Consider the following 97821-nt stretch of genomic DNA (forward strand, 5'->3'; position numbering starts at 1 on the left):
TAGTCGTTACATTATGCGGGGATGCCGCTGATAAATGTCCGGTAACACCTCCGCATGTAAAGCGTGAGCACTGGGGATTTGATGATCCGGCAGGAAAAGAGTGGTCTGAATTTCAGCGTGTTCGAGATGAAATTGGCGAAAGAATTAAACGTTTTGCAGAGACTGGAGAGTAAGAAATTTCTCGAGAAAAATGATACACGGGGGCTAACTCAAATGAGAATTACAAATGAAGCAAAGGACCTTTTAGAAAACATTTTCAAACAAAGAGGCAATGAAGGAATCCGCCTGACTGTCACGGCGGGTGCTAGCGGACCTCAAATTGCCTTATCTTTAGAGCCACCACAGGAGTTTGATCGAATTCAAACGATTAATGGCATTAAAGTCGCCTTTGATCCTGCTGTGACAGGAACGGAAGAATTAACTTTAGATAAAGAAGAAAGTCAGGATGGTGTAGGATTGGTGCTATTAGGTGACGGCAGCTGATGCTGCATCCTGCAGAGGAATATCATGTTAAGCGCAATGAAGAGGGTCATTTTGGCCCTCTTTTTTTATTAAAAGCACCCGGAAGGCGCACAATGAACCTTTCTTCGAATAAACATTTATTACTTCCAATATAAAAACACTCCCTCCTTCCTAGTTTGGATTAATCATCATTCTTAAAATTCTAATCAATTAATTAACTATTTTATATTTTCGGTAAATTAGTTGACATTTATAGCTGTCAGAATTATATAATCATAAATAGGAATAGCGTTCCGCTAAAATGAATTTAAATATGAGGAGGTACTATTGTGGGAGAAAATTATGTGCTTTTTGAACGTGACGGACAGGTGGAGTGGATTACCTTTAACCGGCCGGAAAAGCTCAATTGCTTAACACGAGAAAATTTAAAGCAGATTAGCCAGCGTTTGAAGAAAATTGCCGCAGATGAATCAGTCAGGGTTGTCATTTTTACAGGGGCCGGTGAAAAGGCGTTTTCCGCGGGGATGCATGTCAATGAATTTAATGGGCTGACGCCCCAGGATGCCTATGAATTAATCTCTGAGCTTAAGGAAGTCTGTGAGCTCATCCGCAAGATTCCGCAGCCGGTTGTGATGGCGATTAACGGCTACTGCATTGGCGGAGCCCTTGAAATGTCTATGGCCGCCGACATCCGTGTGGCTGCAGCTAATGCAGTTTTTTCCATGCCTGAGATTAACTTAGGAATTCCTTCGGTGCTCGATTCCGTCCTCCTTCAGCAGCATGTTGGACTGAGCCTGGCAAAAGAAATGCTTCTAACCGGCAATTCTGTTTCGGTTAAACGGATGAACCAGCTTGGCTTTTTGAATGCAGTAGTCGAGCAGGATCAAGTGCGGGCAACCGCAAAAGAATACGCGGAGGAATTAATCGATAAGCCATACTTTACGATCAAGCAGCAAAAAGAACTATTCGAAACATGGCAGAACTCAAGTCTGGAAGTAGCCATTCAGGACAGCGTAAACAAATTTGCCCTTGCCTTCACCACAGATATTCCTCAGAAGCGATTAGATGAATTCCTTGCCAAAAAAACAAAAGTAGAAAAATAAGGGAGTGAAATCAATGAGCCTTCCCTTAGAAGGGATCAAAGTACTTGAACTAGCCCGGACGCTTGCCGGCCCTATCGCCGGGCAAATGCTGGGTGACCTGGGCGCTGACGTAATTAAGGTCGAACAGCCGGGGATTGGCGATGAATCGCGACGCTTTAAGCCACCCGAGTGGGACGGCGAAAGTGTTTATTATCTGAGCTCGAACCGGAACAAGAAAAGCCTCACACTGAATTTAAAGAGCGAACAGGGAAAACAGATTATCTATGATCTGATCAAAGATACCGATGTCTTCATCGAAAGCTTCCGAACCGGAGTCACAGAAAAGCTCGGGATTGACTATGAAACGCTTAAAGAGATCAACCCCCGGTTAATCTATTTATCAGTTTCAGGATTTGGCCGCACGGGACCGGAAAAATACAGGGCAGGCTATGATCTTTTGCTTCAAGGGTATTCCGGCCTGATGAGCACAACAGGGGAACCCGGTATTCCTTATAAAGCCGGGCCCTCAATCGCCGATATGACCGCTGGCTTCCTTGGTGCTCTAGGGGTGCTTGCGGCCGTCATTGCACGCGGACAGACAGGAAAAGGGCAATTTGTAGACTGCAGCCTATTGGACGGACAGATTATGGCTTTAAACCATCTGGCCACCGCCTTTTATGCGACAGGAACCTCGCCAAAGCCGATGGGTCAGGCACATAACTCGCTTGCGCCTTATCAGGTATTTCAGGCAAAGGATAAACATTTTATTCTCGCTGCCGGCAATGACAAGCTGTGGGTAAAAACCTGTGAAGCCATGGGCTGGGATGATTTATTAGAAGTCGAGGAATATGAGACCAATCAATCCCGCGTCGCCCACCGGGACACACTCATCCCGATCATCAGCGCACGGCTAAGCGAGCTGACAACTGATGAAATCAGCCAGAAACTTGATGCGGCTGGCGTTCCATGCGGGCCGATCAACTCTGTCGGTGATGTCCTCACCTCACCACAGGCCCTAGCCAGAGGAATGATGACAGACATCGATCACCCGACAGTAAAAGACTTAAAAACACCGGCGTTTCCTGTGAAACTATCCGAAACCCCGGCCACCGTCCGTCTTCATCCTCCATTACTTGGGGAGCATACGGATGAAATTCTGGCCTCTCTAGGATTTAAAAAAGAAGAGCTGGATCAGATGCGGCAGGGCGGCGTTGTCTAACTAGACTGTCAGGAATATCCTGATAGTCTAGTTTTTTGCTAGAATAAGAGTATATTTCTATCAAGAAAGGGGCAGAATGATGGAAACAGACCAAAAAGATCCGGATCTGCTTCTCACATTAGCACGCGCACTGCGCATCCTCTCGATTTTTAATGAGGAAAAAAGCGAATATACGCTACACGAAATTTCAAACGCGCTTAATATCCCAAAAAGCATGGCTTTTCGGACGCTGTACACGCTGGAAGCTATGGGGTATTTAAACAAAAATCATCAAACAAAAACCTATACACTCGGCTTTGAAATCCTGCGCCTCGGCAAAGTTATGCGGCAGAACTCATCGCTCTCAAAGCTTGCCATGCCTGTCCTGCAGGAGCTTAACGATCTTACAAAGGAAACCGTATGCCTGGTGATTCCTGATCAAAAAATGATGCGCGGCGTACAGGTGCTAAGCATGGACGCCAAACACCCGATCAAGCATGATTCCGATATGGTCACCGTTGGCTATCTGCACTGCGGGGCAGCACGAAAGACGCTGCTGGCTTATATGGAAGATGAATTCGTGGATCAAGTAATAGAGGAAGCAGGCCTTCCCGCCATTACTGAAAACACCATTACCGACCCGGAGATCTTAAAGCTAGAACTAAGAAGAATCCGAGAACAGGGATATGCCACCAGCAAGGCAGAGGCAACGCCAGATCTTTTCTCCATTGCTGCCCCTGTGTTTTCATATGAGGGAGACATCACCGGGAGCATTGCCATCAATCTGCCGATGTATCGCCTGAATGATAATGAAGAAAAACTGGCAGAATGGACTAAGGCTTATAGTGCAAAGATTTCCGGAAAGCTGTCGAATATTTAAAAGGAGAACCCGTACATGGGGATCTCCTTTTTTTCAAGGTATAAACAAACCTTTCTTCGGATAAAGGTTTATTCTTTTCTATAAAAAAGGCAAATTTTAAATCTACCTTTCTATCAATCCTCCTCAAGCCCTCATCCGGTATCAAACACGAACTATAACATTTTCGGTCCCTCACCTAAAGAAAAGTAGTCGCTTCACTCAGTAAAGAGAATCGACAATACAAAAAATGGCTGCAAAGCATGCAAGAAACTTGCCGCCCTTATCGTACCCCCAAAAGGGTTCTGAACCGTTCGGAAGAAGAGTTCCGAAGCACTCGGAAGCAATCGTTTAGTTTGATATTTTAAAAAGTTAGCGAGATAATTTAATTGTTAACACATGTGCTAGAACATTTTTAATAGATAAGTTTTTTAATAGACTATACAGAGTGGGGGGCATTAAAGATGAAAGCAGCAGTATGGTATGGAGCAAAAGATATTCGTGTGGAAGAACGTGAAATTTCAGCAGTTTCTAGCAATCAAGTGAAGATTAAAGTCGCTTGGGCAGGTATTTGCGGAAGTGATTTACACGAATATTCCGTTGGACCAATTACGATCCCAGCAAACGAACCAGATCGTATAACAGGGGTACAAGCACCATTGACAATGGGACATGAATTCTCAGGTGTGGTTGAAGAAGTTGGCTCTGATGTCAGCGGTTTCAAACCTGGCGACAAGGTTGCCGTCAACCCTCTAATTATTAGCGGTACTCATAAAGATCCATTAGTTGATATGTATAAAGGCTTTGCTTTTGTTGGCTTAAATTCTGATGGGGGATTTGCGGATTTTGTTGTAGTTGATCAAAAGAATGTGGTTAAACTTCCAGAAGACATGTCCTTAGAATATGCAGCACTTATTGAACCGACAGCGGTTGCTGTTCAAGGGATTAAAGAGTCCGGATTAAAACTCGGTGAAAGCGTTGCTGTCTTCGGTGCAGGGCCTATCGGTTTGCTTACCATTATTGCCGCAAAAGCAGCAGGCGCTAAAGAAATATTTGCTTTTGACCTATCAGACACTCGTTTACAAAAAGCAAAAGAAGTTGGCGCAACACATGCGATCAACTCTGGCCAGCAAAATCCAGTGGAATACATTCGATCCATCTATCCTGACGGAGTAGACCGTGCATTCGAGGTTGCAGGGGTAGCACCAACCTTTAACCAGGCCATTTCGGTCACTCGCGCGCGCGGCGTAGTCACCATCGTGTCTATTTTTGAGAAACCAATTGAATTCTCACCAATGCAATTAACGGCAAGCGGTGTGCATTTGGCCTCAACTCTAGCCTATGAGCCAGACGTATTTGAAACAACGGTCAAATTAATTGCAAGCGGCCAAATTGATCCATCACCTGTCATTACCGATCATATTGAATTAGAAGAGATTGTGGAAAAAGGATTCGAAGCCTTGATTAAGGATAAATCTCAAGCGAAGATTTTAGTTAAATTAAGTGGGGAGAAATAATTTCCCTTTTTATAAAAATAGTAAAATGCAAGGCCTCCATACATTGTGGGAGACCTTGCATTTTTTAACTATGTTAAGCAGTTGCTTTTGCCATCTTGCCGGTATGCTTTTTGTTATTTTTATGATTGGTAAAGAATCCTTTTACATAAGGGATTGCGAATCGGTCGACTCCGTAATAGTAGCCAGCTGCACCTGTGAATAAGAGAATGATAGCTGCAGTATAGAGAATTGGGTTGGTGCTTACTGTACCGGCTAATAAAAAGTTAAGGTTCATGAATGCGCCTGCTAGTAATGCTGGGATGGTTGCGGCCCCTAAAATTAACCCTAGACCTACAAGACATTCGCCCCATGGAATCAGTACATTAAACAATTCTACGTTTGGTACCGCAAAGCCTTGAAGGAATGCTGCGTACCAGCCTTGTACGGCTGGATGATCCCCGCCAGCCTGGGCTAGCGCTCCTTGCAGGAATCCTCCTGCATCAAATCCGCCTGTCATTTTATGAAAACCAGCTTCAATCCACTGAATACCTAACCAAATCCGTAATACAGTCCAAACGACAGCCATTTTTGGTCCTTTTAAGAAGGTTGCCATGATCAATCGCTCCTATATTGTGAATTTATTCACAAATGATTTGAAAAAAATTTAATCTGCTAGCTGCCAGCTTTTTAAGGTGAAAGTTTGTGAATTTATTCACTAACTTTCTACACTCTTAATATACACCGGCTGAGCAAGGAAAACAATAGACTTCACAGATGTGTCATAAATCATTTTTCCCTATTCACTGACGGTTGACATGTCCCTTATAATATAGAAAATACACTATTTATTATAAAAAAACAAAAAGCATTCCTATCTTTTTTATACGTTCATCTCGGACTCTTTAGTTAAGAGGGGAAGTCTAAAAACATATCAAGATCTTAGCTTTTTCGAAATAAATTATAAAAAAAGGGCCCTTGCACAATTGTACAAGGGCTAAAAAGGGGGAATACACTAGTTATTATTGTCAGTTATAAAAAAATATATACACATATTTTAATAGTTTTTTCCTTTTCCTTTTGTTGAATTCATGATCAGAACGAAATGCATGGGAAGGATTTTACACTTGAAAGACAGTGTTATTCGTAGTAAAATCGTCAAAGTAATTAATGTGAAACTAAATACTTACTGTATAACCTCTGGAATATGGCTGGAGGGTCTCTACCAGGAACCTTAAAAATCCTGATTACAGAAAATGAATTTATTTCGTTTACTGTAATCAGGATTTTTTGTTATTTCTAAAGAAATTTGCCTTCCAAGCCAATTCTGTTTATATCAACTAAGAAAGGACATGAAACAGACTATGAATCTGAAAGTTTTTATACTTGCGTTATCAACGGTTGCAGTTGGATTGGTTGAGTTAATCGTAGGCGGGATCTTGCCGACGATCGCTGATGATTTTGGAATTTCATTAAGCTCTGCCGGACAGCTGATTACCGTATTCGCGCTTATCTATGCCATTGCCGGGCCTGTTTTGCTTGTGTTAACGAGCAAAATCGAGCGCAAGAAATTATATCTTGCTTCCCTATTCGTGTTTTTCCTTGGTAACCTAATGACTTATTTCAGCCCGAATTTTGCCTTTATGATGATTGCAAGGGTATTGACTGCGGCGAGTACAGCGCTTATTGTCGTACTTTCCCTAATTATTGCCGCTAAAGTTGTAGCTCCAGCTCATCGGGCCAAGGCTTTGGGACTCATTTATATGGGCATCAGTTCATCACTTGTATTAGGTGTGCCTTTAGGCATCCTGATTTCCAATATATTTGGCTGGCGCATTCTATTCCTTGGAATTGCCGTGCTGTCAATCGGTTCAATGACGCTTATTTCACTATTCCTGGAGCGTATTCCTGGTGAAAGAACAATTCCTCTTTCACAGCAGCTGAAAGCAGCAGCCAGCGCAAAAATTGGCAGTGCCCATCTGGCTACGATGTTTATGCTGGCAGGGCATTACACGCTCTATGCTTATTTCACACCATTCTTAGAAACGAACCTTCATCTGAATTCAACATGGATCAGTATTTGCTATTTTGCATTTGGTCTTGCGGCCGTAGGCGGCGGGGCGTTCGGCGGAACCCTTTCCGATTGGATTGGGGCTCAAAAAAGCATCATCATCGTCATCAGTGCGTTTGCAGTTGTCCTGAGCTTATTGCCCTTAACAACCTTTTCCCTTGTGTTATTTATCCCAATGATGATGGTCTGGGGAGCATTGAGCTGGAGCCTGGCACCGCCGCAGCAAAGCTATTTGATTCAAACCGACCCGGCTACGTCCGACATCCAGCAAAGCTTTAACAACTCCGCCTTGCAAATCGGCATTTCACTTGGATCAGCCATTGGCGGCCTTGTACTAAATCAGACTGGTTCAATTTCAAGCACCGCTTGGTTTGGAAGTGGCATCGTTATTATCGCATTGCTATGCGCTGTCTTTTCTTTGACACGGCCAATGATCTCCAGACAACAAAAGACTGCGGCCTAGCCTTCCAAGGTTTAAAATACAGTGGAAGCATCGGCCTCATTTAAACCCTTTCGGACCTAATTCGGAACCCTCCGAATCAGGTTCCGAGCCATCTTTTGAGCAGTTCAGAACCTCCGAAAATTAGGCCTCAGTATACTTTTCTCTTAGAGCTTTTTTACATTCCTCGCAGTCTATCCATTTGAGATTTCTAAAATAGATTTGCTTATACAATTCCTTTTGTTGACAAGGAACTTCACATCTATACACCCTATCGCATACACATTTGGTTTCATCCCTAACAGCATGTATCGTTCCATCTTCACATATAACAATCGGATAATGCATGGATATCTCCTCTTTTTTTTCTCGTGGATTTTAATAAATAGACGGAACAAATGCCGGAAGGGTTTCTTTAGACCTATAAAAATCCTATAAGTTTAAGACTATTATACGATACGGCCAATGTTATTAACTTTACAATCATTTTGCGCGATCGACCAAGTGGAGATCGGGGATTATTGCCACTTTATATCTTTTAAGATTTTATTAAACCCGATTAAGCTAAAGTGATATAATTTTATAATTATTATCAGAGTCAATTAATGTATGAATTATAAAATAAAAAGAGAGGAGAAAAGTTAACAAATGAAAGCATCGGATTTTTATTATAAACTAACCGAAGAATATGACACTATATTAAATAAGTCTGGGGTCAGCGGTGAACGATTAGCACAGCGTCTGAGTATGATTTCAGAAATTGGAAGAACGCCCGAAGGAGGGTCTAATCGAATTGGTTTTTCAAAAGAAGAAGAACAGGCCAAACAGCTTGCTATAAAATGGATGACTGAAGCAGGTCTAATAATTAGAAGGGACGCTGCGGGTAATGTATTTGGACGGTTAGAGGGGAAAAATAAGGCATTACCAACCTTGTTATCTGGATCTCACCTTGATACTGTTCCGAATGGCGGACACTTTGATGGTGTATTAGGCGTACTAACCGCACTTGAAGTAGTTGAGGCTTGGAAAGAGACAGGTTACATACCAAATTACCCTTTTGAAGTAGTAGTTTTTTCCGATGAAGAAGGATCGCGGTTTAATGATGGATTCACAGGCAGTCGGGCCTTTATTGGTTTAGTAGATATGGAGGAACAAAGAAGATTAGTTGATGATGAAGGTAAAGGATTTGATGAAGTATTAAGACAAGTTGGACTAGATAGCAACCAATTTTTATCTGCAAAAAGAGATATTAAAGAAATAGAAGCGTTTATTGAAGTACATATTGAACAGGGCCTTTATTTAGAAAAATCAAATATCCCTATTGGAATTGTTAATGGAATTGCCGGTGCAAGTTGGCTAGAAATTACATTTACCGGAAATGCCGGTCACGCAGGGACAACTCCAATGCTCTTAAGGAACGATCCTTTAGTAGCAGCAGGGGAATTTATTAATAGGGTTTCGTATTTACCCCAGGAGGTCAGTCCCACAGCCGTGGCTACCATTGGAAAGGTAGACGTTAAACCAAATGGTATTAATGTGATCCCAGGGGAAGTAACTCTTTTTGTTGATATACGTGATATTAATAAAGATTCACGTGATAAGCTAATTAGTTTAATATGTGATACTGCAGTTCACATATCTAAGAAGTATAGAATGGACCTGCAATATAAAGTGTTATTAGAAGAAGACCCTGTACCAATCAATGATGAAATTAAAAGTAAGTTTAAAAAGTCAGCTAAGGAAAATGGTTTAGAACCAGATTTTCTGCCAAGTGGTGCTGGCCACGATGCTATGATACTTGGACAAATAATTCCAATTGGAATGTTATTTATCCGAAGTAAGGATGGCATAAGCCATAATCCCAAAGAATGGTCATCACTAAATGACTGTGTACTTGGTGTTCATACATTAAAGTGCTTTTTAGAGAATTATTAACGGTTTAAAGAAATACAGTGTTTTTTTCTTAATCCATTCTTTTAGAATGGATTTTTTTCTTTTTGATCTTGGTATACATCTCTCAGTAAGCCTAGTAAAAAAGCAACCTATTTTCTTTAATGAAATTGATTATTAAGAAATGTCATACACATAATTCAGAAGATTCGACAAAAAAATTCTTGCTAAACAATATTTACTTGAGTTAATATTTTGATAAATGATAATTATTTATCATTTATTGATAATAGGAAATTAAAAGGGGTGTCGTTGAATGAAGAGGTTTTTGAAAAGCTCATTGATTATCGGAACTGCATTATTATTTATTGCAGGATGCTCTAGTAATGGTGCAACAAAAGAAAGCCAAGGATCGGAAAAAATCACACTAGAGTTAGGACATGGTGGAAGTCTAGATTCGCATTTAAATGCAGGAGCAAAAAAGTTTATAGAGCTAGTTGAGGAAAAATCAGATGGGAAAATTACAATAAATAATCATCCAAACTCTGAATTAGGAGCAGAAAGAGAAATGACTGAATCTGTTCAGGGGCAATTATTAGATATAGCAATCGTGTCAACAGGACCAGTTGGAAACTTTGCAAATAAAGTCAATGTATTAGACTTCCCATTCCTTTTTGATGATCATACCCAAGCCGAAAAAGTACTAGATGGAAAAGTTGGTGAAGAAATTTCTAAACAGTTAGAGGAAGTAAATTTAAAGAATTTATATTGGGTAGATAATGGTTCGTATCATATTGCTTCAAACAATAAACCTATTAGAACTCCAAAGGATATGGAAGGTTTAAAGTTTAGAACTCAAGAAAACCAAGTACAAATTGATACAATAAATGCTTTAGGAGCAACTGCCACACCAATCCCATTTAGTGAACTTTTTCTTTCTGCCCAACAAGGTGTAGTTGATGGGCAAGGGAATTCATTAGCTGTTTTGATTCCAAATAGTTACCACGAAGTTCATAAGTATTTGACTATTACTAATCACATGTATTCAGCTGGAATGATTCTGATGAATAATGAAAAATTCAATTCACTTCCAGATGACGCTCAAAAGATTTTATTAGAAGCTGCAAAAGAAGCTGGTACGTATGAAAGGGAATTCGTTCAAAAATTGAATGAAGAATATTTACAAACTGCTAAGGATAATGGGATGACAATAATTGAAGATGCAGACTTAGCACCGTTTAAGGAAGCGGTTAAACCTGTTTATGAAAAATATCAAGATCAGTATGGGGATCTCTTCAAAATTATAGAAGAAGCAAAATAATGAAAAATGCAACTCAACTTTTTATGGCCGTTTTACCATAGAAAGTTGAGTTATTTAAAAGGTTGTGAGTGAAATCGATAATGTAATCAAAGTATTAACCGTAGATAACTTTAAAAATTATGGATACGTTCTTCAAACAGGAGCAATCTTCAAAACCATTAATCAAGGCACAAGCCAAAAGTGGAATAATATTATTCCAAAAGACACCTTTGTTTCAGCGAATGGCCAAAATATCGGGATATTAAGAACAGACAAGTTTACCCCTATTATAACGAAATTAGAACGACACAGGTTTACCTCACAATTATTCTATCCGATAACCAAAGGAAAAAGCTTAGTCATTGTAGCGGAAGGAAACGATATGGAAATCGATAAGGCAAAAATAGAGGTATTTCTTATGAATGAGGGACAGGGAATTTGCTTCCATCCATTAACTTGGCATTATCAGTTAATTCCAATTGGCGGCCCATCGGATTATTTAACAATTATGTTAAATAGCGAGAAACCTGACATTGAATATTCAAATGAATTTTCTCCGCTAGTACTAGAAACCGATATCTATATTAATAATGAGGTGCAAGATGGAAAAAATTAAGGAATTAGATATACCTGGACCAAAAAGGGATTATATAGGTTATGGAAAAAATGGCTTTCAAGCAAAGTGGCCTAATGGGGCTCGCGTAGTTCTTAATATTGTTGTGAATTACGAGGAAGGCTCCGAGCAAATGAAGGCTTTAGGTGACATTGAAAATGAAGGATTCGTTGAGTTCCCAAATTCAATTCCAAATAATATGAGAGATTTGGCAGTAGAATCTGTTTATGAATATGGAAGCAGGGTTGGAATATGGAGATTACAAAGATTATTCGATGAGCTTAATATTCCTATTACCGTGTTTGGCTGTGCATTAGCTTTAGAAAGAAATCCGGAAGTAGGTGCCTGGATCAAGGAGGCAGGGCATGATGTTTGCTCCCACGGATGGAGATGGGAAAAGGTTTGGAACTTAACAAGAGAAAAAGAGAAATCACATATTGCATGGGCTGTAGAATCTATTGAAAAAACTTGCGGGGTTAAACCTCAAGGCTGGTATTGCAGATATGGTCCATCTGTTCACACTAGGGAACTACTTGTTGAGCATGGGGGATTTCTATATGATTCTGATGCTTATAACGATGAGCTGCCATATTATACAGAAGCTAATGGAAAGAGACATCTAGTGGTTCCTTATTCCCAAACATTAAATGACGGTAAGTTTATTCGTCCTCAAGGGTATGGGGGTCCTGCCGATTTTGTAGATTCATTAAAAAGGACCTTAGATTACATGTGGGAAGAGGGAGAGACTCACCCAAAGATTATGTCCATAGGTCTGCATCCAAGAATTATTGGTCAACCTTCAAGAGTATCCGCCTTACGTGAGTTTCTAGAATATGCATTGCAGAAAGATAAGGTATGGATAGCTAGAAGACTAGATATAGCAAATCATTGGTTAGCAAATTATTAAACTCTCTAAATAAGGAGCAAAGCGTATGACCAACATGGTACGAATAATTGACGGCATTAATAAGGGGATAAGAGTATTTATTGCCATTAGTTTAGGCGTTATGTCCATTGTAATTGTCACCCAAGTGATATCAAGATATTTTTTGGGTCATGCATTTACATGGGCTGAAGAGGTATCACGTTATTTAATGGTTTGGTCAGTTTTTCTAGGTGCAGCATTAGCGCTTAGAACGCAATCATTAATAGCCCTTGAAATAATTGCCGAAAAACTTTCTATTGGAGCTAAAAGAGGGTTAAAAATCATTGTTTATTTTATTGGGTTAATCTTTTTTATTATTTTATTTGTTAAGGGCTTAGAAATAATAGGAAATGTAAAATTTCAACGATCCCCTGCTTTACAAATTTCAATGTCATTTCCATACCTTGGAATACCCGTTGGGGCGGCAGCACTTATTTTAAATTCTATAGCAGTCCTTATAGAATTAATTCAAGGTAAAACCCCTCCAAAAAGTGAGGAGGTATAATTTATGGTTTATGTTTTATTAGCAAGTCTATTAATATGTCTAGTGTTATCAGTTCCAATTGCAATTGCACTCGGTCTTTCTTCGTTAATCTCAATAATTGTTGCCGGTAATATTCCTTTAAATGCTATTGCACAAAAAGCATTTACCTCTATCGATTCATTCCCGTTAATGGCAATACCGTTCTTTATCTTAGCTGGGACTCTTATGGAAAAGGGTGGAATTGCAAAACGATTAGTCCGATTTGCTAATTCCTTAGTGGGGTCTTTAACGGGTGGATTAGGTATGGTAGTTGTTGTTACTTCAATGTTCTTTGCGGCAATTTCTGGATCGGGTATTGCTGCAACTGCTGCTTTAGGTTCTATCCTTATCCCAGCAATGGTGAAAAAAGGATATGACAGAAGCTATGCAGGCGCACTTCAAGCAATTTCCGGTGAATTGGGTGTTATTATACCACCAAGTGTTTCTATGATTCTATTCGGTGTTGCAACTGGTGTGTCTATTGGGGACCTATTTCTCGCTGGAATAATTCCAGGGTTAATAATCGGTCTATCATTAATGATTGGTGTTTACTTTATATCTAAAAAAAGAGGATATAAAGGCGATACTGATGTTCCTAAAGGCGAAGTATTAGTTGCATTTAAAGAAGCCCTATTGGCTTTATTAATGCCTGTTATTATTTTAGGCGGAATATATGGTGGTATATTTACCCCCACGGAGGCAGCGGCAGTCGCAGTCGCCTATGCATTTCTTGTAGGTTTCTTTATTTATAAAGAAATAAAGGTCAAAGATCTAGTTGCCATATTATCTAAATCAATGATAACAACTTCCATCGTAATGTTTATTATTGCGTGTGCCGGAATCTTTAGTTTTATCTTAACAAGAGAAGGAGTACCTCAAAAGGTAGCAGCATTCTTTGCAGATGTAACTGCATCACCAATTGTTTTTCTATTAATAATCAATATCCTATTGCTAATAGTTGGGATGTTCTTTGATGGTAGTATAGCCATCATTATCTTATCACCATTATTAACACCTGCCGCGATGGCATTAGGAATTGACCCTATCCACTTCGGTATGGTTATGATTATTAACTTAGCAATTGGAATGTGTACTCCACCACTTGGAGTGAATCTATTTGTAGCTTGTCAGATTGCAAATATCAGATTAGAACAGATTACCAAGGCAATTTTGCCTTTCCTAGCAATAATGATTGTTGACCTAATATTAATCAGTTATATACCACAAATTAGCCTGTTTTTAGTTGAGTTATTTAAATAAAGTCACAACTATTCCTCTATTACATTAAAAATGAGTATAGTCAGAAGGAGAGGTAATTATGAGTACAAATTTTACTATTAAAGGAAACATAGTATTGCCAACTGAGGTCCTATTTGATTCATATTTAACGATTAATGATGGAAAGATTGCATCTATTTCAAATGAAAGAAATGATAATAATTTCATAGATGCCTCAGGGCAATATATTCTGCCAGGGGCAATTGACGCTCATGTTCATTGTTACAGTTCATTAGCCGAAGGGTTTACTAAAGCAACAAGGTCTGCAGCTGCTGGTGGAGTTACAACAATCATTGAAATGCCTTACGATAAAGATAAATTAATTTGTACTAAAGAGCTTTTTGATAACAAAATTGAGCTTTTGAACCAGGAGTCCGTCGTTGATGTAGCACTATTAGCTACCATAGCGCCAAAAGATGGCATTAATCAAATTCCTTTATTAGCAGAATCAGGTGCTTGCGGATTTAAAGTCTCTTTATTCAATACGGATTCAACACGCTTCCCTAAAATTGATGAAGGTGAACTTTTTGAAGCATTTAAGGAAATAGAAAAGACTGGCAGACCAGTTGGTGTCCACGCTGAAACTGATTCTATTGTAAGAAAATATATAGAAAAATATGCTGAGGAAGGTAATCATAACCCTCTTGCTCACTGTTTAAGCAGACCAAAGGTAGCCGAATCTACTGCAGCATTAACAGTATTAGAATTAGCTCATTATTCAAATGTTAAACTGCATTTATACCATTGTACTTTTCCTAGAGTTTTTAAATTAGTTGACAATTTTAAAAAAGAAGGAACAAATGTAACGGCTGAAACGTGTACTCATTACCTAACTTTGTGCGATGAAGACATGAATACATTAAAAGCAAAAGCTAAAATTAACCCTCCTCTACGTTCAAGGGAAGATATGAAATCACTGTGGGAAATGTTAGCTAGGGATGAAATCGATATGGTGACATCAGACCATGCCCCTTGGACAATTGATCAAAAACAAGCCAACAATATTTTTGAAAATTCATCAGGCGCGCCTGGTGTAGAGGTTCTATTACCGATTTTATATAGTGAAGGTGTAGCAAAAGGCAAGATATCGTTATCGCAATTAATTAAAGTGTTAAGTGAAAATCCAGCAAACCGCTTTGGATTAGGGCACAGAAAAGGGAAAATTGAGGTTGGCTATGATGCAGACCTTGTTATCCTTGATCCAAATGAAAATTGGATATTAGATGAAACATTAATGCACTCAAGTGCAGGATGGAGCCCTTACAATGGCATGGAAATGCATGGTAAAATAAAGAAAACTTTTGTCAGAGGAAAAGAAGTATTTAACAATGCAGTAACAGGAAAACCAGGAGACGGTACGTTTATTAGTGCTGTGCATACACGTGAGGTATAAAATATGAATTATTTTTATCAAAACGACGAAAGAATTAAAAGTGACATATTGACGTTAGCCGAAATGATTAATAAAGAGGCAGAAGGTTTTACAAGACGCCCGTTTACAAAATGGTATGCACAAAGCCGTGAATGGTTAGCCGAAGAGATGGGGAAATCCGGATTGGATGTTCAAATTGATGCGGCATCAAATCTAATTGGTAGACTAGAGGGAAGTAACAAGGAATTGCCACCGATTATGATTGGATCTCATACTGATACAGTAACTGGCGGGGGAAGGTTCGACGGTATTATTGGTGTATTAGCCGGGATTGAAATTGCAAGGCAATTAAAGGAAAAAGGTATTACATTAGAACATACGCTATTAATTGTGGATTTTACAGCTGAGGAGCCAAGTGAATTTGGAATCTCAACCATAGGCAGTAGAGGAATGGTAGATAATTTAACAGATGAGATGTTAAATAGAACTGATCCAAATGGATTAAAACTAAGTGAAGGAATCAAAATAGCAGGCGGAAGACCTGAGGATATTTCCAAAGAGGCTTTGAAATCCGGGGATATTTCTTTGTATTTGGAATTGCATATTGAGCAAGGTCCCGTATTGGAACAAACAAACAATGACCTAGGAATAGTTACAGGAATAGTAGGGATTCAACGTTATAGAATCACAGTTAATGGACAGCCAAATCATGCCGGGACAACACCAATGAATATGAGATTTGATGCATTAACTGGTGCTGCAGAATTGATATTAGAAGTTGAAAAGGTTGCAAAAAAATCATACAAAGAGCAAGTGGTTGGCACAGTTGGAAGATTATTTGTAGAACCAAATGGATCTAATGTTGTTCCAGGCAAAGTTGTGTTTGATGTTGAATTACGGTCATTAAGTACAAGTACTATAGATCAAATGGTTGAACAGATTATTTCTAAAATAAAAGATACTGAAATTAATAGAAATTTATCCGTTTCTATTGATAAGTTATCTCAATCAGAACCAATCTTTGTTAATGAGGATATACTAAAAGGCATTGAAGAAGGTTGTGAAGATGTAGGTAAAGCTATCCTTTTACCAAGCGGTGCAGGTCATGATGCTAATCAAATAGCGAGAATTGCCCCTATTGGTATGATTTTTGTACCAAGTAAAGATGGAAAAAGTCATTGTCCTGAGGAATGGACAGAATACTCGCAAGTGACAAAAGGTGTCTGTGCACTTGGAAATGCACTTTTATATTTTGATAAAAAACAATCCAACTAAGAATATATAACACTAGTATTTTTTATCCCCTTTCCCAGATTGGAGGATATCCTTTTAAAGGAAAATTATTTAGGAGAGAGTTAAATGAGTACAATGAAAACTTTAGAAATTCTGGACTTATATGACCGTGATACAAGATCCTTAACTGTTGCTAGAATGGCGGAGATGTTGAATCAACCACAAAGTTCAGTATATAGACATGTAAGGATATTAAAAGAAAAAGGTTACTTAATGGATGACCATGAAGGGAATTATAGGCTTGGTTATAAATTTCTAAAGTTTTCGAAAATAGTGTCTATGGATACTAATATTACAACTGTATCTTACCCTATAATGCAGCAGTTAACTAAGGATACTGGAGAAACCACAATACTGATGGTTTACTCACATTTGCAATCAATTTGTCTCTTATCAGTAAATTCAGGGGAACCAGTTAAAGTTTCTTCCGAAGTTGGGCAAATATTTCCGCTATACGGGGGAGCGTCATCTAAGGCTTTATTAGCGTATTTAAGCGAGGACATAGTAAATGAATTATTTGAAAAGGATATAGTTAAGAAACATACTGATAATACCATAGTTAATATAGAAGAATTAAAAAATGATTTGAAAAAAATAAGAGAAAAAGGTTATGCTTTTTCAGATAGTGAAATTGATGATGGCGTTATTGGCTATGGTGTTCCCATTTTTAATTATAGCAATAAGCCGATAGCTTCTTTGAGTATTCTTGGTCCAAGAGAAAGACTATTGGAAAAAAACTCTGAAGAATTAATTGATAAGTTACAAAAAGCAAGAGAAGAAATACAGACTTATTTATAATAATACACAAAAAGAAGTCAAACCATCTGAAAAGGGATGAATTATGGAAATTACTGATGTCCCATTTAGTACTGTTAATTGGAAAGATATAGATAAAACTACACATCCCGGAACCGTGGGATGTGCCTATTGGTGAACATTGAGATGGGGAATATCAGGGTAAGAATAGTAGAGTATTCTCCAGGGTATACAGCTGATCATTGGTGTAATAAAGGACACGTACTTTTAGTCCTTGAAGGCGAGCTTTATACTGAGCTTTCAGATGGAAGTAAAGTTAGATTGACATTGAATGGGCAAATTCTCTTAAGAATTTGTCTTTTTTTTTGCTTTGATTCCTAAAAAAACAAATTCACTTTTTTCTGATTGAAGGTTATTTAAACATACAATTTTGCGAGTAAATATTAATAAGATTTAAAGAAATCCAGGTTCATATTTTTCCAATCCTATAGGTCTTTAGGCATAATCTTATTGTCATATAAAGATAAAGGGAGAGAAATACATAAGCTGCTAAATATCGGAACCAAGGCACCTGATTTTCAATTAGATACGGTTTCTTCTTTTTCAAGCTTGCCCATTCCTGCGTCGCTTGAACAATATAAGGGAAAGTGGCTGATTCTATTCTTTTATCCATTTGATTTTTCCATCGTCTGTCCGACGGAAATTAAAGTAATGAACAGCTATCTGCCAAAATTTGAAGAACTGAATACAGAGGTGCTAGCGATCAGCACGGACAGTATCTATTCTCACCGTGCATGGTTAAAGGCGGACCACCCAAATGCGATTGGACAGATTGATTTAACCCTTGCCTCTGATTACAAAAAAGAAGCAGCACAAGCATATGATGTCTTGGACTCAAAAACAGGAGCAGCCTATCGGGCGCTGTACATTATTGACCCAGATGGATGTATTCAATATGCAACTATGACCAATCAAAATGTCGGGCGAAGTGCAGCTGAAACCGTTCGTGTCCTTCAGGCATTACAGACTGGGGGATTATGTCCAATGGATTGGGCGTTGGGGGATCAGACTTTAGAGGTGTAGATTGTCCTTAATTTCTGCAAAAGGGATCCGAATGGCTTCATTCGGATCCCTCTAATCTGAAATCTGAACAGCCCTAGGTTAAGGGCTGTTATTTTATTAATTATTGAAATCATTACGTATTTTACTTATTTTTATCCGTATTTTTCCTTCTTCTGTCTAGCTTCTCAGCGGCTCTTCTTTGTTTTTCTCTTGTTGTATTAATGTAGAGCAATGAAACATCCGAATTGGTATGGCCAAGCTGATTCATGATTAGCGAAATATCCCCATCTGTCTGCTCAGCTAAGTTGGTTGCATAGGTGTGACGCAGCTTATGAGGGGACATGCGCTTATCAAATGATTTCGTATATTTATAGACTATATCCTGTATGGCTCGATTGGTCAGAGGTTCACAACGCCCCTTGTAGCGTTTAATAAATATGTACTCATGATCTCCAACTCCTGCACCATACCTTTCTTTACGGACCTTCAAATAGCTTTGCAGGTCTTCTAAAGAAGAGGGGGTAACAGAAACTGTATCTTTTTTGCCGCCTTTACGAATCACACTAATCTCTTTGCTGCTAAAATCAACATCTTTCACCCTTAAGTTAGATAGTTCATTAACCCTTATGCCTGTTCCTAAAAAAAGAGAGAGTATAGCAAAATCTCTTTCTTTATCTCTTTTATAATACTTTTTTTGACCAGGTGTGAGAGAGGCCTCATATTCATTTTGAACATAGCTTAAAAAATGAATATCCATATCTTCCACAAAGATTTTATCCGTGATTTTTTTAGCACGTTCATTCAAGGTTTCAGATACCTTTTTGATTGGGATCTTCTCCATCACATTCCGCTCAAAATAAGGTTTTCCACTGCTAACTTCCGCTTCCATTGTAAGATATTTAAAAAGGGAGCGCAGGGAGGACTTATGCCGGTTAACGGTTTTGCTATCCATTTTCTTCGTTTCATCATCTTTTTTAGAAACGATGTATTTCTTTCTAGATATAAATTTAAAGTAATTGCTCATATCGTCTAAAGGCAGCGTGCTCAAAGCTTCAACGGGAAAATCCTTTATGGATGTGCTCGAAACAATTCCCTCAGACATCAGCCATTGAAGAAACTCTTTATAATCCCGTACATAATGATAAAGGGTGAGGGGAGACCGAATATCTAACTTATCATCAACAAATTTAACTACAAAAGAGGGCATTTCCTTTAATAGGGCTTCTAACCGCTTTTCGTAATATTCATGCTGTTTTGTGATGGCCAAAAGAAGACACCTCACTTTTTTATTTTAAAAAGAAAACAAGTATTCGTATAATACAATTTTTACGAATAGTATTATAGTAAATTCATTATATGTATGATTAATCTTGCTCTAAATGAGAACGGGTTGGCACTAAAGAATGAATAGGTTAACAAATTATGAAGTTAATTTAAGGTTTTATTGCTGTTCATCTGGATAATAAAGGGTTTTGCGCAGTGTCACATCACGATGCTTTAAGGTTTCACCCTTAAAACGCAGCCAGATTTCATCATCTGCCATAACCCCATGTGTTTTACGGACAATGGCCCAACGATTGTAGCTTTTTAACCCCAGTGAAGCAAGTAATTCATCCGCATTGACTCTTGTTTCAGGAAAAACACGCCACTTTAGCCATCTTTCCAGCTCATCTTTTGTAATATAGCCCCCTGGATCAGGAGAAAATTGCTTATTAAAGCCACTAATATAGTTGATAACATATGGATTGTTGCTTCCATCTGGTTTTAAGTCTACACTGGCGATCACATCATCAAACAGCATCACATCAAATTTAAAATAATTGATCATCAATGTTCACCTCAAATAAGCAATTTTTCATAATCCGCATCGTTCAATTGTACTTCCATCACATCCAATGCTCGGCCAAGTTGGTATGGAGAAGAAGCTAATCGTTGTTGTAGCGCCGTTATATTAATAAAAGGCGGTCCATCGTATAGCGAAAGCTGTTTCTTAAAACTATTATTAAATGGTTTTGCCTTTACTTTACGTTTTAAGATTCGCACATCTACACCAAGCGGATAATCCTTAACGTCCGATAATAAGCTTAAGCCATGGTCAAAAATTGGAGCCAGCTGCCAGGCTTCTGTTTTGGGGTTGTAAAGAAACAGAATGTTATTTGTGTGGCGATCCTCATTAAGTATGAACGCATCAAAGGCTAGCATCTGTGCTACCTGTTGAGATACATCTAATCCTGTGAACGCGTGTATCTTTTCCATAACCAAATGAAATCTGTCTTCTGTCGAGTAACGAGTATTGCTTAGAATCTCGTCTGTTGTTTCAAAGTTTGCTTCAAATAACCGTTCAAGTGTGACTTCTTGTAAAGAACCGCGAAAATCTATAGAATAGCAGCCTTCTGCAACAGCTCCATCGTTCTTTTCAATTAAACAAGGTGTATAAGGGATAAAGGAGTTTTTCGGTAAAGCAGAACTATCTAAAATAAGGGAAGCAGCATATTCAGCCATGTTTTCATACCCGCGAGTATTTTCCTTTATCCACCTATTTCCTACTAACCACTTCGATTGATCACCTTTACTCGATGTACTAACAATGATTTCAGCATCTTTCGGGATTCGTATTCTTTCCATTTTGCACCTCCATTCATTGATTAATCAGAAATTCGCTAATTTAAATAATTAATCCTTTAAAATAAAGTGGAATTAATTTCTAGTTCCTATATTATAGCAAACATTCAATCTTCACACTTAGTACTTTTCGTAAAATATGGATTATACGAACTATTGTTTTTAAAAAAAATCTCCCTGACTCTTCTCACCTCCAGCATTACTCAAAGGGGGATTTTTTCTTTAATAATTAATCGTAAAGGAAGTTCAGGAAGTAAGGCTGGAATAAAGAAGAGTAAACAAAAGAGAAGCTATCTAAATTGCCAGCCCTGCTGACTTTTTAGACAAGCCCCTCCTTATTAGCTTTTACCGATGTTTACTTAGAGTAATCATGTAAATTTACTTAACAGGATTCTCAACAACTACATTTGCGGAAACAAGATTAACTGGATTTTCAATTGTATCTCCTACAGGACAGTGTGCTTCAATAAATTCTTTATATGCTTCAATTTTTTCTTCAGGGGCTGTTGTTTCAATATGAAATGTATATCTTATTGTTTGAAACCCAGGTCGTACATCAGATTTTCCAAGAAATCCGTCAATGTCAATATCCCCTTCTATTTCAACCCAAAAGTTTTGCAGATCTATATCAAATTTTTTCGCATAGGTTCTTGCTACGATTGACTGGCAAGCACCTAAGGCTGAAAGAAGGAGTTCAACCGGACTCATTCCCTTGTCTGAGCCTCCTAGGCTTTCAGGTTCATCGATAATTACTTTATGACTTCTTGCCTCAGCTTCAACTAACACGTTCTCTTTTAAGAAGGTTTTTGCCTTATATGTTGATAAAGCCATTGTAAATCTCTCCTTTTTTGTCAGATTTTAATTCCGAGTAATTACATGTGACTTATTGTAATTATATTATCATAAAATTTTTTATATTCAACAATTTGGTTTATCTTTTCAAAGCTTATTTTGATTCGTTTTGACGACACCTCTATTCTAGTAAAAGAAAATGATACAAATGTACTATTCTGAAAATTCTGATTGATATGAATAATATAAAATGGTAAATTTTAAATTGTAATTAATGGCGAGCCCGCGATATGCATTCATTCTGAGTGGAATGGATATCGCCCAAGTTCATGGTAAGTACATATAACTGGATTTGCCGTAATTTAGTAAAATGACGAAAGGAGTAAGTGCCTTGAAAAAAAGGAAATATCTATCTATTGCCTTAGCTTTACTATTGGGTCTTTCGGTGTCTATGGCTTATGTTTCTACTCCCATATCCGCCCAAGCGGAACAGAAGCAGCAGACAAATGATTCAATGGGAGACGGTACTCAAAACCGCAATTGGGTCAAGAAATCCAAAAAGCCGCCGATCTCAACAAAAACTTATTCTGTTAATGTTCAAGAAAATGTGGAGATCACCATGCGTGATGGTGTGGTGCTAAGGGGGCGCCTGTTTCTTCCGCAGGGAGTGGACCTTCCCCAGCCGAGCTTGATATTGGAAAATGGCTACGGGCATGTGAATCAGAAAAAGGCGGATGATTTATCCCGTTACTTAGCCGAGCACGGGTATCCGACTTTGCATGTAGGTTTAAGAGGTTCTGGAACTTCTGATGGGGAGGCCAATCTATTTAATAAATTCTCTGAAGATGGGTATGATCTTGTCGAATGGATGGCCAAACAGCCTTGGAGTGATGGAAATGTAGGATTGGTAGGACAGTCTTTGCGAGGGATCAGTCAGTGGCTAACGGCCAAAGAACTGCCGCCGAGCCTTAAGGCCATCAGCCCGGAAATTGCCTGTACTGATTGTTATGACTACCTTTGGTATCCCGGAGGAATGCTGCCTGGGCCGGGACGGGTTGGCCGGGGAGATCCAGAATATACTTCTGTTTTGCCGCACCGGGATTTTGATGCCTGGTGGCGTGAGCGAACCCTGAACACGCAGGATTTGCAATCTATTAGCAAGCAAGGCATTGCTGCCCTGATATCCGGTGGCTGGCAGGATTATATTACTCCTGGAAATATACAAGCTTTTAAGGAGTTCAGTGCCTTGGGAGGAAAGAGCAAGATGATCATTGGGCCAGGGGCACATGATACAATCTACGATTTGCTGCCCTATGATTTCAAAGACTACCAGGTAGCCTGGTTCGACCGCTACCTTCGTGGGTTGGATAACGGTATAGATAAAGAGGACAGCGTGCTGATCTATGTCCAGGGACCAAATCAATGGCGATTTGAGAAAGCCTGGCCGATACCGGATGCCCGCATTGCAACAATGTATCTTTCTGATCAGCATAGTGGATCAATTTCAAGCATCAATGATGGAACACTTAGCGCCGTACAGCCTAAGGAGCAAAATTCCAGTGAAGACTACGAGTATTCACCGACCACCGGTCCTTTCCTTCATACGTTACGGAGCAATAAGAACGGCATCTTAAAGGTCGATCAAAGTCCGTATCAGGAAAAGACTCTTACCTGGACTACCGGATCCCTATCAGATCCTACCGAATTGACGGGTTCAGTGAAGTTCAGTTTCTGGGCAGAGTCTTCGGCGGAGGATACCGATTTCGTTATTGAAATCTCCGACGTTGCCCCTGACGGCACAGCCACTCAAGTGACGGCAGGCTATCTCAACGGTCCTCGGGCCAAATCGCGGACACATCCGACACCGCTTACACCTGGGAAAATAGAACAATTCAACATTGAAGCCCTGCCTACATCTTACGTATTCCAAGAAGGGCATCGCATTAGAATAAGTATGGCTGGCGGTACAACGGCTCTGCCGGATCAAGTTGGACCGCAGGGGCCGGGGCTCAATCCGAATGAGGCGACCGTGAAGATTTATCAGGATGCACGTTACCCGTCCCATTTGGAAATCCCTATTATCGGTAAGGCTTTGCTGCCAACCGAGTCGAAAAAGCGGAATAAGTGAAAAGGTAAATCCTCCTGAGCTTCGGCTTTGGAGGATTTTTTTCAATCGCTGTAAAGTGGCTAATATACCCAACAAATCAGTATAATTCCTCACCCGCATCATTTTCAACTTTTTCTTGTATTTGTAATAGGTGTGGCTTCTTCTAATTTGGCAAGACCTACATCTGTGTGGTTATCAATCGCTTTTAACTACTTTCATCCCCATCCTATCCGATGATAACTCTTCGGTAAAATTTATTCCGAAATAACAATATTATAGTTTTGTTAATATATAAATGCTATGAGAAACTCAGTAAAACAAGGTATGTTCCAAAATCAAAAATAATAATTAATATTGACTCTATTCAAAAATAACTATATTATTATATCAATTTAAAAAAAGACGGAAAATTTATTATAGTTAAGGGAGAATAGGCAATGAAAAAGTCAACAAAGGAATATTTGACAGATAGAATGTATAAAGCTTCACAAGGACTTGCTAACGCGGTTTTAGTAACACTTGGAATCGGTCTCTTAATTGAATCTTTAGGAACATTTACAGGATGGGAAGGATTTTTTACAATCGGCAAAACAGCACAGCTGATGCTGGCTCCGGCTCTTGGAGCAGGAATTGCTTACCAGCTGGGAGGGAATACACTTGTTATTTTCAGTGCGATGGCCTGTAGCACCATCGGGGCCAGCGCCGTCCAACTAACAGGAGATGGCGGTGTTACATTAGTAACTGGGCAGCCACTAAGTGCTGTTTTAGCGGCTGTTATCGCTACTTGGATTGGTAAACGTGTTACTGGAAAAACGAAATTGGATATGATGGCGATCCCTTTTGCTGCTATTTTTATCGGTGGTATTGCTGGTGTGTTTTTATCGATGGTTACGACGCCATTGCTTAATTGGCTAAGTGCTCAAATTACTGCGTCTGTTGAAGGTTCTCCAATCATTGGACCAATGGTCATTTCCCTTGTCTGGAGTATTTTCCTTATGTCGCCGGCATCGTCTGCAGCGATTGCGATTGCCTTACAGCTTGATCCTGTTTCAAGTGCGGCTGCCTTAATCGGTTGTACCGTCCAATTTGCCGCCTTTACTGCCATGTCATTTAAACAAAATGATGTTGGAGCCAATATTGCCCAATCATTAATCACACCTAAGGTTCAATTTCCGAACATTATCAAAAATCCACGTCTTGTCATTCCGTCATTTATTTCGGCAATCATATGTGCACCTATGGCGACGATGATTTTTGATTTTCAAGTTCCATATAAACTAGCAGGTCTGGGTCTCAATTCATTAATCGCTCCAATCAATATTTTGGCAAACCAAGGAGTCATGGTCTTTTTAATTTACATTGCATTCGGCGTAATTCTGCCTATTGTTATTTCACTTTCAATCTATCAAGGCATGAAAGTATTGGGATGGGTTAAAAAGGGCGATTTAAAAATGGTCGTGCAATAATTGAATACTTTATAAAACCCCTCCTGAAATGTTCAGGAGGGGTTTTGAAATACTAAGACTCTTTTCATAATTGTGCCCATAGATGCATAATGCAGCCATGCCCCTTAAAAGTTGTATATATCCACTTCATTGTTATTTTCGATATTAGCTAACCCCATCTCCTTGCAGGACAGGCAAAAAAGAAGCCACTCTCGTTTTCCCCTTTTTCTGTATTTTAATATCCTAAAAAACTGAATCACTCCATTAATGAGAAATAGGAAGATGAAAGAGTACAACAGCCACGCATAACTGTTGTTTTGCTTATAAATATAGGCAACAGGAATCAATAGCCATATCGTAAAAACAAAATGATTAAAACACATTCGATGTCTTTTTATTCTAATTACATTTGTGTCTCCGCAAGAATTGCAGCAAACATCATCTAAAAAGTATTTAGACTTTACACCAAACATGTACCTATTCCCCCTTTTGAAATAGCTTCCAGATCTCCTCATGATCTACCTGATTAAACTCAATGCTTGAGACTTTATTTTCAAATAAGGTTGGTACCGCATCAAAAACCCTTTGCATACCTGGTAAGGTAACAAACCATACCTTATCTGATTTTCTTATTTCTCCTTTATTAAACTTCCCTTTCTCAATCGCCTTTCTAAGCGTACTGCCATCGGCTAATTTCCAGAGTTTTGCTGCCTCTGACAGACTGTAAATTTCATTCACTGATAATCTATCTATTGGTATATACGGTAAAGGGCCTTGAATCGAAAGCAGCTCTGACTTGTCAATTTGTTTTTTATCATTTAAGGTCCCAATCGTTTGAAAATAGACATGACTGTGCTCATTGATGTAATCTTCAACCTGTGTGATCTCCTGGAATTCAATCCAATTCTGCTCCCTTACTCCGTATAGCCTGACTGGCCATAATCTTGCCCTTTTTGTGTGCACCTGAAATCCGTATTCCACTAACCTCTACCCCTTTCACTATATCGTGAATATTCCCTATTGCGGTTGTTTATATTTTCCATTATACTTAAAATTAGAAAAAGTACAAGTGGAGGGATTCGATTTGAAAGTACTAGGTCTTTTATTATTTTTAGCCGCATTAATAGTCTACTTCACAAGACTTGGGCTTCTAGGGGGATACAGAGAATTCCTAAAATCAGAAAGAGAGTCCTTCTTTATCCAGAAAGAAGACACTGAAAAGGAAATGAATCTCCTTAGAAGGGAACTAGAGGATCTGGAAAGGGAAGAAAAGCTTCTGCAGCAAAAACTGGATGAACAAAGCGACATAGAGAACGAAATTGATAGAAAAAAAGCTGTTATATCCAAGGCAGAAGAATTAAAAGAACATGTAGAAGCCATAATTCCAAATCTGCAGGATACATATAAAACATTGCTAAAGGAGAGTCTTTCATGGGCAGAGCGATAGAGATATTAATGGAGGATGGAATATCCCTAGCCCTTGCAGCAGTTTTTTTGGCCATCCCTTATGTTTTTATAGGCATGCTGATCATCGTAGGGGTCAGCAGGAAAGGCTGGCATAAAAATAACATTTTCAATTTCATGTTGACTCTTCTTTTTCCATATATGTCTTATTCCTTATTTCTCAACAATGAATCAGAAACCAGGATAGAAGGCCAGATAAAGTGGAATCTTATTCTTCATATAATCATCTTCATGCCACTGTTATTTACACGGGACTTAGAAGGGTATTCGTTTTTGAAGCTTTCCATATCTAGTGTTCTTTTAACTAGTATTTTATTAATCCACTTTCGGAATCAAGCCATGATTACCTTAGCCTTGCAGTATGATCGTATGGTGGATGAAACAGAAAAACTTATACGTTCTAAGGAGAACCTGCAGCACTTGATCAAAACCAAGAAAAAAGCACTTGAGGCAGAAAGCAAAGATTTTCGCTGGAAATCACAAGCATTAAAAACGGATCTTTACATATTGGATAAGGAATTACATCGTCTGAATAGGTTCCTAAGGCCACAACAGCAGCTTGCTGAAGACTTACAGCGAAACATCCAAATCATCAGTGAACTGGACCGGTGCAGAAAACAGGGATTAGAGATTGCAATTGATACCAATGTCTTAATGAAGTTAAATAATGACCTGCTTGAACTCATTAAACGCAACAAAATTGTCATTAGCCGAATGGTTCGCAGAGAGTGGGACTTTTTGAAGAAAAATGAGCATCGGGAAACAAGAGGAGCTGCCGCCAGAGCAAGTGATGTATTCGATGCTATGGTCTTAAATGGGGCTGGACGAGAAATTGAAGATGGCTGGACGGAACCCTTTGTCATTGAACATAAGCTTCGAATGGAGAATAACGACGATCATATCGTCGCTGATTTCCTTTTTGAAAAAGTAAAAGGTGGAGCCAATCTAATTGCCGCATCAGATGATACAGATTTTGTCACGAGTGCAAGATTAGCTGGATTGCCTGTTTTAGAAATAAAAATACCGAATTATAAAGAAAACTGGAGTGAGCTCATTGTTTAGCAGAAAAATGGAAGAAGCTTTAGCGTTATCTACGTATCTAGCAAATTTTGGCTTAATAGCTTTAAGTGCCTTAAACCTATATGCCTTTGTCAAAACCGGAAAAGTAGCCATTGAAATGGAATTTGTTATCAGCTATGCAGGCCTAGCCTTAGCAACCACCTTCATGTTTTTTAGTGAAATTTTATTAAAATTAATGAAAGAAAAAAGAAAAGCAGCATAAATTCTTTCGTTGCACTGGCAGGAAGCAGGACACTAATGCATTGATATGTCGTTCTTCGCCACAGTGATTTTGCAGCCTGTCCTCCTTGAATACAAAGCTAGAAAAAGAGAATCACGCTAAGTATGGTGATTCTCTTTTATCATTTCCTTTATTCAAAACGACCACCAAAGCTCCAAAAGAGCTCGTTCCTAATGAGGAAGCAATATCTGCCCATTCTTTTCATTGTTTATGAGCGTTTCTATAACGAGTTTGGATAATTGACTAGGTTTATATGGCTTAACAAGGTAATCCTGTGCACCAAGCGAGAAGCCCAGTTCCTTGTCATCGATAGCGGTTGAAACAAATATAGGAATATCCTTTAGTTTTTCGCTTTTCTTCATTTCCTTCATGATGGCCCAGCCATCACATTCATCTTCAAGCATAATATCCAGAACAATGGCATCTGGCGGAGATGCATTCAACTGGTTTAACGCATCTTTTCCGCTATTAACAGAACTTACATAAAAGCCCTTGTCATGCAGTTCCTGATTTAGAAGCTCTGCTAGGCTTAAATCATCCTCAACAATCATAATCGTATAATTCAGCATAGAATGAGATTCGTCTTCATTATGAATAGTAGCTTTCATGCTGACATGCGGGAACTGAGTGGTGAAGGTGCTTCCCTTCCCGTATTCAGAACTTACGTTGATCACACCATCGTGTGCTTTGACAATTTCTTGAACAATGGCAAGGCCAAGGCCTGTACCTCCAATCCTTCTTCGATCAGAGTTATCCACCCGATAAAATTGTTGGAACAATTGTGGAATGGCATCCTCCGGAATACCAAGACCTTCATCTTGAATATCGACGGAAATCATGTCGTTCCTATTGTATACCCGAATGAAAATATCTCCGCCTTTAGGCGAATATTTAATGGCGTTACTTAACAGATTAGTAAACACCTGTTCAATTTTCATTCGATCCCCTAGTATCATCGTTTCCTCTGATTCAACTGAAAGGTTAATGTTGTGTAGGGCTGCAGAACCTTCTTGAAGCTCAATCACATTTTTCAATATAGAAATAATATCAATAAATTTCTTTTCATAGGTCTGTTTTCCCGATTCCATTCTTTGAATATCAAGGAAGTCATTAATTAAGGCCGTTAATCTTTTCGCTTCGTTATATATCGTCTGCAAATACTTTGTTTTTCTTTCAGGCTTTAATTCTTTATGCAGCATCAGCTCTGTAAAGCCAAGAACGCTGGCTAAAGGTGTTCTTAATTCATGACTGACTGTACTTACTAACTCGGATTTCATTTTTGCAATCTCATATTCTTTTGTAATATCACGATGGACAAGAAGTGTGCCAATGTCTTCATCGCTTTCTTTTTTAAAGGTTGTACAATAGACTCTGATCACCTGATGGCCATTTTTCTTCCTGTATATAAATGAATGCTCCTCTTCAGGGTTCTGAAGGGCTGAACTTATAAGATTCTCTAGTGTATCAATAAAATCATTTTCTTGAATTTGCTCGGCCATCAAAAGGGTCCACTGTTTCCAAGAAAGTCCTAATAAATCTTTAAAGGAATTATCCTTTTTAAATATCTCTCCCAATTGCTGATTCACCTGAATAATCGTTCTATTCTTATCAATCAATTGGATGCCTTCCTGGACATTATTTAAGATATCTTGATTTAACCGGCGATCTTCCTCAGATTGTTCAAACAGATTGATTTTTTCAAGATAAATCGCTAATTGTCTTGAGAGCGTTTCATATTCGGCTATTTCTTCGTTTGTAAAAAGGAATCCGTAGCGTGTTAAAACCAAAACAGCTTTTACTTCATCGGAAGACATAACGGGTAAATAAAGGTCATAGCAATATTGAAGAGTTTCATGATACCCTTTTTCAGCTTCATGCTGTTCACGGCGGACTAAATACCCTTGCTTTTCGGAGGTTAAGCGCAGCATTAATCCGCTATTCAAATTTCTTTTAAATTGTTTTACACCTGAGTCGGACACACCGTATGCAGCGGATGCTTCCTCATAAAGAAGAGTAATAACCCCTTTATCTGCTCCAGTAACCTTACACATATTCTCGATAATACTTTGCATTACTTCTCTCTTATCTAAAGAAGAAGAAATGCCTTTGATTAATTCATTCCTTCGCCGCAGCTTATTTTGATTATCTGTTAACACTTCAAGTGTAGATTGAAGTTCCTGTTGTTGCGCCTGAAGCTCATCTTGCTGCGCAATTAATTCCTCGTTATGTGCCACTAAATCCTGTTCCTTATCCTGTATACTTTGCACCATCTTTTCAAAAGCCACAGATAAAATGCCAAGTTCATCTTTTCTTGTTGGATCGGCTTTTATAACTGCCTCTCGCCCAACAGCTATTTCATTTGCAGAAATAGTAAATTCCGCAAGAGGTTTCCCTATATTTTTAAGAATCTTATAGATGGCAAACAATAATATGAGCAAAAATAATAGTAAAAAAACAAGGAGGTTATATTGCTGCATGATCTCCTTTTCTTCCAGCTTATTGGCATTGGTTGTAAGCTGCTCTTGAAGGTTTGTTGCAAACGAAGTTATTTGAGTGAGAAACTCTCCTACTTCTAAAATGACCTCTTGATCTGAAATATCCGCACTTGGGTCCCTAGTATTTTCGTAGTCTTGTATAACGGCCGGAACGACTGTTGTGAAATAATAGCTGATGAAACGGTCTATTCTCTGATAAATTAGTTTTTCATCGTTTGTCTTTGCTAACTGTCCGAATTCATGAAGTTCGTTTCTAAGCTCCCGTTCCTGCTGATCTGCATCTTCTTTATTTGCAGGTACTTTAACACTTATTGAATCCGGCAATAGTAATACTGAAGAATTAAATGGCTGATAGATATTGTTTATACTATGGAGCTTTCCTTCAAGATCTGAGCGATTTAAGACATATTCATTTTGAGCTTGGTGCTGAAAATAAAACAATGCACCCGTTCCTGCAATAAAAAATAAAAAGCTTAAGACAAACAAGGATAATACCTTATTTGATATAGAATGATTTATGGAATCAATTATTTTCATTCAAAATTTCCTCAACTAATTCCAAAAGTTTTAATGGGCTAAATGGCTTGGCCATAAAATAATCAGCACCTGCTTGCAGAACCCGTTCTTGTTCATCCGCCTGGCTTTTGGCAGAAAGCATTAATATTTTCGTATGACCATTTGTCTCAGCAGTTCGAATCGTCGAAATAACCTCTAGCCCAGTAAAAACAGGCATCATATAATCTAAAATGACCAGATCATATGGATGGCTTTGATATAAATCTACAGCCTCTCCGCCATCAGCGGCTTCATCAACGATATATCCTTCGTCTTCAAGCGTATCAACGACAAGCATACGAAGGGCCTCTTCATCCTCGGCTAATAATATTCGGTTCAATCTGTTATCCTCCTACCTTATTGCATCTGATTTAAGATTCTCTGTATCCTTGCCCGGAGCTCTTGTGTATAAAACGGCTTCGTAACATAATCATCCACACCCAGCTTTAAAGCCTGTTCGATTTCCTTTTTGCTGTTTCTTCCTGTTAGCATTAATACTTTATATTTATAGGCATTGTCACTTTGTTTGATTGCTTGGAGGACCTCCAAACCATCCATGATGGGCATAACACCATCTAGAACAATAAAATGGTTGACATCTTCTTTTGCATGTTCCGATTGTAAAAAGGAAGGTCCATCCTCAAACGTCTTAATATTTAATTCAATCTGTTTAATTTTTAAGGATTCTAGCAATTGGGCTAGTAAAGCTCGTATAATGACATCATCATCAATGACAGAGATATTAACAATTGTCCTTTTATGCTGACTCGGCAATGATTGTAAACATTCAACCCTTGCTCTTCCTAGCCGTTTTGCTTCATATAGTGAATGATCAGCCCTTTTCAAGGCTTCTTCCACAGTAACGGACTCATCATCAACCTCACAGACCCCCGCTGAAAATGTAACTGAAAATCTTTTTTCTTCATAAATGTATTCCATATTGGAGAAACCCTTAATTAGTTCATTTAAGCGCTCTTTCGTTTCCTCTTTAGAGGTTTTCGGGAATACAAGAATAAACTCCTCTCCCCCGTATCGGTAAACCATGTCCAAACTGCGGACATGCTGTTTTAAATATTGAGCGAAGTCTCTCAGTATTTGGTCTCCCATTAGATGACCATATGAATCATTAATTTTCTTAAAAAAGTCAATATCCACTATACAAACCGAAAAAGCTTGTCTAGTTCGTTTGAAATCATGAAAATATCGGGGAAGGCTATCAGCAAGGTATTTTCTATTATAGATTTGGGTAAGTTCGTCAATTAAAACTGATTGATCAAAGTTTTTCTTTCTCTGTAAATGCCGGTTAATTTTTACGATAAATTCATCCATATCAAGAGGTTTTTTAAAAAAGTCATCTGCACCATTTTGATAGGCCTCAATTCTCACCTGCCTATTATCATTGATACTAATCATAATGGTGGGAACAAAATATTTTTCACTATGTTCTTGGATTTCTTTCAATACTTGAAAACCATCCTTGTTTGGCAACGTAACATCTAAAATAAGGCAATCCGGCTTCATTTCGAAATACTTGTTCACGGCTATTTCTGGGTTGGTATGAGTCATAACCATCCAATTTTTTTCTTCTAGCGCATCTTTTAGGAACATCAGCAGAGAAACATCATCATCTATGATTTGTATAAGAGGAGCATCCGCATTGCTGCAGGGTGTATCATGATCCACGAATTCATTGAAATTCTCATATTGATAGATGAGCTGGATTAAAGGAAACAAGAAAGTTTTTAATTCTATTTGATCCCACGCCTTTTGGTCATCCTCTTTTAATTGATCTAAAAGGCCTTTCGCTAGGTTCATGAGGCCTGCAAGCTGCAGAGTCCCTGATGTTCCTTTAATAGAGTGAAGAAATCGATAAACTTCCTCACCTTGAATTTTTCCAGCTTCATCTGTATGTAACCATGCTTCCAGCTTGCTTTTCATGGTTTGAAATAAATGATTTCTGTATTTTTGAAGATCCATTAACTTCCTCCTCTTCCTATATTTCAGTACCACCCTAGGTACAAAGAAATGCAGTTAACATTTATAGTATAATAAATAACTAGTATATAGGAATTATATAAAAAAGGTACTTTAACCGCAGTTTAATTTTTCACTTATTATATAAAAAACCCCTAAGACGGATTTCCTATCCAACTTAGGGGCAACTAAGAATTTTTAAAAGTGAAAAGCAAAGGATTCCACGCTTTACAAACCCCTCAAGCATGAACCCTTTGCCTAAAAATCAAACAACTCCCAATGCCTTTAATATATTCATGACTCCGATATATATAGCGAATCCTACAGCAACAGCACCTAATATATTTGTTGTTGCTTTATTGCGGAACTCACCAGCAATATCCTTTTTATTGATTAAGTAATAAATAAAAATAGCTGTAATCGGAAGAAGCATGCCATTCACGGACTGTGCCATAATGATCGTCCAGATTGGATTAGATACTCCCGTTGCAAAGATAAACGGAATCCAAGCTACCAATGTAAAGACGATTCTAAAAGGCGTGCTCTTAATATCAGTTGAAAGGTTAAAGCTTTGCGTTACCACATATGAGGCAGATAGCGCTGCCATTGGCATTGAAGATACTGCCGCCGCAAAAAGGCCGATGCTGAATAAGAAATATGCAGCTTTGCCAAGCAATGGCTGAAGCGCCAAGGCCATCTGCTGGGACCCGGTAATTTCAAGCCCTTCAGATATATGCAGCGGATTTAATATTGAAGCAGCCACTACACCAACAGACATGGTTACAAGTCCGCCAATAAAAATTGGAACAATCGTATCAACGCGCATTAATTTTAAATTTTCCTTTGGCTTTTTGAACCAGCCTCTTTCCACGATTCCCGCAGAATGAAGATATAAGTTATAAGGTACAACAGTTGTACCGATTAACCCTAGAACTAGCATGGTATCTGATATTTCAAATTTAGGAATTACTAATCCCGCAAGCATTTGCGGATAATCTGGCTTAACAAAGATCATGTCGATTAAGAAAGTCACACTCATTAATCCGACTAAAACGGTTATCGTTTTTTCTAATACAGAGTACTTTCCGATCATAAGCAAAGTCCAGTAAAGCAGGGTTACGATAAACATCCATCCCCACCCAGGAAAGCCTTCGATCATCCCCCCTAACGCAAGGCCTACACCTACTTCATTACCAACGGAATAAATAGCATTTCCCCCAGCAATAGCAACTACCGCAATAATACTTGCCCATAATCCTAACCTTTGCCGGATTAGCGTAGCAAGCGGAAGACCTGTCGATAAAGCAAGGCGAGCTGACATTTCCTGCAAAACGATTGTTAAAATAACGGCCATTGTCACCGAAGCCCATAATAAGGTATAGCCATGATTGGTTCCTGCCACAATACTAGTCGTAATCGTTCCTGTTCCAATGAATGCCCCTGTAACAAGCATTCCAGGACCCATTTGTTTGAGCAGGTGGAATATCCCTTTTTTCTTAACCTCTACCCCTTGTTCGGGTCTGATTGGTGTTTCTCCCATAAGGCACCTTCCTTCCATTAATTGATTCTAGCAATCAGGTACAGATATCGTTAGTTTGTTGGTACCGTTACCGCAGCAAAGACCTTCTGCCAGGATAATTGTTTCCTCTGCCTCTGCAGTGGCCACCCATTTTCCATTCTCTTTGATTAATGGAACATCATGGCCGGGATAGATCACTTCAGCGATGTCGGCGATTTTTTGAATGGACCTTTTTGCAATTTCGACATCCCATGTATTGCCGAGAGGTCCATGAATAAGCTCCAGTCTATTTTTAATAGAGTCACTCGCCAGTATCTTTTTATCTATGTCAAGTGCGATCATTCCAGCTGTATGGCCTGGAACCTCAATCACTCGCATTCCATCTATTTCATCATTTTCAGCAATAAATTGCAGGTTTGGGCATTGAAGTAATTTCTGCTGGTGGAAGTCTGGTACAGCGAAGTCATATTCTTGAGGTGCAGACAGTTCCTTTTTGTGAATGTAAATTTTAGAGTTAGGAAAGAGCGTCCAGTTTACTGCATGATCAAAATGCAAATGGCTTAGGATCAGGCCATCAATATCATTCTTATTAAGATTCAATTCTTCTAATCTATTAAATAGTTCTATTCTTTCGTTATAGCCTGCGGTATCGAATAAGTAGTTTTTCACTTTTCCTTCATTATGTATTTGAATTAAATATGTGCTGCTCCAGCCTAAAAACCCTCTGGCTGATCTTCCGGGAAAACCTATAAACAAAGGGATTATCTCTTTTTTTGACGTCTGATTATTCATTTACTCACCTCCTTTAAATCATCTGGTCATCATGTTGTATGACAATTTGACTGCGCTTTCACAATTATAATGTTAAATTTTTCCTATGTCAAAATAATTTATATTTTTTAAAAAGTCCATATTATCCATATTTAGTGCTTTTCATTTGTGTATACTTGAGTTACAAGTCTGAAATTGTCTAATTGATATCCATATAAAGGAAGTGATGATTTGCTAATTCCCCAAATAGAAAGAAAAAAGGTATCAAGCCAGCTCATTGAACAGCTTAAAGAATTAATTAAAAAAGGAACATTCCCTCCCAAAAGCAAGCTTCCATCAGAAAAGGATCTCGCCAAAATGTTTGGTGTAAGCCGGTCTCCCATTCGAGAAGCGCTGAGTGTACTTGAAGCCAGTGGGCTTGTTGAATCACGGCAGGGAGAAGGAACGTTTGTTAAAGAGATTCATCTAGCGAATATGTTAGATTCTGTAACCTTTGATATGATAGAAATCGAACAGGTATATAACTTGCTTGAAATGAGAACGGTTCTAGAAACAGAGGCAGCCGCATTTGCTGCACTTCGGGCCACAGAGGATGACTTGGTGAAAATTAAATCGGCTTTAGATGAAATAGCTGAGAATATGGTAGATGATTATTCTATAGGGTCAGAGGCAGATTTTCAGTTCCATCATGAAATTGTAAGCGCCTCCCATAACCCATTTATCTTACAATCAATCGAAAACTTAAAAGATCTGTATAAACGTTCTTTAAATTATTCATTAAAAAGAAACGTAGGGCTGAGAGAAAAAAGGGAACAAATTTATCAGGAACATTTAAAAATCTATGAGTCTATTTATAATAAAGATGCTGCAGCTGCAGCCTATCATATGAAAAGACATTTAAATAATGCGCGGATTAAGCTTGGGGACAAACGCGTTGGCCAAATAGAGAAAAACTAAAAGCCCTGTTGTGCACCCATTAAAAATGGGAACACAGATTCAGGGATTCACCAGAATGGCAATATTTTAACTGTAATTTTAAAAAAGAACTTGCCCGATAGCAAGTTCTTCCTTCAAGAGACCGGCAATTCCTAAGCCAATCCCCGTAACCTTATTTCATTACAAGGCTCCCCGGCACAGCATTTTTCAAAAAGAAACTAGGCTCCCCAATACTATAAAGCTCCAAATGATGCATAGCCCGGGTACAGGCAGTATAAAACAATCTCCGCAGGCTTTCATCGCCATAAACCTGATCCGATGCATCATAAATAATAACGGCATCAAATTCAATGCCTTTAGCCAAATAAGCCGGAATGACGACAATGCCCTGCTCGTATTCCATTGCTCCGCTTTTCACCAGTTTGAGTTCTTCGATGCTGCTTTTTAAAGCGGCGTAGGCTGCTTTGCTTTCGGCTGCGGATTTGCAAATAATAGCAACCGTTTGATACTGCTTCCGCAAGTCCTCCACTTTAGAGATAATATGAAGGTGCAATTCGGCATGATTGGGCACTTGCATCAGCACCGGAACCTCGCCGCTGCGGTCAAACGTGGCAATCTTTTCACCGTCAGGCACAAGGCCGCGGGTAAATTCGGTAATAGGTCTTGTTGATCTGTAGCTGCGGGTCAGGTTAATGGTTGCAGTTTGATCCGGTCCATATAAGCCGGTGAGTGTCTCGAAATCAGCTGTCTCGCTGGCATGGGCAAAGATCGCCTGGTTGAAGTCGCCAAGCACAGTCATCTTCGCAGACGGAAACAGCCGTTTCAGAAATTCAAATTGAAACGGTGAATAGTCCTGTGCCTCATCGACTAGCACATGTTTAATCGAGCCATTGATCTGAAATCCTTCGATTAGCTCTTTTAGCAGCAAAAATGGCGTCGCATCTTCATAAAATAGCTTGCCTTCATCCAGCATGATCATCGTCCAACGGCAAATTTCCTTCCACTCTTCAGGAAGCTCTCCGTCAATCCACTGTTTAATCCGATCCGAATCAGCAAAAAGCTGCTTATAGATTTCCGTAAAATCAATAAACCGAAGCCCACGGATCCATTTGCGCAGCGGCTTTAGCTTTTTGCGCACGATCATGCGTCCTAGCAGCCTGCGCTCTCTTTCATCATCCTGAAACGAGTCTTCAGTAAATCCGTGTTTTTTCTGCAGGAGAGTATAGGCTCTTTGATATTCCTCTTTGCTTAAAAGCTCGATTTTTTCCTCCACCCACGGCTTGGTCAGCTCACGCTTTTCCGTGTCATTGATCCGTTCATTGAGCCATTCGGTCAGCTTCTCCAGCCGGTTGTGAAACCGAAGCGACGTGTCCTTGCTATAAAACCTTTCCGATATTTGCTCAGCTGTAACAATTGGTTTTCCTCTGAACATCAGTCCCTTGAACTTCAGGCCGGAGGATTCCAGCGACTGCCTGTATCTCAGCATGGCCTCAAAGAAATGGGCCGATGCCTTGAAGCGGATGCTGGCTGTTCTGGTTTGGTACGCCGGATCATCACTTTTTGTTAATACGTACTCCAGCTGCTCATAAGGATCCTCGAGTTGAAATTCGCCGCTTAGCCGATGGATCAAGTATTCCTGGAAGGTGGCCTGCTGCATATTCTCTTCGCCCAGCTCAGGCAGCACATTGGAAACATAGCTATTAAACATCGTATTAGGCGAAAATAGAATGATTTGATCAGCTTTTATCCGATCTCGGTATTTATAGAGCAAATAAGCAATCCTCTGCAGGGCGGCCGATGTTTTTCCGCTGCCCGCAGCACCGTGAACAATAAGCAGACGCCCGCGGTCATGACGAATGATCTGGTTCTGTTCCCGTTGAATGGTGGATACAATGCTTTGCATATGCTTATCTGTGCTTTTTCCAAGAACCTGCTGTAGGATTTCGTCACCAATGGTAATGCTCGTATCGAACATCGATTCAATGACACCGCCGCGGATGATGTATTGCCATTTGTTCTCCATGCAGCCGCGGACGATGCCTCCAGGAGTTGTGTATTCAGCCGGGCCTGGCGGGTAATCGTAATAGATGCTTGAAATCGGCGCCCGCCAATCATAGACAAGGAAGTTCTCTCCGCTAGGATCCGTAAGGGTAGCTAAGCCAATATAGATGCTTTCTTTCGCTGAATCTCCTTCTTCTATGAAATCAATGCGGCCGAAATAAGGCACCTTATGCATGCGCCGCAGAACGGACAGCCTGTTAGCCGCATGCTTGTGAGTGCTCTGATTGACAGTCAAAGCCTGAGCCTGCTGGCGCAATCCGATAATTGTCTCGAGATAATCGTCAAACGTATCGACATTCACCTTGACGTCATCCCAGAAGTGTCTGCGGATATGGACCACTTCGTCTTTCCGCCGGCCCGTCTCGTCCTCAAGCCTGCAGATTTGTACTGAGATGGTCTCTAATACGCTATCCAATCGTTCTTGCTCCTGGCGAAGTTCTTTGTTCATATCAAGCACTCCTTTAAAAAGTTGCAAATTGGGGGTTGACTGCGGGTTGTTTTCTTTGTATAATTATAGTTGGGTAAATATTTATTTTTATATATTAAAAATGCGTTACTTTACTAATCTAACACAGGTTTTTCCTTTTATCAATGTTTAATATAACCGGTGAACGAAAATATATAAAAAAAAGGATCGAGGAGCCCTCGATCCTTTTTTTCTTCAGGCCCTACATAGATACAAATAAAAAACTTTTTGTTGAATAAAAATCCAAATTAATGTATTTTTATTATAATATTCGAAGTTAATTAGGGGGACAAATATGGATATTTATAGTGCCGTTGCCAGTGATGTCAATGACATCTACGATTTAATACAAACCTATGCTGAACAAGGAGTTGTTCTGCCTCGAACACATTTATCATTGTATCAACATTTGCAGTGTCTGTATGTAATGAAAGAGGATAATCAAATACTGGGAGTTGCCGGACTGCATGTGTTAGGTCAGGACCTGGCGGAGGTACGTTCATTAGTTGTAGCTCCTAACCATTCCGGTAAAGGCATAGGCCGTCAATTGGTTCATCACGTTTTTAACGAGGCCTCACGTCTTGGAATTAAAAGATTAATATCTTTAACATATGAAACAGAGTTCTTTAAAAAATGCGGGTTTGAAATTATTCCAAAGGATACTTTGCCTGAAAAAGTATGGATTGACTGTATGAATTGCCCTAAGAATGCTTGTTGTGATGAAGTCGCAATGATTAGATACATAGGGTGATATTTTATCCAACCCTTTCGATTTAAGTCACGAATACCGATTTCATAAAAATACAAAAGGCTGACCATCACCCTTTACGGGAAATGGTCAGCCTTTTAATTAATATAAAAAAATAGCTGCTTAAATCATGATGTATATTCTCCATTTATTCTAACGTAGTCGTATGAAAGATCACATCCCCAAACGGTTGCGCTTTCCTTACCTAAATTTAGGGATACTTTTATCGTAATTTCATCTCCCTGTAAATAGTTTTTCACTTCCGTTAGATCTACATTATCTAGAGGTTTTCCATCATAAACGGGGATACTGCCAAAAGAAATAGCTATTAATTCAGGCGAAACCTCTATTTCTTTATCACATTTGCCAACAGCCATGACAACCCGTCCCCAGTTCGGATCTGCTCCAAAAATAGCTGATTTCACCAGCGGAGAATTAACGATGGATTTGGCTGCCTTTTTTGCGTGTTCAAAATGCAAAGCATTTTCTACAATAACCTCGATTAGCTTTGTAGCACCCTCACCATCCCGAGCAACTTCTTTAGCTAACTCTATAGACATTTTATTTAAAGCCTTTTTAAAGTCTTCAATATTTACTTCTCCGGCTAAGCCATTAGCCATTATGGCAACGGTATCACTTGTGCTGGTGTCCGTATCAATACTTACCATATTAAAAGATTTATTGACTGATTCATTAAAAATGGTCTGTAGAATACTAGATGGAATTTGTGCATCCGTGACAAAATAGGAAAGCAAGGTAGCCATATTGGGTTCAATCATCCCAGACCCCTTGGCAATCCCAACTAATGTGGCTTCCCCAATTTTACAAGCCCTAATTTTAGGATGCGTATCGGTAGTCATGATCGCTTCAGCGGCTTTTTCAAACCCGCCCTCGACCAATTGATCTTTAAGGCCTTTGATTCCCTGTCTTATTTTATCCATTGGCAATGGTTTCCCAATGATACCTGTCGATGACGGAAGAATATCTTCTGGAGGAATATTTAACTCTTCTCCTATTAAATAAATGATCTCTCTGACATTTTCAATGCCTTCCTCTCCCGTTGCTACATTTGCGTTTTTGCTGTTGATGGCAAAACATCTCAGCTGCCCATTCGCTATATTTTCCCTGCCAACAGGAATAGGCGCTCCACAGAATTGGTTTTGAGTAAACATAGCTGCAGCTGAGGCTGGAACAGCAGATAACATGACAGAAAAGTCGAGTGTTTCATCTTTGATTCCTACGTTTTTAGAACAAGTATAATAGCCTTTTGGAAGATAGTTTGATATATGCTCCTTTTTGCCTTTTGATAATGTGTTAATAACTTCCACCCTGAACAGTTCCTTTCCATGCTAAGATGCTTGCTCGCTTTTGATTCTTAGCTGCTCTTTTTCTCCGCGTTCTCTTCTTCGTCATATTTTATTACCCTAGCAATTTCATCATTCATATGTTTATCTGAAGATTCCGTACCGTATTTTTTCATAGATATTTTATAAAATACAAATCCGAGGATCGTCCAGGCAAAGACAATGACCCATTCATAAGGCCAAACTAGCGCTGATGGCATTCCTGGCATATATAGAATACTTATTCCTAATGACATAAAAGCGGCGATCCATCCAATCGCTGTACCGCCTGGCAGACGAAACGGCCGTCGCATGGTTGGTTTCTTTTTGCGCAAAATAATAAAGGATACTGCAACCATAAACCATGCGACAACTAGACCCAGACCGCCAGCGTCCACTAGCCATACTAATGCAGGCCGACCGAATAATGGGGCTGCAGTAGATAATACAGCGATTAACAAGATTGCTTTATGCGGAGTTTTATACTTCGGATGCAGCTCGCCTAAAGATTTAGGAAGCATACCTGCTTTGGCAAGCGCGTATATCGCACGGCTGCCGCCAATGTAAAATCCGATCCAGCTTGTTAAAATACCTCCAATACCTCCGAGAACAAGGATATTCCCCATCATTTGACTATCCCCAAAGGCTTTGGCCATGGCATCAGCTGTAACTAGATTGGATTCAGCAATTTCAGCTGGGGTTAAAATTCGCGACACACCAAAAATAACCATAATATACCATACAACAGCCAGAATGACTGAGAATATTAATAATTTCCCAATCTGTTTCTGCGGGAGTTTAATTTCTTCGGCAGCCTGCGGAATGACATCAAATCCAACAAACATAAAGGGCGTCATAATGACTACTGTTAAGATTCCTGCTATTCCTGTTTCAAATAAAGGCTGCATATTTTGGGTATTACCCGCAATGGTACTGCCAGTAATTAATAATACGCCTGCAATCAGAATTAATAATGATAAAATAAACATGGCTGCTGTCGAAAGTTTAATCCCGCGATAGTTAATCCAGGCAATAATGATCGATCCTACGATACCGACCCCCGCCCAGGTAACCGTTACATCCCAATCCGCTATGGTGTATAAATAACCCTTGCTGTAGTTTGGAATCAAATACTCAAAAACCGTTGGAAGAGCAACAGCTTCAAAGGCTACTACAGATACATAACCAAGGATAATTGCCCAAGTCGTGACGAAACTGGCAACCCTCCCCATCGCCTGAAAACTATATACATGCTCTCCGCCAGCCAGCGGAAGGGCTGATGCTAATTCCGCATAGGTTAAACCAACGAATATAACTAGCAATCCGCCAATTGCGAAGGCAAGGATGGCTCCCAAGGAGCCGGCCTCTGTAATCCAAAGTCCAGCTGTAACTACCCATCCCCAGCCAATCATCGCTCCAAATGCAAGGGAAAGAACATCTCTATTTCCGAGTGTCTTTAATAATCTTTGTTCACCCATTCATTTACCCCCTATTAATTTTTATATTGGTAAAATAAGTAGCATTAAATAATTGCTTAAAAATATCTTTGTTAAACATAAATTCTCTATTCAAATGTTACCGGGGTGATTTTGCTTTGAAGATTCTTCTAGGCAGGAAACAGAATCTGTACATCTTTTTAAAATAATGAAGTAATGTCCCATTAGGTTGAATATTCTGATTTTTATAATGGTTTAATCGCCTATTCCTTTATGGAATAGGCGAATTTATGTTGAAAGTCATTTTGCGATGGATTCATTTTAAAAACCATTAGACATTTTGATACCCTAAATTCTTTTCGACAGTCCGGATTACATTTGAAAAAACGGTAACCATGGTTTCAATTTCCTCTTTTGTAATAGTAAGCGGCGGTGACATTACGATGATATTCGCACCGTCATATGTGACGGACCGTACAATTAATTTTTGATTGAAACATTCTTCAACGACTTTTTGTGCTGCCATTTTCTCTGGCGCAAATGGAACTCCTTTTTCTCTGTCCTCGAAAAGTTCGAAGGCGCCTAATAATCCTTTGGCCCGTGATTTTGTCACAATTTGATGTTTGTCTTCCAAATATTTAAAGCCTTTTATTAGCTCTAACTCCATCTGCCTTGCGTTATCTACCAAATTCTCTTTTTCAATAATCTCAATATTTTTCAACGCAACAGCACAGGCGGTTGGATGGCCACTGTATGTGAATCCGTGAAATAATGTATCATTAGATACTTCGGCTAGTTGATCCCTTAAACGTTCAGTGATCGCTACAGCCCCCAATTGAATATAACCGCTGGTAATTCCTTTTGCCATGCACATAAGATCAGGCACAACATCCCAATTATCTACCCCAAACATCTTACCAGTACGTCCAAAGCCACAGATCACTTCATCGGCAATCATTAGGATGCCATACTCATCACAAAGCTTGCGGACCGCTTGTAAATATCCGTCTGGAGGGATGTTGACGCCTCCAGCTCCTTGAATGGGTTCCAATATAACTGCTGCAATGGCTTCAGGGCCTTCTGTTTCAATAATGCCTCGGATGCTGTTTGCATAATCCGGGTCACTCTTATCTCCTAATTCGCAATTCGTTTTATGTGCTTTCGCATGGAGAAAGTCCGGTGCTAACGATGAAGTCATTTTATGAAATTGCTGAATTCCTGTAGCACTTGTCGCCCCCACCGTAATTCCGTGGTAAGCCTTTTCCAACCCAATAATCTTTTTCTTCTCTGGCTGTCCTTTCAATTTCCAATAATGACGCACAAGCTTGAATGCAGTATCATTGGATTCCGATCCCCCGGAGGTATAGAAAAATACATTCAAATCACCTGGTGTCATACTCGCCAGTTTCTCTGATAATTCGATAACCGATAGGTGGGATAAATTACCAAACGATGAACTGTATGCCAGTTTGCCCATCTGCTGACTCGCAGCTTCCCCTAGTTCCTTTCTGCCATGCCCTATGTTTACGTTCCACAGCGACGCCATAGCATCAATATATTTGTCCCCGTGAACATCTGTTAAATAGATGCCTTTTCCCTCTGTGAAAATAGATTTAGGGCCACTTTCTTGATGCTGTTTCAATGAAGAAGTCGGATGCAAATAATGCTTTTTATCTAAATCTTGCAGTCTGTTAATTTGCTTCAAATCGTATGTGTTCATCACAAATACCTCCCTTTAATGATTCATTAAAATGAATGATTTAGGATATATCGCAAGTTTCATGCCAAAAATCCAACCCTATTAAAATGGGATTTTTAGTTCTTGCTTTACGCATGTAATTACTTCATGCATTACTCAAAATGCATCCAAGCATGATTTTATTAAAAATACAGCTTTGTTATTTACACTCTTTGTATTTCATAGCCTCAAATGCAAATTTCCATAACTAAAGAGATACCAACTAGCTCAGATAAAAAGAAAGGGTATATAAAACCATCATTTATTAATGCATCGAAGCATGATATATTAAATTATGTATATATAATTCTAAATATTATAAATAATTTATTCAACTATTATGAAGGAACAACATGACAAATGTGTTTATTCTTTTCATTCTAAAAGGAATAGCAGGTGAAACTATGGAAACAAGCGAACTAGTAGATGCCAAAATTTTAAATAAGGAATTGGAAACCATCATCAATTCCTCCTTTGATGAGATTTTCGTTACTGACGGAAATGGAACGGTCCTTCGGATTAATCCTGCTGGCGAAGCTTTTTATGGTATGGAAGCTAAGGACATTATCGGGAAAAACTCTGAGGATCTAGCCAAAGACGGAGTATATTCGCCATCCATGTTTCCTATTATTAAAGAACGGAAAGAACGGGTTTCAATGATTCAAAGAACGAGAAGCGGCAAAACCATTCATTGTATTGGCAATCCGGTTCTTGATTCTGAGGGAAACATCGAAATTATTATATTCACTTCAAGAGATCTGACTGAAATCAGGCATCTTCGCGATAAAATCGAACGGACGGAACATTTATTAGAAAGCTTTCAAGATGAGCTGGGAGAATTAAGGAAGTTTCAAAATAAGGACGAGGAAGATTTTATCTCTTTTTCACCTAACATGCGCAAAATTGTCAAAATGGTTGAAAAAATTGCTAAGGTCGATTCAACGGTACTTGTAACCGGAAAATCCGGTGTAGGCAAAGGCGTCATTGTTTCATTCATACACAAAAAAAGCAGCAGAAATGGCAAACCCTTTATTCATGTAAACTGTGGAGCCATACCGGAAACCCTCATTGAATCCGAACTTTTTGGATATGAGCCTGGTGCCTTTACCGGCGCCAGTAAAGAAGGAAAAAAAGGATTATTTGAAGAAGCAAACGGAGGCACATTATTTTTAGACGAGATTGGGGAAATGCCTCTTAATCTTCAAATTAAACTCTTAAAAACGCTGCAGGATAATATGATTCAGCGCGTCGGAGGTACAAAATCAATTGAAATTGATATACGAATCATAGCTGCAACGAATAAGAACCTAGAAAAAATGGTTGAGGAAGGGACATTTAGAGAAGATTTATTTTACCGATTGAATGTTTTACCTATTTATATCCCCCCTTTGAAAACTAGACAAGAAGACATTGCTTATCTGATGGATTACTTTTTAAACAAATTTAATATAAAATACGGTTCCGCCACTTTTCTTTCACTGGAGGCAGAAAATGCACTAATCAACTATGATTGGCCAGGAAACGTGCGGGAATTGGAAAATTTGGTCGAACGCTTAGTAGTGATCGCAGATAACGATGAAATCCAATTAAAAGACTTGCCTGAAAAAATTTCCAATCACAGAAAAAGCAACTCGCAGTATTCAGTTCAAATTAACGACATTTGCACTTTAAAACAGGCACAAGAGGAATTGGAGGAACAATTGATCATAAAGGCGTATGAAAAATATAAAAGCTCGTATAAAGTTGGAGAGGCTCTTGGAATTAATCAATCAACTGCATACAGGAAAATACAAAAATATATTAAAAATTAAAGGAATAAGGAAAAAGCAAATAAAAAAGGATCGAGAAAATATCCCGATCCTTTTTCTTTGCTTTATAACCCCGTCAGCCTCAAATAAAACGGAACAATCAAAATAGCAATGATTGCATACTTAAAGTTCCAGCGAATCGAAACATCAATCAAATCCACTTTCAGCAGGCTCACGAGCAGATTGTTCACTGCGGTCGCAGGGGCTACGGTATTGGAGATTCCCCAGCTTGTTAGAAGCAGCACGGCAAAATATTCAGGGCTGAAGCCGATTAGTTCTGGCTTGATGCTTGTGACTAATATCGTGATTACGACAATCGGGTGGATTCCAATAAGCGCTGCGGAAAGGACAATTGCAGATAGAAAGAATGACGTTCCCAGCTGGGAAGAGCCGAACATGGTCTGCATCGCTGTAATTAACAGTCCGCTGAGATCCGCGTGGATAAAGGCTCCGCTGAAGAATCCGGCAATCAAAAATAAAACAATTTCCTTTTTCATGCGCGGAATCCCGAAGAAGACATGCTGCTTGAACTCTTCTTTATAGCGAGCGGTTTTTCCGGAGAAGACACACCATAACAGCGGAAAAATGATTCCAACAAAGCAGACCATTAAGATCATCGATGCTGAAAAGAGAAATTCCATCATGAGCACCGAACCTGTGATGGCAATTAAATAAATACACAGTTCGGTCACTTTCTTCTTTGCTGCAGCAACCTCTTTTTCATCCTTCTCCACGGTCCATTCCCCATTGTCTGCTGGCGAACTGTTTTTGATTTCCTTTCGATCCAATAGAACACTGATAATCATACAAACTACCACAAAACCAAGCAAGTAACCTACAATTGATGTCCATTTGACTGGCAAATGGCTCACGATCAGTGCCACAGATGAGAAATAAGGCGACCAGAAAATCGTCATGATGAAGCCTCGGTTAATCGCATTTGCTACCAGCCTGGGGGCTTTTATATTTGAAGCCCTTGTTAATTCGTTCACGATTGAAACGGATCCGATATTGATCACAACACCCAGGAGATGGGTTAATAGATTGGTTCCAAGATAGAAAAAATACGGCTCATTCATCTTTTTCGAAAAGACGATTTTTAATGCCTTCACATACCCGCCGGTTTTCACCGGGATTCCGAGCAGCGGCACCACGATAAAAATTGCGACAAGCATCAGGTTGATTCTCATCGAGGACAGCCATTCCATGGCAGGAACATGATGATAAATCATGAGGGCTACCCCGGTAATTAATAGGAAAAGACTGATATATAAAGTAGTCCCTCTGATCCCCGGCAGGACCCAGACCATCACGGCAATAATAACGAAACTGACGAACAGCTCTATTTGGGCTGAGGGAAACAGCTGAAGCAGCATAAACCCAATGGCAAGGCACCCAATCAGAATCCCTTGGATTTTTTCTTTACTATTACTCTTTATCCTGACTTGCTGCTGAGCTGACATAGAAGGCTGTGCTGGCACAATGAAACTTCCTTTCCCGCGTACAAGGATTAATAAATCTATCATATAGAAATTAATAAATTCTATCAATATAGAATATTTAGACTTACGAAGTTTTTTTATAAACGAAAGCAGGAAGCGCGCACTCCCTGCCTTTTTTTACTAGATTTATATTCTTTCCACTAACAGAGCCATCCCCTGGCCGCCGCCGACACAAAGGGTCGCAATTCCGTATCTTCCCTGTCTTCTTATCAGTTCGTGGATTAATGTCGTAGTGATCCGTGCTCCAGTTGCTCCCAGCGGATGCCCTAAAGCGATGGCTCCCCCGTTAACATTGACTTTATTGATATCAATCCCACTTTCCTTTAAAACCGCCAGGGATTGCGCCGCGAATGCTTCGTTTAATTCATAAAGATCGATATCTTCCTTTGTGAGGCCCGTCTTATCAAATAATTTCTGCATCGCAGGCACCGGGCCAATGCCCATAATCCGAGGATCGACGCCAGATGTGGCCCAATCGACGATTCTCACTAATGGTTTAAGGCCTAGCTCATTGGCCTTTTGCTCCTTCATAATGACAACGGCTGATGCCCCGTCATTTCTTCCGCACGCATTGCCTGCTGTGACCGTGCCGCCCTCTTTAAAGGCAGGCTTTAGTCTAGCCAGACTTTCAAGATTGGTTCCTGGCCTTGGGAACTCATCCTGTGTAAATAAGATGGTCTCCTTCCTTTTTTTCACTTCAACAGGAACGATCTCAGCTTCAAATTTCCCTTCTTCTATTGCCTTCTGCGTTTTTTCCTGGCTGAGTACGGCGAATTCGTCCTGTTCTCCACGGGCAATGCTGTACTTTTCAGCAACATTTTCCGCTGTCATTCCCATACCAAGGTGTTTACCGTATATCTCCATCGGCTGCTGGCCGTTGATTGCATTAGAATCTAGCATCTTCGGGCTTCCTTCTCCAAATCTAGCATTTGTGATATAAAATGGAGCCCTGCTCATATTCTCTGTTCCTCCGGCAATGACAATCTCTGCCTGGTCAAAAGCAATTTGCTGGATGGCTGAAGTAATCGCCTGCATGCCGGATGCACATAATCGATTCACCGTAAAAGCCGGCTTCTCAACAGGAATCCCTGCACGAAGCGCAGCAATCCTTGCTACGTTTGAAGCTTCGGCTGATTGCCTGACCTCACCCATGATGACTTCGTCTACTTGTGCTGCCTCAATGCCTGCACGCTTAAGCGCCTCCGAAATCACAATACTTCCTAAAGTGGCTGAGTCTATATCCTTTAATGTTCCTCCAAATTTTCCAATTGGTGTTCTCACAGCGCTGACAATCACATAACCGTCCTTCAAAGCATTCACCCCATTGGCTTTATTTTGTATGTAAAAAGCATTTTCATATATAACATTAATGGAAAACACGTCCAATATCAATGGTATTCACAAAATTAATAAAAAATTCAGAATTATATTACCCCAAGGTTCTCTTTGAGTCCTCCAGCAAGAAACGTATAACTTTCACCAAAAGAAGATACGGGCCAACACCCTGCCAGTGGCTGATTCAGGCTTCCATTAAGAGAACTTAAATGGAGTAACGCAAAAGCCTAATTTCCCAATACTAAGAAATTAGGCTTTTTATTATTAGCATTTCCATAACGATGTAAATACGCGGCGATCCCATATATAATAGAAGAAACTCATCAAAAACAGTGTTCTTTCATTATAATTCTCTCATTTTTAAGGCCTGATCAATTGCATCCTCCACCCACTGGCTCATGGATATGTTCTTTTGCTCCGCTAATTGTTTGACCCTATCCAGCATTTGAATGGGCAGCTCCAGATTTGTTTTACGGTAGGCGCTTCTGGCTACAAATAATCCTTCAGCGGCTTCAACTGTGCCTTCCAGTATAGACGCCTGCAGCTGTTTTAAAGAAAACGGCAGCGAGTTCGGCAATGGAGTTTCTCCAGCTTTCATGGAAATAAACATATGCTGGTCCTGGTCACGAACCCCCACATTCTCAATTCCCCATTCTTCATAAATAAAATCAATAAACGGATATAAGAGATCTTCCCCTTTTGGAATCCGCAGGTGGACATAGCCCTTATAATCGAAAGAATCGTTATGAATGTCGTAGCACGGCTCTAATTCATACCTTTCGATCCCTTCCTTATAATCGACCCACTTCTGATAATAAGGAAGATAGAAACCCCAGTTATGATCTGCATCTTTCATGACCCTGGCTGCTACACTGTCCGGGGACTGAAAATATTGAAACAGCGCGATGTCATGGGCCGAGTGATAGAATTCTGATTTCCGCACACGGTCAGCCTCCGAAGACTGAAATAGCGTCTTTGCTTCCTCAAAGGCTTCATCTGATATGACATACGTGGTTCTTTCATCCCCAAACGGCACCTCATCAGCCTGTATCGTTCCATCTTTAATATATTTATAGACACTTTGGACTGATAAACCTAATTGTTTCGCAACTTCAGACGGCCGCATCCCGGTTGGCTGGCCTTTCCTCGCTTCTGCGAGACGGTCCACTTCGTCTTTGTAATACCGGGCCTCCCGGTGCAGACGATGCGGATCATGGATTTTCCTTATTTTCCCTTGTTTCGCATAATGATAAACCGTTGCCTTCGAGACTCCTAATCTATCGGCCACTTCTTTTTGTGTATACCATTCATTCATCTATCTTTCACCCCATAAAGGTATTTCACCTAATGATCTCTATTATTAAAAGAATTATATATGCATATTATATGTTTATATTAATATATCTATTAAAAATAGGAGTTTATTTGTATATTTGCAGATATTACATATCCCTATTTTAAGGTATCTATTTTTAATTATCAATAAATGAATAGATTATAATAAAAGGAATATATATAGTTTTCCTAATTTACATAAACAAAGGGAACATTTTTTTATATCAGTCTGAATATATATAAAAACTAATATTTGCTATAATATTACTAAATGAATATATCAATAAATAGAACGTTTCTTTTACATACAGGTTTGTAATCATAAAAGTAAGGAAAGGAGGTTTATAGGAGTGAAATCGTTAATGGATATAAATAAGGATCTTCAAGTACATGACTGGAAAAAGGGAATAAGAGATAGTTTGTCGCTTCCGGCTCTGCAGGAGCGATTGGATCTTGCGGAAAAAAATCACGAGAGTCCTTTTGCTGATTTTTCTGATGTAGAGATGATTCAGTGGTTTTTGCATCGGAAGGAACATTTAGATCAGGAGCATGATAAATCTCCACGGACGATAAAAGAATACGAACGGGAACTGGGCCAGTTTGTTGAACAGTTGATTCGCTATGCTGGGGAAATTGATGTAGATATGGACGAAATCATTAAAGGCTCTTTATTTAAGTCGCTTGCGCCGCGGCATATCCGCAGATACCAGACATGGCTGGCAGAAAAAAGCCCCTATGTCCTGAAAAAGGGCGCCTATTCATCAGCTGCATTGGCAAGAAAAACGACCATCATCAAAAACTTCCTGCAGTTTCTATATGAAGCAAAGTATATCCACACGCCGCTGCATGAATCCCTGCTGACGGCAACTGTCAGAAAAGATGACCGCCCCAACCGGGATCTTGGCCCCCAGGAAGTGATCCAGCTGCTGCAATACTTTCAGGAAATCAAGCATCCAGTTGCATTTGCTCTTATTCATATTTTAACAACCACAGGTCTGCGGAATGAGGAGCTATGCAACCTTAAAGTTCGCAGTCTTCAGGCGGATTCCATCAGCGGAGGCTATTATTTGGATGTACTAGGAAAAGGAAACAAGCAAAGACAGATCCCTTTGAAGGAAAAAACGGTCAGCAGCATTCAGCTCATCCGTAAGGCGCGAGGGCTTGAACTGCTTACCACAGCTAATCCGGACAGCCCGTTAGTGACAACCAATACAGGAAAAGCCTACACGCCATCCTATTTATCACAATACTTAACAAAGGTCATCAAGGAGACGAATCTCCCTTTTCTCGCGCATCGCTCATCGCCTATCGGACCGCATACATTCCGGCATGCCTTTGCCATCATCTCGCATAAAAGCGGCGTAGATATCTACCAAATCATGCGTTCACTCGGGCATGAAAAAATCGAAACAACGATGATTTATTTAGAAAAGGTCTTTGCAAAAGAACAGCATGCCATCCATAGCTGGAAGCCGGAAGTCTTTGGGGAATTTATATGAGAAAGCCATTTCAAGGGGATATTAAAAATATACTAATATAATAGAAGAAACTCGTTTTAAGGAGCATTTTGTTCACACACAACAACCATTAAGATTCTATTAAGTGTTTAGAGTTAGACACTTATAGCAGATCTGCTACTCAAGGACTTGAGTTTTTGAACAAAACACGCCATACAAAAACTGACTCAAAAGCACAGTGTCTCACCCGCCTTTTGAGTCAGCCCTTTTAAAGAATTATAGCCTTATAATTATAACAATACTTTTATTAGGAAACATGATTAACAACAAACTCTTTAAATCTCTTCAGCCCTTCTTCGATAGTTGCCATATCTGTGGCATAGGATAAGCGGATATGGTCTTCCATTTCAAAGCTGCTTCCCGGTACCACCAATATTTTCGCATGCTCCAATAGCAGTTTGCATAAGACATCATCGTCTGTGATTGTTTCTCCCATGGCTTTCTTGCCTATTAAGCCTTTGATGCCAGGGAATGTATAGAAAGCCCCTTTTGGCATCGGGCACTCCACTCCCGGTATGTCCCGCAGCATTTCTACCATGCGGATTCTTCTTCGGTTGTACTCTTCTTTCATTTCATTAACAGGCTCTTGGCTGCCTTTCAGTGCATCAATTGAAGCAATTTGCACAAAAGAGGTTGAATTGCTTGTCAAGTGGCTTTGGATATCATCCATTGCTTTGGCAATTTCTGCAGGGGCCGCCGCATAGCCCATTCGCCATCCGGTCATCGCATAGGCTTTAGAAAACCCATTAACAACAATCGTGCGATCGAAGATGTCCTTGCCAAAACTCGCTATGCTCACGTGTTCTTCCCCATCGTAGACCAGCTTTTCATAGATCTCATCAGAAATCACCATAAGGTCGTGGTCCACACAAACCTGTGCGAGTTTTTCTAATTCCTCCCGCGTATAGACAGCACCCGTTGGATTGACTGGCGAGTTTAAGAGCACTATTTTTGTTTTTCCAGTAATCGCTGATTCTAATTCATCAGACATTATCTTAAAATCATTTTCTTTTTTCGTCTTAAATAAAACCGGCACTCCGCCTGCGAGCTTTACCTGTTCCCAGTAGCTAAGCCAGGCTGGCACCGGAATAACCACTTCATCACCAGGATTCAATAAGGCAAAGAATATATTTGATAAAGAATGCTTAGCGCCCGAAGAGACGATAATCTGATTCGGCTTATAATCAAGGCCGTTCTCCTGCGAAAGCTTTTCACTGATCGCCTGGCGCAGCTCCATAAGCCCTGCGGCCGGGGTATATTTGGTAACCCCTAGCTTCATCGCTTCATATGCGGAATCACAAATATGCTGCGGCGTGTTGAAATCAGGCTCACCTGAGCCAAAAATACAAATATCAATTCCCTGCTTGCGCATATCCCTTGCTTTCATTGTTAAATCTAACGTCTTTGATCCCTCGACCTGCTGCGCACGGTGCGATAACCTTGAATCCATTTGACTTTTCCCTGCCTGTGTTCCCATGACTGCATTATCTTTTGGTCCCATATTAACCTCCCAATCATTGTCCGCTTGACTATAGCATAATAGATTTCTAGCCTTAACGGAATCGTAACCCCTGTGCTAATTTTTGTAAAATTGAATTAAATGTATTTAAATATCCAAATGATTAATAATTTAAGAATCACTTGAGGCAGCAATATTTGTCCATTCTTTTCATTGTTTAGCAGCGTTTCCATAACCGGCGCCAAAATTTAATTTGATCGGTTCGTGCGTCAATCTTCGGCTGAATAATAATATTTAAATTGATTTAATCCAATGGCATCTCGAAGTCCCTGCGCTATCCTAAAAGCTTATACGCCAAATACTACCTACTAAAACACCTTGCTCAACAATAAGCGGCTATGCAAAAAGGGCTGACAATGATCCATCAGGCGAATCATTGCTAGCCCCCTTTTTTATTAAGTTCCTAATTTACTTTAGCAGCCCCTTACTTTTCTTTCCGCTTTCCAAGCAACTACTTCGAGGCGAACTTCTGCGTCAATTCTTCAACAGGATGAAGCGCATGTTTCTTCTCACTTTGATCGACTACAGCAGCTCCAACGATATCACCTGTGACATTACATGTTGTAAAGATCATGTCCGTTATCACGTTTACTCCCGCAGTCAGTGCTACGATTTCAATAGGAAGCCCTGCTTGCGTGAAGACAATAGACATTCCTATTAATCCGGCACCAGGAACGCCCGCAGTTCCAATCGCGGCTAATGTCCCTGCTAGGATAATTCCAATAATTGCTCCAACACTAAGTTCATATCCTACAATATCGGCAGCAAAAACAACACCGACTCCAAAATGAATCGCAGAACCGTTCATATTTACCGTTGCGCCTACTGGAAGGGTAAAATTGGCTACCCTCTCGCTAATACCAGCTTTATATGCGGACTTAATGGTAACAGGGAGCGTTGCTAAACTGCTAGATGTAACAAAGGCCGTCATGATAGCTTCACGAGTATTAACAAAAAACCTTATGACAGGTACCCTGAAAATTAGAAGGATGATAGGAAAGATGATAAACATCTGAATACCTACACCAACATACGAGGCAGCTACATATTTGGCCAAGGCACTCAGAGTATCCATTCCCTGACTTCCGATCGTTGTAGCTGTAATTCCTAACACACCAAAAGGTGCATATTGCAAGATTCCGCTAAGGATACGGGTTGTAACTTCACTTCCAGCCTCCATGAATTTTGATAACAGATTCCCCCATTCCTTCGTTTGCGATTCATGCGAATGTCTCATAAAAGAAATGGCAAATCCCACCACGATAGCTATAAATACAATACTTAAGATATTGCCGTTAGCCAGGGCTTCAAAAATATTAACTGGAATAATTTGCAGCAATACATCGATAAGGGCAGGAGCTTTCGGCACCTCCATGCTTGCGCTTTGCGGTAAACTTAGACCCATACCCGGATTGAATAATTTAGCTATGCCAATCCCCATAAATACAGCTAAAGCAGTGGTTATTATGTAATATGGAAAAATCTTTCCGCCGATACGGCCCAATTCCTTTGGATTCGTATTATTTATAGACACAATAATTGAAAATAAAATAAGTGGAACAACCGCCATTTTTAGAAGTTTCAAGAATATATCACCAAGGGGCGCTAGTACTCCAGCTGATTCTCCAAAAATTAAACCTACACCTATACCTAGTAAGAAACCCACCGATATCTTTAAAATAAAGGATTTGCCAAAATACCATTTCCATAGTCCAACCATCCAATCCCTCCTATACTCACTCATTACTAGACTGGGAACATAGCTGTTTTAAGCACTATGATTCCTGTCACTCCTTCCTCTATGTTTCAATAATTGAAACCACGTTTTAAATATATTAAGAGTATATGGTATTGTCATATTTTTTACAATAGTTTAATAATTACGATAAAGAGAGTGTTTAAATTGTGGGGAAAAATACCTCTTAGACCAGCAGTAATCTAGGAAGTTGGATTTAGTTGGAAAACACTTTCACCCGAACTATCGGATCATTTTTCTGAATTTACAGAATACTGAATTCACCCATTCAAATTTGTCTGTTAGACTCTTTGTTAAGGGTCCCGAAATACTTAGTTTGCCTCACTCCATGCACTGACAAACTGTTTTTTTATTAATTACTAATGGGATACATAAGGTAGCCCGGCATAAAAAGGGGGAAAAACATGCGTCTATTTTCCATTCGGTTTCTTTCGTCTTTTGCTCTATCCATTTTAGCAGCTGGCGTTTTTTTCAGTTCACTTTCTTTTGATGCTTCTGCAGAAGCAAAATCAGGATGTTTCGATCCAAGCTTAGGAGAAACAATGGAGGAAAAGAGAATTGATGACGGTACGCCAATCGCCCAGCAGATTCTTGAGCAGTCTAAGTTCGATCAATTTGTTGAAAAGTTTAACAGCGGTCTTTGCTCCTCACCAGATTTAGATCAGGCAGAAAAATTAATTGAACAGCAGGGCACATTGCTTTGGAAAACGGCTGTTGACCGTGCGCAGGGAAAACGGCCAGACCTTGGCGACCTTGACCAGTATGATGACAGACCATTATATTGGGCGCGTCTTCATATGGCAAGGGCCATCCGGCAATGGACGCCATCTTTTAATATCTCAAATCAAGACCGGCAGGATTTGATTAAAAAACTCGAGTACACGTCCCGTGGAATCACCTCGATTGATTTTCCAAGCGGCAAGGGTGTCAAGCGCATTCTTGTCAGCGGATTTGATCCTTATCAGCTTGAGCAGGAATTCAGACGAAGCAACCCATCAGGTGCTTCCGCCCTTCAGCTGGACGGCCTTAAAGTAAATACAGATGATGGGCCTGCATTTATCCAGGCAGTAAGTTTTCCAGTCAGATGGAAGGATTTTGAGGATGGCATTGTTGAAGACTCCTTTGGCCCCTATCTAAAAGAAGGCAAACAAAGGATTGACCTGATGATGACCATCAGCCAGGGCGGGGCAAGAAAAATGGCTATTGAAGGCTACGCAGGCCGCTGGCATTCTGGAAGGGACAACGATATGGAGACTAGAGCAGAGGTAACACCGGTTGTCGATCACTGGCCAATGCCGGATGAGCTTCCTGAATTTATCGAAACCACACTGCCATATCAGGAAATGATTGATGCAGGTACTGGACCATGGCCAGTATTCAGAAATGACCGGGTTTGCGAGCTGCTTCCGCCTGACTTTAGTCAGCAGCCAGTCTGCAACGAGGAAGGTCCGACACCAGGATCAATAGCACGCTCCGGAGGCGGCGGAGCCTATCTATCCAATGAAAGCATGTACCGTTCTAACCGTGTGCGCCTAGGTCTTGGCGCAACAGATATACCGGGCGGGCATTTGCATATCGCATCATTGGAATTTTATCCATCAGATAAATCCATCTATATTGATCCTGCATTCCAGCATCACCGGCAGATCACCGTTGATCAGACCGTGGAATTAGTAAAGGCAGCTGCACAAGCAATCAAATAATCTAGAAGTTAACCAGCGTATGGAAGGACCCGATTAGGCCATAAAAGAATGAACCCAGGAAGAGGAGGCAGCAGCCCTTCCTCTTCTTTTTAAGCAGGAAGATTTAATACTGGCTCGAACAGCCAAGCTGAAGAGAAATGCTCCTCGCTGCTTCTTTTGTTTTATGTTGTATATCCACGAGTTTCTCCTGCATTCTTGTTTCTGGTCCGCTGACCGTCAGCGAAGCTACGACATTCTGCGAATAGTCCCTTATAGGGTAGGAAATCCCAATGGTTTCGGGGTCCTGTTCACTGATGCTGACTGAAAATCCCTGTGACTTAATGGCAGTGATTTCTTTATAAAGCGTCTCTTTATCCCCTATTGTGTGGGGAGTCATTTTTTTAAATAGCATTTTTTCAATGCGGGTCTTCTGCTGATCCTCTGGCAAGAACGCAAGCAATAATTTGGGACCTGAGCCTATGTATAATTCCGACCGTTTCCCTACTCTCGTATAAAGTCTTACTGCCTGGCTGCTTTCCACTTTTTCGATAAATATGGCGTGATCCCCGTCTAACACCACAAGATGCACAGCTTCATTGATATCTTCGCAAAGGCTTCTCATCCATGGCAAAGCAGTGGTGCGCAGCTCCAATTGTTCTGAGACTAAATTTCCCAGTTCCAATAATTTCAAACCCAAACGGTAGCGAACATCCTGCTGGGTATTTTTTGTCTTTGTCAAAAATCCAGTCACTTCCAAAGAGGTCAGGAGACGAAAAACAGTTGGCTTTGATAGATTCGACATTTTTGTGATTTCGCTAAGGGTTAATTCCTTTTTGCCCTCCAAGAAAAAATCTAATAGTTTAAGAGCTTTGACCACACTTTCATTCATAAAACCTGCCTCCCAAATCCTTCCGCTTTTTATTAATTTAAGCACAACTGAATTACTATTTCAATAATTGAAATGATGTTTCATTTATAAAATAATTATTTGAATATTCATTAATGTTGTGCAATAATTAAAATTAAATAAATTGAAATGCCATTTCAGCTAATGAAATAAGGAGGACGAGATAATGAAACGCATTGATTTGAATTGTGATATGGGTGAAAGCTTTGGTGCTTATAAACTTGGAATGGATGAGGAAGTCATCAAATTAATTACATCCGCAAACATTGCCTGCGGGTATCATGCTGGTGATCCAAATGTAATGGATCGCACCGTCCAGATGGCGAAAGAAAACAATGTCGGAATTGGTGTACATATGGGCTTCCCTGATTTGCTTGGGTTTGGCAGAAGAAATATGGATGTAGCCTTTGGAGATTTAGTGAACTACAATATTTATCAAATTGGCGCACTGGAAGCCTTTTGCCGAAAGCACGGTGTGGAAATTCAGCACATCAAGCCCCATGGAAATATGAATAATATGGCTGATACAGACCGCGTAATGGCTGAAGCCATTGTTGAATCGGTCATCCAGGTTCTTCCGAATACCCCTATCTATGTAAAGCCGGGCAGCCAGCTGCATAAAGTATCGGAAGAAAAAAATGTTCCATTCGTTCTGGAGATATTTGCCGATCGCGCCTACAACAAAGACGGCACGCTTGTCTCCCGAAAGATCCCTGGAGCTGTCATTAAGGATCCAAAAGTCGCAGCAGAAAACGTAGTACGGATGGTTGTAGACGGCAAGGCTAAGACCATCGACGGCGAGCTGATTGATATGACAGGCGACACAATTTGCGTTCATGGAGACACACAGGGCTCTCTTGAGATTATTCGTTATTTGAGAAGTGAATTGGAAAATGCCGGTGTACAAATCCTTCCAATAGGCCAGAAGGTTAAAGAGGCGAGATAACGTTGAGCACAAACATCATGAACAAATCCCTATCGTATGTGCCCATGGGAGAAAAAACAATCATTGTTAAATTCGAGGATATCCTTTCACCAGAAGTCAACAATCGTGTCCGTTCGCTGTCCCGGCTAATCAGCGAAAGAAATATCACAGGCATTGAGAGGCTGATTCCAGCTTTTAATAGTTTGGCTGTTTGCTATAATCCGAGATTGATTAAATTTCAAGAACTCGTTGAGGAACTAAAGGTTTTAGAAAGTTCAATGACTCTTGCAAATGACACGGAAAGCAAAAAGGTCTACATTCCGGTCGTCTACGGCGGAACATACGGACCTGATTTAGAGGAAGTCGCGGAACAAACCAATTTGAGCCCAAATGATGTGGTGGAAATCATCCAATCAAAGCCCTATCTCACTTACATGGTTGGCTTTATTGCCGGTTTCCCCTACTGCGGGGATTTAGATGAGCGCCTTATTTTGCCGCGTCGCTCCAGTCCGAGAATTAAAATTCCAAAAGGCAGCATTGCCATTGCCAATGAGCAGATTGGCCTTTATACCATATCTTCACCCGGGGGCTGGCACATCATCGGCTGGTCGCCGATGGAAACGTTTAATCCCTATCATGAACCCCCAAGTGTGATTCATGCTGGGGATTATGTCCAATTTGTACAAATCAGCCCCGAAGAAGCAGAAGCATGGGACGAACAAAGACAAAGAGAGTGGGATCAGACATGGAATTCGCAAAGATAGAAAAGGCCGGATTGCTTACAACCGTTCAGGATCTTGGCCGTCATTCTTATCAGGCATTTGGTGTATCCGCATGCGGGGCAATGGATACGCTGGCTTTGCGTCTGGCCAATATTTTAGCAGGAAACAGCGAAGATGAAGCTGTCTTAGAAGCGACTGTGATCGGACCCCGGATTCGCTTTCTTAATGAAGGCGTTATAGCTGTTACCGGCGGGGGCTTTTCTATATTCCTTAATGAAAAACCCGTCTCTATGTGGAAGTCCCTGCTCGTAAAAGAAGGTGATGTCCTGAGTTTTGGCAACAGCACGTATGGATGCCGGGCTTATATTGCCTTTGCCGGCGGGATTGATGTTCCTCTGGTCATGGGGAGCCGTTCTACTTTTATCCGGGGCAGCTATGGAGGGTTTGAAGGAAGACCACTAAAAAATGGCGACATAATTAAAACCGGAAACTCTCGCTTGGACAGCAGGCGTGTAGCCGGAAGAAAATTAAAGTCTGATGATATTCCTGATTACCAGACACAGCGCCCAATCCGAGTTGTTCTAGGCCCGCATAATGGCAAGTTTACAAACGAAGCCATTCAGACTCTTGTTTCTAGTTCCTATAAGGTCTCAAACAACTCAGACAGAATGGGATACAGGTTAGAAGGGCCTTCACTGCAGCACGTCAGTAAAGCGGACATTATTTCTGAATTTATTACACCAGGCGTCATTCAGGTACCGGCCAATGGCCAGCCTATTGTCCATATGGCAGATGCGGGCACCTCGGGCGGGTACACGGTTATTGGTGTCGTCATTAGCGTGGATCTTCCCTGCCTTGCTCAAAAAAAGCCGGGAGATGAAATCCAGTTTGAAATTATTGACGTGGAAGATGCCCAGCAGCTGTTTTGCAGACAGGAACAATTGCTATCTGATTTGCAGCTGGCAAACCTGGCCATTCCATCAAGATAGCTGCTGGTGTGCTGGCATGCTTGAACAGCAGAAATAACTGAGCAATATTCAACCTATCACGGTTATAAAAGGAAGGTAAAGGATATGTATACAAAATCCCAGCGTGTAGCAAATATTCCTCCATACTTATTTAGTGAGATTAATCGAAAAAAACAGGCGTTAATCGAACAAGGAGTAGACGTAATTGATCTTGGCATCGGCTGTCCTGATCTTCCTACTCCTTCCCATATCGTTAATCGCTTGATTGAAGAAATGAAGGATCCGAATAACCACAAATACTCGGGCTACAGCGGCTGTCTTGAATTCCGCAAGGCTGTCGCTCAATTTTATAAAGAACGCTTTAATGTGGAATTAGACCCTGAAACAGAAGTTCTGACACTGATTGGATCAAAAGAAGGCATTGCCAACTTTATCACAGCCTCAGTTGATCCAGGCGATGTTGTGCTGCTGCCAGATCCCGGCTACCCAACCTACCAGACAGCAACGATCCTGGCAGATGGGACTCCATACAGCATGCCGTTACTAAGAGAAAACCAATACTTTCCTGACTTTGCAAACATCCCAGACCCTATAAAAGAAAAAGCAAAAGTCATGTTCTTAAATTATCCAGGCAATCCTACCGCAGCTTCTGCGGATCAGTCATTTTTCCAAAAGGCTGTGGATTTTGCCCGCCAAAATCAGCTGACCATTGCCCATGATGCCGCCTATCAGATGGTTACCTATGATGGCTATAAGGCGCCAAGCATCTTGCAGGCAGACGGGGCGAAAGATGTGGCGATCGAATTTGGCTCTCTTTCCAAAACCTATGCCATGACGGGATGGCGCATCGGATATGCCGTCGGAAACAAGGAAGCGCTAAAGGCATTATCTGTTGTCAAAAGCAATGTCGACACAAGCCAATTCCTGCCGATTCAAAAAGCAGCCGCGACTGCCTTGTCAGCTGATCAAGCATGCGTCAGCGAATACAATGAGATCTATAAACAGCGCAGAGACGGGGTGCTTAAAGCCCTCCATGAATTAGGCATTCAGGCAGATTGCCCGAAAGGCGGCTTTTTTATTTGGGCATCGGTGCCAAAGGGATATTCATCCAGCAAATTTGTCAGCACCGTTTTAGAAAAAGCAGGTGTGATCGTTACGCCTGGCACAGCATTTGGTGATCATGGCGAAGGCTATTTTAGACTCTCTTTGTCCGTGCCAACCGAGCGTTTGCAGGAAGCCATCGATCGCATTAAGTCTAATCTGGCACTTTCAGTTTAATCTACTCAAATCAAAAAATAAGGGGATAAAAAATGATGAAACAAAGATTGAATGGCGCAGACGCAATTGTCGAATGTATGAAGCTTGAGGAAGTTGAATATGTTTTCTGTGTCCCTGGAGAAAGCTATCTGCCATTGATGGACAGCATTTATGCAACAGACAGCATTCAATTAATTTCCAACCGTCATGAAGGCGGCGCATCCTTTATGGCTGAAGGCTATGGCAAAGCGACTAGAAAACCAGGTGTCGTCATGGCCACACGGGGTGTCGGCGGAAGCAATCTAGCAATTGGCGTACATACTGCTTACCAGGATTCAACACCAATGGTTGTTTTCTTAGGACAGGTTCACAGTAAATTCCGCGGACGTGAAGGCTTTCAGGAAGTAGATCTTGATCAGTTCTTTGGCCACATTGCAAAATGGACCGTGGAAATTAAAGATGCCGAACGCGTGCCTGAGCTCGTTCAGCGCGCCTTCCGGGTGGCTAGGAGCGGACGGCCTGGTCCGGTTGTCATTTCTCTTCCTGAGGATGTGCTTGTTGAAGAGGCGGATATGTATTTCGGACCGGTTTCTGAAGCACCAGCACCGCGGCCAAGTGAGAAAGAGATTTTATCCGTACAGGAGCTTCTTGAAAAAGCCAAACAGCCGGTTATCCTTGCGGGCGGCGGTGTGAATGCTGCCCATGGCGAAAAGGCTTTGCAGGCATTGGCGGAGAAATTTAAGATTCCGGTCATGGCAGCTTTCCGCCGTCATGATGTATTTCCGAATGATCATGCCCTGTATGCCGGACATAGCGGCCTTGGGACATCACCGGCTATCCTGGACACGATCCGCACAGCTGATCTGGTTCTTGCTGTCGGTACGCGCTTATCTGAAGTGACAACACAGGATTACAGCATTATTAAGCCAGAACAAACGCTGATTCATATTGATATTAGCGATGAAGTACTCGGAAAGATTTATAGCCCTCATGTCGGCATTATTTCAGACGCGAAAGAAGCACTTGAAGCTCTGCTTTCGATGAAAATTGAAAAAGACTGGGCTTCATGGGCAAATGAACGCCACGCTGTCTATAAGCAGTCCGGCAATAACGTTGCGGCGGAAACGGATTATGTAGATAACCGTGAAGTAATCCGAACTCTGGAAAATAGTCTGCCAAATGATGCCATCATTACCAATGATGCGGGCAACTTTGCAGGCTGGCTGCATAACTTTTATACCTTTACGGATGCCAAAACGTATATCGGCCCTACAAACGGGGCCATGGGATACGGCCTCCCTTCTGCTGTTGGCGCCAAGCTTGCCAAGCCGGACAAGACAGTCGTTTCCTTATCGGGCGACGGCGGTTTCATGATGACCGTACAGGAAATAGAAACAGCTGTCCGTTATAACGTCCCTGTGATTGCCCTAGTATTTAATAACAGTATGTATGGAACGATCCGCATGCATCAGGAAAAGCATTATCCGGAGCGAGTGATCGGCACCGAGCTCAGTCATACGAACTTCTCTGAACTTGCGCGCTCTTTAGGAGCAAAAAGCTGCCGTGTTACAACAAATGAGGAATTTAAAGCTGCTTTTGAACAGGCACAGGCAGATGGAACTGTGACAGTCATTGAAATCATGACAAATCCTGAGCGCATTTCTGTTAAAGAGACCATCACATCTATTCGCAAAAATGCATTGAATCACGCGTAGTCAACATTGTAAATAGCACATACCTAAAGGGACTTTTCTCAATAATGTTTATTCACTTTGAGAGAGCCCCTTTTCATTTCAAAGGGATATTACAGGAGGTTTATATGTCAAAAATACGTGTTGGAATTGATATTGGCGGAACATTTACAGATATTGTGTTCATTGACGAAGAAGGAAACAGAATGTTTGGCAAAACCCTTACGACCTATCCGGATCCATCGGAAGGGTTTCTAAGAGGCTTGAATGAAAACCTTATCAAATACGGCTATTCCTATGGCGATATACACACGATTATCCATGGCACTACTCTAGTGGTTAATGCTCTTATTCAGCGAAAAGGCGTGAAGACGGCCTTTATCACAACCAAGGGCTTCCGTGACCAATTAGAGATAGGCCATGAAAGCCGGTATGACCTGTATGATCTTTTTATCGATAAACCGGCCCCATTAGTGCCAAGAAGCCTCCGGTTTACAGTGAATGAAAGGATTCTCGCTGATGGGCAGATTTTGCAGCAGCTAGATGAAGAGGAAGTACGCGAGGTTTTTAAGGAAATGAAAGCGCAACAGGTGGAAGCTGCGGCTGTAAGCCTGATTCATGGCTATAAAAATCCTGTTCATGAAAAAAGGATCCTGGAAATTGCTCAAGAAGCGGCGCCTGATATTCGCGTCTCCCTGTCTTCAGAGGTCTCTCCAGAAATCAGAGAGCTGCAAAGGGCATCCACAACCATCGCCAATGTATATGTCCAGCCGCTTGTCGAAAGCTATTTAACCAAACTAGACAAAGAGCTGAAGAGCCAAGGATTTACCGGCCACTTCCATATGATGCTTTCAGGCGGCGGAACCTGCACGATCGAAACAGCCTGCCGTTTCCCTATTCGCATCTTAGAGTCCGGACCTGTTGGAGGAACCATTGCCGGAGCCCATTACAGCAAGCTGTCCGATATTTCCAATCTGTTAGTGTTTGATATGGGCGGAACCACGGCAAAAGCTAGTTTAGTAGATAACGGCGAGCCAATCATCACCAATGAATTTGAGGTTGGGCGTGAACGCCGCTTTAAGAAAGGCAGCGGCATCCCTGTCAAAGTCCCTGTAGTAGAAATGATTGAAATTGGCGCGGGCGGCGGCAGCATCGCCCACATCAATCGGATGAATCTTTTAAAAGTAGGACCGATCAGCGCTAGTTCCGTTCCCGGACCAGCTTGTTACGGCCAGGGCGGAAAATTTCCGACTGTCACAGATGCGGATCTGGTGCTGGGCTACCTGAACCCTGACTTTTTCCTAGGCGGCGAAATGCAGCTAGATGCGGATGCAGCCTATCAATCCATCGAGGAGCATGTAGCTAAACCGCTTGGGCTAAGCGTGACCGAAGCTGCCTGGGGCATCCACCATATTGTGAATGAAAATATGGCAAGTGCTGCCCGGATTCATGCCGTTGAAAAAGGCAAGGACATCCGAAATTATCCATTGTTCGCTACAGGGGGCGCTGGGCCAGTTCATGCTTGTAATGTGGCCAATATCCTTGATGTATCAACCGTTGTCTCCCCTGTTGGAGCTGGAGTTTGTTCGGCGTTTGGCTTCTTATCATCACCGATTGCCTTTGACTTTGTCCGCAGCTATCATGGGCGCTTGGATCAGCTGAACCTTCAGGAAGTGACAGATCTATTAGCGGAGATGGAGAACGAAGGAGAACTGCTTCTGACCCAGTCCGGCATTGCCCAGGAGGATATCACCATCATCCGTAAATGTGAAATGAGATATGTCGGCCAATCCTATGAAATCAGTGTTCCGATTCCAAACGGGCCGTTAAGTGAAGATTCTATCGAAATGATTCAAAGCAATTTCAAACATCAATACGAAAAGCTTTACTCAGAGGCTAGCAGCACGGTGCCAATTGAAACCGTTAATTGGCGTGTCGTTGTTCAGGGTCCGACTCCGGAGCTTTCGCTAAACTATGCTTCGAAAAAAGGTTCGGCGAATCCGGAACCTAAAAATAATCGAAAGGTTTATTTTAACCAATATTCCGATTATGTTCTGACCCCAGTCTATGACCGTGAACAATTAAGTCCAGGATCTGTAATTGCTGGTCCTGCCATTATCGAGGAGAGAGAATCGACGTTGGTCGTCACCCCGAACTTTTCTGTGAGTGTCGATCCATTCTCGAACATCATCTTAAATTCCAAGGGAGGCAGAATAAATGACAAAAGCAGCGACAAAAGACAATATGTTTGATTCCGTTCAAATAGAAGTATTGTGGAATCGGCTGATTACAAACTTGGAAGAACAAGCCAAAACATTAATTAGAACATCGTTTTCCAATCTTCTTTCCGATGCTGAAGATTTATCGTGCGGGCTATTTGACAGCAAAGGAAATATGATTGCTCAGGCAAATACGGGAACCCCGGGACACATTAATACAATGGCACTGGGCATCCGTCACTTTTTAGAGCATTTCCCTCCGGAATCCTTACAGCCTGGCGACGTTTTAATCGGCAATAACCCTTATGAAATTTCCGGGCATCTTCTGGACGTGACTGTGGTCACCCCGGTATTCCTTAAGGAGCAGCTCATTGGCTACTTTGCTTCCGTATGCCATGTTCCGGATATCGGCGGACGGGGCTACAGCCCTGAAGGTGAAAGCATTTACGAGGAAGGTCTATATATTCCATATATGAAATATTACAGTGCCGGAAAGCTCAATGAGAGCCTGCAAGCCATCATTGCTGCAAACGTCCGGGCTCCCTACGAGGTTCTTGGAGACCTGAGGGCTCAGGTGATTGCGCAAGAAGTAGCCATTAAAAACTTAATGGAAACGCTTAATGAATTTGGTTTAACGGAAATTGATACCCTTAGCAATGAAATTATCCGGAGATCGGAAGAAGCCATGCGGAAAGTGATTGCCGAGATTCCGGATGGAACCTATGAAAACGAAATTTACACGGATGGTGTAGGTGATCCGATTAAAATAAAATGCGCTGTCACGATTAAAGGCGACGAAATTCTAGTGGACTTCGATGGAACATCGCCGGCAAGCTTAAAAGGGGTCAATGTTGCCCTTTATTATACATTGGCCTATGTCACCTACGGGCTAAAGATAGCGATTGCCCCAGATATTCCAAACAATGAAGGAAGCTTCCGTCCTATAACGGTAACGGCTCCTAAGGGCTCTGTATTGAATGCAGAACATCCAATGCCTACAGCAGCCCGGCATATTATTGGCCACTTTGCTCCTGTATGCGTATTGGGTGCCCTGCATGACGCCATTCCAGACAAAGTCATTGCCGAAGGATCGACAGCACTTTGGAATATTCAGGTTTACGGTGAAGACCTGCAAGGAAAGCCATTTTCCTATGTCACATTTAATACAGGCGGTATGGGCGCCAGTCCGATAAAGGATGGCTTGTCCACAACGGGTTTCCCTTCAGGAGTTAAAGGCACGCCTGTTGAAATTGCTGAAATTAATTCGCCGTTAATCATTCACCAAAAAGAGCTTCGTCATGACTCAGGCGGCAGCGGAAAATATCGCGGTGGGCTCGGACAAATCATTCGCTTCGGCGTTCGTACCGATAAGCCATGGCGGATGCCTTTCATGTTTGATGGCCTTAATTTCCCGCCAAACGGTTTATTGGGCGGAATGCCGGGAGAAACAGGAGAAGTCCTGCTTAATGATGAGACGCCTTTAACAACTAAAGGCCTTTACACCATGGCTCCAGGAGATACCATTACTCTAAAGCTTCCTGGCGGAGGCGGCTACGGCAGCCCGAAGGATCGCGATCCGGAACAAGTCCTTGCCGATGTAATCAATGGGTACATTTCTCAAGAAAAAGCTGAAGCTGACTATGGCATTGTGATTGAGGCTGCCCCAGACGGCTGGAAGATTGTTGAAGCAAACTCAAAATAAATAAGAGTTCCCATTATGCTAAAAGAGGAGTTAGTCGCAGAATCAGCGATTAACTCCCCTCTTTTTTCAATATTATATTTTTAATCCCCCTTTAAATATCGATTATATGGATTTTATATTTCCAATTAATCCGTTTTACAAATAAAACCCCACCTTTTAAAATGGTATAAGGAAATATTATTAATATTCAGATATTTAATCTCCAAAATAAATAGTGAAATCAAGGAGGTACTATGAAAAAAATCGATTTAAATTGTGATATGGGAGAAAGCTTCGGAGCTTATAAATTAGGAATGGATGAGGAAGTTATTAAGCTGATTACCTCCGCCAATATTGCCTGCGGTTTCCATGCAGGCGACCCAAATGTGATGGATCATACTGTTGCGATGGCCAAGGAATACGGCGTTGGCATTGGCGTACATATGGGCTTTCCTGATTTAATCGGATTTGGCCGGCGCGAAATGGATATAAGCAGTGCTGACCTGATCAATTACTGCATCTATCAGATTGGAGCCCTGCAGGCATTTTGCCAAAAGCATGGTGTAGAAATCCAGCATATGAAGCCCCATGGAAGCCTGGGCAATATGTGCGTGGTCAACAGCCGCGTGGCTAATGCAGTAGTAGACTCCATTAAAATGGTCTTCCCCAATACAAAATTATTTGTCATTCCAGGCGGAGAGATTCATAAAGCCGCTGTCGAAAAAGGTCTTTCCGTTGTGCAAGAGGTCTTTGCCGACCGCGCCTATACAAACGAAGGAAATCTAGTATCCCGCAAACTTCCTGGATCTGTTATTAAAGATCCAGATGAAGCAGTGAAACATGTCTTGCGAATGGTCGTTGACAGCAAAGTAAAAACCATTGACGGCGAACTCATTGATATTAAGGCTGAAAGCATCTGTGTTCACGGCGACACTCCAGGAGCATTGGAAGTGATTCGCCGGGTAAGAGACAGGCTGGAACACGCTGGTATAGAAATAGCTCCTGTTGGCCGCTGGCATGACGAACAGATTCATAGAAGCTAAAAGTGGAGTGATCATAATGAATAAAGAAATAGCACGTCCATCAAAGGAACTGATCGCCGGGTTCATGCAGGTTTCAACCTGCAACGTATCGGATGCATTAGATAAGCTTGGAATGCCATGCGGAGTTGCCGGAATTCGCCCTGTGTTTGATTGTGATAAGATCATTGGTCCTGCCATTACCATGAGGATCATCCCTTTTGGCCCAGAAGTACCAGCCGGGCATTTGGGCGCAGATGCCTTATCTGTGTCAGAAGAGGGCGACATCATTGTCATTGACAATGCCGGCCGGGTTGACCAGAACTGCTGGGGGGAAATTTTGAGCTATGCGGCCCAGCAGCAGGGTGTTGCCGGGGTCATCATCGATGGGGCTACACGGGATGTCGATATTATTCGCGACATCAACTTTCCGGTCTATGCACGCGGCATCGTCCCTTTTACAGCCCGAGGCCGAAACGTTCAGGGAGATTTTAATTGCACTGTGCAGGCAGGCGGTGTTCAGGTACGTCCCGGTGATTTAATCATGGCCGATATAAATGGCATTGCGGTGATTCCAATTGAGCGCGCCGAAGAAGTGTTACAGGTGAGCAAGGAGCTATTTGATCGGGAAATGGAGATAGCACAGCTGCTCCGTTCCGGGGTTCCTTTTTCTGAGGTAGACCGCAAATCAGGCTACGACAAAATGCTGGAGAAGAAGTAAGTTTTCTCTCGAGGGATTTAAAGGAGGAAAATTAAATGGGGATGAGCACGCAAGAACTCGTTCAGGAGTTTATGAAATTAGATACCCCAACCGTTTCTGACGCGCTTGACAAGCTGCAAATCCGCGGCGGCTGCCACGGATTAACACCCATTGTACTGGGGAAGAAAATGGTCGGTCCTGCCTTTACGGTCAAATATGGCCCGGTTGGCGAGCAAAAAGGAACGGTCGGCGACTATATCGACGACTGCGAAACAGGTGACGTGGTTGTCCTTGATAACGGCGGGCGTACGGACTGTACGGTCTGGGGAGATATCTTAACCTACGTAGCTTCTTCAAAAGGAATTGCAGGCACAATCATTGACGGAGTATGCCGTGATATTGACGGAATCCGAGAACAGGGCTACCCGATGTTTAGCCGCGGGCACTATATGGTAACAGGAAAGGACCGCGTGATGGTCCAAGCGGTCAACGAAACCGTCGCTATTTCAACTATCCAGGTGCGGCCGGGAGACCTCATTATGGGCGATGAAACAGGGGTATTAGTCATCCCTCGCAACCGTGCTGACGAGGTTTTGGCTATTGCTAAAGAAATCGATGCTGCGGAAAGCTTAATTCTTGATGAGGTAAAAAAAGGAGCTTCTCTTGGTGAAGCCCGCAAAAAGCACAAATACCACGAGCTTCAAAGAAGTAGTCAGTAAAATTGCAGAATAAAGCCATTCCCCAACATATCCAAATTATTGATATTACATTACGAATTATCAAATTTTACAATTTTAACAAAAGCACATACGATGTTTGCCAAGGTGTACAAATCGAATTCAGAACAATCAAATAATAAGAAAAACAACTAGGATCTACTTAATATCCTAAAAATATTTTCCTAGAAAAAATTTATCAAAAACAAGGAGTGTACGAAAATGGGTTTACGCATGGAACACGCACAAACACGCTTGCCTCGTGAGATTATCGATGGGCTTAAAGCTATTGGCAGCACCATTATTGCCGATGCCATGGGCAGATTTAATGCCATGAAGGGAATCAAACATTTTAATGAACCACATGTCCGGATGGCTGGCCAGGCTTTGACCGTTAAAACGATTCCTGGAGATAATTTAATGATCCATAAAGCCATTGATATCGGGTCCTACGGCGATGTGATGGTTGTGGATGGCGGCGGGGATATTGAGAGAGCCTTATTAGGGGAAATTATGTGTAAAATTGGCCAAAAAAATGGCATTTCTGGCTATGTCGTTGACGGTGCGATCCGGGATGCTGAAGCGATCAGACAAATGGGGTTCCCAGTATTTGCAAAAGGGACGAATCCAGGAGGCCCTTTCAAGGAAGGGCCAGGGAAAATCAATGTGGCCATCAGCTGTGCCGGTGTTCCTGTGAACCCGGGTGATGTAATTGTCGGCGACAGTGACGGAGTTGTTGTGGTCCCTTATGAACAGGCTGCTGAGGTTCTCGAAAAGGCCAAATCGGTACAGGCGTATGAACTGGACGTTCTTGATCAGATTGAGGCCGGCACGTTAGACAGAAGCTGGGTGGACGAACTTATCAAAAAGAAGGGTCTTTTATAATATAGACAGGGTACTAGATGAATAGGCCCCGCACCAAAAAAGCGACTCTAAATGAGTCGCTTTAATAATTTATCCTTGCATTTCAATATTCAGCGATACAGGATGGGCCCTCGGAGAAGTGTTTAACACATATAGTACGGCATCAGCCACATCGGATGGCTGAAGCATTTTTTCCCTTTGGCTGTCAGTCATTGGCGGTCTTTCTGTCATTTGATCACGGAATTCAGTATCAATCGTAGAAGGCGACAATAGGGTCACTTTCACATTATGCGGCTTCGCCTCTGTATACAGGCATCTTGTAAAAGCATCGACTGCGGCTTTGGAAGACACATAGGCTGACATATTCTCCACGCCTCGGGAGGTCATAACGGTGGAAATGTTAATGATGTGACCTTTCTCCCTCTCATACATATGCGGAAGCAGGTATTTACACATCAAAAAGGTTGATCGGTAGTTTACATTCATTACCTGATCCCATACTTCAACGGGAGTATCATGTATTTTTGACCAATGGCCTAAACCGGCATTATTAATCAGGACATCTACCTCTCCCACTTGATTAAGAATGGTTTGAGTGGCATGTTGAATGGAGGCCTCACTCTCTAAGTCAAAAGTGAAACTTTGGGCACTTCCTCCCATTCTTTGAATCTCTTGACCGACTTCTTCTATTCTTTCAATATTTCTCCCAGCCAGGATGACATTAGCTCCCTGGCCTGCGCATGCCAAAGCTATGGCTCTGCCGACGCCGCGGCTAGCTCCTGTAATTAATATGCTTTTCTCTTTTAATGATTGACTCTCCATTTCCCCTTACCTCCGCATCAAAAGTGAAACAAGGCAAAGTCAAAGAGCACCCATAAATAGGAATGCTCTTATCGCTTAATATCCCCGTTTCCGATCCACAATCCCAATTAGTTCCAGCCCATTCACATACCTCTTTAGATTCTCTGCAAAGAATCTGCTTACCCCGGCAACCGTGCTTGGCCCGGACAGGTGTGAAGTCACATATACATTTGCCATGCTCCAGAAAGCATGGTCTTTTGGCAGCGGCTCCACTTCAAATACATCAAGGACAGCTGCCTGAAGATTGCCTGATTGCATGACGTCTATTAAATCATTCTCATGAACTAATGCCCCGCGGCCTACATTGACCACACAGGCATCAGGCTTCATAGCTAATAGAAGATCTTTGTTAAGAACCTTCCGTGTGGCATCTGTCAAAGGAAGTGTAAGGACCAGATAATCAAGATCTTCCACAAATGCTTTCCATTGGTCAGCAGTAAAATGAGCATCCACTAATGATGCATTTTTTCCGCTAAAGCTCAGGCCATGCACGTTCATATCAAAGGCCCTTGCCTTTCGGACAATTTCCGATCCAATGGACCCGAGGCCAGCCACACCAATAGTTTTGCCAGCCAGCGAGTCGGAAATAAACGGGTCCCAACGCTTTTCCATCTGTGACTGCCTCATACGGGGTACGTCCTTTGCGATATGCAGAAGGAAGGTAAACACATATTCCGATATATAAGCTCCAAACTGATCAACAATTCTTGTAAGGGTAATGTGCTCTGGAATGAAATCGGCTGCAACCAGATCGTCGACACCGGCTCCCATCGACTGAAACCAGCGGACAGAAGCAGCTTCAGGATGGCTAAGCAGTTCCAGAGGAAACTTCCATCCCAAAATCACTTCCGTTTCCGGAAGAAGCCTGATTGCCTCCTCTGATGAAGATGAAGCCTGTACAGATGTGAATCCGTACTCGCGAATGGATTCAGCGTAAGTTTTGGCAACAGATTGATCGGGATTAAAAACTAGAATAGTAGGATGAAGGGATTTCATTTTTTTCTCCTTTAAAAAAATATTTACATACAAGCATAATTAACTGTATTCATTAAAGTTAATAGTTTCTCCTGCTCCTTCCAAAGTTTCTGAGCCTCTGTTACGGCAATTTCCTCAAAATAGACGAAATCGCCCGGTTTTTTCTGCGCCAGATAGGGAAGGTCACCCCCAATCACAACCCCTATTTTTGTATATCCGCCCGTTACCTGGCAGTCGGCCATTAATACAATGGGCTGTCCATTTCCAGGCACCTGAATCGAACCAGCTGTAATGCAATCAGAAAAAATATCCGGCCCATTTACATGTGTCAGCGACTCCCCTTCAAGCCGATAGCCCATACGGTCTGAATTGGTCGAGATTCGATAAGGAGCCGAAAGAAAGAGATCAATCGCTTCTTGCGTAAAAGCGTCTTTTTGCGGGCCAAGGATAACCCTTACCTTCCGATCCTCTTGGTAATCCGGAATATAGGATGGCGGCAGCTTTCTCGCTAGAGTACTAGTCTTTGTCTTCGCTTCCCCAATTGAAAGAACATCGCCCTTTTGCAGCTTTCTCCCGTCTAATCCGCCATACCCGCCTCGAAGAAAGGTAGACTTACTCCCCATTACTGTCGGAACATCAATGCCGCCCGCCATCGCCACATATGCACGGCATCCATATTTAATAGAGCTAAAGTCGAGAATATCTCCATGGGAAACTCTGACCGTTTTCCATAGCGGAACAGTTTCTCCATTAAGCTTTGGGGACAGATCAGCTCCTGTAATAGCGATTAACCCATCGGCCATAAACTTTATTCTTGGGCCTAACATCGTGATTTCCAGCCCCGCCTCCCCCTCCTTGTTGCCGACTAATATGTTAGCCAGCCTCAAAGAAAGAGGATCCATTGCCCCAGAGGCTGATACCCCATAGATCTGGTACTCTCTTCTGCCAAGATCCTGTATCGTTGTAAGCAGGCCTGGTTTCATAATCTCTAGAAATTCCATTTTTCCCGCCACTCTCTCTGTTTATGTGAATCCCAACTTTGTGCCTCGTCAGATGTAATGGGGACAAATTTGATAGAATCCCCCGCACGAAAGATCGTCGGGGGATCGATGAAGGGATTGAATGTTTCGAATGGGGTCCTGCCAATGACATGCCAGCCTGTCGGGGATTCATTCGTGATAATGATCGTCTGCTCATTAGCTATAGCAATCGTTCCCTTCGCCACTTTAAAATTCGGGCTCGTCCGCCGGGGCAATGACAGTCTAGGATCAATCTCGCCGCAATAAGGGTAGCTTGCGATAAATCCCAGCATATAGATTAGATAGTGACGGGAAGAGTGGAGATCGATAACCTCTTCCGGACTGAATCCCGTCCTTTTGGCAACATCCCCCAGATCATAACCATCCTCTCCGCCATAAACCACTGGAATATGAATTACCCGGCCTCTGCTATGTTCGGCTTTATCATCAAGAGATTGTAAATTTTTTAGCTGAACAAGCAATTCATCATAATTGATCATCAATGGATCATAGTGAACCGCTAGGCTGCGCAGCGTGGGAATAACCCGTCTCACCCCGCGAATATCAGCCTCCCTAATAAGGAAGGCCAAGGAGTGCACTTGGCTGTTTGTTTCTACCGATATTTCATTTTTAAAGTTGATGATTAAGGCCTGTTCTCCTAGTGGCCGAATATCTAAATCAAAAAGTGCATTCATTAATACATCTCCCTTTCAAGAAGCCCTGTCCCAGAATTACCCTAAGGGAAATTGCTCTAGCTTATAACACGGTTCGATTAATTATGAATTGAACATTTAAAGGTAGCCCCCACCCCTACAAACTAACCCATGTGACAATGCCAGGATAAAACGTAATCAGCAATACGAGTGCTAAAATAATGAAGAACGACGGCATGCTGTACTTGGCAATCTTGCCCACACTGTCTCCCGTCAATCCATTAAGGACAAATAGATTAAACCCTACCGGAGGAGTAATCTGGGCCACTTCAATCATAAGGATTAAGAAAATACCAAACCAAAGCGGATCAAATCCTGCCAATGTAATTAGAGGCAAGGCCAATGGAAGAGTCATTAAAATGATAGAGAATCCATCCAGTATACAGCCAAGCAGGATATACATAATCACCATGATAACAATGAGTTCATACTTTGAAAGACCAAGTGTTGCAATGAAAGCTGTCAGTTTTCCAGGAAGGCCCAGATATCCAACGACTACAGACATATAAGCAGCTGCGATAACAATTAACATGATCATAGCATTTGTTTTTATCGAACCTAAAATAGCCTCGATAAAGGCTTCCTTTGATAAGCTTTTCGTTAAAACTGCTAAAAGGAGCGATCCAAATACACCGACGGCTGCAGCCTCTGTTGGAGTTGCCCATCCTGCATAAATACTTCCCAAAACCATCAGCATTAAAAACATAACAGGCAGCAGCAGCGGAAGCGCCTTTAACCGGTCGGACCATGTATAGTTCTCCGCTTTTGGAGCTAAATCAGGATTGATGATGCATCGAATCAGAATATACGAGCTGAATCCTATAGCTAGAATAACTCCTGGAAGAACACCCGCAATAAACAGGGACCCTATGCTAACGTTAGCTGATATTCCATAAACAATCATCAGCATGCTTGGCGGAATCAGGAAGCCTAATGTCCCAGCACCCGCCAAACTGCCAATGCTGAGTGAGCGATTATAGCCTCGCTCCATTAATTGCGGCATGGTAATCTTTCCAACCGTTGCCGTCGTCGCAGCAGATGACCCGCTGACCGCCGCAAACAAGCTGCTGGCAACGATATTTACGTGAATGAGTCTTCCTGGCAAAAAGGCCAGCCATGGCGTTAAGCCTTTAAAAAGGTTATTGCTGATATTGCTTCGGAAGAGAATCTCCCCCATAAAAATAAATAGCGGCAAAGCAACCATGGTTGGACTGTTTGTTTGATTCCAGAGAATATTCGTTAATACATTTAACGGATCCGTATCTGTAAAGAAAATAAAGCTGCAGAAGGCTACGAGCAGAAGCGAGAGCCCCACCCAAATCGAACTTCCTAAAAATAGAACTAATAGGCCTAATATGGTTAACGAGATTACGGTGATATCCATTTCAAATTCCCCCCTCTAAATGATGTTTTAGTGGCCTGCTGCTTGAAGCTCTGCATCTTCTTCCTCGTTAATAACAAACTCGCCTCTGCGATACTTGATAACTGTCCTTGATATTTCAGCAAAAAACTGAAGGGATAGAAGGAGAGACCCTAAAGGCAGAATAAACTGTGGAATGGCCAAATACGTTTTGGTCAGCTGCATCGATTGTGTTCCTGAAACTAATGAGTCCAAAAAGAAGTGAAACGTGGCAGATGTAATAATAAGAAAGGCTGCTAATCCAACGATATTAGTATATAGTTCAAGGATCATCCGAGCCTTTGGGCCTTTAAATATCTTGTAAATAAACGTCATTCGAATATGTGCTTTATCCTTCAGTGTATAGGCCAGTCCCAAAAATGTAATCCCCACCATAAAATACGCTGTGTATTCGGTTGTAATATAAATCGTGCTGTTAAACACAGCACGGGCGACAATTTCCGTGATGATTAGAGCAACACTTAATATCATCAGTGCTCCTGCAATATAAGCAAATACCTTATTCGTTTGATCAACAAAGCGAATTACCTTTTCCATCATATTCCTCCTTTATATTCTTGGATGTAAGAAAGCAATCAGATAAAAAGGGCAGCCGCTAAAAAACAATACCGGCTGCCTTTCTATTTTAACGTCCTACCTCTTCATAGAACTTATCAACAATCTCCTGTGCCTCAGGAGGCGCTTTGCTTAACCATTCTTTTCTGATATCTTCCGTAAGATCCTCTAATTGAACAATGAGATCTTCGCTTACTTCAGATGTAGTGATTCCGTTTTCATTTACTTTCTTTTCCATTTCCTTACCCAACTGCTCCACGCTGCTCCAAAGCTGATCTTCAATTTCTTTTCCTGCCTGGATCATTTGGTCCTGAGTTTCTTTATCCAGGGAATTAAATTTATCCAGATTGATAGTTAAGGCATTGGTTCCCGCCATAACACTGATAGGCAAATAATAATCTAATACTTCCCAGAATTTGCTATCCACTGCGGAAGTGGTAGAAGTCATTACTGAATCAATAACACCTGTAGATAAAGCTGAGTACACTTCATTAAACGGAAGCGGTGATGGCGTGCTGCCTACAGCACTGGCAACACGAGTAGTTAAATCATCAAATGTACGTGTTTTTAATCCTTTAAGGTCGTCTAATGACTTAACTTCATCTTTTGTCCAGTATCCTGTCAGCGGCCAAGGAGAAGTGTAAAGGATTTTCTGATTCCACTTTTCTTCAACCACTTTATCAAAATAAGGACGGGCAATTTGATTAAAGATCTTATATTCTTCAAAATCCCGATAAAGAAATGGCAAAGACCCAATGCCTAAAAGATATTCATCTCCAGCTACACTGCTTAATAGAAGGTCTGCCATTGGAACGGTGCCGTCACGCACAACCTTTAGATGGTCGGCACTTGAATAGCCTAATGTTCCATCTGGACGGAGCTCAATATTTACCTTTCCTCCTGTTGCTTCTTTTACCTTTTCGCTAAACTGAACCATCCCTTGTCCAATATGATTGCTTTCTGGATACACAGAACTGATGAGGAATGTGACAGATTCATCAGAAGAGGATCCTCCTTCAGATGAAGAGGTTTCTGAACTTCCTCCTCCGCCACAAGCTGCTAGAACCATAGACAGCATAAGCAATAACGATGCAACAATACTTAATTTACGCATGGTATTCCCCCTATTTTTTTATTTATTTATCAAAAAATATAAAACTACTAAAGTTAGAAGCGTTCCTCGAATTAAGAGATAATAACCAAAATTCAGATATATTTATTCAATTAAATACTATTATTTCATTTCCTGTCTGTAAAATTTAAAATTTCGTATTAAAAAATCAGTATTTTTAATATTTCATAGGATTCTATCTAACTGCTATAAACATGCTGTAAATAAACATCGAGTGGGAAAATATGTATCTTTTCTGAGGTTCTAACAAGGATGATAATCTGCGGTTTGGTTCTTCAAATCATGCAAATATAAAAATATAACTCCACATTTTTCTAAATATTTCGTATAATCTAAATATATCGTTTTGCATTGGTATGACCATTAGAACATTTAAAGATAGGTTTATAAAACAACCTTACATCACCTTATTTATTTTGTAAATAAAATTTTTTTAATTTTTTAATTAATTTATATTATTTGATTATTATTTTTTTCCCAAAAGAGAGGGTGTATAAATGTCTTTAAAATCGATACAGAAAAAAAGCTTATATGAAGAAATTGTTTATCAAATTGTTCAATATATCAAGGATGAAAAATTAGCACCTGGGGACAAATTACCTTCTGAGGATAAACTGGTTGAAGTGTTTAAAGTAAGCAAAGCGGCTGTTCGGGAGGCATTAAGCATTCTGGCATCAAAGGGGATCGTAGAGAAGAAGCCAGGCGTTGGAAGCATCATTCAGGAAGTCAGCGGAACCACATTTATTGAAAATATTACTACCCAGCTAATTATCAATCAGCAGACCTTGCAGGAAATCCTGGATTTCCGAAGGATCGTTGAGGTTGAGGCAGCCGGGCTGGCAGCCGAAAGAGCCAGCAAGGAACAAATAAGCAGCATTAAAAAGGCTCATACCAACCTAATAAATAAAAATCAACAAGATCAAATTGGAATTAAAGAAGATTTCTATTTTCACTATCACATCATTGTCTCCTCTAATAATTCCATCTTTTTATCCATATTTGATGCGATTTCTCCAAAGATATTTGAGGCCATTAAAATTACGAAAAAGCAATCTGTTCTGCTTTCCCGACAATACGTCATTGAAGCCCACGAAGAACATGAAAGAATACTCAATGCGATTATATGCAGGGACCCTCATCAAGCACGCCAAGAAATGCTGCACCACCTGCTGAAGAATGAAGAAAAATTATGGACGAATGAGTTAACTTTTTAGACCTCATCAAAAGAACCCAGCTAGACTGCAGAATAATAGAGCTAATTAAGGGGGAGTTAACAGACATGTTAACTCCCCCTTTGCAATTTTTCTTTCTAATCAACGATAAATAATTTTGCACCTGTGTCCGTATAGGATCTATGCGCATTTGTATTATCCGCAACCTGATAGCTGACACCGGGGGTTAATTTAACTGTCTTACCGTCCGAAAGTTCCGTATAAAGTTCACCCTCAAGCACTAAAAGGACGTGCCCCTTATCGCACCAATGATCAGCTTTATATCCAGGAGAATACTCAACCATTCGAACTCTGATATTGCCCATTTCAAAAGTCCGCCAAAGAGCAAAGCCTTCGATTCCTGGGTGCGTAGAAGGTGTGATTTCTTTCCAATCAACCGTAGAAAATGGGACATCGGCAATTTTCATAGTTTAGCCTCTTTTCTCGTTTATTTTAACAAACTATTGATTCTCTTTCGGATCGACATCATCCTTCTCCTTATTAAAATAAATTGTGCCGTCCCTTTACACTTTAGATAAGTCGGCCTCATCAAATGCAGGCTGCATTCTTCATTAAAGACCTGTCTTTCGCAGCTTACTCAGTTTAAATAGATAGGAAAGGTACGGAAGACCTGGAAAGACCAAAATAGCAAGCGAAACAATGCCGATACTATAAAAAACCGGCCGCAATGACTCAAACAGCCATCCGGAATGGCTCATCAGACTTAAGAGAAAGAAGAATACGGTCGAGATGAGAAACGGCAGCGCCGCCCTCCCCATCTGTCTTTTTTCCCGTTCATATTTTTCGATAATCGTAGGTTTGTCAGAATAGATTGGTGTAGTTCCGGCCGATGCACGGAAAATATGAATTTCACTGCCAGCCGTACAAACATGGGACCAACCGGCTTCCTCGAAGAAGGCAAAGTACTCATCGTCAGCATCCTTTTGGTAGTCCAATGAATAGTCAATATCCATCGGCTCCCCTTTTCTTAATTTATAGCCAAGTAAGGCAAAGCCCTCCAATATCCAGCCCTCTTTTGCCAAGTCCGAAAGCTTTTTCATTTCCTTTTCTTCGTAAAAAGCCAGCCCGCCGCTAGGCATATATTTGGTTTTTCTCATCCCCATCGCTCCCCTCTTTTCTCAAACACCTCTTCTGCATGCCGCACCATTTCATGTCTTCTCGTGACTTCCTTTTTTAACAGCTCGAGTCCTTTATCTGTTGCCAAATAGGTTTTCCTCTTCGGATCCTGATCGTCAATCAGCTGAATAAGACCAGCTTCCAGCAGTTTTTTGATGGTCGTATACATCGAGGCAGGCCCGATGGAAAACCGCTGATGGGTCATGTCTTCAATGGTTTTCATGATCAGGTATCCGTGCCTTGCTTCCACCAAGGACAATAAAATGTAGTAAGCCGTGTCCGTCAGCTCCCCCATTTCAAGCGAATCACTCCTCGCCATCATTATCCACTCCTTATATCACTTTATGATATATCATTATATGCAATATATCGTTTAATGATATAACTGTCAATCTGAATATCCCAGATTAATTCAGATGTGGTTTCAAAAAAACAGATCATAAGCACGAATTGTATTAAAAATCGTTTAAAGGAGGGAATGAAATACCTATGTAATCACGGGGTATCTACTAAAACAGTGTCATTTGGAAGACGAAAAAGGTTTGCTTACAACATTTGTATAAAAAAATCAACATCTACTAAAATTTCTTTTTGAACATTTTGTGACAAAGTGTTATAATTAATGTCACAAAGGAGCTGATGATTATGAATAAATTGACAAAACATGGGCTTATTTTTGCAGCGATCCATACGTTATTTTTCATCAACCTGGCTTTTGATTTCATCGAATTTTATTAAGCAAACCTGTTTTCGCTAGAGTGTGATTTTGCAAGACTGGTCTTGTTTATCTTCTTTTTTCTTCTCAATTAAAATCTTCTTAATTCTTTTCGAAATTATTATGCTTCACTTAAAAGCATTCGGTGCCCATCGGCAGCGGGTGCCTTTTACTGCGCTTCCAGAAACCCAGCCCAACAATTAAAAAATAAAAAAGCTGCCAGCAAAGCCGACAGCTTATTGTTGATATAAAATTGTTTGCGCTACCCCGATAAAATACTCGGATTCACGGATAATATGGTCCAGAACAACCTGTGCCGTCTGGTTATTTTTGATGACTTCGCTCTCATTTTTAATCTGTGCACATAGAGCAATGAATTTTTGGCTCTGGTCCAAACAGAAGGAGACTAGTTTAAGCACATCCTGATATAGAGCAGGCGTCACCGCGTTCCCTGAGCGCGCCACCGTCTCAATAAAGCGTATGACATGCTGGTGGGTTTCGCCTAATGCCTTTTCCCACTCCTTCATGGCATTGACATAGACCTGTTCCAAGTCCTTTACCAATTCCCGGATGACGACCGTATGCTCTTCCTCCTGGTGTTTCCAGAACTCTGCCTCATCCAAAACCCTTAAAGGCATTTGATTCCCGTAATAATATTGCATAATATCCATCCCCCATCCCATCATTTGTCCTATATAAAAGGTATTCTCGCACTTGGACAAATATGAAGGATATGGAAATCCAGGATAGAAATGCGACCAGGGACACCATACTCTCAAAAACAGATTTACTCTGCTTTACCGATCCTTTCCCAGTAAAGTTGAATAAGGAATAGCCTTACGAATGTTCCCATTGCTGCCTTCGGTTGTTTCTGCCATGCACAGCGAATTCCAGATGGCTTCTTCGACGGACTCTGCCGCCATCTCAAACAGCTGCGAAATGAACTGGCCATCCTCACGCAAAAACTGAAATGGAAGGCATTCCTGATCTTCCGGCAGCTCGTGAGGAATCCGGTGGGCTGTTGAAAAGGCAATGACGATATCACCGCTGCCATGGGACGCATACGAACCCGTCCTCGAAAGCCCGAAAGCCGCGCGTTTGGCCAGTCTCCCCAGCTGCCTTTCGTTTAATGGCGCATCGGTTGCCAGAATCATCATAATAGATCCATCAGGCAGCTTTTCCTCTTTTTCCGGGTGGTGAAGCCAGCCGCCGCCTGGAATCCGCAAATCCTTTTCTTCGCCAAAATTGCTGACGACAAAAGCACCGACTGTGTATTGATTTTTCCCGAAGGAAGCGATTCTCGAGCTTGTCCCGACGCCGCCTTTGTAGCCGAGACAGGACATGCCGGTTCCCGCGCCGGCGCAGCCCTCTTCGACCGCCCCTGCTGTCGCGGTTTCAATCGCTAGCCGGGCATGCTCAGGCTTCACGTGAAGTCCGCGGATATCATTAAGATAGCCGTCATTGCACTCCCCGACAAGCACATTCACCGTGCCGGTCGTATCGCCGATTTCCGTATTTTGCTCGAGAAGATAGCGGATAGTCCCCTCCAGAACAGCCGGAACTGACAGCGTATTGGTCAGAAGAATCGGGCTTTCGATGACGCCAAGCTCCTGCAGCTGAATGGTCCCCACTGTTTTGCCGAACCCATTTATCACATATGAGCTCCCAAGCACTTTTTCCCGGAATAAGTTCCCCTCATGCGGCAAAATGGCCGTTACCCCCGTTCGAACCTTGCGTCCATCCTCTTTCTCATAAGAAAGTGTTATCTGCCCCACCTGAACGCCTAAAACATCTGTAATGGCATTATAAGGTCCAGTCTGATGCCTTCCGATACAGATTCCAAGATTCCTAAGCCGAACTCTGTCCATGTTTTGCACCACCAAAGCTTTTTTGATACGTCCATCTTAACACAATCCAGGATTCCAAAAACCTTCCAAACCATTAAGAACCGCAAAGTTAGGCAATATATGGCAGAAAAATTTGAATTTGTAAAAAACTTCACACATTGTTCAAATATAGGACGTTTAGAACGGTCAAAAACGGTGTATGATTATAGTATAGAAAATTCAGATAAATAATATTGAAAGTGAGCTGGATTACCATGCGTAAAGAGCTTAAAAAATCCTTACAAGAGCTAATCGAAGAAAATAAACGTGATTTGATGAGAGATAAAAAAGCCATGGAGAAAATTGAAAAACGGATCGAAGAACGCCATGCTTTAAAAAGGCTGGCTTAAATACCAAAAAAGAGGGGCATTCCTAGCGATGCTCCTCTTTTTTTATGCCTGAAACAATTGACAGAAAATTCATTCTGTAATATTGTATACAATATAGATATTGAGTACAAATACATAATTGCATACATTTAGCTGCGCCATTTCAGGAAGGAAGTGCTGCTGTGACTGCTGATATTAAAAAAAGCAACTTAAATGAACAAGTTTTTTATGCGCTCAAAGAGATGATTATTAAGGGGGAATTAAAGCCTGGAGAAAAGATCGTTGAGGCGAATTTATCAAAAACCTTAAGCGTGAGCCGGACGCCCATCCGCGATGCCCTGCGCCGGCTGGAAAGAGAAAGTCTCGTCATTTCCCTTCCTTCTCAGGGAACTCAGGTCACCCGGTTGAGCAAGCAGAACATCATTAATCTTTACGAATGCCGGTCAGTCTTAGAGGGACTCGCGGTTAGACAGGCAATCGGCCAGATCAGCAGCCCGGTTATGGAAGCAATCGAAGAATCGATTATTTTAGCAGAGAGCTATTATGCCAAAGGGGATATCGGAAAAACGATTGAAAAGAACACTTTTTTTCATGATCAGCTCGTTGCCTCAAGCCATAACGCCCCGTTAATTCAAATGATGGACAACATCCGGACACAGACGATGCGCTATCGGGTACTGACCGGCGCCATGGGATTCCGGTCATCTTTCATCCAGGAGCATACGGAAATCCTGCTAGCTTTGAAAAACAGCGAGCCCGATCGGGCGGAAGCGTTAATGAGAAAGCATATTTTAGCTGATCTTCAGGCTTTTTTACAAGGCATCATAAAGAATCATTATCTCAATGAATAGCAAAGGAGCAATGAACAATGGAAAAGAAAAAACTACCCTTAGAAGGGGTTAAAGTATTAGAAATGGGGTCATTAATTGCCGGCCCTTTCTGCACAAGAGTGCTTGCTGACTTCGGTGCAGAGGTCATTAAAATCGAACTGCCGAAAAAGGGCGATCAGATACGCAGCTGGCGGGTCCTTCATGAAGGCACTTCCCTATGGTGGTATGTGCAGTCACGAAATAAAAAGACGATTTCCCTGGATTGCCGGTCCGAAGAGGGATTAGAGGTGGCAAAAAAGTTATTAAGCGAATGCGATGTCTTAGTCGAAAACTTCCGCCCAGGCACATTAGATAAATGGGGATTATCAGATGAGGTCTTAAAAGAAATCAATCCAAACTTAATTGTCAGCCATATTTCCGGCTATGGACAGGACGGCCCTTACAGAGACCGCGCCGGATATGGTGCGATTGGTGAAGCGATGGGCGGATTACGCTATTTAACCGGCTATCCTGACCTTCCTCCGACACGGGTCGGCATCAGCATTGGCGACTCCGTAGCTGCACTTTATTCTGTGATCGGGATTATGATGGCCCTTTACCACCGCGATGTCCATAGGGGGGAAGCACAGACGATCGATGTGGCCTTGTACGAAGCGATTTTCAGCTTGATGGAAAGCATGCTTCCTGAATATGATTTTGCCGGCGTCAAGCGCGAAAGGACCGGAAACATTCTGCCTGGCGTAACCCCTTCGAATGTGTACAAATCAAAAGAAGGCCATTATATTGCCATTGCCGCAAACGGCGATAATATCTTCCAGCGCCTGCTGAAAGTAATGGGCAGAGAAGATCTCGTCGGAGATGAAAGATACTTAACCAACGATAAGAGATGGGAAAATGTTGATTTTATCGATAAAATGATTGAGGATTGGGCGATGCAGTATGAATTGAAGGAATGCGTCGATATTTTGAACGAAAACGGCGTTCCGGCCGGCGCCATCTACAGCATTGAAGATATTGTCAAGGACCCGCAATATAAAGCGAGAAACATGATTGTCGATGTCCCGCATCCAGAGCTTGGCTCCCTGAAAGTCCCAGGTGTCGTGCCAAAATTAAGCAAAACTCCTGGTGAAATCAAATGGCTCGGGCCGAAAGTCGGCGAATACAACAACGAAGTACTAAAAGAAATCGGATTAACCGACGAGCAAATTGCAAAGCTTTACGAGAAAGGGATTATCTAAACTACTATTCTATTAAAAAAGGCCGGGTTCACTCCGGCCTTTTTCCGATAAATCTTATTCGTTTTCCATTTCCGCAAATACTTGCTTCGCTGTTCTGAAGCTATCAATCGCTGCAGGAACACCGCAATAGATCGCAGTCTGTAAGAATACTTCTTTAATTTCATCCTTTGTTAAGCCGTTATTAATCGCTCCTCTTACATGAAGCTTCAGTTCATGCGGACGGTTCAGCGCTGTAATCATCGCAAGGTTGATGATGCTTCTTGTTTTGCGGTCAAGTCCTTCTCTGCCCCATACTTCCCCCCAGCAATACTGTGTGACTAATTCCTGCATTGGCATATTGAAGTCATCCGCACTTTGAATGGATGAATCAACATATTCAGCTCCTAATACACTTCTTCTGATCTCTAATCCTTTGTCAAATAACTCTTTATTCATGTTCATTTTCTCCTCACTATTTTTTATATTTTTCATGCAAAAATGCATGGAATTCACTAATTAAGCAATTCTTACAGCAATGCCTTCCAGCCCTTTGACTGCCGGGAATCTTTCCATTACCGCAGGATCATGTCCCGGAATAATCAGATCCGGTGACTCAGCGAGATCGGTGACAAAATCAAACGCATCATACATCTGGGCAAGATTTGAAACGATGGAAAACGGCCGGTCCTCTTGGATGTTTTTATAAAAATGGGTGACATCCGAAGCCAGAATAACCTTTCCCTTTTCTGTCGGCACCTCGACCACCTGCAGCCCTTCTGTATGCCCGCCCGTTTTATGTACGGTAACTCCCGGCATGATTTCTTTGCTTCCATTCACAAATGAAATCCGGCCGTTAAAATTCTCTTTGACCAGATAGACAATATCATCAGGCGTTACATGGATACGGAATTGCTTCCTGGATGCATATTTGCCTGTCCAAAATGCCATTTCCGATTCTTGAACGACAAACTGGCTGTTCGGGAATTTTTCGGCATTCCCTAAGTGGTCATAATGCATGTGGGTAATGACCACCTGTGATACTGAATCTGCACCCACTCCAAGATGAGGCAGGACACTGACCGGACAGCGCAAAAACGTCCGGTTTCTTTCCTTTGCCACCTGTTCATTGAACCCGGTGTCCACGACAATCGCTTGCTTATCCGATTTAATAAGCCAGATGAAGTAATCCATCGGCATGGAATAATCCTCATGCGGATCAGCAGGACCGTGGAAATGCTCGGTGGCCTTGGCTTCACGAGTTGCATATTTGATGGCATAAACCTCATACTGTGAAAGTCCACTCATCGCCTCTAGAACCTCCTATCCTATTCCTTTTTCAAAACAGGCTTAGTTTCTATTCCAAATGACAAGTTTCATTTCCGTCATTTCTTCTACGGCATATTTCAGCCCTTCACGGCCTGTGCCGCTTTCTTTGACACCGCCGTAAGGCATATGGTCCACACGGAACGTTGGGATATCGTTTATCAGCACGCCGCCAACCTGCAATTTCTCAACGGCATCAAGCGCTACATCGACATCTTTGGTATAGATGCCTGCCTGAAGGCCATAGCGTGAATCATTCACTAAATCAATCGCCTCATCTACTGAAGAGATCTTGTTGATTAACACAATTGGCGCAAAGACTTCCTGGCAGGATACCTTCATTTGCGGATCTGCTTCTAAAATAACGGTCGGACGCAGCATATTCCCTTGGGCTTCGCCGCCCGTTGCAACAACGGCTCCCGCACTTTTCGCCTCTTCAATCCAATTTAACGCTCTTTGAACATCATTTTTTGAGATAAGCGCTGAGACATCTGTTGCAGGTTCTAAAGGATCGCCAAGTTTCAGATTGTTGCTTGCCTCAATGAACTTCGCAACAAATTCCTCATAAAGGCTTTCATGCACGTAGGCTCTCTGCAGGGAAATGCAGACCTGGCCCTGATTAGAGTACGCACCGATGATGCAGCGAGGGATGATTTTATCAATGTCTGTCCCTTTATCGATGATGACGGCTGCATTGGAGCCAAGTTCTAGCGTAACTTTTTTCAATCCGGCTTTATTTCGGATGCCGATGCCGACACTCGGGCTTCCCGTAAAGGTGATCATGCTGATCCGGTCATCAGTGACCAGCCTGTCGCCAACCACGCTTCCTCTTCCTGTCACCACATTCAAGACACCAACTGGAAGGCCGGCCTCCTGTGTCAGTTGTGCCAGGTGTAAAGCAGATAGCGGCGTTTGTGTCGCAGGCTTTAGCACGATTGTATTTCCAGCAGCAATCGCTGGACCGACCTTATGCGCGACTAGATTCAGCGGAAAGTTAAACGGTGTAATTGCACCAATGATCCCGATTGGCTCGCGCACCGTATAAGCCACCCTTCTTTCTCCTCCAGGAGCTGCATCCAATGGAATCGTTTCGCCATGGATTCTTTTGGCTTCTTCTGCCGCAAACTTAAACGTCTGGATCGTGCGGGCAACTTCAGTCTTAGCCATTTCGATCGGTTTAGCGGCCTCTAGAGAAATAATCCTGGCCGTTTCATCAAATCTTTCTTCAATTAAATTTGAGAGGTTTTCGAGAATTTCCGCGCGTGCGTGGGCAGGCGTTTTAGCCCACTGGGCTCTTGCACGGTCGGCAGCATCTATCGCAGCGTCCACATCCTCTGGGGATGCTGCTGCAATTTCAGCCAGCTTCTCTTCTGAATAAGGGGCAATCAGCGTTGTATATTCTTTCGCGTCCAGCCACTCTCCATTAATAAATAATTGTTTTTTCACGACAAGACCTCCTTATTATGTAAGCGTTCATTAGAAATTCTTTCTAAAAACTTGATGATCTCTGTATGATCCTGATCAGGCTCCCCTGTTCTGCTTGCACCTTCGTAGATTTGTTCGACTAAAGAAGCGAGAAGAACCGGAACCTTCGTGTCTTTGGCGATGTTATTGACCATGCCGACGTCTTTTAGCAATAAATCTAAAGAGAAACCAGAATTATAGGTTTCCGGCAGGATAAAGGTCGGGAACTTATAATGAGTGGAGAAGCTTTGTCCTGAGCTTGTATTGATCGTATCCAGCGCCACATTTAAATCAATGCCAAGCTTCTTAAGAAGGATCATTGCTTCACATGAAGCATATAGGGATGTCGCAGACAGATAGTTATTTACCGCCTTAAGTGCATGCCCTGCCCCGGTCTGTCCGACTAGATTAATCGCTTTTCCTAGGGATTCTAAAATTGGCAGCACCTTTACATAATCCTTTTCCTCGGCTCCAACCATGATGGTAAGCGTGCCAGCCTTGGCTCCTTTAACCCCTCCGGAAACCGGCGCATCGATTAAGGTTAATCCAAAGCTTTTCGCATCTTCAGCCAGTTTTCTTGTGCTGAACACATAGGAACTGCTCATATCAATGATAATCCCGCCTGGCTTCATGGATTGAAACAGCCCATCTTTACCTGCCAGTACAGCTTCTACCGCCTTGGAATGCGGCAGCATGGTAATCACGATATCGCTCTGTTCGCCGAGCTCCTGGACAGATGGTGCTACAATCGCTCCTTTTTCCTGTAAAGGCTTCACGGCCTCAGTATTCATATCAAACACGGTCAAACTATAACCTGAATTCAATAAATTTTCTGACATCCAACGCCCCATTTTTCCAATACCAACAAAACCGATCATCATATGCTTCATTCCCCTCTAGAATTTTTACTATTCTGGAAATATTATATCTAGTGAGCGAAGTGAACGGATTTCCTGTTCGTGAATCGCTCGTTTTCCTGTGCTGACGTCTTTTTTCATCAAAGCTTTGACCTGTTCTTTATGTTCATGCAGGGATGTGGCCATATTTGAACCCTGAGCCATCGACAGCATCCGAAAAGGCCGCGCGGACCGCCTGAGCGATACGTACGTTTCACTTAGAACCTTGTTCTTGGCAATCGTAAAGATGAATTGGTGAAATTCCTCGTTCAGATCATAATAGCGCTCTACATCCTGGTCCTTTACAGCCTGTTCCTGCCGCTTGATCACGTTTTCAAGCTTTGCCGCATCTTCTGGCTGGATGTTGGCGATTGCCTTTTCCATTGCGATCTCTTCAAGACGGTAAAGGACATCGTATAATTCATGAATATCCGTTCTTGTAAATCGCCGGACAACGACTCCCTGGTGGGGAATCCTCTGCACAAGGCGGTCCCGTTCCAGCATGAGGAGCGCCTCCCGCACAGGCGATCGGCTTGTTTTAAATTCCTCGGCTATCGCGGTTTCAACCAGGTGTTCGCCTGGATGCAGCATGCGCTTTCCAATCCTTGCCGTAATTTCTTCAGCAATCTTTATCGCTATCGTTTTTTTCGTATTTGTCTCCATCTTCATCCCCGTCCAATTATAAACATACAACATTGTCGACAATTTAGTATGCATCTATTATCACATTTATCAGATAATTTAGTCAATAAAAAAGTTTAAGTTATTTTAAGATAATTTTTAAGTATAGTTGAATAATTTAAAAGAATAATAAAATATGTGTTGACAATTATATTTACGAGATGTATAGTTACTATCATATTAAAAATACTTCTTATCAAGAGAGGCGGAGGGACTGGCCCTGTGAAGCCTCGGCAGCGGACATTGCGTACCGTGCCAATTCCAGCAAGTAATCTTGAAAGATAAGAAGAGGATATGGAACTGACATTCTGCCCTCTTCTGCCTGAAGAGGGCTTTTATATTTTAATAAAATAATATTTTCTTATCCAGAGAGGTGGAGGGACTGGCCCGATGATACCTCGGCAGCGGACATTGCGTACCGTGCCAACTCCAGCAAGCAGATAAGAGCTTGGAAGATAAGAAGACCTTAAGTACATATGATTGTTCATATGACTTTGCGTCCTTCTTCTTCCACGGAGAAGGACTTTTTTTATGAAGAGAGGAGCTCAAACGATGATAGAGTTTAAAGATCTCATCAAGGTATATAACAGCGGCGGCAAACAGGTGCACGCTTTAAATAATGTCAATTTAAAAATTAACAAAGGGGAAATCTACGGGGTGGTTGGATTCAGCGGCGCCGGCAAGAGCTCATTAATCCGCTGTGTGAATTTCCTTGAGCGCCCAACGTCGGGAAAGGTCATTGTTGATGGTCATGACTTAACCGCGCTTTCAGAAAAGCAGATCCGCGAAGTGAAGAAAAACATCGGCATGGTGTTCCAGCACTTTAATCTACTAAACTCAAAAACAGTATACGCCAACGTCGCTATGCCCCTTGTTTTAAGTAAAGCGCCAAAGGATCAGATCAAAAAGCGCGTGGCAGAGCTGCTTGAATTCGTCGGCTTAGGCGATAAAGCAGAGATGTATCCTGATCAGCTGTCGGGCGGGCAAAAACAGCGCGTCGGCATCGCCAGAGCCCTGGCTACGCAGCCTTCGATTCTGCTGTGTGACGAAGCAACTTCTGCACTGGACCCACAGACAACCAGCTCAATTTTGCAGCTGCTGAAAAAGATTAATAAGGATTACAACATCACGATCTTAATGATCACCCATGAAATGTCCGTGATCCGCGAAATCTGTGACCGGGTCGCTGTCATGGAGGCAGGAAAAGTGATTGAAGAAGGCACGGTGTTTGAAGTCTTCTCTGCACCGAAGACGCAGACAGCACAAAACTTTGTCAGCACAGTCATGCATGATCAGATCCCAGAGTCAATTCTCAATATGATTGAAAACAATCACGCTTCAAATCATATTTTTCGCATCAGTTTTATCGGACAGTCAACAGGCAAACCGTTTCTATCGCAGCTGGCTAAAAAGCTCGATATCGACATCAACGTGCTGTTCGGCAGCATTACTGAACTTCAGGGCATCCCTTTTGGCAACCTGATTGTAGAAATTCAGGGGCCTGATGCAGAAGTCAAGCGCGCCTTAACGTATATGCAGGCCAAACAAATCAGCTTCAAGGAAGTGACATCACATGCTAGTTAATTCAGAACAGATCATCGAAGCGGTCATCGAAACGATTCAAATGGTCGGCTTCTCCTTTATCTTTTCGATTGTACTCGGGCTGCCGCTTGGCATACTGCTCTTTGCCACCCGCAAAGGACAGATCCTTGAAAATCAGCCGTTTTTTACTATCCTAAATGCAGTTATTAATATTTTCCGTTCTGTTCCATTCATTATTTTGCTGGTAGCCATCATCCCGGTTACCCGGCTGATCGTCGGAACATCGATTGGCACATCAGCAGCGATTGTTCCGCTAGTTTTTTACGCAGGACCTTACATTGCCAGATTGGTTGAAAGCTCGCTGCTGGAAGTCGACGAGGGTGTGCTGGAAGCCGCCAACGCCATGGGAGCTACTCCCTTCCAGACCATTTTTAGATTTTTGCTTCCAGAAGCACTCAGCTCATTGGTCGTGAACTTCACGATTGCAACTATCGGCTTGATTGGTGCCTCTGCTATGGCCGGTACCGTCGGCGGCGGCGGAATCGGCGACCTGGCCATTACTTATGGCTACCAGCGTTTTGATACCACAACGATGCTTATCACCGTTGTCATTCTAATCGTGATGGTCCAAGGCCTGCAGTCATTCGGCAATGTCTTATCAAAAAAAATCAGAAGAAGATAATTTAGGAGGAAACTTATCATGAAAAAAACAGCTTTATCGATTCTATTGCTGGTGTTAGTTGTATTCACAGCTGCATGCTCAAGCAACACTACAAGCGGAAAAGAAAAAGACACAGAGTCAGAAACAAAACACATTAAAATCGGCATCACCGGCACAGATACACGCACCTGGGATTTTGTAGCTGAAAAAGCAGCGAAAGAAGGCATTGAAATTGAGCTTGTCTCATTCAGCGACTATGTTCTGCCAAACACTGCTCTTGCTGATGGCGAATTAGATGCAAACTCATTCCAGACTGTTGCCTACTTTGACCAATTCATTGCAGAGCATAATCTAGACCTTGTGCCAATTGCGACAACTTATCTTGCGCCAATGGCGATTTACTCAGACAAACTGAAGGATGTAAAAGAAATTAAAGACGGTGCGAAAATTGCATTGCCTAACGATATGTCTAACCAGGGAAGAGCCTTGCTATTGCTTCAGGAAGCTGGACTTCTTAAATTAGTTGATAATTATGACGGTCTTGCTTCAATTGAAGAAGCCGTAGTTGAAAACCCAAAAAATCTTGAATTGATCCCTACTGCTCCTGCACAGATCCCAAGAGCTTTGCCTGATGTAGACGCAGGTGTGATCAATAACGGATTTGCTAGAGATGCTGGTTTAAACCCAATTAATGACTCTATTTTCCATGAAAGCGAAACAGCGATTGACTATCTGAACATTATTGCCGTAAACAAGGAAGACCAAGACAATGCAACATTAAAGCGCATTGCTGAGCTGTTCCAAGAGGACGATACAGCTGAATTCATCAACAAAGAATTTGGCGGTACGCTGATTCCAACCTTTGTTCCATTAGAGAAAATTGGCTGGTAATCACCAAACCATGAGGGAAACGCAGTTTTCCCTCTTTTACTTTTACATAAATAAAGGAGGAATTGATCATGACCCAAATCATCACTCATTTAAGTGAAGCTATCAAGGCAAATATCGATGCCAATAAAGAACGCTATATTGAAACAAGCCACCAGATTCATGCAAATCCAGAGATCGGCAATGAGGAATTTTTCGCCTCTGAACAATTAACGAAGATTCTTGAAGAAGAAGACTTTATTGTTGAAAAAGGCGTAGCTGGCCACGAAACAGCTTTTGTTGCCCGTTACAAATCTGAAAAGCCGGGTCCCTCCATTGCCTTTTTGGCAGAATATGATGCTCTTCCAGGCTTAGGCCATGCCTGCGGCCACAATATCATCGGCACTTTGAGCGTTGCCGCTGCGGTCGGATTAAGCAAAGCAATTGCCGAAACTGGCGGCGAGGCCGTTGTCTTTGGAACGCCGGCCGAAGAAGGCGGCCCGAATGGAAGCGCGAAAGGCAGCTTTGTCAAACATGGATTAACTGAAGGAATCGATGCAGCGATGATGATCCATCCGCAGGGAAAAACAAGCCTTACTTCTCCTTCCCTGGCCGTCGATCCGCTGGATTTTGAATACATCGGCAAATCAGCTCACGCAGCTGCAGCACCGGAGAAAGGCATTAACGCGCTAGATGCTGTCATCCAGCTGTTCAACGGCATTAATGCCCTTCGCCAGCATGTCACAGACGATGTCCGCATCCATGGCATCATTACACATGGCGGTGATGCGCCAAACATCGTTCCTGAGTATGCGAAGGCAAGATTCTTTATCCGCGCAGCAACAAGAACACGCCTAAATGAAGTGACTAAGCGAGTGAAGGCAATCGCTGAAGGCGCAGCTCTTGCAACAGGCGCTAAGCTCAATGTCATTGCCTTCCAGAACGAAGTCGATAACTTGCTGTTAAATGAAGCATTCAACACAGTATTCAAAGAAGCCATTGAAGAATTGGGAGAAAACGTGACGGGCGAAAGAGAAGGAATCGGCTCTACTGATGCAGGCAATATCAGCCAGGTCGTGCCAACCATCCATCCTTATATTAAAATTGGCGCAGATGATCTGGTCCCTCATACTGTACCATTCCGAGAAGCAGCAGCATCTCAACGGGGTGATCAGGCTCTGATCACTGGCGCCAAAGCGCTTGGCATCACTGCTCTTCGTTTGATTACTGAACCGGAATTACTAGAAACAATCAAAGAAGAATTCAAACAGAGAAAAGCAGCCGAACAATCGAAGTAATCACAAATCCCCTCAAGTAAAATACTTGAGGGGATTTTTTTATTTAAAAAAGCTGTATACCTTTTGCCCTTTTATTTGTTATATAAGTAGGTTAACAAATAACGTTATTTTTAACTGGGAACGAAAAGTTGGTGAAAAATGAAAAAGGAGTCTTTAGAAGATCTTCTGATGGATGAAGCAAGACCGGTATTTAAATATCTTGTAAAAGTGGGGGCTTCTAAGGAGGATGCCGAGGATATTGTACAGGATACCTTGTATCAGGCGATGAAATATATCGATTCCATCCACGAAGATAAGGTCAGAGCCTGGCTGTTTAAGGTGGCGATTAACCGTTTCTATACCCTTTATAAGAAGCAGAGCCGGCTTGTCCGCCTGACCTCTGAAGAAATTGAAGCTATAAAGCCCCTGATGGCGAGTGCAGAAGATTTATTTCTAACCGAACAGAGCAAAACCGAGCTTATCCAGGCTTTAAATAAACTTAAGCCTTCGTATAAAAACCTGATGGTTTTAAAGTACTTTATGGATTTGTCATATAAGGAAATTGCCGGCATTTTGGAGATGAGCGAGCAAAATGTGAAGATCTATCTTTACCGGGCAAGAAATACATTTAAGCAAATTTGGGAGGAAACACATAATGAACGATGATAAAAAGTTTGAGGATGACAAAGAACTTGATGATCTCTTTGATCCTTCGAAGAACACGAAGTTAAAAAAGGCGGTAAAAAAAGCAAAGCGGCATACCATCCTCAGAAATGCAGGCATCAGTCTACTTGTTCTAGTCGCCCTTTTTGTCGGCGGAACCATAGCCAACCGATCTCTTGTATACAAGCTGGAAGGACCGGTGCAGATGGCTGTATCGGATTTCAACCAAATTTCAGCACCCAATCGATACATTGGAAAATTGGAGCGATTTCACGGATTCCTTGGCGGAAAAAACACCCTTTCCACTTTTAAGATCCTCGACGGAAAAGTCGTCTACACAGGGCAAAGCGAGTACGGATACGGGCTATTTCAGGATGAGTATGCCGGCTGGATCGGCACCGAAACGCCAATGATTCTTGGGAGAAGCTATGATACGGAGGATTTGGCTATTCAAAAGTATAATGAGCTGGGGCAAAGAGAAATGATCTTCTTCTACCCCTACGTTGACTATCCTCAATATAAAAATGACCTGCAGCAATTAGATCAATTAGAGCCAAACAAGGTCATGGAGGTGGCTTTATCATTTGATCAGGCCTACAGCATGAATCAGGTGAATAAAATGCTTCCTGACAACGTGACGTTAACCTGGTTCTGGATTGATGATTTAAATGAGGAAGAAAAGAAAGCAAGCCAATCAAGAGAAGTGGAGCAGACCGATGAAAATGGAAAGCAGACAACTGTCAGCACTCCGCCCTTGCTTCGCTCTGAATATACCGCATACGGAATTAAAGCGATTAACGAAAACAATGAAAAGATAGAGGATCCGCTGGAACCCTTCGTATGGGCATTAGAAAGCGGAATGAAGTACAACACTAGATATAAAGGCGAGTTCGAAAGGGTCTATAACAATCTGCTTGGATCTGACAGCGAGCTGACAAAGGATGATATCCGAGTATTTGGTGCTGTGGTTACCGGAGATGCCGAAAGTCTAAAAGACCTTCAGGAGTTGCCCTTTATCAAGTCCTCTTCCATCGGTGTGGTCACAGAAAAGTTTTAATACTAAAAAAGCCCAGCTCTTTAAAAGAACTGGGCTTCCATCTTTATTCTTCTATAATCAGATTCGTCTGCTTCTTCTCATTCACCTTAAGCTGAAACACATCCGGACGAGCATAGTGCCCGACTGGGTCAAAATCAAAATGCGCTTCGGCAATTTTGTCCAGGTCAAGATCCGCATAAATAATTGTCTCTTCGCCAAACACTGGCTCTACAATAAACTCTCCTAACGGACTGACAATACAGCTGCCCCCGCGTGTCAGTTCATGCGGAATCTCCTTGAACTCTTCCCTTGATGTAATCTCCCCAGGGTACATATCCTTGGTGGAATACTGGTTACAGGATAAGACAAAACATCTGCCCTCTGCCGCAATATGTCTGACCGTCGCAAACCATGTGTCCCGGCCATCCGCTGTCGGAGCAACATAGATTTGCACACCTTTGGCATACAGGGCTGCTCTTGCTAATGGCATGTAGTTCTCCCAGCAGATAAGCGCGCCAATTTTTCCATATGGGGTATCAAACACCGGCAGCGTGCTGCCATCGCCTTCTCCCCAGATCAGCCTTTCAGACCCTGTCGGCTTAAGCTTTCGATGCTTGCCCAAAAGCTTGCCGTCTGGACCAAAAAATAACACGGTGCAATAAAGTGTTCCCCCGCTGGACTCCTGGTCTTTTTCAATCACGCCAATGACGACGTAAGCCTTTACCTTTTTCGCCGCCTCGCCTAGTTGTGCCGTTTCCGGACCTGGTACTGTGATAGAATTTTTCCAGTAAGCAAGAAAATCCTTTCTTCCCTGGTCAGACCGGCTCCCGACGACTGCCCCAAACGACAGGCCCCTAGGATAAGCAGGGATGAAAGCTTCCGGAAATACAACAATCTGGGCGCCACTCTCCCCAGCCTCTTCTAACATGCGAACAGCCTTTTTTATACATTTTTCCTTATCCATCACAACTGATCCTGCCTGAACAACTGCCACTTTAACAAAGCTTGTCTGTTCCATCTCCAATCTCCCTTCTTAGTCCCAGCTTTCCTATACTAATCTTGCTTTCCCCTGACAATCAGCAGCATGATAAATGAAATAATCACAATCGAAATCACCCAAAGCCATGCCAACGCCATATTGCCTGAATCAATTGCTATGTAAATTGCTGTAGGAATCGTCTGCGTCTCCCCAGGGATATTCCCGGCAAACATAAGCGTAGCTCCAAATTCCCCAAGGGCCCGGGCGATGCTCAAGATACTTCCAGAAATCAGGGCTTTAGAGGCAAGAGGGATCGAAATAAACAGGAATATCTTCCACTCGCTTGCCCCATCGATCCTTGCTGCATCTTCAATCCCGCGGCTAACACCCTGAAAGCCAGATTTAGCAGACTGATACATCAGCGGGAAGGCAACCACAGCTGATGCAATCACCGCCGCCCACCAGGTGAAAATCACAGGCTGGTTAAAAAGCCATTCAATCGCCCGACCTGCCAGGCTGCGTTTGCCAAAGACAACAATAAGAAAGAACCCCACAACCGTTGGAGGAAGAACCATCGGAAGCATAAGAACCGTTTCCAAAATAGCCTTACCTCTGAATGTCCTTCGTGCAAAGAGCCTGCCTATGAATGTTCCTATGAAAATAACAGCGATGCCTGCCACAGCGGCTACCTTCAAAGAAAGCCAGATTGGACTTAAAAAGTCTTGCATAGATGTCTCATCGAACAGTAAATCCATAATCCTCAAATACCTCTAACGCCGCATTGCTTTGCAGATAGCTGTAAAAATCTTTCGCGGCTTTATATTGTTTGGAATCCTTCATAATGCCAACCGGATATATAATCGGTGTATGGGTGTTTGGATCAGCCGTTGCTGCCATATGTACCTTGTCAGAACCTAATGCATCCGTTTTATAAACGATACCGGCATCCACGTTTCCTGTTTCCACATAGGATAAGACCTGGCGTACATCTTTGGCGTAAACTATTTTTGGCTCAACATCTGTCCATACCTTTAGGCCTTCAAGAGATTCCTTTGCATATTTGCCGGCCGGTACAGATTCAGGAATGCCAATAGAAACCTTCTCTATCCCTTCTTTTTTCAAATCTTCAAAACTGGCTTGTTCCGACTCATCCTTCGGAACAATCAGAACCAGCTCATTCCCAAGAAGATTTAATTTATCTTCTGCGGCAATCAAGTCTTCCTCTACCAATAAATCAAACTTGTCCTCGGCAGCTGAAAAAAATAGATCAACGGGAGCTCCCTGGGAGATTTGCTTTTGAAGAGAACCAGAACCGCCAAAATTAAATCTTAATTTCACTTTGGGATGATTTTCTTGATATGTATACCCAATAACATCTAAAGCATCTTTAAGACTAGCCGCAGCCGATATCGTCAGCTCCACCTTTTCCTTCTTATCTGCCGGTTCCGTATTCTGGCTGTCTGAACACGCTGCCGTCAGCATGAGTAAAAGAAGAAAAATAGCGGCCAATATAGAGCGCTTTTGCACGTCTCCACCTCGATTCCCCATGCTTCATAAGACTATAGTTAGTTTTATCTTATTATGATTAACCATGGTTATCAATGAATTTTGCTTCAGCTTAATCAATAGTTCCCTAAATCAAAAAAAGAACACCTGTAACAGGTGTTCTTTGGGTTGCCCGGCGGCGTCCTACTCTCACAAGGGGACAGCCCCTAACTACCATCGGCGCTGAGAAGCTTAACTGCCGTGTTCGGGATGGGAACGGGTGTGACCTTCTCGCTATCGCCACCAGACTATTTTGTTGAAGAATTTCATTCCTTCAAAACTAGATAACACAAGAACATCATTTTGGTTAAGTCCTCGATCGATTAGTATCTGTCAGCTCCACGTGTCGCCACGCTTCCACCTCAGACCTATCAACCTG

At 41.7% G+C, this 97821-nt stretch carries 90 protein-coding genes, 1 rRNA gene and 3 riboswitches (1 of these 94 cut by a window edge); of the genes, 49 read left to right on the forward strand and 42 right to left on the reverse strand.

Translation table 11 applies throughout. From position 1 onward, the window contains the following. The 6 genes from arsC to AC1Q59_RS17600 form a co-directional block, all read left to right on the forward strand. Positions 1-173, forward strand: partial view of an arsenate reductase (thioredoxin) gene (gene arsC, locus AC1Q59_RS17575; protein ID WP_492367160.1) — the final stretch only. It extends 229 nt beyond the left edge of the window; only the last 173 of its 402 coding nucleotides appear in the window; its start codon lies off the left edge, out of view; the stop codon is at positions 171-173. Positions 174-213: 40 nt separating this feature from the next. Further along, a complete protein-coding gene (locus AC1Q59_RS17580; protein ID WP_492367161.1) occupies positions 214-483 on the forward strand; it encodes an adhesin in 270 nt (89 codons plus the stop codon). Positions 484-791: 308 nt separating this feature from the next. Then, on the forward strand, positions 792-1565 hold the full coding sequence (locus tag AC1Q59_RS17585; RefSeq protein ID WP_492367162.1) for an enoyl-CoA hydratase/isomerase family protein: 774 nt from the start codon (positions 792-794) through the stop codon (positions 1563-1565). 13 nt (positions 1566-1578) lie between these two features. After that, positions 1579-2763: a CaiB/BaiF CoA transferase family protein gene (locus AC1Q59_RS17590; RefSeq protein ID WP_492367163.1), complete on the forward strand. Its 1185-nt coding sequence runs from the start codon at positions 1579-1581 to the stop codon at positions 2761-2763. A gap of 76 nt (positions 2764-2839) precedes the next feature. Continuing rightward, on the forward strand, positions 2840-3622 hold the full coding sequence (locus AC1Q59_RS17595; RefSeq protein WP_492367164.1) for an IclR family transcriptional regulator: 783 nt from the start codon (positions 2840-2842) through the stop codon (positions 3620-3622). Between the two features lie 440 nt (positions 3623-4062). Next, positions 4063-5115 carry a 2,3-butanediol dehydrogenase gene (locus tag AC1Q59_RS17600; protein ID WP_492367165.1) on the forward strand — a complete coding sequence of 351 codons (1053 nt, stop codon included), beginning with the start codon at positions 4063-4065 and terminating at the stop codon, positions 5113-5115. Between the two features lie 73 nt (positions 5116-5188). Here the strand turns inward: AC1Q59_RS17600 and AC1Q59_RS17605 are convergent, their stop codons facing one another. Next, a complete protein-coding gene (locus AC1Q59_RS17605; RefSeq protein ID WP_492367166.1) occupies positions 5189-5707 on the reverse strand; it encodes a DoxX family membrane protein in 519 nt (172 codons plus the stop codon). Positions 5708-6260: 553 nt separating this feature from the next. Further along, positions 6261-6361, forward strand: a riboswitch (purine riboswitch). A gap of 94 nt (positions 6362-6455) precedes the next feature. On the opposite strand from AC1Q59_RS17605, the gene AC1Q59_RS17610 reads away from it, so the two are divergent. The 12 genes from AC1Q59_RS17610 (at position 6456) to AC1Q59_RS17665 (ending at position 18634) form a co-directional block, all read left to right on the forward strand. Further along, positions 6456-7625, forward strand: coding sequence for an MFS transporter (locus AC1Q59_RS17610; protein WP_492367167.1), 1170 nt, complete (start codon positions 6456-6458; stop codon positions 7623-7625). Between the two features lie 624 nt (positions 7626-8249). Beyond that, positions 8250-9536 carry a M20 family metallo-hydrolase gene (locus AC1Q59_RS17615; RefSeq protein ID WP_492367168.1) on the forward strand — a complete coding sequence of 429 codons (1287 nt, stop codon included), beginning with the start codon at positions 8250-8252 and terminating at the stop codon, positions 9534-9536. Positions 9537-9807: 271 nt separating this feature from the next. Next, the gene (locus AC1Q59_RS17620; protein WP_492367169.1) at positions 9808-10812 is read left to right on the forward strand and encodes a TRAP transporter substrate-binding protein; all 1005 of its coding nucleotides are present in this window, start codon (positions 9808-9810) and stop codon (positions 10810-10812) included. Between the two features lie 64 nt (positions 10813-10876). Beyond that, positions 10877-11407, forward strand: coding sequence for an ureidoglycolate lyase (locus AC1Q59_RS17625; RefSeq protein WP_492367170.1), 531 nt, complete (start codon positions 10877-10879; stop codon positions 11405-11407). Continuing rightward, positions 11394-12311, forward strand: coding sequence for a polysaccharide deacetylase family protein (locus tag AC1Q59_RS17630; RefSeq protein WP_492367171.1), 918 nt, complete (start codon positions 11394-11396; stop codon positions 12309-12311). The genes AC1Q59_RS17625 and AC1Q59_RS17630 overlap by 14 nt, the downstream gene beginning before the upstream one ends. Positions 12312-12336: 25 nt before the next feature. Continuing rightward, positions 12337-12834 (forward strand): TRAP transporter small permease, encoded by a 498-nt coding sequence (locus AC1Q59_RS17635; RefSeq protein ID WP_492367172.1) that lies wholly within the window; start codon positions 12337-12339, stop codon positions 12832-12834. 3 nt (positions 12835-12837) lie between these two features. Further along, positions 12838-14112, forward strand: a complete 1275-nt coding sequence (locus AC1Q59_RS17640; protein WP_492367173.1) for a TRAP transporter large permease — start codon at positions 12838-12840, stop codon at positions 14110-14112. 58 nt (positions 14113-14170) lie between these two features. Beyond that, positions 14171-15523, forward strand: a complete 1353-nt coding sequence (locus AC1Q59_RS17645) for a dihydroorotase (protein ID WP_492367174.1) — start codon at positions 14171-14173, stop codon at positions 15521-15523. Between the two features lie 3 nt (positions 15524-15526). Further along, positions 15527-16777: an N-carbamyl-l-glutamate amidohydrolase ErtE gene (gene ertE / locus AC1Q59_RS17650; RefSeq protein WP_492367175.1), complete on the forward strand. Its 1251-nt coding sequence runs from the start codon at positions 15527-15529 to the stop codon at positions 16775-16777. An 84-nt stretch (positions 16778-16861) separates the two neighbouring features. Next, on the forward strand, positions 16862-17593 hold the full coding sequence (locus AC1Q59_RS17655; RefSeq protein WP_492367176.1) for an IclR family transcriptional regulator: 732 nt from the start codon (positions 16862-16864) through the stop codon (positions 17591-17593). Positions 17594-17713: 120 nt separating this feature from the next. Next, positions 17714-17932 carry a DHCW motif cupin fold protein gene (locus AC1Q59_RS17660; RefSeq protein ID WP_492367177.1) on the forward strand — a complete coding sequence of 73 codons (219 nt, stop codon included), beginning with the start codon at positions 17714-17716 and terminating at the stop codon, positions 17930-17932. Between the two features lie 129 nt (positions 17933-18061). Further along, positions 18062-18634, forward strand: a complete 573-nt coding sequence (locus tag AC1Q59_RS17665) for a peroxiredoxin (protein ID WP_492367178.1) — start codon at positions 18062-18064, stop codon at positions 18632-18634. 121 nt (positions 18635-18755) lie between these two features. On the opposite strand, the gene xerS is transcribed toward AC1Q59_RS17665, so the two are convergent. The 4 genes from xerS to AC1Q59_RS17685 form a co-directional block, all read right to left on the reverse strand. Further along, positions 18756-19880: a tyrosine recombinase XerS gene (xerS, locus tag AC1Q59_RS17670; RefSeq protein WP_492367179.1), complete on the reverse strand. Its 1125-nt coding sequence runs from the start codon at positions 19878-19880 to the stop codon at positions 18756-18758. A 174-nt stretch (positions 19881-20054) separates the two neighbouring features. Further along, the gene (locus AC1Q59_RS17675) at positions 20055-20441 is read right to left on the reverse strand and encodes a hypothetical protein (RefSeq protein ID WP_492367180.1); all 387 of its coding nucleotides are present in this window, start codon (positions 20439-20441) and stop codon (positions 20055-20057) included. An 11-nt stretch (positions 20442-20452) separates the two neighbouring features. Continuing rightward, the gene (locus AC1Q59_RS17680) at positions 20453-21238 is read right to left on the reverse strand and encodes a hypothetical protein (RefSeq protein WP_492367181.1); all 786 of its coding nucleotides are present in this window, start codon (positions 21236-21238) and stop codon (positions 20453-20455) included. Between the two features lie 375 nt (positions 21239-21613). Continuing rightward, positions 21614-22066: an OsmC family protein gene (locus AC1Q59_RS17685; RefSeq protein ID WP_492367182.1), complete on the reverse strand. Its 453-nt coding sequence runs from the start codon at positions 22064-22066 to the stop codon at positions 21614-21616. Between the two features lie 352 nt (positions 22067-22418). Between AC1Q59_RS17685 and AC1Q59_RS17690 the strand changes: the two genes are divergently transcribed. Together AC1Q59_RS17690 and AC1Q59_RS17695 are read left to right on the forward strand one after the other, a co-directional pair. After that, the gene (locus AC1Q59_RS17690; RefSeq protein WP_492367183.1) at positions 22419-24155 is read left to right on the forward strand and encodes a CocE/NonD family hydrolase; all 1737 of its coding nucleotides are present in this window, start codon (positions 22419-22421) and stop codon (positions 24153-24155) included. Positions 24156-24571: 416 nt separating this feature from the next. Then, the gene (locus AC1Q59_RS17695; RefSeq protein WP_492367184.1) at positions 24572-25600 is read left to right on the forward strand and encodes a PTS sugar transporter subunit IIC; all 1029 of its coding nucleotides are present in this window, start codon (positions 24572-24574) and stop codon (positions 25598-25600) included. Positions 25601-26056: 456 nt separating this feature from the next. On the opposite strand, the gene AC1Q59_RS17700 is transcribed toward AC1Q59_RS17695, so the two are convergent. After that, positions 26057-26560, reverse strand: coding sequence for a helix-turn-helix domain-containing protein (locus AC1Q59_RS17700; protein WP_492367185.1), 504 nt, complete (start codon positions 26558-26560; stop codon positions 26057-26059). Positions 26561-26663: 103 nt separating this feature from the next. On the opposite strand from AC1Q59_RS17700, the gene AC1Q59_RS17705 reads away from it, so the two are divergent. The 3 genes from AC1Q59_RS17705 to AC1Q59_RS17715 are packed head-to-tail and all read left to right on the forward strand — an operon-like array spanning position 26664 to position 28325. Then, the gene (locus tag AC1Q59_RS17705; protein ID WP_492367186.1) at positions 26664-27026 is read left to right on the forward strand and encodes a hypothetical protein; all 363 of its coding nucleotides are present in this window, start codon (positions 26664-26666) and stop codon (positions 27024-27026) included. Then, positions 27011-28105: a PIN domain-containing protein gene (locus AC1Q59_RS17710; protein WP_492367187.1), complete on the forward strand. Its 1095-nt coding sequence runs from the start codon at positions 27011-27013 to the stop codon at positions 28103-28105. Before AC1Q59_RS17705 ends, AC1Q59_RS17710 begins: the two co-directional genes overlap by 16 nt. Beyond that, the gene (locus AC1Q59_RS17715) at positions 28098-28325 is read left to right on the forward strand and encodes a hypothetical protein (RefSeq protein ID WP_492367188.1); all 228 of its coding nucleotides are present in this window, start codon (positions 28098-28100) and stop codon (positions 28323-28325) included. The genes AC1Q59_RS17710 and AC1Q59_RS17715 overlap by 8 nt, the downstream gene beginning before the upstream one ends. A gap of 188 nt (positions 28326-28513) precedes the next feature. On the opposite strand, the gene AC1Q59_RS17720 is transcribed toward AC1Q59_RS17715, so the two are convergent. The 5 genes from AC1Q59_RS17720 to AC1Q59_RS17740 all read right to left on the reverse strand — a co-directional run bounded on the left by AC1Q59_RS17720 (position 28514) and on the right by AC1Q59_RS17740 (position 35678). Further along, positions 28514-31375, reverse strand: a complete 2862-nt coding sequence (locus AC1Q59_RS17720) for an ATP-binding protein (RefSeq protein ID WP_492367189.1) — start codon at positions 31373-31375, stop codon at positions 28514-28516. Beyond that, positions 31362-31733 carry a response regulator transcription factor gene (locus AC1Q59_RS17725; RefSeq protein WP_492367190.1) on the reverse strand — a complete coding sequence of 124 codons (372 nt, stop codon included), beginning with the start codon at positions 31731-31733 and terminating at the stop codon, positions 31362-31364. The genes AC1Q59_RS17720 and AC1Q59_RS17725 overlap by 14 nt, the downstream gene beginning before the upstream one ends. Positions 31734-31750: 17 nt before the next feature. Then, positions 31751-33370, reverse strand: coding sequence for a response regulator (locus AC1Q59_RS17730; RefSeq protein WP_492367191.1), 1620 nt, complete (start codon positions 33368-33370; stop codon positions 31751-31753). Between the two features lie 262 nt (positions 33371-33632). Continuing rightward, on the reverse strand, positions 33633-34907 hold the full coding sequence (locus AC1Q59_RS17735) for an Nramp family divalent metal transporter (protein ID WP_492367192.1): 1275 nt from the start codon (positions 34905-34907) through the stop codon (positions 33633-33635). A 27-nt stretch (positions 34908-34934) separates the two neighbouring features. After that, entirely contained in the window at positions 34935-35678 is a 744-nt protein-coding gene (locus tag AC1Q59_RS17740) for an MBL fold metallo-hydrolase (RefSeq protein ID WP_492367193.1), read from the reverse strand. A gap of 210 nt (positions 35679-35888) precedes the next feature. On the opposite strand from AC1Q59_RS17740, the gene AC1Q59_RS17745 reads away from it, so the two are divergent. Further along, positions 35889-36614, forward strand: coding sequence for a FadR/GntR family transcriptional regulator (locus AC1Q59_RS17745; RefSeq protein WP_492367194.1), 726 nt, complete (start codon positions 35889-35891; stop codon positions 36612-36614). 151 nt (positions 36615-36765) lie between these two features. Here the strand turns inward: AC1Q59_RS17745 and helD are convergent, their stop codons facing one another. After that, positions 36766-39102: an RNA polymerase recycling motor HelD gene (gene helD / locus AC1Q59_RS17750; protein ID WP_492367195.1), complete on the reverse strand. Its 2337-nt coding sequence runs from the start codon at positions 39100-39102 to the stop codon at positions 36766-36768. 313 nt (positions 39103-39415) lie between these two features. On the opposite strand from helD, the gene AC1Q59_RS17755 reads away from it, so the two are divergent. Next, positions 39416-39871, forward strand: a complete 456-nt coding sequence (locus AC1Q59_RS17755; protein ID WP_492367196.1) for an N-acetyltransferase — start codon at positions 39416-39418, stop codon at positions 39869-39871. Between the two features lie 125 nt (positions 39872-39996). On the opposite strand, the gene argJ is transcribed toward AC1Q59_RS17755, so the two are convergent. The 3 genes from argJ to AC1Q59_RS17770 form a co-directional block, all read right to left on the reverse strand. Then, positions 39997-41196 (reverse strand): bifunctional glutamate N-acetyltransferase/amino-acid acetyltransferase ArgJ, encoded by a 1200-nt coding sequence (gene argJ / locus AC1Q59_RS17760; RefSeq protein WP_492367197.1) that lies wholly within the window; start codon positions 41194-41196, stop codon positions 39997-39999. Between the two features lie 47 nt (positions 41197-41243). After that, positions 41244-42689 (reverse strand): APC family permease, encoded by a 1446-nt coding sequence (locus tag AC1Q59_RS17765; RefSeq protein WP_492367198.1) that lies wholly within the window; start codon positions 42687-42689, stop codon positions 41244-41246. A gap of 289 nt (positions 42690-42978) precedes the next feature. Then, complete coding sequence (locus AC1Q59_RS17770) at positions 42979-44367, reverse strand: aminotransferase family protein (RefSeq protein ID WP_492367199.1); 1389 nt, start codon at positions 44365-44367, stop codon at positions 42979-42981. A 371-nt stretch (positions 44368-44738) separates the two neighbouring features. On the opposite strand from AC1Q59_RS17770, the gene AC1Q59_RS17775 reads away from it, so the two are divergent. Next, the gene (locus tag AC1Q59_RS17775; RefSeq protein WP_492367200.1) at positions 44739-46196 is read left to right on the forward strand and encodes a sigma-54 interaction domain-containing protein; all 1458 of its coding nucleotides are present in this window, start codon (positions 44739-44741) and stop codon (positions 46194-46196) included. Between the two features lie 62 nt (positions 46197-46258). On the opposite strand, the gene AC1Q59_RS17780 is transcribed toward AC1Q59_RS17775, so the two are convergent. The 3 genes from AC1Q59_RS17780 to AC1Q59_RS17790 all read right to left on the reverse strand — a co-directional run bounded on the left by AC1Q59_RS17780 (position 46259) and on the right by AC1Q59_RS17790 (position 50345). Then, positions 46259-47674 (reverse strand): hypothetical protein, encoded by a 1416-nt coding sequence (locus AC1Q59_RS17780; protein WP_492367201.1) that lies wholly within the window; start codon positions 47672-47674, stop codon positions 46259-46261. 147 nt (positions 47675-47821) lie between these two features. Next, positions 47822-49006, reverse strand: a complete 1185-nt coding sequence (locus AC1Q59_RS17785) for a thiolase family protein (protein ID WP_492367202.1) — start codon at positions 49004-49006, stop codon at positions 47822-47824. A gap of 367 nt (positions 49007-49373) precedes the next feature. Continuing rightward, positions 49374-50345 carry a helix-turn-helix domain-containing protein gene (locus tag AC1Q59_RS17790; protein ID WP_492367203.1) on the reverse strand — a complete coding sequence of 324 codons (972 nt, stop codon included), beginning with the start codon at positions 50343-50345 and terminating at the stop codon, positions 49374-49376. Positions 50346-50715: 370 nt separating this feature from the next. Between AC1Q59_RS17790 and AC1Q59_RS17795 the strand changes: the two genes are divergently transcribed. Next, positions 50716-51864, forward strand: a complete 1149-nt coding sequence (locus AC1Q59_RS17795) for a tyrosine-type recombinase/integrase (protein ID WP_492367204.1) — start codon at positions 50716-50718, stop codon at positions 51862-51864. Positions 51865-52129: 265 nt separating this feature from the next. Here AC1Q59_RS17795 and AC1Q59_RS17800 read toward each other — a convergent pair whose 3' ends face one another. Then, entirely contained in the window at positions 52130-53383 is a 1254-nt protein-coding gene (locus AC1Q59_RS17800; protein WP_492367205.1) for a pyridoxal phosphate-dependent aminotransferase, read from the reverse strand. A gap of 469 nt (positions 53384-53852) precedes the next feature. Then, the gene (locus AC1Q59_RS17805) at positions 53853-55121 is read right to left on the reverse strand and encodes a dicarboxylate/amino acid:cation symporter (protein ID WP_492367206.1); all 1269 of its coding nucleotides are present in this window, start codon (positions 55119-55121) and stop codon (positions 53853-53855) included. 440 nt (positions 55122-55561) lie between these two features. Between AC1Q59_RS17805 and AC1Q59_RS17810 the strand changes: the two genes are divergently transcribed. Next, a complete protein-coding gene (locus tag AC1Q59_RS17810; RefSeq protein ID WP_492367207.1) occupies positions 55562-56860 on the forward strand; it encodes a PA0049 family protein in 1299 nt (432 codons plus the stop codon). A 103-nt stretch (positions 56861-56963) separates the two neighbouring features. On the opposite strand, the gene AC1Q59_RS17815 is transcribed toward AC1Q59_RS17810, so the two are convergent. After that, entirely contained in the window at positions 56964-57728 is a 765-nt protein-coding gene (locus tag AC1Q59_RS17815; protein ID WP_492367208.1) for an IclR family transcriptional regulator, read from the reverse strand. Between the two features lie 184 nt (positions 57729-57912). Between AC1Q59_RS17815 and AC1Q59_RS17820 the strand changes: the two genes are divergently transcribed. The 11 genes from AC1Q59_RS17820 (at position 57913) to AC1Q59_RS17870 (ending at position 70529) form a co-directional block, all read left to right on the forward strand. After that, the gene (locus AC1Q59_RS17820) at positions 57913-58692 is read left to right on the forward strand and encodes a LamB/YcsF family protein (protein WP_492367209.1); all 780 of its coding nucleotides are present in this window, start codon (positions 57913-57915) and stop codon (positions 58690-58692) included. Positions 58693-58694: 2 nt separating this feature from the next. Beyond that, entirely contained in the window at positions 58695-59435 is a 741-nt protein-coding gene (pxpB, locus tag AC1Q59_RS17825; RefSeq protein ID WP_492367210.1) for a 5-oxoprolinase subunit PxpB, read from the forward strand. After that, on the forward strand, positions 59417-60382 hold the full coding sequence (locus tag AC1Q59_RS17830) for a 5-oxoprolinase subunit C family protein (RefSeq protein WP_492367211.1): 966 nt from the start codon (positions 59417-59419) through the stop codon (positions 60380-60382). Before pxpB (AC1Q59_RS17825) ends, AC1Q59_RS17830 begins: the two co-directional genes overlap by 19 nt. An 84-nt stretch (positions 60383-60466) precedes the next feature. Further along, positions 60467-61639, forward strand: coding sequence for an LL-diaminopimelate aminotransferase (locus AC1Q59_RS17835; protein WP_492367212.1), 1173 nt, complete (start codon positions 60467-60469; stop codon positions 61637-61639). Positions 61640-61674: 35 nt separating this feature from the next. After that, on the forward strand, positions 61675-63333 hold the full coding sequence (locus AC1Q59_RS17840; RefSeq protein ID WP_492367249.1) for a thiamine pyrophosphate-binding protein: 1659 nt from the start codon (positions 61675-61677) through the stop codon (positions 63331-63333). 104 nt (positions 63334-63437) lie between these two features. Further along, positions 63438-65561 (forward strand): hydantoinase/oxoprolinase family protein, encoded by a 2124-nt coding sequence (locus AC1Q59_RS17845; RefSeq protein WP_492367213.1) that lies wholly within the window; start codon positions 63438-63440, stop codon positions 65559-65561. Continuing rightward, positions 65527-67230: a hydantoinase B/oxoprolinase family protein gene (locus AC1Q59_RS17850; RefSeq protein WP_492367214.1), complete on the forward strand. Its 1704-nt coding sequence runs from the start codon at positions 65527-65529 to the stop codon at positions 67228-67230. Before AC1Q59_RS17845 ends, AC1Q59_RS17850 begins: the two co-directional genes overlap by 35 nt. A 233-nt stretch (positions 67231-67463) precedes the next feature. Further along, a complete protein-coding gene (locus AC1Q59_RS17855; RefSeq protein ID WP_492367215.1) occupies positions 67464-68252 on the forward strand; it encodes a LamB/YcsF family protein in 789 nt (262 codons plus the stop codon). 16 nt (positions 68253-68268) lie between these two features. Then, on the forward strand, positions 68269-68949 hold the full coding sequence (locus AC1Q59_RS17860; RefSeq protein WP_492367216.1) for an RraA family protein: 681 nt from the start codon (positions 68269-68271) through the stop codon (positions 68947-68949). A gap of 35 nt (positions 68950-68984) precedes the next feature. Continuing rightward, complete coding sequence (locus AC1Q59_RS17865; RefSeq protein WP_492367217.1) at positions 68985-69647, forward strand: RraA family protein; 663 nt, start codon at positions 68985-68987, stop codon at positions 69645-69647. Positions 69648-69866: 219 nt separating this feature from the next. Then, positions 69867-70529 (forward strand): RraA family protein, encoded by a 663-nt coding sequence (locus AC1Q59_RS17870; protein ID WP_492367218.1) that lies wholly within the window; start codon positions 69867-69869, stop codon positions 70527-70529. A 69-nt stretch (positions 70530-70598) separates the two neighbouring features. Here AC1Q59_RS17870 and AC1Q59_RS17875 read toward each other — a convergent pair whose 3' ends face one another. The 7 genes from AC1Q59_RS17875 to AC1Q59_RS17905 form a co-directional block, all read right to left on the reverse strand. Then, a complete protein-coding gene (locus AC1Q59_RS17875; RefSeq protein ID WP_492367219.1) occupies positions 70599-71330 on the reverse strand; it encodes an SDR family oxidoreductase in 732 nt (243 codons plus the stop codon). 75 nt (positions 71331-71405) lie between these two features. Further along, a complete protein-coding gene (locus tag AC1Q59_RS17880; protein WP_492367220.1) occupies positions 71406-72365 on the reverse strand; it encodes a D-2-hydroxyacid dehydrogenase in 960 nt (319 codons plus the stop codon). Positions 72366-72388: 23 nt separating this feature from the next. After that, positions 72389-73345: a 5-oxoprolinase subunit C family protein gene (locus AC1Q59_RS17885; protein ID WP_492367221.1), complete on the reverse strand. Its 957-nt coding sequence runs from the start codon at positions 73343-73345 to the stop codon at positions 72389-72391. Then, positions 73333-74058 carry a 5-oxoprolinase subunit PxpB gene (gene pxpB, locus AC1Q59_RS17890; protein WP_492367222.1) on the reverse strand — a complete coding sequence of 242 codons (726 nt, stop codon included), beginning with the start codon at positions 74056-74058 and terminating at the stop codon, positions 73333-73335. Before pxpB (AC1Q59_RS17890) ends, AC1Q59_RS17885 begins: the two co-directional genes overlap by 13 nt. A 115-nt stretch (positions 74059-74173) precedes the next feature. After that, a complete protein-coding gene (locus AC1Q59_RS17895) occupies positions 74174-75460 on the reverse strand; it encodes a TRAP transporter large permease (protein ID WP_492367223.1) in 1287 nt (428 codons plus the stop codon). 27 nt (positions 75461-75487) lie between these two features. Further along, complete coding sequence (locus AC1Q59_RS17900; protein WP_492367224.1) at positions 75488-76036, reverse strand: TRAP transporter small permease subunit; 549 nt, start codon at positions 76034-76036, stop codon at positions 75488-75490. Between the two features lie 85 nt (positions 76037-76121). Further along, complete coding sequence (locus AC1Q59_RS17905) at positions 76122-77165, reverse strand: TRAP transporter substrate-binding protein (protein WP_492367225.1); 1044 nt, start codon at positions 77163-77165, stop codon at positions 76122-76124. 515 nt (positions 77166-77680) lie between these two features. Between AC1Q59_RS17905 and AC1Q59_RS17910 the strand changes: the two genes are divergently transcribed. After that, positions 77681-78397: a FadR/GntR family transcriptional regulator gene (locus AC1Q59_RS17910; protein WP_492367226.1), complete on the forward strand. Its 717-nt coding sequence runs from the start codon at positions 77681-77683 to the stop codon at positions 78395-78397. A gap of 95 nt (positions 78398-78492) precedes the next feature. Here AC1Q59_RS17910 and AC1Q59_RS17915 read toward each other — a convergent pair whose 3' ends face one another. From AC1Q59_RS17915 to AC1Q59_RS17935, 5 genes are all read right to left on the reverse strand, one after another. Then, positions 78493-78822, reverse strand: coding sequence for a DHCW motif cupin fold protein (locus AC1Q59_RS17915; RefSeq protein WP_492367227.1), 330 nt, complete (start codon positions 78820-78822; stop codon positions 78493-78495). Between the two features lie 144 nt (positions 78823-78966). Then, a complete protein-coding gene (locus AC1Q59_RS17920; protein WP_492367228.1) occupies positions 78967-79512 on the reverse strand; it encodes a DUF2812 domain-containing protein in 546 nt (181 codons plus the stop codon). Further along, the gene (locus AC1Q59_RS17925; RefSeq protein ID WP_492367229.1) at positions 79509-79853 is read right to left on the reverse strand and encodes a PadR family transcriptional regulator; all 345 of its coding nucleotides are present in this window, start codon (positions 79851-79853) and stop codon (positions 79509-79511) included. Before AC1Q59_RS17925 ends, AC1Q59_RS17920 begins: the two co-directional genes overlap by 4 nt. A gap of 629 nt (positions 79854-80482) precedes the next feature. Then, positions 80483-80908, reverse strand: coding sequence for a DUF2935 domain-containing protein (locus AC1Q59_RS17930; RefSeq protein WP_492367230.1), 426 nt, complete (start codon positions 80906-80908; stop codon positions 80483-80485). A gap of 135 nt (positions 80909-81043) precedes the next feature. After that, on the reverse strand, positions 81044-82114 hold the full coding sequence (locus tag AC1Q59_RS17935; protein WP_492367231.1) for a DmpA family aminopeptidase: 1071 nt from the start codon (positions 82112-82114) through the stop codon (positions 81044-81046). Positions 82115-82347: 233 nt separating this feature from the next. Between AC1Q59_RS17935 and AC1Q59_RS17940 the strand changes: the two genes are divergently transcribed. The 3 genes from AC1Q59_RS17940 (at position 82348) to AC1Q59_RS17950 (ending at position 84529) form a co-directional block, all read left to right on the forward strand. Then, complete coding sequence (locus AC1Q59_RS17940; protein ID WP_492367232.1) at positions 82348-82482, forward strand: FbpB family small basic protein; 135 nt, start codon at positions 82348-82350, stop codon at positions 82480-82482. A gap of 161 nt (positions 82483-82643) precedes the next feature. Continuing rightward, entirely contained in the window at positions 82644-83312 is a 669-nt protein-coding gene (locus AC1Q59_RS17945; protein ID WP_492367233.1) for a GntR family transcriptional regulator, read from the forward strand. 17 nt (positions 83313-83329) lie between these two features. Further along, complete coding sequence (locus AC1Q59_RS17950) at positions 83330-84529, forward strand: CaiB/BaiF CoA transferase family protein (protein WP_492367234.1); 1200 nt, start codon at positions 83330-83332, stop codon at positions 84527-84529. A 54-nt stretch (positions 84530-84583) separates the two neighbouring features. On the opposite strand, the gene pcaC is transcribed toward AC1Q59_RS17950, so the two are convergent. From pcaC to AC1Q59_RS17975, 5 genes are read right to left on the reverse strand one after another with little or no spacing between them, the layout of a single operon-like run. Further along, entirely contained in the window at positions 84584-84964 is a 381-nt protein-coding gene (gene pcaC / locus AC1Q59_RS17955; protein ID WP_492367235.1) for a 4-carboxymuconolactone decarboxylase, read from the reverse strand. Positions 84965-85024: 60 nt separating this feature from the next. After that, complete coding sequence (locus AC1Q59_RS17960; RefSeq protein WP_492367236.1) at positions 85025-85813, reverse strand: N-acyl homoserine lactonase family protein; 789 nt, start codon at positions 85811-85813, stop codon at positions 85025-85027. Positions 85814-85855: 42 nt separating this feature from the next. Then, a complete protein-coding gene (locus tag AC1Q59_RS17965) occupies positions 85856-87277 on the reverse strand; it encodes an aldehyde dehydrogenase family protein (RefSeq protein WP_492367237.1) in 1422 nt (473 codons plus the stop codon). Beyond that, positions 87274-88176 (reverse strand): NAD(P)-dependent oxidoreductase, encoded by a 903-nt coding sequence (locus AC1Q59_RS17970; protein WP_492367238.1) that lies wholly within the window; start codon positions 88174-88176, stop codon positions 87274-87276. The genes AC1Q59_RS17965 and AC1Q59_RS17970 overlap by 4 nt, the downstream gene beginning before the upstream one ends. Positions 88177-88203: 27 nt before the next feature. Further along, positions 88204-88854 carry a GntR family transcriptional regulator gene (locus AC1Q59_RS17975; protein ID WP_492367239.1) on the reverse strand — a complete coding sequence of 217 codons (651 nt, stop codon included), beginning with the start codon at positions 88852-88854 and terminating at the stop codon, positions 88204-88206. Positions 88855-89062: 208 nt separating this feature from the next. Continuing rightward, a riboswitch (SAM riboswitch) is annotated at positions 89063-89160 on the forward strand. Between the two features lie 70 nt (positions 89161-89230). Then, a riboswitch (SAM riboswitch) is annotated at positions 89231-89334 on the forward strand. A gap of 90 nt (positions 89335-89424) precedes the next feature. Here AC1Q59_RS17975 and AC1Q59_RS17980 point away from each other — a divergent pair. The 6 genes from AC1Q59_RS17980 to AC1Q59_RS18005 all read left to right on the forward strand — a co-directional run bounded on the left by AC1Q59_RS17980 (position 89425) and on the right by AC1Q59_RS18005 (position 94939). Continuing rightward, complete coding sequence (locus AC1Q59_RS17980) at positions 89425-90456, forward strand: methionine ABC transporter ATP-binding protein (RefSeq protein WP_492367240.1); 1032 nt, start codon at positions 89425-89427, stop codon at positions 90454-90456. Next, entirely contained in the window at positions 90446-91096 is a 651-nt protein-coding gene (locus AC1Q59_RS17985; protein WP_492367241.1) for a methionine ABC transporter permease, read from the forward strand. Before AC1Q59_RS17980 ends, AC1Q59_RS17985 begins: the two co-directional genes overlap by 11 nt. A gap of 18 nt (positions 91097-91114) precedes the next feature. Continuing rightward, positions 91115-91966, forward strand: a complete 852-nt coding sequence (locus AC1Q59_RS17990; RefSeq protein WP_492367242.1) for a MetQ/NlpA family ABC transporter substrate-binding protein — start codon at positions 91115-91117, stop codon at positions 91964-91966. Between the two features lie 68 nt (positions 91967-92034). After that, on the forward strand, positions 92035-93240 hold the full coding sequence (locus tag AC1Q59_RS17995) for a M20 family metallopeptidase (protein ID WP_492367243.1): 1206 nt from the start codon (positions 92035-92037) through the stop codon (positions 93238-93240). A gap of 138 nt (positions 93241-93378) precedes the next feature. Further along, on the forward strand, positions 93379-93885 hold the full coding sequence (locus AC1Q59_RS18000; protein WP_492367244.1) for an RNA polymerase sigma factor: 507 nt from the start codon (positions 93379-93381) through the stop codon (positions 93883-93885). Further along, complete coding sequence (locus AC1Q59_RS18005; RefSeq protein ID WP_492367245.1) at positions 93875-94939, forward strand: anti sigma factor C-terminal domain-containing protein; 1065 nt, start codon at positions 93875-93877, stop codon at positions 94937-94939. Before AC1Q59_RS18000 ends, AC1Q59_RS18005 begins: the two co-directional genes overlap by 11 nt. A gap of 43 nt (positions 94940-94982) precedes the next feature. On the opposite strand, the gene AC1Q59_RS18010 is transcribed toward AC1Q59_RS18005, so the two are convergent. From AC1Q59_RS18010 to rrf, 4 genes are all read right to left on the reverse strand, one after another. Next, positions 94983-95936 carry a carbon-nitrogen hydrolase family protein gene (locus AC1Q59_RS18010; protein ID WP_492367246.1) on the reverse strand — a complete coding sequence of 318 codons (954 nt, stop codon included), beginning with the start codon at positions 95934-95936 and terminating at the stop codon, positions 94983-94985. A gap of 35 nt (positions 95937-95971) precedes the next feature. Beyond that, positions 95972-96652: a molybdate ABC transporter permease subunit gene (gene modB, locus AC1Q59_RS18015; RefSeq protein ID WP_492367247.1), complete on the reverse strand. Its 681-nt coding sequence runs from the start codon at positions 96650-96652 to the stop codon at positions 95972-95974. Next, positions 96633-97379 carry a molybdate ABC transporter substrate-binding protein gene (modA, locus tag AC1Q59_RS18020; RefSeq protein WP_492367250.1) on the reverse strand — a complete coding sequence of 249 codons (747 nt, stop codon included), beginning with the start codon at positions 97377-97379 and terminating at the stop codon, positions 96633-96635. The genes modB and modA overlap by 20 nt, the downstream gene beginning before the upstream one ends. A gap of 194 nt (positions 97380-97573) precedes the next feature. Continuing rightward, a 5S ribosomal RNA gene (rrf, locus tag AC1Q59_RS18025) occupies positions 97574-97690 on the reverse strand. Positions 97691-97821: the final 131 nt, after the last annotated feature.

The organism is Cytobacillus sp. MT66, assembly GCF_058792595.1.

Excerpts from the sequence above, each read along its gene's own strand:
- AC1Q59_RS17580 (WP_492367161.1), top strand. The coding sequence starts at position 214 with ATGAGAATTACAAATGAAGCAAAGGACCTTTTAGAAAACATTTTCAAA.
- AC1Q59_RS17590 (WP_492367163.1), top strand. The coding sequence starts at position 1,579 with ATGAGCCTTCCCTTAGAAGGGATCAAAGTACTTGAACTAGCCCGGACG.
- AC1Q59_RS17595 (WP_492367164.1), top strand. The coding sequence starts at position 2,840 with ATGATGGAAACAGACCAAAAAGATCCGGATCTGCTTCTCACATTAGCA.
- AC1Q59_RS17600 (WP_492367165.1), top strand. The coding sequence starts at position 4,063 with ATGAAAGCAGCAGTATGGTATGGAGCAAAAGATATTCGTGTGGAAGAA.
- AC1Q59_RS17605 (WP_492367166.1), bottom strand. The coding sequence starts at position 5,707 with ATGGCAACCTTCTTAAAAGGACCAAAAATGGCTGTCGTTTGGACTGTA.
- AC1Q59_RS17610 (WP_492367167.1), top strand. The coding sequence starts at position 6,456 with ATGAATCTGAAAGTTTTTATACTTGCGTTATCAACGGTTGCAGTTGGA.
- AC1Q59_RS17615 (WP_492367168.1), top strand. The coding sequence starts at position 8,250 with ATGAAAGCATCGGATTTTTATTATAAACTAACCGAAGAATATGACACT.
- AC1Q59_RS17620 (WP_492367169.1), top strand. The coding sequence starts at position 9,808 with ATGAAGAGGTTTTTGAAAAGCTCATTGATTATCGGAACTGCATTATTA.
- AC1Q59_RS17630 (WP_492367171.1), top strand. The coding sequence starts at position 11,394 with ATGGAAAAAATTAAGGAATTAGATATACCTGGACCAAAAAGGGATTAT.
- AC1Q59_RS17635 (WP_492367172.1), top strand. The coding sequence starts at position 12,337 with ATGACCAACATGGTACGAATAATTGACGGCATTAATAAGGGGATAAGA.
- AC1Q59_RS17640 (WP_492367173.1), top strand. The coding sequence starts at position 12,838 with ATGGTTTATGTTTTATTAGCAAGTCTATTAATATGTCTAGTGTTATCA.
- AC1Q59_RS17645 (WP_492367174.1), top strand. The coding sequence starts at position 14,171 with ATGAGTACAAATTTTACTATTAAAGGAAACATAGTATTGCCAACTGAG.
- ertE (WP_492367175.1), top strand. The coding sequence starts at position 15,527 with ATGAATTATTTTTATCAAAACGACGAAAGAATTAAAAGTGACATATTG.
- AC1Q59_RS17655 (WP_492367176.1), top strand. The coding sequence starts at position 16,862 with ATGAGTACAATGAAAACTTTAGAAATTCTGGACTTATATGACCGTGAT.
- AC1Q59_RS17660 (WP_492367177.1), top strand. The coding sequence starts at position 17,714 with ATGTGCCTATTGGTGAACATTGAGATGGGGAATATCAGGGTAAGAATA.
- AC1Q59_RS17675 (WP_492367180.1), bottom strand. The coding sequence starts at position 20,441 with ATGATCAATTATTTTAAATTTGATGTGATGCTGTTTGATGATGTGATC.
- AC1Q59_RS17680 (WP_492367181.1), bottom strand. The coding sequence starts at position 21,238 with ATGGAAAGAATACGAATCCCGAAAGATGCTGAAATCATTGTTAGTACA.
- AC1Q59_RS17685 (WP_492367182.1), bottom strand. The coding sequence starts at position 22,066 with ATGGCTTTATCAACATATAAGGCAAAAACCTTCTTAAAAGAGAACGTG.
- AC1Q59_RS17695 (WP_492367184.1), top strand. The coding sequence starts at position 24,572 with ATGAAAAAGTCAACAAAGGAATATTTGACAGATAGAATGTATAAAGCT.
- AC1Q59_RS17710 (WP_492367187.1), top strand. The coding sequence starts at position 27,011 with ATGGGCAGAGCGATAGAGATATTAATGGAGGATGGAATATCCCTAGCC.
- AC1Q59_RS17720 (WP_492367189.1), bottom strand. The coding sequence starts at position 31,375 with ATGAAAATAATTGATTCCATAAATCATTCTATATCAAATAAGGTATTA.
- AC1Q59_RS17730 (WP_492367191.1), bottom strand. The coding sequence starts at position 33,370 with ATGGATCTTCAAAAATACAGAAATCATTTATTTCAAACCATGAAAAGC.
- AC1Q59_RS17735 (WP_492367192.1), bottom strand. The coding sequence starts at position 34,907 with ATGGGAGAAACACCAATCAGACCCGAACAAGGGGTAGAGGTTAAGAAA.
- AC1Q59_RS17740 (WP_492367193.1), bottom strand. The coding sequence starts at position 35,678 with ATGAATAATCAGACGTCAAAAAAAGAGATAATCCCTTTGTTTATAGGT.
- helD (WP_492367195.1), bottom strand. The coding sequence starts at position 39,102 with ATGAACAAAGAACTTCGCCAGGAGCAAGAACGATTGGATAGCGTATTA.
- AC1Q59_RS17755 (WP_492367196.1), top strand. The coding sequence starts at position 39,416 with ATGGATATTTATAGTGCCGTTGCCAGTGATGTCAATGACATCTACGAT.
- AC1Q59_RS17765 (WP_492367198.1), bottom strand. The coding sequence starts at position 42,689 with ATGGGTGAACAAAGATTATTAAAGACACTCGGAAATAGAGATGTTCTT.
- AC1Q59_RS17770 (WP_492367199.1), bottom strand. The coding sequence starts at position 44,367 with ATGAACACATACGATTTGAAGCAAATTAACAGACTGCAAGATTTAGAT.
- AC1Q59_RS17775 (WP_492367200.1), top strand. The coding sequence starts at position 44,739 with ATGACAAATGTGTTTATTCTTTTCATTCTAAAAGGAATAGCAGGTGAA.
- AC1Q59_RS17790 (WP_492367203.1), bottom strand. The coding sequence starts at position 50,345 with ATGAATGAATGGTATACACAAAAAGAAGTGGCCGATAGATTAGGAGTC.
- AC1Q59_RS17800 (WP_492367205.1), bottom strand. The coding sequence starts at position 53,383 with ATGGGACCAAAAGATAATGCAGTCATGGGAACACAGGCAGGGAAAAGT.
- AC1Q59_RS17805 (WP_492367206.1), bottom strand. The coding sequence starts at position 55,121 with ATGGTTGGACTATGGAAATGGTATTTTGGCAAATCCTTTATTTTAAAG.
- AC1Q59_RS17810 (WP_492367207.1), top strand. The coding sequence starts at position 55,562 with ATGCGTCTATTTTCCATTCGGTTTCTTTCGTCTTTTGCTCTATCCATT.
- AC1Q59_RS17815 (WP_492367208.1), bottom strand. The coding sequence starts at position 57,728 with ATGAATGAAAGTGTGGTCAAAGCTCTTAAACTATTAGATTTTTTCTTG.
- AC1Q59_RS17820 (WP_492367209.1), top strand. The coding sequence starts at position 57,913 with ATGAAACGCATTGATTTGAATTGTGATATGGGTGAAAGCTTTGGTGCT.
- AC1Q59_RS17830 (WP_492367211.1), top strand. The coding sequence starts at position 59,417 with ATGGAATTCGCAAAGATAGAAAAGGCCGGATTGCTTACAACCGTTCAG.
- AC1Q59_RS17835 (WP_492367212.1), top strand. The coding sequence starts at position 60,467 with ATGTATACAAAATCCCAGCGTGTAGCAAATATTCCTCCATACTTATTT.
- AC1Q59_RS17840 (WP_492367249.1), top strand. The coding sequence starts at position 61,675 with ATGAAACAAAGATTGAATGGCGCAGACGCAATTGTCGAATGTATGAAG.
- AC1Q59_RS17845 (WP_492367213.1), top strand. The coding sequence starts at position 63,438 with ATGTCAAAAATACGTGTTGGAATTGATATTGGCGGAACATTTACAGAT.
- AC1Q59_RS17850 (WP_492367214.1), top strand. The coding sequence starts at position 65,527 with ATGACAAAAGCAGCGACAAAAGACAATATGTTTGATTCCGTTCAAATA.
- AC1Q59_RS17855 (WP_492367215.1), top strand. The coding sequence starts at position 67,464 with ATGAAAAAAATCGATTTAAATTGTGATATGGGAGAAAGCTTCGGAGCT.
- AC1Q59_RS17860 (WP_492367216.1), top strand. The coding sequence starts at position 68,269 with ATGAATAAAGAAATAGCACGTCCATCAAAGGAACTGATCGCCGGGTTC.
- AC1Q59_RS17865 (WP_492367217.1), top strand. The coding sequence starts at position 68,985 with ATGGGGATGAGCACGCAAGAACTCGTTCAGGAGTTTATGAAATTAGAT.
- AC1Q59_RS17870 (WP_492367218.1), top strand. The coding sequence starts at position 69,867 with ATGGGTTTACGCATGGAACACGCACAAACACGCTTGCCTCGTGAGATT.
- AC1Q59_RS17875 (WP_492367219.1), bottom strand. The coding sequence starts at position 71,330 with ATGGAGAGTCAATCATTAAAAGAGAAAAGCATATTAATTACAGGAGCT.
- AC1Q59_RS17880 (WP_492367220.1), bottom strand. The coding sequence starts at position 72,365 with ATGAAATCCCTTCATCCTACTATTCTAGTTTTTAATCCCGATCAATCT.
- AC1Q59_RS17885 (WP_492367221.1), bottom strand. The coding sequence starts at position 73,345 with ATGGAATTTCTAGAGATTATGAAACCAGGCCTGCTTACAACGATACAG.
- pxpB (WP_492367222.1), bottom strand. The coding sequence starts at position 74,058 with ATGAATGCACTTTTTGATTTAGATATTCGGCCACTAGGAGAACAGGCC.
- AC1Q59_RS17895 (WP_492367223.1), bottom strand. The coding sequence starts at position 75,460 with ATGGATATCACCGTAATCTCGTTAACCATATTAGGCCTATTAGTTCTA.
- AC1Q59_RS17900 (WP_492367224.1), bottom strand. The coding sequence starts at position 76,036 with ATGATGGAAAAGGTAATTCGCTTTGTTGATCAAACGAATAAGGTATTT.
- AC1Q59_RS17905 (WP_492367225.1), bottom strand. The coding sequence starts at position 77,165 with ATGCGTAAATTAAGTATTGTTGCATCGTTATTGCTTATGCTGTCTATG.
- AC1Q59_RS17910 (WP_492367226.1), top strand. The coding sequence starts at position 77,681 with ATGTCTTTAAAATCGATACAGAAAAAAAGCTTATATGAAGAAATTGTT.
- AC1Q59_RS17915 (WP_492367227.1), bottom strand. The coding sequence starts at position 78,822 with ATGAAAATTGCCGATGTCCCATTTTCTACGGTTGATTGGAAAGAAATC.
- AC1Q59_RS17920 (WP_492367228.1), bottom strand. The coding sequence starts at position 79,512 with ATGAGAAAAACCAAATATATGCCTAGCGGCGGGCTGGCTTTTTACGAA.
- AC1Q59_RS17925 (WP_492367229.1), bottom strand. The coding sequence starts at position 79,853 with ATGATGGCGAGGAGTGATTCGCTTGAAATGGGGGAGCTGACGGACACG.
- AC1Q59_RS17930 (WP_492367230.1), bottom strand. The coding sequence starts at position 80,908 with ATGCAATATTATTACGGGAATCAAATGCCTTTAAGGGTTTTGGATGAG.
- AC1Q59_RS17935 (WP_492367231.1), bottom strand. The coding sequence starts at position 82,114 with ATGGACAGAGTTCGGCTTAGGAATCTTGGAATCTGTATCGGAAGGCAT.
- AC1Q59_RS17940 (WP_492367232.1), top strand. The coding sequence starts at position 82,348 with ATGCGTAAAGAGCTTAAAAAATCCTTACAAGAGCTAATCGAAGAAAAT.
- AC1Q59_RS17950 (WP_492367234.1), top strand. The coding sequence starts at position 83,330 with ATGGAAAAGAAAAAACTACCCTTAGAAGGGGTTAAAGTATTAGAAATG.
- pcaC (WP_492367235.1), bottom strand. The coding sequence starts at position 84,964 with ATGAATAAAGAGTTATTTGACAAAGGATTAGAGATCAGAAGAAGTGTA.
- AC1Q59_RS17960 (WP_492367236.1), bottom strand. The coding sequence starts at position 85,813 with ATGAGTGGACTTTCACAGTATGAGGTTTATGCCATCAAATATGCAACT.
- AC1Q59_RS17970 (WP_492367238.1), bottom strand. The coding sequence starts at position 88,176 with ATGATGATCGGTTTTGTTGGTATTGGAAAAATGGGGCGTTGGATGTCA.
- AC1Q59_RS17975 (WP_492367239.1), bottom strand. The coding sequence starts at position 88,854 with ATGGAGACAAATACGAAAAAAACGATAGCGATAAAGATTGCTGAAGAA.
- AC1Q59_RS17980 (WP_492367240.1), top strand. The coding sequence starts at position 89,425 with ATGATAGAGTTTAAAGATCTCATCAAGGTATATAACAGCGGCGGCAAA.
- AC1Q59_RS17985 (WP_492367241.1), top strand. The coding sequence starts at position 90,446 with ATGCTAGTTAATTCAGAACAGATCATCGAAGCGGTCATCGAAACGATT.
- AC1Q59_RS17990 (WP_492367242.1), top strand. The coding sequence starts at position 91,115 with ATGAAAAAAACAGCTTTATCGATTCTATTGCTGGTGTTAGTTGTATTC.
- AC1Q59_RS17995 (WP_492367243.1), top strand. The coding sequence starts at position 92,035 with ATGACCCAAATCATCACTCATTTAAGTGAAGCTATCAAGGCAAATATC.
- AC1Q59_RS18000 (WP_492367244.1), top strand. The coding sequence starts at position 93,379 with ATGAAAAAGGAGTCTTTAGAAGATCTTCTGATGGATGAAGCAAGACCG.
- AC1Q59_RS18005 (WP_492367245.1), top strand. The coding sequence starts at position 93,875 with ATGAACGATGATAAAAAGTTTGAGGATGACAAAGAACTTGATGATCTC.
- AC1Q59_RS18010 (WP_492367246.1), bottom strand. The coding sequence starts at position 95,936 with ATGGAACAGACAAGCTTTGTTAAAGTGGCAGTTGTTCAGGCAGGATCA.
- modB (WP_492367247.1), bottom strand. The coding sequence starts at position 96,652 with ATGGATTTACTGTTCGATGAGACATCTATGCAAGACTTTTTAAGTCCA.
- modA (WP_492367250.1), bottom strand. The coding sequence starts at position 97,379 with ATGCTGACGGCAGCGTGTTCAGACAGCCAGAATACGGAACCGGCAGAT.